Source organism: Streptomyces changanensis, from assembly GCF_024600715.1.
In the GTDB taxonomy this organism is placed as follows: domain Bacteria; phylum Actinomycetota; class Actinomycetes; order Streptomycetales; family Streptomycetaceae; genus Streptomyces; species Streptomyces changanensis.
In genome coordinates this window covers 2,862,852-2,977,283 of the sequence record NZ_CP102332.1, presented here as the reverse complement: position 1 = coordinate 2,977,283, position 114,432 = coordinate 2,862,852, and the positions used below count along the sequence as shown (strand labels likewise).

Annotated in this window: 95 protein-coding genes (2 of these 95 running past the window's edge); 50 read left to right on the top strand and 45 right to left on the bottom strand. The window is 74.9% G+C overall.

The window, feature by feature from the left end:
* On the top strand, positions 1–715 hold the 3' portion of the coding sequence (locus NRO40_RS13125) for a hypothetical protein (RefSeq protein ID WP_058944625.1). It extends 302 nt beyond the left edge of the window; only the last 715 of its 1,017 coding nucleotides appear in the window; its start codon lies off the left edge, out of view; its stop codon occupies positions 713–715.
* Here NRO40_RS13125 and NRO40_RS13120 read toward each other — a convergent pair.
* The 3 genes from NRO40_RS13120 to NRO40_RS13110 form a co-directional block, all read right to left on the bottom strand.
* Positions 697–1,167, bottom strand: a complete 471-nt coding sequence (locus NRO40_RS13120) for a DUF3224 domain-containing protein (RefSeq protein WP_058944626.1) — start codon at positions 1,165–1,167, stop codon at positions 697–699. The two genes, NRO40_RS13125 and NRO40_RS13120, sit on opposite strands and share 19 nt — an antisense overlap.
* 96 nt (positions 1,168–1,263) lie before the next feature.
* On the bottom strand, positions 1,264–2,151 hold the full coding sequence (locus NRO40_RS30570) for a hypothetical protein (RefSeq protein WP_058944627.1): 888 nt from the start codon (positions 2,149–2,151) through the stop codon (positions 1,264–1,266).
* Positions 2,152–2,365: 214 nt separating this feature from the next.
* The gene (locus NRO40_RS13110) at positions 2,366–3,139 is read right to left on the bottom strand and encodes a TetR/AcrR family transcriptional regulator (RefSeq protein WP_058944628.1); all 774 of its coding nucleotides are present in this window, start codon (positions 3,137–3,139) and stop codon (positions 2,366–2,368) included.
* 102 nt (positions 3,140–3,241) lie between these two features.
* Here NRO40_RS13110 and NRO40_RS13105 point away from each other — a divergent pair, with 102 nt between their 5' ends.
* Both NRO40_RS13105 and NRO40_RS13100 read left to right on the top strand, forming a co-directional pair.
* Positions 3,242–4,354: an ATP-binding cassette domain-containing protein gene (locus tag NRO40_RS13105; protein WP_079047430.1), complete on the top strand. Its 1,113-nt coding sequence runs from the start codon at positions 3,242–3,244 to the stop codon at positions 4,352–4,354.
* A complete protein-coding gene (locus NRO40_RS13100) occupies positions 4,351–5,190 on the top strand; it encodes an ABC transporter permease (protein WP_058944629.1) in 840 nt (279 codons plus the stop codon). Before NRO40_RS13105 ends, NRO40_RS13100 begins: the two co-directional genes overlap by 4 nt.
* A gap of 187 nt (positions 5,191–5,377) precedes the next feature.
* Here the strand turns inward: NRO40_RS13100 and NRO40_RS13095 are convergent, their stop codons facing one another.
* The gene (locus NRO40_RS13095; RefSeq protein WP_058944630.1) at positions 5,378–6,070 is read right to left on the bottom strand and encodes a DUF4360 domain-containing protein; all 693 of its coding nucleotides are present in this window, start codon (positions 6,068–6,070) and stop codon (positions 5,378–5,380) included.
* A gap of 341 nt (positions 6,071–6,411) precedes the next feature.
* Positions 6,412–7,530 carry a phosphoserine transaminase gene (gene serC, locus NRO40_RS13090; protein ID WP_058944631.1) on the bottom strand — a complete coding sequence of 373 codons (1,119 nt, stop codon included), beginning with the start codon at positions 7,528–7,530 and terminating at the stop codon, positions 6,412–6,414.
* Between the two features lie 329 nt (positions 7,531–7,859).
* Here serC and NRO40_RS13085 point away from each other — a divergent pair, with 329 nt between their 5' ends.
* Entirely contained in the window at positions 7,860–10,709 is a 2,850-nt protein-coding gene (locus tag NRO40_RS13085; protein ID WP_058944633.1) for an FAD-binding and (Fe-S)-binding domain-containing protein, read from the top strand.
* Between the two features lie 315 nt (positions 10,710–11,024).
* Here the strand turns inward: NRO40_RS13085 and NRO40_RS13080 are convergent, their stop codons facing one another.
* Both NRO40_RS13080 and NRO40_RS13075 read right to left on the bottom strand, forming a co-directional pair.
* On the bottom strand, positions 11,025–11,228 hold the full coding sequence (locus tag NRO40_RS13080) for a hypothetical protein (protein ID WP_058944632.1): 204 nt from the start codon (positions 11,226–11,228) through the stop codon (positions 11,025–11,027).
* Positions 11,229–11,434: 206 nt separating this feature from the next.
* A complete protein-coding gene (locus NRO40_RS13075; RefSeq protein ID WP_257375413.1) occupies positions 11,435–12,040 on the bottom strand; it encodes a hypothetical protein in 606 nt (201 codons plus the stop codon).
* Between the two features lie 508 nt (positions 12,041–12,548).
* Between NRO40_RS13075 and NRO40_RS13070 the strand changes: the two genes are divergently transcribed.
* Positions 12,549–13,523 carry an EamA family transporter gene (locus NRO40_RS13070; protein WP_058943698.1) on the top strand — a complete coding sequence of 325 codons (975 nt, stop codon included), beginning with the start codon at positions 12,549–12,551 and terminating at the stop codon, positions 13,521–13,523.
* Between the two features lie 173 nt (positions 13,524–13,696).
* Here the strand turns inward: NRO40_RS13070 and NRO40_RS13065 are convergent, their stop codons facing one another.
* From NRO40_RS13065 to NRO40_RS13030, 8 genes are all read right to left on the bottom strand, one after another.
* Positions 13,697–14,272 (bottom strand): TetR/AcrR family transcriptional regulator, encoded by a 576-nt coding sequence (locus NRO40_RS13065; protein WP_058943697.1) that lies wholly within the window; start codon positions 14,270–14,272, stop codon positions 13,697–13,699.
* On the bottom strand, positions 14,260–14,994 hold the full coding sequence (locus tag NRO40_RS13060) for an enoyl-CoA hydratase family protein (RefSeq protein WP_058943696.1): 735 nt from the start codon (positions 14,992–14,994) through the stop codon (positions 14,260–14,262). The genes NRO40_RS13065 and NRO40_RS13060 overlap by 13 nt, the downstream gene beginning before the upstream one ends.
* A 38-nt stretch (positions 14,995–15,032) precedes the next feature.
* Entirely contained in the window at positions 15,033–16,184 is a 1,152-nt protein-coding gene (locus NRO40_RS13055; protein WP_058943695.1) for an acyl-CoA dehydrogenase family protein, read from the bottom strand.
* Positions 16,185–16,235: 51 nt separating this feature from the next.
* Positions 16,236–18,245, bottom strand: a complete 2,010-nt coding sequence (locus tag NRO40_RS13050) for an ATP-binding protein (RefSeq protein ID WP_058943694.1) — start codon at positions 18,243–18,245, stop codon at positions 16,236–16,238.
* A gap of 6 nt (positions 18,246–18,251) precedes the next feature.
* A complete protein-coding gene (locus tag NRO40_RS13045) occupies positions 18,252–19,850 on the bottom strand; it encodes an acyl-CoA carboxylase subunit beta (protein WP_058943693.1) in 1,599 nt (532 codons plus the stop codon).
* Positions 19,847–21,562: an acyclic terpene utilization AtuA family protein gene (locus NRO40_RS13040; RefSeq protein WP_058943703.1), complete on the bottom strand. Its 1,716-nt coding sequence runs from the start codon at positions 21,560–21,562 to the stop codon at positions 19,847–19,849. The genes NRO40_RS13045 and NRO40_RS13040 overlap by 4 nt, the downstream gene beginning before the upstream one ends.
* Before the next feature lie 143 nt (positions 21,563–21,705).
* Positions 21,706–22,485: a TIGR03084 family metal-binding protein gene (locus NRO40_RS13035; RefSeq protein ID WP_058943702.1), complete on the bottom strand. Its 780-nt coding sequence runs from the start codon at positions 22,483–22,485 to the stop codon at positions 21,706–21,708.
* A 356-nt stretch (positions 22,486–22,841) separates the two neighbouring features.
* The gene (locus NRO40_RS13030) at positions 22,842–23,942 is read right to left on the bottom strand and encodes a citrate synthase 2 (RefSeq protein WP_058943692.1); all 1,101 of its coding nucleotides are present in this window, start codon (positions 23,940–23,942) and stop codon (positions 22,842–22,844) included.
* Positions 23,943–24,184: 242 nt separating this feature from the next.
* Between NRO40_RS13030 and pdxH the strand changes: the two genes are divergently transcribed.
* Both pdxH and NRO40_RS13020 read left to right on the top strand, forming a co-directional pair.
* Entirely contained in the window at positions 24,185–24,874 is a 690-nt protein-coding gene (gene pdxH / locus NRO40_RS13025) for a pyridoxamine 5'-phosphate oxidase (RefSeq protein WP_058943691.1), read from the top strand.
* Between the two features lie 490 nt (positions 24,875–25,364).
* A complete protein-coding gene (locus tag NRO40_RS13020) occupies positions 25,365–26,759 on the top strand; it encodes a PAS domain-containing protein (RefSeq protein WP_058943690.1) in 1,395 nt (464 codons plus the stop codon).
* Positions 26,760–26,791: 32 nt separating this feature from the next.
* Here NRO40_RS13020 and NRO40_RS13015 read toward each other — a convergent pair whose 3' ends face one another.
* Positions 26,792–27,547, bottom strand: a complete 756-nt coding sequence (locus NRO40_RS13015) for an SIS domain-containing protein (RefSeq protein ID WP_058943701.1) — start codon at positions 27,545–27,547, stop codon at positions 26,792–26,794.
* A gap of 170 nt (positions 27,548–27,717) precedes the next feature.
* Here NRO40_RS13015 and NRO40_RS13010 point away from each other — a divergent pair, with 170 nt between their 5' ends.
* Both NRO40_RS13010 and NRO40_RS13005 read left to right on the top strand, forming a co-directional pair.
* The gene (locus NRO40_RS13010; RefSeq protein ID WP_058943689.1) at positions 27,718–28,410 is read left to right on the top strand and encodes a metal-dependent transcriptional regulator; all 693 of its coding nucleotides are present in this window, start codon (positions 27,718–27,720) and stop codon (positions 28,408–28,410) included.
* A 551-nt stretch (positions 28,411–28,961) separates the two neighbouring features.
* Positions 28,962–29,834, top strand: coding sequence for an alpha/beta fold hydrolase (locus NRO40_RS13005; RefSeq protein ID WP_058943688.1), 873 nt, complete (start codon positions 28,962–28,964; stop codon positions 29,832–29,834).
* Positions 29,835–29,991: 157 nt separating this feature from the next.
* On the opposite strand, the gene NRO40_RS13000 is transcribed toward NRO40_RS13005, so the two are convergent.
* From NRO40_RS13000 to NRO40_RS12990, 3 genes are all read right to left on the bottom strand, one after another.
* Positions 29,992–31,590 carry a hypothetical protein gene (locus tag NRO40_RS13000; protein ID WP_058943687.1) on the bottom strand — a complete coding sequence of 533 codons (1,599 nt, stop codon included), beginning with the start codon at positions 31,588–31,590 and terminating at the stop codon, positions 29,992–29,994.
* Positions 31,591–31,754: 164 nt separating this feature from the next.
* Positions 31,755–32,546 (bottom strand): ABC transporter ATP-binding protein, encoded by a 792-nt coding sequence (locus NRO40_RS12995; protein ID WP_232791177.1) that lies wholly within the window; start codon positions 32,544–32,546, stop codon positions 31,755–31,757.
* A 105-nt stretch (positions 32,547–32,651) separates the two neighbouring features.
* Positions 32,652–33,335, bottom strand: coding sequence for a bifunctional DNA primase/polymerase (locus NRO40_RS12990; RefSeq protein ID WP_058943686.1), 684 nt, complete (start codon positions 33,333–33,335; stop codon positions 32,652–32,654).
* Between the two features lie 290 nt (positions 33,336–33,625).
* Here NRO40_RS12990 and NRO40_RS12985 point away from each other — a divergent pair, with 290 nt between their 5' ends.
* Together NRO40_RS12985 and NRO40_RS12980 are read left to right on the top strand one after the other, a co-directional pair.
* On the top strand, positions 33,626–35,008 hold the full coding sequence (locus NRO40_RS12985) for a hypothetical protein (RefSeq protein ID WP_058943685.1): 1,383 nt from the start codon (positions 33,626–33,628) through the stop codon (positions 35,006–35,008).
* Between the two features lie 81 nt (positions 35,009–35,089).
* A complete protein-coding gene (locus NRO40_RS12980) occupies positions 35,090–36,469 on the top strand; it encodes a hypothetical protein (protein WP_107115164.1) in 1,380 nt (459 codons plus the stop codon).
* Positions 36,470–36,780: 311 nt separating this feature from the next.
* Here NRO40_RS12980 and NRO40_RS12975 read toward each other — a convergent pair whose 3' ends face one another.
* Entirely contained in the window at positions 36,781–38,049 is a 1,269-nt protein-coding gene (locus NRO40_RS12975) for an ABC transporter substrate-binding protein (RefSeq protein WP_257375566.1), read from the bottom strand.
* 200 nt (positions 38,050–38,249) lie between these two features.
* Here NRO40_RS12975 and NRO40_RS12970 point away from each other — a divergent pair, with 200 nt between their 5' ends.
* Both NRO40_RS12970 and purU read left to right on the top strand, forming a co-directional pair.
* Positions 38,250–38,732 carry an SCO4402 family protein gene (locus NRO40_RS12970; RefSeq protein WP_079047297.1) on the top strand — a complete coding sequence of 161 codons (483 nt, stop codon included), beginning with the start codon at positions 38,250–38,252 and terminating at the stop codon, positions 38,730–38,732.
* A gap of 176 nt (positions 38,733–38,908) precedes the next feature.
* Complete coding sequence (purU, locus tag NRO40_RS12965) at positions 38,909–39,760, top strand: formyltetrahydrofolate deformylase (RefSeq protein WP_058943682.1); 852 nt, start codon at positions 38,909–38,911, stop codon at positions 39,758–39,760.
* Positions 39,761–39,861: 101 nt separating this feature from the next.
* Here the strand turns inward: purU and NRO40_RS12960 are convergent, their stop codons facing one another.
* Together NRO40_RS12960 and NRO40_RS12955 are read right to left on the bottom strand one after the other, a co-directional pair.
* Positions 39,862–41,322, bottom strand: coding sequence for a zf-HC2 domain-containing protein (locus NRO40_RS12960; RefSeq protein WP_058943681.1), 1,461 nt, complete (start codon positions 41,320–41,322; stop codon positions 39,862–39,864).
* Positions 41,319–41,912 carry a sigma-70 family RNA polymerase sigma factor gene (locus NRO40_RS12955; protein ID WP_058943680.1) on the bottom strand — a complete coding sequence of 198 codons (594 nt, stop codon included), beginning with the start codon at positions 41,910–41,912 and terminating at the stop codon, positions 41,319–41,321. Before NRO40_RS12955 ends, NRO40_RS12960 begins: the two co-directional genes overlap by 4 nt.
* A gap of 194 nt (positions 41,913–42,106) precedes the next feature.
* Here NRO40_RS12955 and NRO40_RS12950 point away from each other — a divergent pair, with 194 nt between their 5' ends.
* The 3 genes from NRO40_RS12950 (at position 42,107) to NRO40_RS12940 (ending at position 44,197) form a co-directional block, all read left to right on the top strand.
* Complete coding sequence (locus NRO40_RS12950; RefSeq protein WP_058943679.1) at positions 42,107–42,469, top strand: STAS domain-containing protein; 363 nt, start codon at positions 42,107–42,109, stop codon at positions 42,467–42,469.
* 357 nt (positions 42,470–42,826) lie between these two features.
* Positions 42,827–43,339, top strand: coding sequence for an EF-hand domain-containing protein (locus NRO40_RS12945; RefSeq protein WP_058943678.1), 513 nt, complete (start codon positions 42,827–42,829; stop codon positions 43,337–43,339).
* 360 nt (positions 43,340–43,699) lie between these two features.
* The gene (locus NRO40_RS12940) at positions 43,700–44,197 is read left to right on the top strand and encodes an ATP-binding protein (protein WP_079047296.1); all 498 of its coding nucleotides are present in this window, start codon (positions 43,700–43,702) and stop codon (positions 44,195–44,197) included.
* 276 nt (positions 44,198–44,473) lie between these two features.
* On the opposite strand, the gene NRO40_RS12935 is transcribed toward NRO40_RS12940, so the two are convergent.
* The gene (locus NRO40_RS12935) at positions 44,474–46,888 is read right to left on the bottom strand and encodes an acetate--CoA ligase family protein (RefSeq protein ID WP_058943677.1); all 2,415 of its coding nucleotides are present in this window, start codon (positions 46,886–46,888) and stop codon (positions 44,474–44,476) included.
* A 219-nt stretch (positions 46,889–47,107) separates the two neighbouring features.
* Between NRO40_RS12935 and NRO40_RS12930 the strand changes: the two genes are divergently transcribed.
* Complete coding sequence (locus NRO40_RS12930; RefSeq protein ID WP_232791176.1) at positions 47,108–48,460, top strand: COG1361 family protein; 1,353 nt, start codon at positions 47,108–47,110, stop codon at positions 48,458–48,460.
* On the opposite strand, the gene NRO40_RS12925 is transcribed toward NRO40_RS12930, so the two are convergent.
* The 4 genes from NRO40_RS12925 to NRO40_RS12910 all read right to left on the bottom strand — a co-directional run bounded on the left by NRO40_RS12925 (position 48,444) and on the right by NRO40_RS12910 (position 52,834).
* Positions 48,444–49,928: a flavin-containing monooxygenase gene (locus NRO40_RS12925; RefSeq protein WP_058943675.1), complete on the bottom strand. Its 1,485-nt coding sequence runs from the start codon at positions 49,926–49,928 to the stop codon at positions 48,444–48,446. The two genes, NRO40_RS12930 and NRO40_RS12925, sit on opposite strands and share 17 nt — an antisense overlap.
* A gap of 545 nt (positions 49,929–50,473) precedes the next feature.
* Positions 50,474–51,145: a DUF4142 domain-containing protein gene (locus NRO40_RS12920; RefSeq protein ID WP_058943674.1), complete on the bottom strand. Its 672-nt coding sequence runs from the start codon at positions 51,143–51,145 to the stop codon at positions 50,474–50,476.
* A gap of 201 nt (positions 51,146–51,346) precedes the next feature.
* Entirely contained in the window at positions 51,347–52,009 is a 663-nt protein-coding gene (locus NRO40_RS12915) for a pyridoxine/pyridoxamine 5'-phosphate oxidase (protein WP_058943673.1), read from the bottom strand.
* Between the two features lie 177 nt (positions 52,010–52,186).
* Entirely contained in the window at positions 52,187–52,834 is a 648-nt protein-coding gene (locus tag NRO40_RS12910) for a TetR family transcriptional regulator (protein ID WP_058943672.1), read from the bottom strand.
* 490 nt (positions 52,835–53,324) lie between these two features.
* Here NRO40_RS12910 and NRO40_RS12905 point away from each other — a divergent pair, with 490 nt between their 5' ends.
* Together NRO40_RS12905 and NRO40_RS12900 are read left to right on the top strand one after the other, a co-directional pair.
* Positions 53,325–54,140, top strand: coding sequence for a VOC family protein (locus tag NRO40_RS12905; protein WP_058943671.1), 816 nt, complete (start codon positions 53,325–53,327; stop codon positions 54,138–54,140).
* Positions 54,141–54,350: 210 nt separating this feature from the next.
* Entirely contained in the window at positions 54,351–56,822 is a 2,472-nt protein-coding gene (locus NRO40_RS12900) for an outer membrane protein assembly factor BamB family protein (RefSeq protein ID WP_257375412.1), read from the top strand.
* Between the two features lie 143 nt (positions 56,823–56,965).
* On the opposite strand, the gene NRO40_RS12895 is transcribed toward NRO40_RS12900, so the two are convergent.
* A complete protein-coding gene (locus tag NRO40_RS12895) occupies positions 56,966–57,652 on the bottom strand; it encodes a hypothetical protein (protein ID WP_079047244.1) in 687 nt (228 codons plus the stop codon).
* 174 nt (positions 57,653–57,826) lie between these two features.
* Between NRO40_RS12895 and NRO40_RS12890 the strand changes: the two genes are divergently transcribed.
* On the top strand, positions 57,827–58,336 hold the full coding sequence (locus tag NRO40_RS12890) for a hypothetical protein (RefSeq protein ID WP_058943362.1): 510 nt from the start codon (positions 57,827–57,829) through the stop codon (positions 58,334–58,336).
* 126 nt (positions 58,337–58,462) lie between these two features.
* Here NRO40_RS12890 and NRO40_RS12885 read toward each other — a convergent pair whose 3' ends face one another.
* Both NRO40_RS12885 and NRO40_RS12880 read right to left on the bottom strand, forming a co-directional pair.
* On the bottom strand, positions 58,463–58,684 hold the full coding sequence (locus NRO40_RS12885; protein ID WP_232791148.1) for a hypothetical protein: 222 nt from the start codon (positions 58,682–58,684) through the stop codon (positions 58,463–58,465).
* Positions 58,685–58,911: 227 nt separating this feature from the next.
* Positions 58,912–61,947, bottom strand: a complete 3,036-nt coding sequence (locus tag NRO40_RS12880; RefSeq protein WP_058943361.1) for an AfsR/SARP family transcriptional regulator — start codon at positions 61,945–61,947, stop codon at positions 58,912–58,914.
* A gap of 239 nt (positions 61,948–62,186) precedes the next feature.
* Here NRO40_RS12880 and NRO40_RS12875 point away from each other — a divergent pair, with 239 nt between their 5' ends.
* Positions 62,187–62,780: a pentapeptide repeat-containing protein gene (locus NRO40_RS12875; RefSeq protein WP_058943360.1), complete on the top strand. Its 594-nt coding sequence runs from the start codon at positions 62,187–62,189 to the stop codon at positions 62,778–62,780.
* Positions 62,781–62,946: 166 nt separating this feature from the next.
* Here the strand turns inward: NRO40_RS12875 and NRO40_RS12870 are convergent, their stop codons facing one another.
* On the bottom strand, positions 62,947–63,696 hold the full coding sequence (locus tag NRO40_RS12870; protein ID WP_058943359.1) for an SDR family NAD(P)-dependent oxidoreductase: 750 nt from the start codon (positions 63,694–63,696) through the stop codon (positions 62,947–62,949).
* Positions 63,697–63,979: 283 nt separating this feature from the next.
* Here NRO40_RS12870 and NRO40_RS12865 point away from each other — a divergent pair, with 283 nt between their 5' ends.
* The 5 genes from NRO40_RS12865 to NRO40_RS12845 all read left to right on the top strand — a co-directional run bounded on the left by NRO40_RS12865 (position 63,980) and on the right by NRO40_RS12845 (position 68,823).
* Positions 63,980–64,807 (top strand): phytanoyl-CoA dioxygenase family protein, encoded by an 828-nt coding sequence (locus NRO40_RS12865; protein ID WP_232791147.1) that lies wholly within the window; start codon positions 63,980–63,982, stop codon positions 64,805–64,807.
* A 1-nt stretch (position 64,808) separates the two neighbouring features.
* Positions 64,809–65,741: a serine/threonine dehydratase gene (locus NRO40_RS12860; protein WP_058943358.1), complete on the top strand. Its 933-nt coding sequence runs from the start codon at positions 64,809–64,811 to the stop codon at positions 65,739–65,741.
* Positions 65,742–66,023: 282 nt separating this feature from the next.
* A complete protein-coding gene (locus NRO40_RS12855) occupies positions 66,024–67,589 on the top strand; it encodes an APC family permease (protein WP_058943357.1) in 1,566 nt (521 codons plus the stop codon).
* Positions 67,590–67,812: 223 nt separating this feature from the next.
* On the top strand, positions 67,813–68,136 hold the full coding sequence (locus NRO40_RS12850) for a cupin domain-containing protein (protein WP_058943356.1): 324 nt from the start codon (positions 67,813–67,815) through the stop codon (positions 68,134–68,136).
* Between the two features lie 183 nt (positions 68,137–68,319).
* Positions 68,320–68,823, top strand: coding sequence for a DinB family protein (locus NRO40_RS12845; RefSeq protein ID WP_058943355.1), 504 nt, complete (start codon positions 68,320–68,322; stop codon positions 68,821–68,823).
* A gap of 468 nt (positions 68,824–69,291) precedes the next feature.
* On the opposite strand, the gene NRO40_RS12840 is transcribed toward NRO40_RS12845, so the two are convergent.
* On the bottom strand, positions 69,292–71,061 hold the full coding sequence (locus tag NRO40_RS12840) for an NAD(P)/FAD-dependent oxidoreductase (protein ID WP_198549392.1): 1,770 nt from the start codon (positions 71,059–71,061) through the stop codon (positions 69,292–69,294).
* A 500-nt stretch (positions 71,062–71,561) separates the two neighbouring features.
* On the opposite strand from NRO40_RS12840, the gene NRO40_RS12835 reads away from it, so the two are divergent.
* Together NRO40_RS12835 and NRO40_RS12830 are read left to right on the top strand one after the other, a co-directional pair.
* Positions 71,562–72,392: an LLM class F420-dependent oxidoreductase gene (locus NRO40_RS12835; RefSeq protein WP_058943354.1), complete on the top strand. Its 831-nt coding sequence runs from the start codon at positions 71,562–71,564 to the stop codon at positions 72,390–72,392.
* 21 nt (positions 72,393–72,413) lie between these two features.
* Complete coding sequence (locus NRO40_RS12830; protein ID WP_058943353.1) at positions 72,414–74,999, top strand: bifunctional FO biosynthesis protein CofGH; 2,586 nt, start codon at positions 72,414–72,416, stop codon at positions 74,997–74,999.
* A 188-nt stretch (positions 75,000–75,187) separates the two neighbouring features.
* On the opposite strand, the gene NRO40_RS12825 is transcribed toward NRO40_RS12830, so the two are convergent.
* The 4 genes from NRO40_RS12825 to NRO40_RS12810 form a co-directional block, all read right to left on the bottom strand.
* On the bottom strand, positions 75,188–75,784 hold the full coding sequence (locus NRO40_RS12825) for a sigma-70 family RNA polymerase sigma factor (protein ID WP_058943352.1): 597 nt from the start codon (positions 75,782–75,784) through the stop codon (positions 75,188–75,190).
* Between the two features lie 161 nt (positions 75,785–75,945).
* Positions 75,946–76,668, bottom strand: coding sequence for a hypothetical protein (locus NRO40_RS12820; RefSeq protein WP_058943351.1), 723 nt, complete (start codon positions 76,666–76,668; stop codon positions 75,946–75,948).
* A gap of 203 nt (positions 76,669–76,871) precedes the next feature.
* A complete protein-coding gene (locus tag NRO40_RS12815) occupies positions 76,872–77,594 on the bottom strand; it encodes a permease prefix domain 1-containing protein (protein WP_232791146.1) in 723 nt (240 codons plus the stop codon).
* Positions 77,591–77,944, bottom strand: coding sequence for a PadR family transcriptional regulator (locus tag NRO40_RS12810; RefSeq protein ID WP_058943350.1), 354 nt, complete (start codon positions 77,942–77,944; stop codon positions 77,591–77,593). Before NRO40_RS12810 ends, NRO40_RS12815 begins: the two co-directional genes overlap by 4 nt.
* 93 nt (positions 77,945–78,037) lie before the next feature.
* Between NRO40_RS12810 and NRO40_RS12805 the strand changes: the two genes are divergently transcribed.
* From NRO40_RS12805 to NRO40_RS12760, 10 genes are all read left to right on the top strand, one after another.
* Positions 78,038–78,523 (top strand): hypothetical protein, encoded by a 486-nt coding sequence (locus NRO40_RS12805; protein ID WP_058943349.1) that lies wholly within the window; start codon positions 78,038–78,040, stop codon positions 78,521–78,523.
* 5 nt (positions 78,524–78,528) lie between these two features.
* Entirely contained in the window at positions 78,529–78,825 is a 297-nt protein-coding gene (locus NRO40_RS12800; protein ID WP_228974070.1) for a hypothetical protein, read from the top strand.
* A gap of 7 nt (positions 78,826–78,832) precedes the next feature.
* Positions 78,833–79,849: an ATP-binding cassette domain-containing protein gene (locus NRO40_RS12795; protein ID WP_058943348.1), complete on the top strand. Its 1,017-nt coding sequence runs from the start codon at positions 78,833–78,835 to the stop codon at positions 79,847–79,849.
* Positions 79,846–80,706 (top strand): ABC transporter permease, encoded by an 861-nt coding sequence (locus NRO40_RS12790; protein ID WP_058943347.1) that lies wholly within the window; start codon positions 79,846–79,848, stop codon positions 80,704–80,706. The genes NRO40_RS12795 and NRO40_RS12790 overlap by 4 nt, the downstream gene beginning before the upstream one ends.
* A gap of 237 nt (positions 80,707–80,943) precedes the next feature.
* Positions 80,944–81,933, top strand: coding sequence for a ParB/RepB/Spo0J family partition protein (locus tag NRO40_RS12785; protein ID WP_157901897.1), 990 nt, complete (start codon positions 80,944–80,946; stop codon positions 81,931–81,933).
* Positions 81,934–82,377: 444 nt separating this feature from the next.
* Positions 82,378–83,580 (top strand): cytochrome P450, encoded by a 1,203-nt coding sequence (locus NRO40_RS12780; RefSeq protein ID WP_058943365.1) that lies wholly within the window; start codon positions 82,378–82,380, stop codon positions 83,578–83,580.
* Between the two features lie 51 nt (positions 83,581–83,631).
* Positions 83,632–84,849, top strand: a complete 1,218-nt coding sequence (locus NRO40_RS12775) for an FAD-dependent oxidoreductase (protein ID WP_058943345.1) — start codon at positions 83,632–83,634, stop codon at positions 84,847–84,849.
* Between the two features lie 81 nt (positions 84,850–84,930).
* Positions 84,931–86,082, top strand: a complete 1,152-nt coding sequence (locus NRO40_RS12770) for a nucleotide disphospho-sugar-binding domain-containing protein (RefSeq protein ID WP_058943344.1) — start codon at positions 84,931–84,933, stop codon at positions 86,080–86,082.
* A 51-nt stretch (positions 86,083–86,133) separates the two neighbouring features.
* The gene (locus NRO40_RS12765) at positions 86,134–86,787 is read left to right on the top strand and encodes a dTDP-4-dehydrorhamnose 3,5-epimerase family protein (protein WP_058943343.1); all 654 of its coding nucleotides are present in this window, start codon (positions 86,134–86,136) and stop codon (positions 86,785–86,787) included.
* Between the two features lie 19 nt (positions 86,788–86,806).
* Entirely contained in the window at positions 86,807–87,109 is a 303-nt protein-coding gene (locus NRO40_RS12760) for a ferredoxin (RefSeq protein ID WP_079047240.1), read from the top strand.
* 317 nt (positions 87,110–87,426) lie between these two features.
* On the opposite strand, the gene NRO40_RS30565 is transcribed toward NRO40_RS12760, so the two are convergent.
* A complete protein-coding gene (locus NRO40_RS30565) occupies positions 87,427–90,222 on the bottom strand; it encodes an ATP-binding protein (RefSeq protein WP_306674867.1) in 2,796 nt (931 codons plus the stop codon).
* A 782-nt stretch (positions 90,223–91,004) separates the two neighbouring features.
* Between NRO40_RS30565 and NRO40_RS12750 the strand changes: the two genes are divergently transcribed.
* The 10 genes from NRO40_RS12750 to NRO40_RS12705 all read left to right on the top strand — a co-directional run bounded on the left by NRO40_RS12750 (position 91,005) and on the right by NRO40_RS12705 (position 102,035).
* Positions 91,005–92,312 (top strand): cytochrome P450 family protein, encoded by a 1,308-nt coding sequence (locus tag NRO40_RS12750; RefSeq protein ID WP_058943340.1) that lies wholly within the window; start codon positions 91,005–91,007, stop codon positions 92,310–92,312.
* Positions 92,313–92,419: 107 nt separating this feature from the next.
* A complete protein-coding gene (locus NRO40_RS12745) occupies positions 92,420–93,424 on the top strand; it encodes an L-tyrosine/L-tryptophan isonitrile synthase family protein (protein ID WP_058943339.1) in 1,005 nt (334 codons plus the stop codon).
* A 136-nt stretch (positions 93,425–93,560) separates the two neighbouring features.
* The gene (locus NRO40_RS12740; RefSeq protein ID WP_058943338.1) at positions 93,561–94,913 is read left to right on the top strand and encodes a cation:proton antiporter; all 1,353 of its coding nucleotides are present in this window, start codon (positions 93,561–93,563) and stop codon (positions 94,911–94,913) included.
* Between the two features lie 49 nt (positions 94,914–94,962).
* The gene (gene rfbA / locus NRO40_RS12735; protein WP_058943337.1) at positions 94,963–95,871 is read left to right on the top strand and encodes a glucose-1-phosphate thymidylyltransferase RfbA; all 909 of its coding nucleotides are present in this window, start codon (positions 94,963–94,965) and stop codon (positions 95,869–95,871) included.
* Complete coding sequence (rfbB, locus tag NRO40_RS12730) at positions 95,868–96,845, top strand: dTDP-glucose 4,6-dehydratase (protein ID WP_058943336.1); 978 nt, start codon at positions 95,868–95,870, stop codon at positions 96,843–96,845. Before rfbA ends, rfbB begins: the two co-directional genes overlap by 4 nt.
* A gap of 24 nt (positions 96,846–96,869) precedes the next feature.
* Positions 96,870–97,991, top strand: coding sequence for a DegT/DnrJ/EryC1/StrS family aminotransferase (locus NRO40_RS12725; protein WP_058943335.1), 1,122 nt, complete (start codon positions 96,870–96,872; stop codon positions 97,989–97,991).
* A gap of 32 nt (positions 97,992–98,023) precedes the next feature.
* Entirely contained in the window at positions 98,024–98,626 is a 603-nt protein-coding gene (locus tag NRO40_RS12720) for a dTDP-4-dehydrorhamnose 3,5-epimerase family protein (protein ID WP_058943334.1), read from the top strand.
* Entirely contained in the window at positions 98,617–99,639 is a 1,023-nt protein-coding gene (locus NRO40_RS12715; protein ID WP_079047238.1) for an NAD-dependent epimerase/dehydratase family protein, read from the top strand. Before NRO40_RS12720 ends, NRO40_RS12715 begins: the two co-directional genes overlap by 10 nt.
* Entirely contained in the window at positions 99,636–101,024 is a 1,389-nt protein-coding gene (locus NRO40_RS12710) for an NDP-hexose 2,3-dehydratase family protein (protein ID WP_257375411.1), read from the top strand. Before NRO40_RS12715 ends, NRO40_RS12710 begins: the two co-directional genes overlap by 4 nt.
* 57 nt (positions 101,025–101,081) lie before the next feature.
* Entirely contained in the window at positions 101,082–102,035 is a 954-nt protein-coding gene (locus NRO40_RS12705; RefSeq protein WP_058943332.1) for an alpha/beta hydrolase, read from the top strand.
* A gap of 59 nt (positions 102,036–102,094) precedes the next feature.
* Here the strand turns inward: NRO40_RS12705 and NRO40_RS12700 are convergent, their stop codons facing one another.
* Genes NRO40_RS12700 through NRO40_RS30560 form a run of 3 tightly spaced genes read right to left on the bottom strand, consistent with a single transcriptional unit; the run spans position 102,095 to position 105,245 of the window.
* Entirely contained in the window at positions 102,095–102,595 is a 501-nt protein-coding gene (locus NRO40_RS12700; RefSeq protein WP_157901896.1) for a copper chaperone PCu(A)C, read from the bottom strand.
* Positions 102,592–104,937 (bottom strand): heavy metal translocating P-type ATPase, encoded by a 2,346-nt coding sequence (locus NRO40_RS12695; RefSeq protein ID WP_058943330.1) that lies wholly within the window; start codon positions 104,935–104,937, stop codon positions 102,592–102,594. The genes NRO40_RS12700 and NRO40_RS12695 overlap by 4 nt, the downstream gene beginning before the upstream one ends.
* A complete protein-coding gene (locus NRO40_RS30560) occupies positions 104,934–105,245 on the bottom strand; it encodes a hypothetical protein (RefSeq protein ID WP_306674866.1) in 312 nt (103 codons plus the stop codon). Before NRO40_RS30560 ends, NRO40_RS12695 begins: the two co-directional genes overlap by 4 nt.
* Positions 105,246–105,639: 394 nt before the next feature.
* Here NRO40_RS30560 and NRO40_RS12685 point away from each other — a divergent pair, with 394 nt between their 5' ends.
* Complete coding sequence (locus NRO40_RS12685; protein WP_079047237.1) at positions 105,640–107,136, top strand: MFS transporter; 1,497 nt, start codon at positions 105,640–105,642, stop codon at positions 107,134–107,136.
* Positions 107,137–107,322: 186 nt separating this feature from the next.
* On the opposite strand, the gene NRO40_RS12680 is transcribed toward NRO40_RS12685, so the two are convergent.
* The 5 genes from NRO40_RS12680 to NRO40_RS12660 all read right to left on the bottom strand — a co-directional run bounded on the left by NRO40_RS12680 (position 107,323) and on the right by NRO40_RS12660 (position 113,454).
* Entirely contained in the window at positions 107,323–108,825 is a 1,503-nt protein-coding gene (locus NRO40_RS12680; RefSeq protein WP_058941801.1) for an FAD-binding oxidoreductase, read from the bottom strand.
* A 344-nt stretch (positions 108,826–109,169) separates the two neighbouring features.
* The gene (locus NRO40_RS12675) at positions 109,170–110,942 is read right to left on the bottom strand and encodes an NAD(P)/FAD-dependent oxidoreductase (RefSeq protein WP_079046997.1); all 1,773 of its coding nucleotides are present in this window, start codon (positions 110,940–110,942) and stop codon (positions 109,170–109,172) included.
* A 40-nt stretch (positions 110,943–110,982) separates the two neighbouring features.
* Positions 110,983–111,780: a TauD/TfdA dioxygenase family protein gene (locus NRO40_RS12670; protein WP_058941799.1), complete on the bottom strand. Its 798-nt coding sequence runs from the start codon at positions 111,778–111,780 to the stop codon at positions 110,983–110,985.
* Positions 111,777–112,751 (bottom strand): L-tyrosine/L-tryptophan isonitrile synthase family protein, encoded by a 975-nt coding sequence (locus NRO40_RS12665; protein ID WP_058941798.1) that lies wholly within the window; start codon positions 112,749–112,751, stop codon positions 111,777–111,779. Before NRO40_RS12665 ends, NRO40_RS12670 begins: the two co-directional genes overlap by 4 nt.
* Before the next feature lie 31 nt (positions 112,752–112,782).
* Positions 112,783–113,454 (bottom strand): HAD family hydrolase, encoded by a 672-nt coding sequence (locus tag NRO40_RS12660; RefSeq protein WP_058941797.1) that lies wholly within the window; start codon positions 113,452–113,454, stop codon positions 112,783–112,785.
* Between the two features lie 571 nt (positions 113,455–114,025).
* On the opposite strand from NRO40_RS12660, the gene NRO40_RS12655 reads away from it, so the two are divergent.
* Positions 114,026–114,432, top strand: the 5' portion of a protein-coding gene (locus NRO40_RS12655) for a helix-turn-helix domain-containing protein (RefSeq protein ID WP_257375410.1). It continues 349 nt past the right edge of the window; the window shows 407 of its 756 coding nt (coding positions 1–407); the start codon lies at positions 114,026–114,028; its stop codon lies off the right edge, out of view.

The window sequence follows — 114,432 nt, the reverse complement described above, 5'->3', positions numbered from 1 at the left end:
CGGCCCCGACGGGTACGTGTACGTCGGGGACATCGGCGACAACCTGGGCGGCTCGTGGAGCCACGTGTGGATCTACCGCTTCCGCGAGCCGGAGCGGCTCGGCGACGCGACGGTCACGGCGACGCAGTACACGGTGACGTACGAGGACGGGCCGCGCGACGCGGAGGCCCTGATGGTCCATCCGAAGACGGGCCGCGTGTACATCGCGTCGAAGCACGAGGACGGCGGCGGCCTGTACGAGGGGCCGCGGGAGCTGTCGGCGAAGGGCACCAACGTCTTCCGGCGGATCGGCGAGGTGCCGTGGGTGACCGACGGGGCGTTCTCCCCGGACGGGACCCGGCTGGTGCTGCGCAGCTACTTCAGCGCCCGCGGCTACGCGTGGCGCGACGGGCGGCTCGGCCCGGACGAGCGGGTGCGGGCGCCCATCCAGGGCCAGTCGGAGTCGGTGACGTACACGCCGGACGGGACGGCGCTGATGTTCGGCACGGAGGGCGAGGGCAGTCGTGTCGCGCGGGTGCCGGTGGAGGGGACGGGCGCGGCGCCCGCGCAGGGCCCGACGCCGCGGCCCTCCGGGTCCGCCTCCTCGCCGTCGGGCGGCGACGAGGGCGGCGGGTCGGGGCTCGCGCTGGGCGCCGTCGTGCTCGGCGCGGCGCTGCTGCTGAGCCTGCGGCGGATGCGGGGCCGGGGCCCCGGGGGTCAGTCGCCCAGCGCGTAGTCGAACCAGACGCGGTGCGTGCCGTCCTCGTCGACGGCCAGGCCGCCGCCGCCGGTGATCCCGGCGAGCTCGCCGGTGCCGCTGCCGGGGACGACGGTGAAGTACTCGCCGAGCCGGCCCGAACCGGCCGTCGTGGAGGCGGCGTGCACGAAGTTGAAGGTGCCGGCGCGACCGGCGAGCGTGCCCTCGAAGGACTCCATCGCCACGTAGGTGCCGGTGCCCGCGCCCGTGTCGTAGGCGGACGTGAAGAGGGTCGCGGACCGGCCGTTGACCTCGCCCTCGTAGCGCTTCTCCATGGTGGCGACGGTGACGGGGAGGGCCGTCTCGACGGCGGGGTCCGGTTCGAGGGAGGTGGGCTCGAACGCGGCGACCGTGAACGTTCCTGAGGCTCGCGTCGGGCCGGTCTGGCCGGTGGGGCTGGTCGGGTTGCCGGTCGGGCTCGTCGGATTCATCGGGCGAGTGTACGGCCGGGGTGTGACAGCGGGGCCGGTCGCCGGGGAGACGGCGGCCGGCCCCGCCGCGGGCCCGGTGCGGGTGTCGACGGCGCGTCAGCGACAGCCGAGCGTGGGTCCGTTGAGCATGGCGCCCGAGACCTGCTGGCCCTTCGGCGTCCAGTAGCCGAGCTTGGACACCACCGACGAGCAGGAGCCGGACGGCAGCGTGACCCGGACGGTGACGGCGGCCGGGCGGCCCACCGCGAGGTCGGTGAGCGTGCAGTCCACGGCGTGCGGGCTGCGCCGGGTGGGGGTGCCGCTGGTGAGCGGGTTGACGCAGCGGGCGTCCGGCGAGGTGACGGAGACGCCGCTGCCGGGCTCGCCGATGACGCCGAGGCGGGCGCTGCCGTCCCCCTCGGCGGCGACCTGCGTGACCTTGTACGTGAGGGTGGTGGTCGTCCCGGGGCGCAGCGTGGCCGGCGCCACCTCGACGCGGTGCGTCGGGGCGGGCAGGACCGCCGCGAGGGCGAACGTGCCGCCGACGGTGCCGGTGAGCGGGGTGGTGGAGGCGGCGTCGCGGGGGCCGCCGCCGATGCTGACGGTCGCCGTGACGGCGTACGTGCCGGGTCCGGCGTACTCGGCGCGGGCGCCGAGCGTGCCGGAGGCGGTGGCGTCCCGGGCGTCACCGCGCCGGGCCGTCCAGGTGCCGGAGGTGGTGCAGGCGCAGTCGGCCGAGGCCGAGACGGTCATGGACGCGCCGGAGACCGTGACGCACAGGCCGACGGCCGGGCCGGCCGGGCGCTGCGAGCCCTGGAGGCGCAGCGGCGCGGCGGGGACGCAGTGGGTGGCGGCGGGAGCGGGGTCGGCGACCCGCACGGCGGGCGCCGCGGGAGGCGCCGCCTGGGGCGCGGCGGTCGTGGCGGAGGCGGGGGCCGCGGCGCCCGCGAGGAGGGTGAGGGCGGCCACCGTGAGGGCGGTCGACGAGGGGGGTCCGAGACGCACTGCGTTGCCTCCTGCTTTCTGCGGCTGCTTCCCCACCGATGCTGCGCGACCCGCGCGCGCACCGCGCGCCGACTGGGCCATCGGGACCCATCGGGAGCCGTCGGGACCCATCGGGACCTATCGGGAGCGGTCGGGAGCGGTCGGGAGCCCGACCGGGAGGGGCCCGTCGGGTACCGGCCGGGGGCGCCCGGGGCGTCCGGCGGCACGGGACGCGTCAGGACGGGTCGGCCGCCCTGCGGGCGACGACCGCCTCGAAGCCCTCGACGAGGCACCGCAACCCGAACGCGAAGTGGTCGAACTCCGCCGAGAAGGTGTCCTCCGACAACTGCGCCATCAGCGGGAACCGCCCGCTCTCCATGGCGCGCGCCAGGATGGGTTCCTGGCTCTTCCAGAAGTCCTCGTCGCTGACGCCGGTCTCCTTCGCCGCCTCCACGGCCTCGATCTCCATCCGCGCGATGCCGCCGACGAAGCTCTGCACCGCGATGATCACCGACAGCGTCTCCGGGTCGCTCAGCCCCATCCCGCGCAGCCCGCCCAGCGCCGACTCCAGCCCGCGCAGGGTGCCCGGGCCGAGGACGGTACGGCTCTGGTTGACCTTCAGCAGCCAGGGGTGGCGCCGGTACAGGGCGAGGTGGCCGCGGGCCAGGGTCTCGACGGCGGCGCGCCAGTCGGCCTGCCGCGGTACGACCGTGTCCGCCGGGAGGCCCTGGACCCGGTCGAGCATCAGGTCGAGCAGCTCGGCCTTGCCCGGCACGTACCGGTAGAGGGACATGGTGCCGACGCCGAGCTCGGTGGAGAGCCGGCGCATCGACACCGCGTCGAGCCCCTCGGCGTCGGCGAGCTCGACGGCGGCGGTGACGATCCGCTCCAGGGACAGCCCGCGCCGGGGGCCCCGGCTCGGGGGCGTCTCGGTGCCCCAGAGCAGTTCCAGGCTGCGGACGATGTCGCCGCTGCCGCTCGTCGTGGTGTCGCCGCCGCTGCTGGTCATGGCGCCAGCGTACGGCCGGGAAAACACCGCGCACCAAAACTGGGTACGGTGTACGCTCCGCTGGGTACGGTGTACTCAGTTTCTGTGGACGGAGGCGACCGCATGGAGACCACCCACGCGATCCGGGCCGAGGGCCTGCGGAAGAGGTACGGCGACAAGGACGCCCTGGACGGGTTCGACCTGCTGGTGCGGCCCGGTACGGTGCACGGGCTCCTGGGCCCCAACGGCGCCGGCAAGACCACCGCCGTCCGGGTCCTCGCGACCCTGCGGCGGTTCGACGCCGGGCGCGCCGAGGTCGCCGGCGTGGACGTGGCCCGCCACCCCGGCCGGGTGCGCGGCCTCATCGGGCTCACCGGCCAGTACGCGGCCGTCGACGAGGTGCTGACCGGGCGCCAGAACCTGGAGATGTTCGGGCGGCTGTTCCACCTGGGCGGCCGCCGCGCCCGGCTGCGCGCCGACGAGCTGCTGGAGCGGTTCGACCTGGTGGAGGCCGCGGACAAGGGCGTCGAGACGTACAGCGGCGGCATGCGGCGCCGGCTCGACCTGGCGGCCTCGATGGTCCTCGCCCCGCGGGTGCTCTTCCTCGACGAGCCGACGACGGGCCTGGACCCGCGCGGCCGCGGCGAGGTGTGGGACGCCGTACGGGACCTCGTGGCGGGCGGGACGACGGTGCTGCTCACCACCCAGTACCTGGACGAGGCGGACCGGCTCGCCTCGCGCGTCACGGTCATCGACCGCGGCCGCGCCATCGCCGACGACACGCCGCAGGCCCTGAAGGACCGGGTGGGCGGCGACGTGATCGAGGTCGTCGCCGCCGACCCGGCCGACCTGCCGCGCGTCACCGCGGTGGTGGCCCGGGTCGGCGAGGGCGAGGTGCGGGTGGACGAGGCCGAACGGCGCGTCCACGCCCGGGTCCGCGACCGCGTGGAGGCGCTCACGGAGGCGGCGAGGTCCCTGCGGGACGACGGCGTGCGGGTCGAGGACATCGGGCTGCGCAGGCCGACGCTGGACGACGTGTTCCTCCGCCTCACCGGACGCGCCGCCCGCGAGGCGGCGGCCGAGCGCGGGACGGCGGCCGAGCGCGGGAGCGCGGGGGGCGGGTCGCCGCAGGACGGGTCGCCGCGGGACGGGACGGAAGGCCGGGAGAGCGGGCCGGGCGGCGCCCCGGCGGCCGGGGCGGCACGTCCGGCGCGGCGGGAAGGGGCGGCGGCGTGAGCGGCACGACCCTGACTCCCGCCACCGGGCGGGGGCGCGCGTACTGGGCCGTGGCGGACTCCTGGAACATCGTCCGCCGCAGCCTCACCCACTACCGGCGCAAACCGGTCTACATCGCCTGGCAGCTCGGCTTCCCGATCGTCTCCGTCCTCCTGTACGGCTACGTCTTCGGCGGCGCGATGAAGGCGCCCGGCGGGGACGGCGGCACGGCCGGCGACTACCGGAACTACCTGATGCCGGGCATGTTCGTGACGACCATGGCGTTCGGCTTCATGAACACCGCGACGACCGTCGTCACCGACGCGTCCAAGGGCGTCACCGACCGCTTCCGGTCCATGCCCATGGCCTCGTCGGCGGTGGTGACCGGCCGCGGCGTGACCGACCTGCTGATCGCCTGCGCCGAGCTGGCCATCCTGGCCGCCACGGCGCTGGCGATGGGCTGGCGCGCCGACGGCGGGGCGGCGGCGACGGCGGGCGGCTTCGGCCTCCTGCTGCTGCTGCGGTTCGCCCTGATCTGGGTCGGCGTCTGGCTCGGGCTGCTGCTGCCCAACCCCGAGGCGGCCGGATCGCTCTTCGCGGTGGCGTTCCCGCTGACGATGATCTCCAGCATCTTCGTCCCGACGTCGACCATGCCCGGCTGGCTGGGGACCGTCGCCGCCTGGAACCCGCTGTCGTCGACGGCGTCCGCGGCGCGCGGCCTGTTCGGCAACGAGGTCGCGTCCGACGGCAGTTGGATCCAGGAGCACGCGCTGCTGATGGCCGTCGTGTGGCCGCTCGCCATCACGGTGGTCTTCCTGCCGCTGGCGGTACGCCGGTTCCGCGGCCTCAGCCGCTGAGGCACCGGGGCGCCGGGCCGCAGAAGCGGCGGGGGCGCCGGGCCGCCGGGCCGCCGGGTCGGCGGGGTCGGGGGACGGGGAGGGGTGGGTCCGCGGAGGGGGCGCGGACCCACCGGCCACGGGGCGGCGGCCGCCGGTGGCCGGGGTGGCGGCCGCCGCCGTGTGCCGTGGTGCCGCTGTGCCGGCGTCAGCCCCGGCGGTCCGGGCACTCGCGCCAGGCCAGGCGGTAGACGGTCCTGATGTCGCCGTCGGTGGAGTCCATGGCGATGAAGCTGTTGGTCTTCGCGGTGTCCGAGGTGCCGGCGTTGACGCGCAGCTCGGTGTTGATGTTGAAGTTCCGCTTCACCCCGCACGGCGCCCACACCAGCTGGCCCCAGTCGGTCTGGTCGGTGGCCTGCCAGTTGTTGTCGAACGGCCCGTTGAACGGGTGCTGGCGCGCCGCGGTGTCGGGCGAGCCCTGGAAGTAGTACGACGCCTTCTGGATCGCGGAGGCGCCGCGCTCCAGGTGCGCGTAGCCGCGGTAGTCGGCGCTGGCGACGGCGTACGTGAAGCCGTGCGGTACGTGGACGACCAGGTTGAGCTGGCAGTTCTTGCGGAAGTCGGTGGGCTTGGAGCCGACGCCGACCTGGGCGAGGTAGTTGCTGTAGGTGACGGTGAAGGCCGTGTTGTCCGGGGAGACGGCGACGGCGGCCGTCCCCGCGGGGCAGCCCGAGCCGTTGACCGTCGCGATCTCGATGACGATCTTGTCGGGCGGGGCGACGATGCCGCCGCCGGCGGCCGTCGACGTACCGGGGGCCAGCAGCGTGGACCCGGCGAGCGCGACGGTGGCGCCGCCGGTCACCAGCGCTCTGGACGCTCTTCTGGAGGGCTTCGCGGACATGGTTCTCCGATCGGTCGCCGGCCGACGTGGGGGGTTCGACCGAAAGCGCGGTCATGGACATGTCAAACATTCAAACGGTTCGGGCCGCTGTGCCCCGCTCCGTCCGGACGTGCGCTACGGATGGTAGGGACCACCGGCGCCCCTGCACAGGTCGCTAATCGGCCGCACGGACCGACCGCGCACGCCGACCGCACGGACCGGCCGCGCACCCCGGCCGCACGGACCGACCGCGTACGCCGACCGCGCACGCCGACCGCGCACGGCTCGCGTACCGACCGCGCACGCCGAAGGGCCCGGTACCGCGCGGGTGGTCGCGGTACCGGGCCCCTCGGACGGGTGCGTCAGAGCTTGTCGATGACGTGGTCGACGCAGGCCGTCAGGGCCTCGACGTCGGCCGGGTCGACGGCCGGGAACATCGCGATGCGCAGCTGGTTGCGGCCCAGCTTGCGGTACGGCTCGGTGTCCACGATGCCGTTGGCCCGCAGGACCTTCGCGACGGCGGCGGCGTCGACCTCGTCGGAGAAGTCGATGGTGCCGATGACCTGCGACCGCTTGGCCGGGTCCGTGACGAACGGCGTGGCGTACTTGGACTCCTCGGCCCAGCCGTACAGGGCGCGGGCGGAGGCGGCGGTGCGGCGCACGGCCCAGTCGAGACCGCCCTGGCCGTTGATCCACTTCAGCTGCTCGTTCAGCAGGAAGAGGGTGGCGAGGGCAGGGGTGTTGTACGTCTGGTTCTTCAGCGAGTTGTCGATGGCGGTCGGCAGCGAGAAGAACTCCGGCACGTGCCGGCCCGAGGCGTGCACGCGTGCGGCGCGCTCCAGCGCGGCCGGGGAGAACACGGCGATCCACAGGCCGCCGTCGGCGGCGAAGGACTTCTGCGGCGCGAAGTAGTAGACGTCGGTCTGGGCGATGTCGACCGGCAGGCCGCCCGCGCCGGACGTGGCGTCCACCAGGACCAGCGCGCCCTCGTCGGCGCCGTCGACACGCTCGATCGGCGCGGCGACGCCGGTGGAGGTCTCGTTGTGGGTGAGGGCGTACACGTCGACGCCCGCCTCCGCGCGCGGCTCCGGGTGCGTGCCGGGCTCGGAGGAGACGACGGTCGGCTCGGCCAGCCACGGGGCGAGCTTCGCCGCCTTCGCGAACTTGGAGGAGAACTCACCGAACGACAGGTGCTGCGACTTCGACTCGATCAGGCCGTGGGTGGCGACGTCCCAGAACGCGGTCGAGCCGCCGTTGCCGAGCACCACCTCGTACCCCTCGGGCAGCGAGAACAGGTCGCGCACGCCTGCGCGGACCTCGCCCACGAGGTTCTTGACCGGGGCCTGCCGGTGGGAAGTGCCCATGAGGGACGTGCCGGTCGCGGCGAGCGCGTCGAGCGCCTCGGTCCGCACCTTGGAGGGGCCCGCGCCGAAACGGCCGTCGGCGGGCTTGATGTCAGCGGGAATCCGGATCTCAGCCACGGACCGGAGCCTAGTCGCTCCCCCGGCGCCCCGACGCCCCTGTCCGTCGGATGAGACACCCGAACGGGACACGTGGACGAACACCTGGGCGGGGCGGGAGAGGGGGCACCCGTACGGGGCGGGCGGGGGGCACCCGAAGGGGGCGGGTGGGGGACACCCCGACGGGGCGGGTGGACGGGGGCGGAGACCCGGCCGGGCGGCGTGACGGGACGCGGGGGCGAACAGGGGGGCGGGAAGCGTCGGCGGACGGGGCGACGGGAAGCGTCGGCGGACGGTCGACGGGGCGCGTGGCCGGACGGAAGGGCGGGGGCGCGGGCATGCTGGGGTGCATGGGCGATCACGCACACCTGGAGCGGGCGCTGCGCGCCGCCGTCCGCGGGGACGTGGACTTCGGACCGGGTGCCCGCGCCCTGGTCACCATGGACGCCTCCAACTACCGGCGCGTCCCGCTCGGCGTCGTCGCGCCGTACGACGCGGACGACGTGGCCGCCGCCCTGGAGGTGTGCCGGGCGCACGGCACGCCCGTGGTGCCGCGCGGCGCCGGGACCTCCGTCGCCGGGCAGGCCACCGGGACCGGCGTCGTCCTCGACTTCACCCGGCACATGCGCGCCGTCCTCTCCGTCGACCCGGAGGCCCGCACGGCGACCGTCCAGCCCGGGGCCGTCCTCGACCGGCTGCGGGGGGCGGCGCGCCCGTACGGGCTGACCTTCGGGCCCGACCCCTCGACGCACAGCCGCTGCACCCTCGGCGGCATGATCGGCAACAACGCCTGCGGCGCCCACTCCGTCGCCTGGGGCACCACCGCCGACAACGTCGTCGAACTGGCCGTACGCACCTACGGCGGCGCCGCGCTGCGCCTCGGGGCGGACGGCCGGGGCGCCCCCGACGGCGTCGTCGACCTGGTCCGGCACCACCTCGCCCTCGTCCGCACCGGTTTCCCGCCCGGCCTGCCGCGCCGCATCTCCGGCTACGCCCTCGACGCCCTCCTGCCCGAGCGCGGCACCCACGTCGCCCGCGCCTTCTGCGGCGGCGAGGGGACCCTCGGCGTCCTCACCGAGGCGGTCGTCCGGCTGGTCGAGGCGCCGCCCGTCCGGGCCCTCGCCGTCCTCGGGTACGCCGACGAGGCAGCCGCCGCCGAGGCCGCGCCCGGCCTCCTGCCGCACGGCCCGCTCACCGTCGAGGGCATGGCGCACGACCTCGTGCGCGACCCGGCCGCCCGCGCCCGCCTCCCCCGGGGCGCCGCCTGGCTGTTCGCCGAGACCGGCGGGGCGAGCCCCGCCGAGGCCGCCGCCCGCGCGGCCGCCCTGCTGCGCGCCGCCGACGCCCTCGACGGCACCGTCGTCACCGACCCGGCCGGGCAGCGCGCCCTGTGGCGGGTCCGGGAGGCCGCCGCCGGCACCGCGACCCGCACACCGGACGGTGCCGAGGCGTGGCCCGGCTGGGAGGACTGCGCCGTACCGCCCGCCCGCCTCGGCGCGTACCTGCGGGACTTCCGCGCCCTCCTCGCCGAGCACGGGCTGCGCGGGACGCCGTACGGGCACTTCGGCGACGGCTGCGTCCACGTCCGCATCGACTTCCGGCTCGCCGAACCGGAGGGCGTGCGGCGCTACCGCCGGTTCTCCGAGGACCTCGCGGACCTGGTCGTCGCCCACGGCGGCTCGCTCTCCGGCGAGCACGGCGACGGGCAGGCCCGCGCCGAGCTGCTGCCGCGGATGTACGGCGAGGAACTGGTCGCCCTCTTCGGCCGGTTCAAGGACCTGTGGGACCCGGACGGCGGGATGAACCCCGGCACCCTGGTCCGCCCCGCCCGCCTCGACGAGAACCTCCGCTTCGACGTCCTGCCGCGCACGCCCGTGGACGTCGCCTTCGGCTACCCCGACGACGGCGGGGACTTCGGGACGGCCGTGCGCCGCTGCGTGGGCGTCGCCGCCTGCCGTGTCGAGGGGCCCGCCGCGGGGGCGTCCGTGATGTGCCCGTCGTTCCGGGCCACCGGCGAGGAGCGGCACTCCACGCGCGGCCGGGCCCGGCTGCTGCACGAGATGCTGGCGGGGGAGGTCGTCACCGGCGGCTGGCGCTCGACCGAGGTGCGCGACGCCCTCGACCTGTGCCTGTCCTGCAAGGGCTGCCGCAGCGACTGCCCCGTCGGCGTGGACATGGCGACGTACAAGGCGGAGTTCCTGCACCACCACTACGCCGGCCGGCCGCGCCCCGCCGCCCACTACACGATGGGCTCCCTGCCCGCCCTGCTGCGCGCGGCCGCGCCCCTCGCGCCGCTCCTCAACGCCGCCGCCCGGGTGCGCCCCCTCGCGGCGGTCGCGAAACGGCTCGGCGGGATCGCGCCGCAGCGGCCCCTGCCGGAGCTCGCCCGCCGGACGTTCCGCGCCTGGGCGGCCCGCCACACGCCCCCGCCCGGCCTCCCGCCCGGGCCGCCGCGCGCGTACGTGTGGCCCGACACCTTCACCGACCACTTCACACCCTCCGCCGGCCGCGCCGCCGTCACCGTCCTGGAGGCGGCCGGCGTCCGCGTCGCGCTGCCGCCGGGCCGCGTCTGCTGCGGCCTCACGTACGTGTCGACGGGCCGCCTCGACCGGGCCCGCGCGGTGATGCGCCGCACCCTGGACGCCGTGGAACCGCTCCTCGGCACGGCGCCCCTGGTGGTGCTGGAGCCCAGCTGCGCGGCGGCGCTGCGCACGGACCTGCCGGAGCTGCTGCCGGACGACCCGCGGGCGCGGACCCTCGCCTCGTCGGTACGCACCTTCGCCCAGGCCCTGGAGGAGACCGCCCCCGACTGGCGGCCGCCGCGCGTCGACCGGCCCGTCGCCGGGCAGACCCACTGCCACCAGCACGCCGTCCTCGGCGACGCCGCCGAGCGCCGCCTGCGCGAGCGCGCCGGGCTCACCGGCGAACTGAGCGGCGGCTGCTGCGGCCTCGCCGGGAACTTCGGCTTCGAGCGCGGCCACCACGAGGTGTCCGTCGCCTGCGCCGAGGACCGGTTGCTGCCCGCGGTGCGCGCGGCGGGCCCGGACACCGAACTCCTCGCGGACGGCTTCTCCTGCCGCACCCAGCTGCACCAGCTGGCGGGCCGGCGCGCCCGGCACCTCGCCGAGGTGCTGGCGGAGGCGCTCGACCCCCGCCCCGACGGGTCGGAGGGCGACCGTCCCGGCACTGCTCTCGTATAACTGGGGCAGGTGATCTGTAACGCTGAGTACCTACATCGGACTGCAGGCGCGCTGCTGGAGGATGGCGAAGCCGGCGCGAGCCGTCCCGAATGCTCCCGGGTGCGCCCGAGTCCCTCGCGCTCGGCGAACGCCCGATAGATGCTGTCGGCTGGGATATTTCCCTTGTGGCGACCGGTGGCAATGAGCAGGTCGGGCTCGGGTGCCCTCGACTGTCTCGCCGTTCACACGGCGGCAAAGCACGGTGCGCGGCATGTCTCCGGGATGACCGGCGGCTGGCCGCCGTGGTTGCCCCTGTGTGCGGCGGCGTCAGTCCTTCTAGGTAGCCCGGATGTACTCCCGGTCCGTCTCCGCCATCGTCGCAAAGGTCTGGTCGCACTGCTGGGCGAGCAAGTCTGAGTCGACCGTCTTGGCAGAGAACATCAGGTCCAGGTTCGGTCCGGTCTCATCCTCTCCGGCGGCCGGCTGGCGCAGCTTCGCCGAGCCGATGTGCACTCTCGGCATCAGCTGGCAGTCGAGCAAGGCCTTCCTGGCCGCCCGCATGTGGTGAGGCAGCTATAACGCCTGCAATTTGGCCCGCCGTCTCGCGGATGGCTTGCGTCCCCCTGCGTCATCCGGACGGGGGCGAACCCGACGACGGGGACGCCGAAGGGTGACCGGGTCAGAGAAGCCGTCACCGGCTCCTGAATGAAGATGTGAGCGGTGTCGCGCGTATGGATTTCGTATCCCTACGGCGCGTTGACGGGAGGGACGCAGTGGCCAGCACCGAGTGTGGTAAGGCGGCTGTTGACTGTGTTGACCTCGGCGTTGTAGGACTGCGATTGCGCATTGAACCGGTCGATTGTCTCCTGCGGGTTCTGGGTGTTGACATTGCGTAGCGTGTCTGCCGCCGCGTAGATCAACTTGTTCGCAGCTCGGAAGTCTCTGATAACTTCTGTGACTTGTTCTTCTTCTGAGTCAGGTTTCTGGATGTCGCTCAGGTCGCCAGCTCGTTTGACCTGTGCGCCGGCCATTTTGTAATAGAGGTTTCCGGTTGCCACAAAATCGGCTGCCGTTGCTGTTCCGTTCTGGGATGCAGTCAGTGTGTAGGTCCAGGCGTCATTGGCCTCTCGGGCTGTCTCGGCCATCTCTCCGGAGGTGTCGTCGCAGATCGCCTCCGCGCGTTCCGCCCAGTCCTCGATGGTGAAAGGCGGATCCGGCCAGAGCGCGATCACCGTGGCAACGATTCCCGCGATGCCAGCGAGAATCCCGATCAACCATGTCAAGTTCTTGCGCAAACTTCCCCGGCCGGATTCGGCCGAGTCTTCGAATTCATCAGCCATAATCTCGGACATGCCCCTGGAAGGGGCTAGCCCCTCGCAAGCGGCCGGATTTCACTCATCTGGTGACGAGCTATGCGCCGTGCGGCAGGGGCGACAGCCGCTCGTCGGATCGATAACGAGCGGGACACTGCGGTGATCTAACTGTCATGTGGAAGGTCCTCAGAGGGTGGCGATGTCCGGCACCGAGCGAACGTGCACAGCGGCGACGCGGTTGCCGCCGTCGAGACATCCGGCCCGACCTCCTCATCCCACGACCGCCGCAGGGGGAGGCGTACTCGCAAGCCGTCGAGACAGGGACGTTGCCCCCAGGAGCGCGAGCGCAGCTCTGTGTATCAGCGCTACGTGCCACCTGTCGGCAGCCCTTACGAGAAGGACCGTCCCTGCAGGTGAGAAAGGGCACCCTGCCATCGCCGTCCCCCGGTTTCACTGCTTACCGTGGACGGGACGGCCAAGCAGTGGAACGGGTCCCTCCGAAGCCCCGAGCACCACGAACGAGGAAGAAGAGGAAGACGAGATCCCGGTGAACGACGCCCGTGCCGCGCACACCCCGGCGCCCCTCCCCGCGCACACCCCGGCGCCCCTCCCCGCGGACCCCGCGACGGCGGCCCGTACCGCGGACGCCCCGGAGACCGCCGCTCCGGCGCGGGAGCCGGGCCGGGGCGCGCTGGGACCGGTCGCCCTGGTGGTGGCCGGGGCCCTGTCGGTCCAGTTCGGCGCGGCCCTCGCCGTGCTGCTGATGCCCCGCGCGGGGGCGCTCGGCGTGGTCACGCTGCGACTGGCCCTCGCCGCGCTGGTCCTGCTGGTGGTGTGCCGCCCCCGGCTGCGCGGCCACAGCCGCGCGGACTGGGGGACCGTCATCGCGTTCGGCGTCGCGATGGCCGGCATGAACCTCACCTTCTACCAGGCCATCGACCGCATCCCGCTCGGCGCGGCCGTCACCCTGGAGGTGCTGGGCCCGCTCGCCCTGTCCGTCGTGGCGTCCCGCCGCGCGGTCAGCTTCCTGTGGGCGGGCCTCGCCCTGGCGGGCGTCGTGCTGCTCAGCGGCGGCGGCCTCGACCGGCTGGACCCGGTCGGCGCCGGCTTCGCCCTCGCGGCGGGAACCCTGTGGGCCGCGTACATCGTCTTCAGCGCCCGCACCGGCCGGCGCTTCCCGCAGGCCGACGGGCTCGCGCTCGCCATGGTCGTCGGCGCGCTGGTGAGCCTGCCGCTCGGCCTCGCGGACGCGGGCACCGCCCTGGTCGTGCCGTCGACGCTCGCGCTGGGCCTGGCGGTGGCGCTGATGTCGTCCGTCCTGCCGTACACCCTGGAGCTCGTCGCGCTGCGCCGGCTGCCGGCCCCGACCTTCGCGGTGCTGATGAGCCTGGAACCGGCCGTCGCGGCCCTGGCCGGCTTCCTCGTGCTGCACCAGGCCCTGTCCGCCACCGACGCCCTCGCGATCACCCTGGTCGTCGCGGCGAGCATCGGCGCCGTACGCGCCCGCGCCGGGTCCCGCTGACGGTAGGGACGCCCGGGGCGGTCGGTCCGCCAGGCGCGGCCCGGTCGGTCGGCGCCGAACGGCCGGCCCGGGGGCGGTCAGCGCGGCCGGTCAGCCCGGAGCGGTCAGCGCGGGGGCGCAGCCCGGCCGGTAAGCGGGGGCCGGTCGGCGCGGGCCGGTCGGCGTGGGGCCGGTCAGCCCAGGGCGTCGTCCAGCAGGCGGGCCCACTGGGCCACCACCCGAGCCCGGCGGGCCGAATCGTCGGTGAGGAGCGTCGCGAGGCCCAGCCCCCGCGCCATGTCCAGCAGCCCCTGGACGGTCTCCCGGACCCCCGGCCGCGACTCGTCGGCGCCCAGCAGCTCCACCGCCATGCGGTGCGTCTCCCGGCCGACCCGGGCCTCCAGCTCGGTGACCCGGGGCCGCAGCTGGTCCTCGTCCGACGCGGCCACCCACAGGTGCAGGGCCGCCCGGAACAGCGGCCCCGTGTACAGGGCGACCAGTGCCTCGACCACCTCGGCGCGGCTCCTGCCGGTGAGCCCGCGCAGCGCCTGCGACCGCTCCTCAGCGACGTACTCGACCGCCGCCGTGAACAGGTCCTCCCGGGTGGGGAAGTGGTGCTGCGCGGCGCCCCGCGACACCCCCGCCCGCTCCGCGACCACGGAGACCGTGGAGCCCGCCCAGCCGCGTTCGGCCAGGCACGCCACGGCGGCTTCGAGCAGCCGCTGCCGGGTGACGCGGCTGCGGTCCTGCTTCGGCGTCACATCGCCCATGCGGGGTCCCGTCGTTCCAGGAAGGCCGTCATTCCCTCACGCGCCTCCGCCGAGGCGAAGAGCTGCGCCGAGCGCTGCACGAGCTCCTCCGCGTCGCGCTCGAAGGTCTCCAGCACCCTAGCCGTCACCAGCCGCTTCGACTCCGCCAGACCCTGCGGCGAACCCTTGCGCAGCGCGTCGAGCAGCGGGTCGAGGGCCGCGTCGACGTCCCGCGCCACCGCCGTCACCAGGCCCATGCGCGCCGCCTCGGCCGCGTCGAACCGCTCCCCCGTCAGGTAGTAGCGGGCCGCAGACCGCTGGTCGAGGCGGGGGAGCAGGGTGAGGGAGACGAGGGCCGGGGCGACGCCGATCCTGACCTCCGTCAGGGCGAAGTCGGACCCCTCCGACGCCACCACCAGGTCGGCCGCCCCCACCAGCCCCAGGCCGCCGGCCCGCACCCGCCCAGCGACCCGCGCCACCACCGGCTTCGGCAGCTCCACGATCCGGCGCAGCAGCGCCACGAAGGCGTACGGGCTCGGTGGCGCCTTCAGGTCGGCGCCCGCGCTGAAGGTGGTGCCGGTGTGCGTGAGCACCACCGCCCGGACGGCCGGGTCCTGCGCGCAGTCGGCCAACGCGTCCGCCAGTTCGGCGACGAGCCGGGCGGAGAGGGCGTTGCGGGTGTCCGGCGCGTCCAGCGTGAGCGTGGCGACGGCGCGGTCGTGGGCGGTGGTGACCAGGGGCATGGCTCTCGCCTCCGATGGCGTGGTCAGTACGAGCGTGGTCAGTACGACTTCGGGAGTCCCAGGGACTGGTGCGAGACGTAGTTCAGGATCATTTCCCGGCTCACCGGCGCTATGCGGGCCACGCGGGAGGCGGTGACGAGCCGGCCCAGCCCGTACTCGCGGGTGAGGCCGTTGCCCCCGAGGGTGTGCACGGCCCGGTCGACGGCCCGCACGCACGCCTCGGCCGCCGCGTACTTCGCCATGTTCGCCGCCTCGCCGGCGCCCACGTCGTCGCCGGCGTCGCACAGCGCGGCCGCCCGCCGCGTCATCAACCGGGCCAGCTCCAGTTCGATGTGGGACGCGGCCAGTGGGTGCGCGATCGCCTGGTGGGCGCCGATGGGCGCCTTCCACACCTGCCGCTCCTTCGCGTACGCGACGGCCCGCGCGAGCGCGAAGCGGCCCATGCCGAGCGCGAACGCCGCCGTCATCACCCGCTCCGGGTTGAGCCCGGCGAACAGCTGGAGCAGGCCGGCGTCCTCGTCGCCGACCAGGGCGTCGGCGGGCAGCCGCACGTCGTCGAGGGTCAGCTCGAACTGCTTCTCCCGGGCCCGCAACTCCATGTCGATGGCGGTGCGGCGGAAGCCCGGCGCGTCGCGCGGCACGACGAACAGGCACGGCTTCAGCGCGCCCGTCCGGGCGTCCGCCGTCCGTCCGACGATCATCGTCTCCTCCGCCAGGTCGACCCCGGAGACGAAGACCTTGCGGCCCGACAGCACCCACCCGCCCGGGGTGCGGCGGGCCGTGGTGGTGATGCGGTGGGAGTTGGAGCCCGCGTCGGGCTCGGTGATGCCGAACGCCATGATCCGGCTGCCGTCGGCCAGCCCCGGCAGCCACCGCCGCCGCTGCTCGTCGGTGCCGAACCGGGCGATGACCGTGCCGCAGATCGCGGGCGAGACGATCATCAGCAGGAGCGGGCAGCCGGCCGTGCCCAACTCCTCCAGCACGATCGCGAGTTCGGCGACGCCGCCGCCCCCGCCGCCGTACTCCTCGGGCAGGTTCACGCCCAGGTAGCCGAGCCTGCCGGCCTCCGCCCACAGCACCTCCGGGTGTTCCTCGTGGGTGTCGGCGTGGCGGCGGCCGAGGGCGGCGACGGCGGTGCGCAGCGCCTGCTGCTCGGCGGTCTCGAAGGGGGTGCCGGTGACTGCGGTCATGCCTGTTCCTCCTGTGCGGACTGGACGGGCGGGACGTGCTCGGCGCGCCGGTCACTCCCCGGGCGGGTCGGTCGGCTCAGGCCGCGCCGGTTCCCCGGACGGGTCGGCCGCCTCGGGCCGTTGCGCGGGCTGGGCGGTTCCCCCGGGCGGGTCGGGGGTGACGACGGCGAGCAGGGCCCCGACCCCGACCTGGCGGCCCGGCTCGGCGTGCAGGGCGGTGACGACGCCGGCGGCCGGGGCGGTCACCTGGTGCTCCATCTTCATCGCCTCCAGCCACAGCAGCGGCCGGCCCGCCTCGACGCGCGCTCCCTGCGCGACCCCGTCGGCGACGCGCACGACGGTGCCGGGCATGGGCGCGAGCAGCGAGCCGGGCGCGGTGCGCTCGGCCGGGTCGGGGAAGCGAGGCCGGGGCGTGAACCGGTGGGAGCCGGTGGGCGCGTCGACGTGGACGGTCCCCGCGCCGCCCGGGACCGGGTACGCGGTCACGGCGTACGGGCGGACGACACCGTCCACGTCGAGGCGGACCAGGTCGGGCGCGGCCGACACGACCCGCACCCCGGGGCGGTCCGGCAGGGCGTAGCCGTCGCGGGTCCGGTGGTACCGCACCACGTGCGCCGCCGGACCGTCGCTCCCACCGGCGCCCTCCGGTCCCGTGTAGGCGCGGGTGCGGGGCGCCGAGGGGAGGTTGCGCCAGGCGCCGGGGCCCGGCCGGGACGCCGCCTCGGCGAGCGCGGCGGCCACCGCGGCGTGGCCGGCGCCCGGCGCGGGGGCGGTCAGGTCGGCCAGGTACCGGTCGTAGAAGCCGGTGTCGACCCGGCCCGGCTCGGCGAACTCCGGGTGGCGCAGGGTCCGTACCAGCAGCTCCCGGTTGGTGGCCGGGCCGTGCACGCGGGCCCGCTCCAGCGCGCGGGCCAGAGCGCGGACGGCCTCCCGCCGGGTGGGGGCGTGGGCGACGGCCTTGGCGAGCAGCGCGTCGTAGTGGACGCCGATCCCGTCGCCCGCCGCGTACCCGGTGTCGAGGCGCACGCCCGGCACGTCGAGCGCGTGCAGCGTGCCCGTCTGCGGGGCGAAGCCGCGCGCGGGGTCCTCGGCGTACAGCCGCGCCTCGACGGCGTGGCCGCGCGGGGCGGGCGGCTCGGGTGGCAGGGCGGCGCCCTCGGCGACGCGGAGCTGGAGGGCGACCAGGTCGACGCCGTACAGGGCCTCCGTGACCGGGTGCTCGACCTGGAGGCGGGTGTTCATCTCCAGGAAGTGCGCGGTGCCGTCCGCCGCGACCAGGAACTCCACGGTGCCGGCCCCGGTGTAGCCGATGGCGCGGGCGGCGCGCACGGCGGTCGCGCACAACTCGTCGGCGAGCGCGGGCGGCAGGCCGGGGGCCGGCGCCTCCTCGATCACCTTCTGGTGGCGGCGCTGGAGGGAGCAGTCACGGGTGCCGAGCGCCCAGACGGTGCCGTGCGCGTCGGCGAGGACCTGCACCTCGACGTGGCGGCCGCCCGCGACGTACGGCTCGGCGAACACCTCGTCGTCGCCGAAGGCCGACAGGGCCTCGGCGCGGGCGGCGGCCACCTCGCCCGCCAGCGCGGACAGGTCCCGGACGACGCGCATGCCGCGCCCGCCGCCGCCCGCTGCCGCCTTGACCAGGACGGGCAGGTCGGCCTCGGTGAGCGCCGCCGGGTCGAGCGGGGCCACGCCCATGAGGCGCTTCGCGCGGGTCTTGGACGCCATCGCCTCGATCGCCGCGGGCGGCGGCCCCACCCACGTCAGCCCGGCCGCCTCCACGGCCCGCGCGAAGGCGGCGTTCTCGGAGAGGAAGCCGTACCCCGGGTGCACCGCGTCGGCGCCCGCGGCGAGGGCGGCGGCCACGATCAGGTCGCCGCGCAGGTACGTGTCGGCGGGCGCGGCCCCCGGCAGCCGCACCGCGGCGTCCGCCCGCCGCACGTGCAGCGCCCCGGCGTCCGGGTCGGAGTGCACGGCGACGGTGGCGACGCCCAGGTCGCGGCAGGTCCGCAGGACGCGGCAGGCGATCTCGCCGCGGTTGGCGACGAGCAGGGTCTCGATCACGGGGCCTCACATCCTGAAGACGCCGAAGCCGCCGCGCGCGCCCTCGACCGGTGCGGTGTGGATCGCCGACAGGCACAGCCCGAGGACGGTACGGGTGTCGCGCGGGTCGATGACCCCGTCGTCGTACAACCGCCCGGACAGGAACATCGGCAGGGACTCGGACTCGATCTGCTGCTCCACCACGGCCCGCAGAGCGGCGTCGCCCTCCTCGTCGTAGGGGCGGCCCTTGGCCTGCGCGGAGGCGCGGGCGACGATCGACAGGACCCCGGCGAGCTGCTGCGGGCCCATGACGGCGGACTTGGCGCTGGGCCAGGCGAAGAGGAAGCGCGGGTCGTAGGCGCGACCGCACATGCCGTAGTGCCCGGCGCCGTAGGAAGCGCCCAGCAGCACCGACAGGTGCGGGACGCGGCTGTTGGAGACCGCGTTGATCATCATGGCGCCGTGCTTGATGATGCCGCCCTGCTCGTACTCCCGGCCCACCATGTAGCCGGTGGTGTTGTGGAGGAAGAGCAGCGGCACGTCCCGCTGGTTGGCGAGCTGGATGAACTGGGCGGCCTTCTGCGCCTCCTCGCTGAACAGCACGCCCCGGGCGTTGGCGAGGACGCCGACCGGGTAGCCGTGCAGCGCCGCCCAGCCGGTGGTGAGGCTCGTCCCGTACAGCGGCTTGAACTCGTCGAAGTCCGAGCCGTCGACGATCCGCGCGAGCACCTCCCGCGGGTCGAACGGGGTGCGCAGGTCGCCGGGGACGATCCCGAGCAGCTCCTCCGGGTCGTACGCCGGCGGCGCGGCCGGACCCGGACCGGGGTGCGCCTTGCGGTGGTTGAGGCGGGCGACGATCCGACGGGCCTGGCGCAGCGCGTCGTGCTCGTCGAGGGCGTAGTGGTCGGCGAGGCCGGAGGTGCGGGCGTGCATCTCGGCGCCGCCGAGCGACTCGTCGTCGCTCTCCTCGCCGGTCGCCATCCGCACCAGGGGCGGTCCGCCGAGGAAGACCTTCGACCGCTCCCGGATCATGACGGTGTGGTCGGACATGCCGGGGACGTAGGCGCCGCCGGCGGTGGAGTTGCCGAAGACGACGGCGATCGTGGGGATCCCCGCGGCGGAGAGCCGGGTCAGGTCGCGGAAGAGGGCGCCGCCCGGGATGAAGATCTCCTTCTGGGAGGGGAGGTCCGCGCCGCCCGACTCGACCAGGGAGATCACGGGCAGACGGTTGGCGAGGGCGATCTCGTTGGCGCGCAGTGCCTTGCGGAGGGTCCACGGGTTGGACGCGCCGCCGCGCACGGTCGGGTCGTTGGCGGTGATCAGGCACTCGACGCCCGCGACGGTGCCGATGCCGGTGACGAGCGAGGCGCCGACGGCGTGGTCGGAGCCCCACGCGGCGAGCGGGGACAGTTCGAGGAACGGCGTGTCGTCGTCCAGCAGCAGCTCGACGCGCTCGCGGGCGAGGAGCTTGCCGCGGGCGCGGTGCCGGGCGACGTACTTCTCCCCGCCGCCGGCCAGCGCCGCGGCGTGCGCCGCCGCCAGCTCGTCGAGGCGGGCGAGCATGGCGGCGCGGTTCGCGGCGTGGTCGGCGCGGGACGGGTCGAGGGCGGAGGCGAGGACGGTCACAGGAGGACCTCCGGGACGTCGAGGTGGCGGGCGCGCAGCCATTCGCCGAGCGCCTTGGCCTGCGGGTCGAACCGGGCCCGCGCGGCGGCGCCCTCCCCGAGGAGGCCGGTGACGGTGAAGTCGAGGGCGCGCAGGTTCGGCAGGACGTGCCGGGTGACGGGCAGGTCCCGGGTCTCCGGCAGCAGCTCCCGGAGGCGGTCGGCGGTCAGGGTGTGGGCCAGCCAGCGCCAGGCGTCGTCGCTCTCCACCCACACGCCGACGTTGGCGTCGCCGCCCTTGTCGCCGCTGCGGGCCCCGGCGACCAGCCCGAGCGGCGCCCGCCGCGCGGGACCGGCCGGCAGGGGCGGCGGGAGGGGCGGCCGCGGGACGGGCGCGAGGGCGCGGGTGGCCGCCGGGTGGGGGACGGGGACGCGCCGCCCGTCGGGCAGCACCGCCGTGTGCGCGACGGTGGCGGGGTCGACGTACACCGCCTCGAACACCCCGTACGGCGTGCCCTTGCCGGGCGGGGCGGTGACGTGGAAGCCGGGGTAGCTGCCGAGGGCGAGCTCGACGGCGGCCCCCGTCACGGCGCGGCCCACCTTCGCGGGGTCGGGGTCGCGGACGACGAGCCGGAGCAGGGCGCTGGCGGTCTCCTCGGTGGCGGCGTCGGGGCGGTCGGTGCGGACCAGCTCCCAGCGCACGTCGGCGGGGCGCCGCCCGGGGGCGCGGTCCAGGGCGTCGTCCACCTGGTCGCGCACGAGCCGTGCCTTGGCCGGCACGTCGAGGCCGGTGAGGACGAACACGATCTCGTTGCGCCAGCCGCCGAGCCGGGTGATCCCGGCCTTGAGGAGCGGCGGCGGCGCCTCGCCGCGCACCCCGGACACCCGCACCCGGTCGGGTCCCTCCTGGGTGAGGCGCACGGTGTCGAGGCGCGCGGTCGCGTCGGGTCCGGCGTAGCGGGCGCCGGCCGTCTCGTACAGCAGCTGCGCGGTGACGGTGCCGACGGTGACGGTGCCGCCGGTCCCCGGGTGTTTGGTGATCACGGCGGAGCCGTCGGCGCGCAGCTCGGCGAGGGGGAAGCCGGGCCGGCGGGCGTCGTACCGGTCGCGGTGGAAGAAGGCGTGGTTGCCGCCGGTGGCCTGGGCGCCGCACTCCAGGACGTGCCCGGCGACGACCGCGCCCGCCAGGGCGTCGTGGGCGTCCGGGCCCCAGCCGAAGTGCCAGGCGGCCGGGCCGGTGACGAGCGCGGCGTCGGTGACGCGGCCGGTGACGACGACGTCGGCGCCCGCGGCGAGGCAGGCGGCGACGCCCGCGCCGCCGAGGTAGGCGTTGGCGGTCAGGGCGCCGTCGGGGAGCGGCAGCCCGTCGCCCTCGACGTGGCCGACCCGGACGGGCAGGCCCAGCCGGTCGGCGAGGGCGCGCAGGGCGTCGGCGAGGGCGGCCGGGTTGAGGCCGCCCGCGTTGGTGACGACGCGGACGCCCCGCTCGTGGGCGGTGCCCAGGCACTCCTCCATCTGCCGCAGGAACGTCCGCGCGTACCCGAGGGAGGGGTCCTTGAGGAGGTCGCGGCCGAGGATGAGCATGGTCAGCTCGGCGAGGTAGTCGCCGGTGAGGACGTCGAGGGGGCCGCCGGTCAGCATCTCGCGGACCGCGTCGAAGCGGTCGCCGTAGAACCCGGAGGCGTTCCCGATCCGCAGCACCGGCGCGGCGGGCGCGGCGGGTGCGGGGAACACGGCGGACGCGGCGGGCACGGGGGTCGGGTCGGGTGCCTCGGGCGTGGCGGGCGTGGCGGGCGTGGCGGACACGGCGGGCACGGGGGTCGGGTCGGGTGCGCCGGGCGAGCCGGGGAGGGCGGGGGAGTCGGGCGGGATGGTGGTCACCGGGCCTCCCCGGCGGGTTCCCGGCCGGGCCCGGGCGGGCCGGCGAACGCCTGGGCGACGTCCAGCCACCGGTCCGCGTCGGGGCCCTCGGCGCGTACGGCGAGGTCGGCGCGGTGGGCCCGCTGCGTGACCAGGAGGCAGAAGTCCAGTGCCGGCCCGGTCACGCGCTGCGCCGCGTCCTTCGGCCCGTACGCCCAGATCGCCCCCGCGGCGTCCGGCGCCGTCAGCTCCACCCGGAACGGCCCGGCGGGCGGGGTCAGGCCGTGCACGGCGAAGGCGTGGTCGCGGGCGCGCACGCCGATGCGGGCGACGTGGCGCAGCCGGGCGGTGGGCGGGCGTACGGCGCCCAGCGCGTCGGCGACGTCGCGGCCGTGCGCCCAGGTCTCCATGAGGCGGGCGGTGGCCATGGAGGCGACGCTCATGGGCGGCCCGTACCAGGGGACGCGGGTGCCGGGCGGCGCGGCCCGCAGGGCGTCGTGCAGCCGCTCCCGCGCGGTGCGCCAGCGGGCGAGCAGCGCGGCGGGCGGACCGGTGGCCCCCGCCTCGGCGGCCTCGTCGACGAAGGTGCCGGGCGCGGCGGCCGCCCGCGCGACGTGGCCGGCGAAGGCGCCCGGGTCGGTGGTGGCGAGGAACGCGACCTCGTCGGTCCACGCCAGGTGCGCGACCTGGTGGGCGACGCTCCAGCGGGGCGCCGGCGTCGGCGCGGCCCACCCGGCGGCGTCGAGCCCGGCGACGAGCCGGTCGAGGTCGTCGCCCTCGGCGCGCAGGTCGGCCAGGACGGCGGCGGTGGTGGTGTCGTGCGCGGCGCTCCCGCGTGCGGCGGCGGCGGAGGCGTGCGCGGCGGGCGCGGGCGGCGGGCCCTGCTCGGGATCCGGGTGGGGCACGGTGCGCTCCCTCGGGTCGGGACACGGCGGTGTGTCCCGGGAGCATGACAGCGCCCAGAGAAACAAGCAAGCATGATTGCTTTTAAATAGCGGCGACGGCCGGCACCGCCCGTCCCCCTCCCCGGGAACGCCGCGCGGCCCCCGGGAAGCACCGCAAGCCCCCGGGAACGCCGAAGCCCCGCCACCCACGAGGGGCGGCGGGGCCGGCGGGTCGCACCGCGGCGCCGGGTCCGGGCGCCGGGCGCGGACTACTCCGCGATGTCCTCGTAACCGGCGACCTCCCGCGGGTCGCGCGAGCCGGGCCCGACGTACCGGGCCGACGGGCGGACCAGGCGGCCCGTGCGCTTCTGCTCCAGGATGTGCGCCGACCACCCGGCGGTGCGGGCGCAGGTGAACATCGACGTGAACATGTGCGCCGGCACCTCCGCGAAGTCCAGCACGATCGCCGCCCAGAACTCGACGTTCGTCGCCAGCACGCGGTCCGGACGGCGGTTGTGCAGCTCCTCCAGCGCCGCCTTCTCCAGCGCCTCGGCCACCTCGAAGCGGGGCGCCGCCAGCTCGCGGGCCGTGCGCCGCAGCACCCGGGCGCGCGGGTCCTCGGCGCGGTACACGCGGTGGCCGAAGCCCATCAGCCGCTCGCCCTTGTCGAGGGCCCGCTTCACGTACGCGACCGCGTCGCCCGTCCGCTCGATCTCCTCGATCATGCCGAGGACGCGCGAGGGCGCGCCGCCGTGCAGCGGGCCGGACATGGCGCCCACCGCGCCCGACAGCGCCGCGGCGACGTCCGCGCCGGTCGACGCGATGACGCGGGCGGTGAACGTGGAGGCGTTCATGCCGTGCTCGGCGGCCGACGTCCAGTACGCGTCGACGGCCTTGACGTGCTTCGGGTCCGGCTCGCCGCGCCAGCGGATCATGAACCGCTCGACCACCGACCGCGCCTTGTCGATCTCGCTCTGCGGCACCATCGGCAGGCCCTGCCCGCGCGCGCTCTGCGCGACGTACGACAACGCCATGACCGCCGCCCGCGCCAGGTCGTCGCGGGCCTGCTGCTCGTCGATGTCGAGCAGCGGCTTCAGGCCCCACACCGGCGCGAGCATCGCCAGCGCGGACTGCACGTCCACGCGGATGTCGCCCGAGTGCACCGGGATCGGGAACGGCTCGGCCGGCGGCAGGCCGGGGTTGAACGCGCCGTCGACCAGCAGGCCCCACACGTTCCCGAAGGAGACGTGACCCACCAGGTCCTCGATGTCGACGCCGCGGTACCGGAGGGCGCCGCCCTCCTTGTCCGGTTCGGCGATCTCCGTCTCGAACGCGACGACTCCCTCGAGCCCGGGTACGAAGTCGGACATCTGGCGGCTCCTCGTGGTGACGTGTGTGTGGAAGGAACAGTGACCCAGCCGACGAGTCTGTCGGGTTCCCCCGATGCGGGGAAGCGTGACATCAGGCACACTCCGCCGAACCGGGCGCCGGGGTTGGACGCCCGGCGAGCGGGGCAGACTGCGTCGGCAGCCGCGCCCCGGGACCGACCGGACGCCCCGCCCGGCCCTCCGGAGGCCGGGGGCGCTACTCCAGGGACGGGCCCTGCGGCAGGATGGGCGCCGTGACCGACGCCCTCGATCCCGCCCTGGACCCGGCTCCCGACCCGGCCCCGATGCGCGAGCAGTACCACACCTCCGTGCTCGCGGAGCGGGACCTCGCCGCCCACCCCATGGAACAGTTCGCGCGCTGGTTCAAGGACGCGGCCGACAGCGACGGGATCCGCGAGCCGAACGCCATGGTCGTGGCGACCGCCACCCCCGACGGCCGCCCGTCCGCCCGCACGGTGCTGCTCAAGCACTACGACGAGCGCGGCTTCGTCTTCTACACCAACCACGAGTCCCGCAAGGGCGGCGAGCTGGCCGCCAACCCGCACGTCTCCCTGCTGTTTCCCTGGCACCCCGTCGCCCGCCAGGTCATCGTCACGGGCACCGCGACCCGCGTGGACCGGGAGGAGACCGCCGCCTACTTCCGCAGCCGCCCGCACGGCTCCCGGCTCGGCGCCTGGGCCAGCGCGCAGTCGTCCGTCATCGCCTCGCGCGACGAACTCCTCGCCCGTTACGAGGAACTGGCGGCCCGCTACCCGGAGGGCGAGGAGGTGCCGGTACCACCGCACTGGGGCGGCTACCTGGTCGCGCCCGAGGCGGTCGAGTTCTGGCAGGGCCACGAGAACCGCCTCCACGACCGCCTCCGCTACACCCGCACCCCCACCGGCTCCTGGCACGTGGAACGCCTGGCGCCGTAGCGCGCTGTCCCGGCCTCGGCCCCGGTCCCGTGCCGGGACCGGGAGCCGGAGGGGGGCTTCCGGCGTCGGGGACACGAAACGGCCCGGGCACGGCAGCCCCGGACAGGCAAAGGCCCCGGACGGGCAAAGGCCCCGGGCAGGCAGAGGGGCCCCGGGCACGCAGAAGCCCGCGGGCTCTGCTCTCTCCTGCTGGCAAGAGAGGTCGGCCGGATGTGCCGACGAGCCCGCGGGCCGGTGACTGCTGGATGTACGGCAGGAGGCCTGCCGTCATGTGACGACAGGCCTCAGCCCGCAGTCACCTCACGCATCCGAAAAGAAATCACTTCCGGATCACCTCCTCTCTCGTGTGCTCCACACCCTAGGAACGCCCCACGCCCCGCTCAACCGAATTTCGCGAACCCCGTGTGTCGTGGGTCACGTTCGAGGTTGAATGGCCTGGCACGTGCCGCTGCACGTGCGCCAACGTCCACGTCCTGCAGGGGGTGCCGGGATGAGTGCGTCCAGGAGCGGTACGGCGCGGGCGGACGGTGATCTGCTCAGCGCGCTGCTGGACGGGATGGACACCGCGCTGTGCGCGTTCGACGCGGACGGGGTGGTCACCCACTGGAACCGCGAGGCCGAGCGGCTCCTCGGCTGGCCCGCGGAGGAGGCGGTCGGGCGCCGCGGCCTGGGCGGCTGGGCCGCGCGGCCCGCCGACGCCGCCGGCATCGAGGCCCGGCTGGCGGGCGCCATGGCCGGCCCCGGCCGCCGGCTCCACGAGTTCCCGCTGCTCCGCAAGGACGGCGGCCGGGTCCTCGTACGGACCCAGGCGGCGGGCGTGCGCGGCGCCGACGGCAGCCCGGCCGGGGTGTACTGCGCCTTCGGCGAGGTCCACGCGCAGCTCGACTTCGAACGCTCCGTCGCCCTGAGCGACGCCCTGTTCGGCGACGCGCCGTGCGCCGTCGTCGTGGTCGACGCGGACCTGCGCCCCGCCGTCGTCAACGGCCCGGCGGCGCACGCCCTCGGCGCGTCCCGCACGGCGCTGCTGGGCCGCCCGCTCGGGGACGCCGTCCTGCAGGGCGCCGACCAACTGGAGGCGGCGCTGGAACACGTCCTGGCGCAGGGCGGCCCCGAGGCGCCCACCGAGCTGTGGGCGACGGTCCGCACCCCGGACGGGGAGCGGCGCCGCTGCTGGCGCAGCGCGTTCCTGCGGCTCGCCTCGCCCCTGGCGCGCGACCCGGCACCGCTCGGCGTGGCGTGGCTGTTCGAGGACGTGACGGAGGCGCGCCAGGCCGAGCAGGACGCCGACCGGATGCGGTTCCGGGCGAGCCAGCTGCACCGGGCGGGCGCCGCGGCGGCGGAGTGCGAGGACCCCATGGAGGCCGCCACCGTCTACCTGGACTTCGCGCTCGCCGGGTTCGCCGACGACGCGCTCCTGGACGTCGCCCGGGACGACGGCACCCGCCTGGTCCGGACGGCGGCCACCCCCGCCGAGGCGCCCGGCCCGGTCGCGCGCGTCCCGGGCGCGGGCCTGCCCGTGCCGTACGCCGCCGGGCACCCGGCGCTGCGGGCGCTCGACCGGGCGGCCACGGTACGGGCCAGCACGTGGCCGGCGGCACCGCCCGGACCGGGGCCGGGCGGACCGCCCGGGGCGGCGGGGCCGACGGGGCAGGGTGCGACGGGGCGCCGCGGGGGCCCGTCGCGGTCGTGGGCGGCGGAGCGGCACTGGCCGCCCGGTACCGCCCACGCGCTCTGCGCCGTCCTGCGCAGCCGGGGCCGCACGCTGGGCGTGGTGACGTTCCTGCGCTCCGGCAGCAGACCGCCCTTCGAGCGTCCGGACGTCAGCTACGCGGAGAGCGTCGCCGTCCGCGTGGCGGCCTCCCTCGACCTGGCCCACCCCGACTGACGGCGCGTACCTGCGGGGCCCTCCGTCCCGCCCTACCGGCGGTAGAAGATCCGGTCCGCGTACTCGTCCATCACGCGGACGTTCCACTCGTGCCCGCCGTCGACGTTGCCCGAGCGCAGCAGCGGCGGCTCGACGCCCCGGCGGACCAGCTCCTCGGCGGCCGCGGCCATCACGGCCTGCATCAGGGCGCTGGTCACGACGGTGGAGGCGGGCCCGAAGGGCGCGGCGACGCCGTCCAGGGCCAGTTCGGCGTCCCCGACCGCGATCTTCGAGTCGAGGACGACGTCGCAGTGGTCCTTGAGGAAGGTGCCCGAGCGGTGCCGGGACGTCGTCTCCTTCGCGTACGCCACGGAGGTGACGCCGACGACCGTCAGGCCGAGGGCGCGCGCGTGCGAGGCCATCTCGACGGGCAGGGCGTTGCGCCCGGACAGCGAGACGACGAACAGGACGTCGCCCGCCCGCGCCGGGGACGCGTCGAGGACCGCGGCGGCCAGGCCGTCCACGCGCTCCAGCGCCGAGCCGAGGGTGGCGGGCGTGACGTCGACGCCGACCGCGCCCGGTACGGCGAGCAGGTTCATCACCGCGAGGCCCCCCGCGCGATAGACGACGTCCTGCGCGGCGAGCGAGGAGTGCCCGGCCCCGAAGGCGAAGAGGCGGCCCCCCGCGGCGACCGCCCCGGCGACGGCGGCGCCCGCGGCGGCGATGTGACCGGACTCCTCGTCCCTGACCCGCCGCAGCAGCCCGATCGCGGCGTCGAAGAACTGACCGGCCAGTGTGCTGTCGCCCATCGACATGGCCTTCCTCTCGTCGTGTCGCGGATCACGGTGCGGTCTGGACCATTCCCCTGTCAATACGGCCGCGGGCCGCCGCCCCGTCCGGGGCGGCACGGTTGCCGACGGGATGGGCAACAATGGAGACGGGGCCGCGCAGGTTGAATGTCACGCACCGAGGGGCACGTATGTCCGGACTGATCGACACCACGGAGATGTATCTCCGCACCATCCTCGAGCTGGAGGAGGAAGGTGTGGTGCCCATGCGCGCCCGTATCGCCGAGCGGCTCGACCAGAGCGGCCCGACGGTCAGCCAGACGGTGGCCAGGATGGAGCGTGACGGCCTGGTGACGGTGGCCGGCGACCGCCACCTGGAGCTGACGGAGGAGGGCCGCCGGCTGGCGACGCGCGTGATGCGCAAGCACCGGCTCGCCGAGTGCCTCCTCGTCGACGTGATCGGCCTGGAGTGGGAGCAGGTCCACGCCGAGGCGTGCCGCTGGGAGCACGTGATGAGCGAGGCCGTCGAGCGCCGCGTCCTGGAGCTGCTGCGCCACCCCACGGAGTCGCCGTACGGCAACCCCATCCCGGGGCTGGAGGAGCTGGGCGAGAAGGGCGAGAGCGACCCGTACCTCAACGAGGACATGGTCTCCCTCTCCGAGCTGGACGCCGGCACCGAGGGCAAGACCGTGGTGGTGCGCCGGATCGGCGAGCCGATCCAGACGGACGCCCAGCTCATGTACACGCTGCGGCGCGCGGGCGTGCAGCCCGGCTCCGTGGTGAGCGTGACCGAGTCACCCGGCGGGGTGCTCGTCGGCAGCAGCGGCGAGGCCGCCGAGCTGGACGCCGACGTGGCGTCGCACGTCTTCGTCGCCAAGCGCTGAAGCCGCGGTTCCCCGGCACGCGTCGGGCCTCGCCGAGGCGCGCGTGCGGGGCCCTCGCCGCCGGCGGCCCCCGGCGGTCCCGGCTGCCCCGGCGGTCCCCCGGCGCAGGGGCCACCGGCGGTCGGCGGCGCGGGGCACCGGCGGTTCCGGCCAGGCGGAACGGGCCGATCCGGGGAACGGCCGCCGCGCGGGCGCCGCGCGTGCCAGTCTGGCTGCGGCAGGTGATCGGCCCGGGGAGGGAGCAGCGCGGTGCGCCAGCCGTCCGCAGCGGAGCGCGCGTCCACACACGAGGAAGGTCCCGGTGCCTCGCGGCACCGGGACCCGACCTCCCCTGTGTTGACCCGGAGCCCCGAGCTCCCAGGGTCAATCCCGTCGGACCTCTTTCCCCGAGTGGTCCGCCTCCCGCTGAAGATCTCCCCTCGGCAGCGCCCTCCAATCCTTGAGTGGGGTCACTCGAACGAGCGGTGTTGGCGCCGATACCCCGGTTCTCGAATATGAGTTCGATAGTCTGACGGGGGTAGCCGACGTGACAGAAGGGGGTGCCAGGGCAGATGGTGCGACGGATCGACCTGACCGGAGCCGACGGCGTACGCCTCGCCGCCTGGGAGTTCGCCGACCCGCCCAAGGGGCCGGGTGACGACGGCGCCGAGCCCGTCCAGGGCGTGTTACTCCTCCACGGGCTGATGGGCCGCGCGGCGCACTGGGCGGACACGGCGCGCTGGCTGGCGGAGAAGTACCGGCCCGTCGCGCTGGACCAGCGCGGCCACGGCCACAGCGACAAACCGGCCGCCGGCCCGTACACGCGGGAGGCGTACGTCGCCGACGCGGCCGCCGCCATCGAGCAGCTCGACCTCGGCCCGGTGGCTCTCGTCGGCCACTCCATGGGCGCCCTGACGGCCTGGCAGCTCGCCGCGGAGCGGCCGGACCTGGTCCGGGCCCTGGTCATCGGCGACATGCGGGCCTCCGCGCTCGGCGCCGCGTCACAGCGGGAGTGGGAGAGCTGGTTCGGCACCTGGCCCGTGCCGTTCGCGACCCTCGCCGACGTGCGCCGGTGGTTCGGCGAGGACGACCCCCGCGTCGAGCGGCCGAACCCGGCGCGCGGCGCCTTCTTCGCCGAGGTCATGTGCGAGTCGCCGGACGGTTGGCGGCCGGTCTTCTCCCCGCGGCAGATGCTCGCCGCGCGCGAGACCTGGGTCCACGACGCCCACTGGGACACCCTCGCCCAGGTCCGCTGCCCCACGCTGGTCGTGCGCGGCCCCGACGGCGAACTGGGCCGCGCCGAGGCGCAGGAGATGGTCCGCGTCCTGCCCCACGGCCGGTACGCCGAGGTCGCCGACGCGGGCCACTACCTCCACTACGACCAGCCCGAAGCCTGGCGCGCCGCCGTCGAACCGTTCCTCTCCGAGGTCGCCCCGACGCCCTGACGCCCCCGCCGTACACGGCCCCGCCCCGCCGTACACGGCCCCGCCCCCGGCGTACGCGGACCCGGCCCGGCCCGCCCCGCCGTTCGCGGACCCGGCCCGCCCCGCCGTACGCGGACCCGGCCCGCCCGGATCCGTGTACGGCCGCAGCGGGCGGGGCTCACGCCTTGCTGACCGCCGCCAGGATCTCCGGCAGGCGCCGCGCCGTGCGCGACGCGCCCCAGCGCAGGCCCGCCCAGGTGAGCAGCGCGCCCCAGCAGGCGCCCAGCGGGAGGAGCAGCCACCCCGACGGCCCGGTCGACGACGCGTGCGACCAGACGGCGGCCACGATCAGCGGCGCGCACAGCACCGCCGAACCGAACATCCCGCCCATCATCGAGATCCACGCCAGTGAGCCCTGCCCCGGCGCGGCGTTCTTGTAGGCGCTGTCCTGCGGGATGGAGTACGGGAAGAACGCCGAGGCCCACGCGCCCATCCCGAGCATCGCCCCGAGCAGCCCGTACGACAGCCCCAAACCCTCGGGCAGCGCCCGCCAGTCACCGACCACCACCGCCGTCGCCACCGTCACCAGCGTCGCGTACGGCAGCGTCACCAGCAGCAGCGCCCAGGCCCGCGCCCGCAGCTCCACGTACGCGTCCCGGGGCGACGACACGGTCATCGCGACCATCCAGAACGCCGAGGTGTCCTGGCCGAACTGGTTGTACATCAGCGTCCCGAGCATGCCCGCCGCGAAGCACGACCAGTAGATCGACCCGTTGCCCTGCCAGGCGTTGAAGAGCGGGATGATCACGCCCAGCGCGAGCGCCGTCACCCACCCGGACTTCGCCTTCGGGTCGCGCCAGGCGTACGTCAGCGCCCGCCGCATGACCGCGCCGGTACGCCCCTGCGGCCACAGCCGGCCCCCGCCCGCCGCGGAGCGCCGCCGGTCCGCGCCGGTGCCGGCCGCGGCGAGCGTCGACCCGTCGGGCGCCGTCATCAGCGTCGTCAGGCTCCGCTGCCACCAGTACAGCAGCCCCGCCAGCGCCGCCGCCGACAGCAGCAGCTGCACCACGGCGGCCCCGTACGCGCCCCGGCCCGCCGAGTCCACCGCGCCGACCGCCGACGCGGGCGGCACCCAGCGCACGACCTCCGCGGCCGGCCCCAGCCGGGACAACCCGCCCGCCTCGCCCAGCCGTTGCGCGCCGAAGTTCACGAATTGGATGCCGACCGCCACCACGAGGCCGCTCAGCAGCGCCAGGTCCCGGCCCCTGCGCGAGGTCAGCAGCCGGATGTTCGCCGCGGCGACGGCCCGTGCCAGCGCCAGGCAGACCAGCAGCACCAGCGGCACGGCCACGACCGCCACGGCCACGGCGAACGCCCCGTGCGCCACGGAGATGCCGGCACCCACCGCCAGGCACAGCGTGAACAGAGGGCCGATGCCCACCAGCGACGCCACCAGCAGCGCCCGCACCAGCGGACCCGCCCGCAGCGGCAGCATCACCAGTCGTGTCGGGTCGAGCGTCTCGTCACCGCTCGGGAAGAACAGGGGCATCACCGCCCAGCCGAGGGCGAGCACCGCCGTCAGCAGCACCGCGAGCGTGCCGGCCTGTGCGTGGCCCCGCAGCAGCACCATGCCGAGCAGCTGCCCGGCGGCGAACAGGAGCGTGAAGACGATCGACACGACGTAGACGGCCGTCCGACCCGTCGACTGCCGCAGGCCGTTGCGCAGCAGCGCCCACTTGATCCCGACGAAGACGGGAACCAGCCCGGCACCCACCACCCCCGGCCCCCCGCCCGGCCCCCCGCCCGGCCCCCCGCCCGGCACTCCGGACGCCCCCGGCACACCGGACGCCCCCGGCACCCCGGACGCCCCCGGCACCCCGGACGCCCCCGGCACCCCGGGGCCGCCGGTGCCGCCCGGCAGGGCCGTACCGGCCGCCGGGGTCACCGCGCACCCCCGAGCCAGTCGAGCGACTCGCCCGTGTCCCGGCCCTGCGCGCCCACCAGCTCCAGGAACGCCCGCTGGAGCGTGGGCGCGTCCCCCCGCACCTCGGCCAGGGTGCCCTGTGCGCGGATCCGGCCCGCCGCCATGACCGCCACCCAGTCGCACAGCGACTCCACCAGCTCCATCACGTGGCTGGAGAACACCACCGTCGCGCCCGACGCCGTGTACCGCTCCAGGACGCCCCGGATGGTCTGCGCCGACACCGGGTCCACGCCCTCGAACGGTTCGTCCAGGAAGAGCACCTCCGGGTTGTGCAGCAGCGCCGCCGCGAGCCCGATCTTCTTCCGCATGCCGGTCGAGTAGTCGATCACCAGCTTGTGCTGCGAGCCGGCCAGGTCGAGCACGTCCAGCAGTTGCGTGGCCCGCTTGTCGACCTCGGCGCCGGGCAGCCCCCGCAGCCGCCCGGTGTAGCCGAGGAGTTCACGCCCCGAGAGCCGCTCGAAGAGCCGCAGTCCCTCCGGCAGGACACCGATGCGGGCCTTCACCGCGGCCGGGTCCCGCCACACGTCGTGCCCGGCGACCTCGATCCGGCCCCCGTCGGGGCGCAGCAGCCCGGTCACCATGGACAGCGTCGTCGTCTTGCCCGCGCCGTTCGGGCCGACCAGGCCGACGAACTTCCCGGCGGGCAGCGCCAGGTCCACCCCCGCGACCGCCACCTGTTCGCCGAAGCGCTTCCACAGCCCTTCCACACGAACGGCGGGCGGCGCCGCCGAGGGCGCTCCACCCGCCATGTCAACTTCCGGCTCCGGCATGGTCACTGCCGCCTCTCGCTGTCCCCGCCGCACCCTGCGACCGTGGGGACAGCCTACGAACCCCTCACCGGCGGGCCCGCGCCCCTACTGGCGCCCCCGCGCGGCCGCCGCCTCCCGGCCGCACGCGTAGGCGAGGGGGCTGATCAGCTCCTCCACGTCCGGCAGCCAGCGGTTCGCCGCGGTGGGGCGGTTCGCCCACTGCACCGCGCCCTGGCCGCCGATCCGGGTGGGCGGCGCCGCCACGTACTGGCCCTCGCCCTTGGCGACCAGGTCGATCCCGGCCGGGGACCAGCCCAGCTTGCGGATCAGGTCCGCGACCTTCGGGGCCGCGCCCGGCAGGACGAAGAACAGCATGCGACGGTCCGGCGTGCACGTCACCGGGCCGAGCGTGAGGTCCATCCGCTCCATCCGCGCGAGCGCGAGGAAGCCCGCCGACTCCGGCACGTCCAGCGCGTCGAAGGTGCGCCCCGTCGGCAGCAGGATCGACGCCCGGGGGTGCCTGCCCCACAGCCGGCGCGCCCCGACCGCGCTCCCCGTCGCCTGCGACGCCCAGTCGGGCCGCGCCGGGTGCGCGCCGGGCGCGGGGCAGGCCGGGTCCTCGCAGGAGCACAGCTCCCGCCCCTCGACCGCCTCCAACCACGTACCGGGGAACACGTCCCAGTGCCGCTCTTCCGCGTACCGCACGGCGCTGTCCAACAGCTGCTCACCGCGCTGCTGGGGGATCCGTGCGGCTTCCGTGACTCCGATGGTCTCTTCCACGGAGAGCACAACTCCCCGCCACACCGGGGGTTACGGGGCGCAAAGCCGAAGGCCGAGGTGCATCGATCCGGCACGCGGGGCGCATGGGTGCACGTCCGGGGGCGCGCACGGGCTGCGGGAGCCATGGAGGGGTAACCACTGTCGGGGGAGGGGCGTCAATGCGGGAGGCTCCCGGCATGCACCGCGATACGTCGCCATAGTCGTTGTTTTGGTATTACAGCGCCACGTTCTGCATTCTCCGGACACCAGCCGGGCAGTGATCGACGGACTGATCACCACCGGCACCACAGGGGGTAGTCATGGCAGCGAGGCCGCTCGTCGCCCGTCAGCCGAACGAACGGCTGCAGGCTCTCATCCAGGAAGCGGGGTGCTCCAACGCCGGGCTCGCCCGCCGCGTCAACATGGTCGGCTCCGAACGGGGGCTGGACCTGCGGTACGACAAGACGTCCGTGGCGCGCTGGCTGCGCGGACAGCAGCCGCGTGGCCGGGCCCCCGGCATCATCGCGGAGGCACTCGGGCGCAAGCTGGGCCGTACCGTCACGATCGACGAGATCGGGATGGCGAACGGTAAGAACCTGGCCAGCGGGGTGGGCCTGCAGTTCGCGCCGACCGTCCTCGGCGCCATCGAGCAGGTCTGCGAGCTGTGGCGCAGCGACGTGGGACGGCGGGACTTCCTGTCCGGCTCGACCGTCGCCGCCTCCGCCCTCGTCGAACCCAGCCGCGACTGGCTGATCACCGGCCCCGACCCGCAGGTCTCCCGGGCCGCCGGGTCCCGGGTGGGGCTGTCGGACGTCCGCGCCGTACGGGCCATGACCGAGGCGCTGGTCGACCTCGACCACCGGTTCGGCAGCGGGCACGTGCGGCCGGTGGTCGTGCACTACCTCAACAGCGTGGTCTCCGGGATGCTGGCCGGCTCCTACCGGGACGCGGTCGGCCGGCAGCTCTTCGCCGCCGTCGCCCGGCTCACCGAACTCGCCGGGTACATGGCCGTCGACACCGGCCAGCCCGGTCTGGCGCAGCGGTACTACATCCAGGCGCTGCGCCTCGCGCAGGCGGCCGGCGACCGGGCGTACGGCGGGTACGTGCTCGCCGCGTCCATGAGCCACCTCGCGGCGGAGCTGGGCAACCCGCGTGAGATCGCCCAGCTGGCGCGGGCCGCGCAGGAGGGCGCCCGCGGGCACGTCACGCCGCGGGCGGAGGCGATGTTCCTGGCGGCCGAGGCGCGGGGCCACGCGCTCCTCGGCGACGCGCGCACCTGCGAGGACGTGGCGGGGCGGGCCGTCGCGGCGCTGGACCGGGCCGACCCGGGCTCGGGCGACGACCCCGCGTGGATCGCCCACTTCGACCACGCGTACCTCGCCGACGAACTGGCGCACTGCCACCGGGACCTCGGCCAGGCGCGGGCGGCGGCCAGGGCGGCGACCGAGGCGCTGGAGGGCCACCCGGCGTCCCGCGCGCGGCGCCGGGCGATCGGCCTCGTGCTGCTGGCGTCGGCGCAGGTGCAGCAGCGCGAGGTGGAGCAGGCGTGCCACACGGGCGTCCGCGCGGCCGAACTCCTCGGCACGCTGCGGTCGTCGCGCGGCGCGGAGTACCTCGACGACCTCCAGCTGCGGCTGGAGCCGTTCCGGGAGGAGGCCGCGGTACGGGAGTTCACGGCGCGGCTGGACCTCCAGGCGGCCTGACGGCCGCACCCGTGTGCGGGGGCGGGGGTCCACCCGGTAGCGTGAGCCGACGTTTCCGTAGGTTCACACGTAGGAGTCCCGGTGACGCAGAGCGGACACGGCCAGGAGGGCCAGTCGTGGGGACAGCCCGCAGGGCGACCCTGGGGGCCGCCGCCCCCGCAGGCCGCGCCGGGTGAGGACCCCGCCGCGTCCCCGACCCCGGACGCCGTGACGGACCCGGCGACGCAGTACCTGCGGCCGGTGGGCCCGGACGCCGTGACGGACCCGGCCACGCAGTACCTGCGGCCGGTGCCGCCGGCGTCCTCGCCCCTGCCACCGGAGAGCCCGGCGGAGTCGACGCAGTTCCTCGGCACGGGCTTCGGCGCCCAGCCGCCGCAGGGGTACGGGCAGCCCCAGCCGCAGGGGTACGGCCAGTCGCCGCAGGGGTACGGGCAGCCCCAGCCGCCGCAGGGGTACGGGCAGCCGTACCCGTCCCCGCAGTACCAGCCGGAGCCCCAGCCGCCGCAGCACCAGCACCAGCCGCCCCGGCAGCCGGAGCCGGACGCCGAGGCGACCCAGTACATACCGCCCGTACCGGGGCGTACCGGTCCGCCGGCCGAGTTCGACAACCTCTTCCGGGACGGCACCTCGGGCGGGACGCAGCAGATGCCCCGGTACGAGGAGCCAGCCCGACACCACCAGCCGCCGCAGGCCCAGCACCCCCAGCCCCCGCACCAGCAGCAGTACGTCCGTCCGCAACACCAGGCGCCCCCGCCGCAGCAGTCCTGGAGCGCCCCGGCCGGGCGCCCCGACCCGTACGACGGGTACGACGACGAGCCGCGCCGCCGCTCCTCGAAGCTGCCGCTGGTCGCGGCCGTCGTCGTGGGGTGCGCCGTCGTGGGCCTCGGCGCGGGTGCCCTGCTCGGCGGCGGGGACGACCCGGACGGACGGACCGACAAGACGGGCGTGGCCGCGGCCGCCTCGTCGCCGACGCCCGAGCGGACGTCGGCCGCGCCCGCCCCCGACCCGGTGAAGACGCAGGCGGAGGGGCTGGACAAGCTGCTGGCCGACAGCAACGACAGCCGCGCCGCGGTGATCCGGTCGGTCGAGAACATCAAGCGGTGCCAGAAGCTGGACGAGGCCGCCACCGACCTGCGCGAGGCCGCGGGGCAGCGCCGCGAGCTGGTGACCCGGCTGGGGAGCACGCCGATCGACAAGCTTCCCGACCACGCCGACCTCGCCGCCGCCCTCACCACCGCCTGGCAGGCGTCGGCCAAGGCCGACGACCACTACGCGGCCTGGGCCGAGCAGGTCAAGAAGCCGAAGAACTGCAAGGACGGCAAGGCCCGCAACACCGGCAGCACCGCCTCGGCGGCGGGGGCCAGCAGCGAGGCGACCGACGCCAAGCGGAAGGCCGCGGGCCTGTGGAACGGCATCGCCCGGACGCACGGCCTCCCCGAACGCCAGCCCACGGAGCTCTGACGTCCCGCCCGCGGGGGTGCCGCACCGGACACCCCCGCACGCCCGAGCGCCGCACGCCCGAGGGTCGCGTCTCGCACGCACGAGGGCCGTACGCCGCACGCCCGCACCCCCGCACGCCTGAGGGCCGCACGCCGCACGCCGCACGCCCCACACCCGAGCACCGCACGCCCGAGGGCCGTACGCCGCACCCCCGCACGCCGCCCGTCTGAGCGCCGCACCCCCGCACGCCGCCCGTCTGAGCACCGCACCCCCGCACGCCGTCCGTCTGAGCGCCGCACCCCCGCGCGCGCACGTCCGTCGAGGGGTCGCGGCTACGAGGTGCGGGCGTCGAGCATGGCCTCGCCGACGTCGACGAAGCCCGTGGTCTGCGCCACGAGGCGGCCCTGCCGCACGACCTGGAAGGTCACCCCGTGGTTGACGATCCGGGGGAAGCCGGGCGTGCCGAGCATGTCCTCGTACCGCCAGCGCAGGGTGGGCGTGAGCCCCCCGGTGTCCACCCGCAGGCCCCGGTCGAGGGTGAGGGCGATCCTGCCGGGCGTGACCTCCTCGTCGCCGATCGCCTCCAGGACCCGCCGCAGGACCGTGTAGGCGATCCAGGTGGTCTGCACGCCGGCGTCGGCCGGGTCGATCCGGTTGTCGCCGAAGGCGTGCTCCTGGATCGTCTGCTTCATCGGCTCCCAGCGCGGGTCGGCCGCGTCGGGGTACCAGCCGGTGATGTACGCGCCCTCGAAGGGGCCGGAGGCGCCGCCCGTGCGGTCGACCAGCGGCTGGTCGACGCTGCCCAGCACCGACGAGACGCGCACGTCCCGGCCGTCGGAGGGCAGCCGCCGGTAGGAGTCGAAGAAGTGGGCCGTGCGCTCGCCGAGCGCCGCCGTGACGCAGCCGCGCTCGTCGCCGGCCCGCTCGCGGGAGCGGTCGGCGACGGCCGCGTACTCGCCGGCGTCCTCGGCGGCGGGGATGTCGTACGCCTCGCGCTGCCGGCCCAGCGTGAGCCCGGAGTTGAGCAGCGCGTGCAGGTAGTCGCCGGCGATCGTGTCGGGGCGGACGAGGGACACCCGCTCGCAGGAGGCGGCGAGCTGCATGCCGTTCCCGGCCAGCAGCGAGACCTGCCCGCCGTTGACCGGGTAGGACAGATGGCTGGTGAACTCCTCGTCGGACAGGCCGTACCCGCCGATGTACGGGATGTTCGCCGCCTCCAGGGTCGCCATGAAGGCCCGGCCGTGCTGGCTGTACGAGCCGACCACCGCGACCGCGCCCTCGCGGACGGCCTGGCGGGCGCACGCGGCGGCACCGGTCGCGGTGTTGTCCTCGTTACAGGTGAGGACGCGCAGTTCGTGGCCGTCGATGCCGCCCCGGCTGTTGGCCCAGCGGGCGTACGCCTCGGCCATCGCCGGCATGCCGGGCATGTTGGTCGCGCGGGTGCCCGAAGGGGCCCAGGTCATCACCGTGACGGGCTCCCTGGAGCCCCCCGTGGCTCCAGGGAGAGCGCCGCAGCCGGTGAGGAGGGACGCCGCGACGAGCACCGCCGCGGCCCTGGGGAGGAGCGAGGTGGAAGGACGTCGCCTGCCGTTACCGGTCATGGACACGCACACTTCCGCCCCCTGGGTAACGCGGCTGTGAGGGTGGTTCAACGGTCGGTGACGACGAGGTGAATTGCGGGGGCGGACCTGCGCGTACGGTGGGGACGTACGATCGAACGCGGCGCCGCAGACCGGCGGCGCACGCGCCCCGTCCGTCCCGGGCGCGGTCCGAGAGGACCGGGCCCGCAAGGTGAACGCAGATGAACTCTTCCCGTCGCGGCCGTCGCTCCTCCACCATGGGCGGCATGCCCATCGACGACATGCCCTGGTGGCGCTGGCGCGCCAACGTGCGCTCGGCGCTGCACATGCTCTCCGACGTCCGCTTCCACGAGGAGTGCTGGCTGGCGGGCGTCGACGGGTACGGGGACGTCACGGACGCCGTGTACCGGCTGGTCGAGGACACCTGGCTGGACAACTGGTCCGCCGAGAAGTACGTCGGCACCATATTCCGCGACCCGGGTGAGGCCGCGCTGGTCGACGCGGCGGTGCTGGGGGTCCTGCGGATCATGCACCAGGTCGGTCCGGACGCACCCGTCTCCGCCTACCTGGGCCACCAGAGCTGGCCGGACGCCGTCCGCGCGGCCCGCGAGGCCCACGTCCGGCTCGCCGTGAACGACGGTGAGGACCCCGACGCCCCGCCGCAGCCGCTGCACGCGCTGCGGGCCTTCACCGGCGCCACCTGAGGCCCCCCCCGCCGGGCCCGCCGGGCGGCGGGGGGACGCCCGGGGCGGCAGGTCCGCCGGGCGGCGGCGGGCGCACGTGGACCCGGCCCGCCGGGTGGCCGGCGAAGGCCCGCGGGCCCGGTCCGCCAGGCGGACGCGGCGCGAGGCCGGGCCGCCGCGTATGGCATCCTGCGAGGATGACCGACCAGTACGTCCTCACCCTCTCCTGCCCCGACAAGCAGGGCATCGTGCACGCCGTGTCGAGCTACCTCTTCATCACGGGATGCAACATCGAGGACAGCCAGCAGTTCGGGGACCGCGGATCGGGCCTGTTCTTCATGCGGGTGCACTTCTCCGCCGAGGCGCCGGTCACCGTCGAGAAGCTGCGGGCCAGCTTCGCCGCCGTCGGCGACTCGTTCGGGATGGACTGGCAGATCAACCGCGCCGACGAGCGGATGCGGGTGGTGCTGATGGTCTCGAAGTTCGGTCACTGCCTGAACGACCTGCTCTTCCGCCAGCGGATCGGCGCGCTGCCGGTCGAGGTCGTGGCCGTCGTCTCCAACCACACGGACTTCGCGGAGCTCGCCGCCTCCTACGACGTGCCCTTCCACCACATCCCGGTCACGAAGGACACCAAGGCCGAGGCCGAGGCGCGCGTGCTGGAGCTGGTGCGGAGCGAGAACGTCGAGCTGGTCGTGCTCGCCCGGTACATGCAGGTCCTCTCGGACGACCTGTGCAAGGCGCTGAGCGGCCGGATCATCAACATCCACCACTCCTTCCTGCCGAGCTTCAAGGGCGCGAAGCCGTACCACCAGGCGCACGCGCGCGGCGTGAAGCTGATCGGCGCCACGGCCCACTACGTGACGGCCGACCTCGACGAGGGCCCGATCATCGAGCAGGAGGTCGAGCGCGTCGGGCACGAGGTGACCCCGGACCAGCTGGTCGCCGTCGGCCGCGACGTGGAGTGCCAGGCGCTGGCGCGCGCGGTCAAGTGGCACGCCGAGCGCCGCATCCTGCTCAACGGCAGCCGCACGGTCGTCTTCGCCTGACGGCCACGACGGCCACGACGGCCCGACGGCCGCGAGGGGCCGACCGTCCCGGTAGTCGGTAGTCGGTAGTCGGTAGTCGGTCCGTCGGCTGCGGCGGGCGGCTACAGGCGGCTCAGGGACGCCGCCGCGAGGAGGACGTCCCTGACCGCCTCGCGGTCCCCGTCCTGGCCGGCCGCCGCCTCCTCCGGCGGGACCCGCCCCGCCACGAGCCGGCAGAACTCCACGCCGTCCAGCGCCACCTGGGCGACCTCGTGGTCCGGCGACCCGACCGCCGCCGGCGAGTCGAGCGCGATGTACCAGTGGCCGCCGCCCGCCCCCTCCACCTCCAAGTGCAGGGAACGCCCCGGGGCGCCCGCCTCCACCAGTGTGCGGGGCGGGCCGGCGAGCCCCGCGCGGCGCCGGTCGGCCAACGCGGCCGGCAGCAGCCGCGCCGCCAGGTCCACCATCCCGTGCAGGTGCGCCCCGGCCGGCGGCTCGTACGGGTAGTCGACGGCCGCCGCGATGTCGTCCGCGTGCACCCAGCACTCGAACGCCCGCTCCACCAGGGCGTCCCGCAGGGGGAGGGAGAACGCGCCGTACGGGACGGACAGGTCGCCCACCCCGTGCCCCGCGAACGACACCGTCCGCACCAGCGTGTGCGCCTGGTCCCGCCACGGGTCGCGCACCGCCCGCGTCCACGGCTCGGACGCCGACCGCCAGAGCGCCTCCGTGCGCCCGGTCGGCCCACAGCCGTCGGGGAGGTCCGCGGGCGCGCCCCGCACCCCCGGGTGCAGCGGGTCGCCCAGGCCGAGGGCCGCCGCGACCAGCCCGTCCACGGCGTAGAGGTGGGCGATGACCCCCGCGACCGTCGTCCGGCGGTCCACGCCGCGGTCGTCCTCGTACCACCCCAGCCGGACCGGAGCGTGCCACTCCGGTTCGCCGATGTCCCGGAGCAGGGCGTCGAGCCGGGCGGTCTCCGCGTCGTACGGCCCGGCCCAGCCGGGCAGCGGGATCCGGGCGGGGCGCCGGCCCAGGCAGTTCTCCAGGACGCGGGACCGCAGCAGCGGGTCCAGGTCCAGATCGCGTTCGCTGTGCAGCAGCCCCACCGCGTCACGCAGCCGCAGCGCCTCGTCGGCGCAGGGCGCGCACTCGGTGAGGTGCGCCTCGACGGCGGCCGTCTCCTCCGCCGAGCACGCCGTCAACGCCCACGCCCCGAGCAGCGACTTCAGCACCGCGTGCGACAGCGCGGGCGGCGGCGGTCCGTCCGGAGCGTCCGGTACCGGACCCGGCTCCCGCGGGCTCCGCTCCCCCGGCTCCCGGCCAGTCTCCGGCGGACCCGGCTCCGGATCGTGCCGTCCGGCGTCGCGAGGGTCCGGCTCACGGCCCGGCTGCCGAGGGTCCGGCTCCGGCTCGTGCCGTCCGGCGCCCCGGGGGTCCGGTGCGCCGGGCGCCCGGGCCTCCGGGGCGGGGCGTGCCGCGTCGTCCGCCGCGCGGCGCGGGGCCGGTATGCGGGGCGCGCGGCCCACGCCGTCCCGGCCGTCGGGCTCGCCGTCGCGACCGTCCCCGTCCGGCGGGCCGGTCACAGCGGTGACCCGCCGTACCCGCCGTACCCGGGCGGCGACCCCTCGACGGGCCGGGTGTGGGCCGTGGACAGCAGTTGGAGCCCCAACCGCAGCCGGCGCCGCGCCTCGTCCTCGGTCACGCCGAGGTCGGCGGCGGTCTGGCGGTAGTCCCGGCGCTGGAAGTACGCCAGCTCCAGCGCCTTGCGCAGCGGCGCCGGCATGGCGGTGACGATGTAGTCGGCGCGGGCCGCCACCGCCGCCCGCCGTACCTTCTGCTCCCACTCCTCCGCCGAACCCCCGCCGTGCTCGGCGAGCGCCCGTGTACCGCTCTGGCGCAGGCGGTACACGGCCTGGCGGCGGGCCAGCCGCGCGATCCACGCCCGCAACGACCCCTCCTCGCGCGGGTCGTAGGCGTCCGGGTTCTCCCACACGTACCCGAACACCTCCCGGGTGACCAGGTCGGCGGCCCCCTGGTCCTCCAGGACGCGGTGGGCGGTGTTGTGGACGAGGGAGGCGAAGCGGTCGTACAGCTCGCCCAGCGCGGCCGCCTCGCCGCGTGCCAGCCGCTGCTGCATCCTGCGGTCCCAGCGCGGTGGTGTGTCCTTCGCCATGGTTCCAACGTAGTCCGCCCGCGCCGGAGTGCGCCCCCCTTCGGGCAACTGCCGGTGCGGCGTCGGGCCTCGGTGGTAAGGGATCCCGCCGGATTCCGGTGCGGGTGTTTCGACGGGGGCGGACGGGGCAGGGGCGACGGGAAGGACGCCTCCGCAGGGCGACGGCGCCCGGCGATGGGGGGGCGCGGCACGTGATGCTGACGGTGGAGCGGGCCGAACACGGCGCCTGGACCGTGCTCCGCGTGCGGGGCGAACTCGACCTGGTGTCCTCGCCCGTGGTCCGGCGGCGCGTGCACGAAGTGGTCGCGGACGGGCGGCACGACCTCGTACTGGACCTGTCCGGCGTCCTCTTCTGCGACTCCAGCGGCGTCGGGGTGCTCATCGCGGCCCGCCGGCTGCTCCACTCCTGCCGCGGCGGCCTCCGGCTGATCCTGCCGGCCCGGGGCGCCGTGGAGGGCTCGCACGTCAACCGGGTGCTGGCCGCGCTCGGCGTGCAGCGGCTGTTCGACGTGTACCCGGACCTCCCCGCGGCGACGGACGACCGCCCCGCGGCGTAGCGGGCCGGGGCCGTCGGCCGGGTCGAGCCGGACGGGCCGACGGGGCGAGCCGGGCCGTCCGGCCGGGGCGTCCTGCGGATCGAGCCGGGCGATCCGGTGGCGGCCGTCGTACGGGGCGAGCGGGGCGATCCGGTCGGGGCCGTCGTGCGGGGCGAACCGGGGTGGTCCGGTCGGGGCCGTGGTCCCGGCCGTGCCCGTCGCCTCGGTCGGACCCGAGGGCGGCTCCGCGCGAGTCGCCCCGTCCCGCCGCGTGGCCGCCGGGCGCGGGGGCCGTGGGGCACGGGGGACGGTGGGTGTGCGCAGGCGCGCCGGGCCTTGCGCCTCCCCGGGCGCCCCGTCCCGTCGTACGCTCCCCGCATGGAAGCGGAGGAGTTGCACCAGCACCGCGTCGCCGCCCGGTTCGCGGCGCTCGACCAGGACGGCAGCGGATACGTCTCGCGCGAGGACTTCACCACCGCGGCGCGGCGGTTGCTGTCGGAGTTCGGCACGCCGTACCGGTCCGACCGCGGACAGGCCGTGACGCTCGGCGCCGAGGCGTTCTGGCAGGGCCTCGCGGGCATCGCGGACGTCGACGGCGACCAGCGGGTCAGCCGGGAGGAGTTCGCGCACGGAGCGGTGAAGCGGCTGCACGACAACCCCGAGCGGTTCGCCGAGATCACCCGCCCCTTCGTCCGCGCCGTGCTGGCCGTCGCCGACCTCGACGGGGACGGACGGGCGGAGACGGCCGGGGTGGAGCGGGCGCTGCGCGTACTGGGCGTCGAGCCCGGCGCCGCGGCCCGCGCGGTCGGGGCGCTCGGCGCGGACGGCGACGGCCGGATCGACGAGGAGCGGGCCGTCGGCGCACTCGCCCGCTACTTCGTGGTCGCCTGACCCCGGCGGTCCGTACGCAGCGTCACCACGATGGGTGACGGTGCGTGAGGGTAACCGGGCGCCCGGTGGGCAGAGTCGATACCGGGTCGTGTCCCGCGCGGCGGTCGCCACGCGCCGGGTGCGGCGGCCCCCTCGGGTACGCTCCGTGGCGTGCGCGTGGTGGTGAGGCTGGCGTGGCGGATCGCGCCCGGGTGTTCGACTGCCCGGAAAGCGCGTCGCACAGTATGCACCAACCGTACTCCTTCGCGCTGGAATATGCCCGAAGCGCTTGTTGCGGTGACTGTACGTCAACCATGCTGTCCCGCAAGGATCGCTGTGAGGCGCGAGGCGATGTGTCCGCCGGTTCGGATGGTGTGAGCGGTGCAGGTGCTTCAGGTGCAGTTGGAAGTCGGACCCGACCCCGCCGAGGTGGGACGGGCCCGGAGATGGGCCAGGTCACGGCTGGCCGGTTCGGGCATAGCTGCCGACGAGCCACTGGCGGACACGCTGGTGCTGCTCATCTCGGAGCTCGTCACCAACGCCGTGGTGCACACGGGGTGCCCGGCCGTCCTGCGGATGCTCTTCGGGCCCGGCGGCGCCGGGGCCGGCATCGTGCGGGTCGAGGTCGCCGACCGCAGCACCTGCCCCCCGCGGCAGCGCCGCGCGGACGGCGGTGACACCCACGGGCGCGGGCTGGAACTGGTCGACGGCCTCGCCGACCGGTGGGGCTGGCAGCCCGAGGGCGGCGGCAAGCGGATCTGGTGCGAGGTCGACCGGAGCGGGCCCGTGCTCAGCGCGGTCGTACGGGAACCGAGGGCGTGCGGCACGCGCGCCTACTCCCCGGACAGCGCCCCGCGCCCCGTCGCGAATAGTACGTAACGGTCATTTCTGCGAATACCCGTTGACGTGGGGTGTCGTTCTGATCACCCTGGGACCAGCGATTCGTGGCGAGGGGACGCCGAGGGCCTTGACCGTCCTTGGCGAGTACGGGTCGCGGTTCGGTGCCGACCCCCGGTGGAGGAACGCCGGAGGAGCGCCCACGCCGGACCGGGTGGCGGCCGCCGTGCCGTGCTCGGGGCGCGCATGCGCGCGCCGCCACCCCACGTCCACCACCGTCCCCGCCCTCCGTCCCGCCCGCCGGGTGCCGGACGCGCCCTACCCGCCGGGCCGGCACCGCGCGTGCGCGCCCAGGGCGACCGCGCCCTGACCGCGCTCCAGGACGACGAGCGGGTCCACGACCAGTTCCGCGACCTCCCCGCCGAGCTCCAGCCCCATCCGCTGCACCCGCAGGACGACCTCCACCAACGCGTCCACGTCGAGCGGCGGGCCGCCCCGCACCCCGTCCAGCAAGGCCCTCCCGGGCAGTTCGTCCAGCATCCCGCGCGCCTCCGCCGCGCCGAACGGCGCCACGCGCACCGCCGTGTCCGTGAGCACCTCGCCGAGGACCCCGCCCAACCCCACCGTGACGACCGGTCCGAACGCCGGGTCGTGGGCCAGGCCCACCCGCATCTCCACCCCGCCCTCCACCAGCTGGCAGACGAGCACGCCGTCCAGGTCGACGTGCTCGTACCGGGCGATGTCGGCCAACTCCCGGTACGTGTCCCGCACCTGGCTCGCGGACGTCAGGCCGAGCCGGACCAGGCCCAGCCCCGTCCGGTGCGCCAGGTGCGGGGCCGACGCCTTCAGCGCGACCGGGTACCCGACCTGCCCCGCGGCCCGGACGGCGGCCGCCGCGCTCGTCACCAACTGCTCGCGCGGCACGCGGATCCCGTACGCCCGCAGCAGCTGCTTGGCCCCGTGCTCGCTCAGCCGGCGCCCCGGCCGCAGCTGCGCCCGCGCCTTGCGCAGGGCGGGGGACGGGGTGCGGGGCGCCTCGTCGAACGGCGAGCGGTAGGCGGCGGCGAAGCGATGGTGGGCGAAGTAGGCCGCGACCGCCGCGACACAGCCGCCCGCGGTGCGGAACGTCGTCACGCGCGACGACCCGAGCAGCGTCCTTCGGTACGCCGCCTCCGTGCCGGCCGCCGACCCCCAGACGACGCACACCGGCGTGCCGCTCGCCTCCGCGGCCTCGACGAGGTCCCGCGCCAACCGGTCGGTGAGCGGCGGGACCGGCGCGGCGACCGGGCAGACCAGCAACCCGACGGCGGGGTCGGCGAGCAGCGCGTCGAGGGCGCGGCGCCCGCGCCGGTCACCGGCCGGGTGGCCCTCGCCGCCGACGGGCTCGGGGGCGTCGGGGTGGCCCGGCAGCGCCGCGCGGAGCGCCTCGCGCGTCCCCTCGCCGAGCGCGGCGAGGGGCAGCCCCGCGGCGGACAGCAGGCCGGCGAAGTGCGCGGTCTCGGCGCCGGACAGGGCGTACACGGCGACACCGTCCGCGCGGGGCGGACGGGCCCGCGCGAGCAGCGTGGCGGTGTCGCGAAGCTGGTCCGGCGTGTCGACCGGGACGACCCCGAACTGGCGCAGCGCCGCGTCCCTCACCCGGTCGGGCCCCGTGGCCGGGGTGGCGGGGGCCGTGGCCGGGGCGGCGGCCGTCGCCGGGACGGTGGACGTGGTCGGGACGGGCCGCGCCGAGGCGGTGGCGGGGCCGTCGTCGTCGGGGAGGCCGGTACCGCCGCCGGCGTGGGTGGCGCCAGGGGCGCGGGTGGTGCGTACGGCCACGATCGGGACGCCCCGGCGGGCGGCGTGGTCGGCGGCGAGCAGGAGGGCCCGGCCGTCCGTGACCTCGCCCAGCTGGCAGGCGACGGCGCCGACCTCCGGGCGTCCGGCCAGGTACGCCAGGAGGTCCGCGGCCCCCAGGTCCGCGCCGTCGCCGGTGGCCGCCCAGTGACTGATCCGCACGCCCAGCTCGGCCAGGGCGGCCAGGGGCCGGCCCTGGTGCCGGGTGCGGGTGACCAGCGCGACGGCGGGCCCGTCGGCACCCTGCCGGGGGCCGGTGTCCGCCCCCGTGCCGTGCGTCTCCGTGCCGGAGGGCCCCGTGGTGGAGGGCGCCGTGCCGTCCGTCTCCGTGCCGGAGGTCCCCGTGGCGTCCGTCTCCGTGTCGGAGGGCGTCGCGTCGCTCGGGCCGAACACTCCCGCGCCCGGGCCGAGCAGCCGGATGCCCGCCCGCGCCGCTGCCGCCGCCCACCGCTCCGGGTCCGCGACGCCCTGGCCCGCCGGGTCCGCGGCGACCGCGAACCGTACGCCTGTGCCGGCCAGTTCCCCCAGCGCGCGCAGCGGATCGCCGGCCGCCAGCACGGCCACCTCCACGTCGCCGGGCAGCTCCGCGACGGACGCGGCGCACGCCGTACCGAAGACGGTGCCCCGCCCCGAGCGCACCGGGTGCACCCGCGCCCCCACCCGCTCCGCCCAGCACATGACCCACCGCGTGACGGTGGTGGCCGGGCGCCCCTCGATGTCCGAGGCCCCGAGGACGGCCACCGCCGTCGGCCGGAACAGCCGGTCCAGATCGGGGACGGCGACCGCCAGCGGCCGACCGCCGACGTCCACGTCGGCGTCGCCGGGGCGTTCGCGGCCCGCCTGCGCGGCCCGGTCACGCGGATCGTTGGTGAGGGTGCCGTACGTGGATCCGAGCATCGTTCGCCGCCCCCCGCAGGTCGTCGCGCGAGATAGATGACGCCCTGTCAGGTTACCGAACAGTTGGCATGTCGGGAACAGGGACGTCGTCCCGTCGTTCCTCCAACTCCCGCGCGGCCGGGCCGACCTGGGCGTACAACCTCCCGACGGGTTCGGCGGTCTTGTGGGTGCCACACCTCATACATCACTTCCGTCACACAGAGAAAGAGGCTCCATTCCATGAGAATGTCCTCCCCCGCCCGTGCCCTGACGCGCGTCGCGTGCGTCGCCGTGGTCACCGGGATCGTCGGCGCCGGAACGGTGCTCCCGGCCTCCGCCGAGGACGAGCCGCAGAGCGACCAGCTGTGGATCAGCGCCCCGTACGAGACCACCTTGCCCGTCGGCACCGGGGGCGAGGCGGGCACGGAGCGGACGCTGGAGGTCGGGCTGACCCACGACAACGCCCACTTCGCCGTGACGGACGGCCGGCTCACCGTCGACGTCTCCGGGCTCGCCGGCGTGGCCGAGGTGGTCTGGCCGGACAACTGCGCGCCCAGCGGCACCAGCGCCGTGTGCAGCGTCCCCGAGGTGCCCGTCTCGGGCCTGGACGAGCGGGTCCGCCTCCAGATCCGCGCGGCGGCCGGGGCGGCCCTCGGCGCCACCGGCCGGATCGGCTACTCGGCGCGGGCCACGACGACCCAGCAGGGCGGCGAACTCGCCGCGCACGAGCAGGAGACGACCGTCACGCTCGGCTCCGGCCCCGACCTCGTCGTGCGGGGCGACGGGCCGAGCGGCACCGTGCGGCCCGGCGACACGGTGTCCGTGCCGTTCACCGTCGTCAACCGCGGCAGCGAGGCGGCCCGCGGCGTACGCGTCACGATGTACGTCACGCGCGGCCTGGACGTCGGCGCCGTCGACCCGAAGTGCAGCACCACCCCGCTGGACGAGCGGTCCGGGACCGCCGCCCTCAACCGGGTCGACTGCGTCTTCGACGACGTCGTGGCCCCCGGCGCGACCTTCGCGCTGCCCCGGACCCTGACGGCGACCGCCGCCGCGTACGCCTACCACGAGCGGCTCGACATCAGCGTCGACCCGGGCGGCGACGCCCAGGACCTGGAGCCGTCGGACAACGGCCTGTACACGGCCGTGCGGGTGGCCAACACCTCCGACTTCTCCGTGAGCGGCGCCGACCTGACCGCCGCGGCGGGCCAGACCGTCACGGCCGACGTGACCTTCCGCAACGACGGCCCCGGCTGGGTCGCCAACCTGCGCTCCGGTGAGCCCGTCGCCGCGGTCGACTTCGTCGTCCCGCAGGGCGCCACCGTCACCTCCGCCCCGGAGAACTGCCATGGCCGCACCGCCTCGGGCGACTGGTACGAGGGCCCCGGCGGCGCCCCGCGCTACCAGTGCGACCTGCCCATCTGGATCGGTGAGCGGCAGCAGGTCTCCCTGCCGTTCGCGCTGCGCGTCGACACCGTCGTCCCCGGTGCCACCGGCACGGTGACCCTCCGCGACACGTGGGGCGAGGCGCGCCCCAACGACCCGGACACCACCGACAACACCGCGAAGGTCGTCCTCAACGCGGCAGGCTGACCGGCGGCACGAGCCCGGGCGGGAGGACGACGGGACGGTCGTCCTCCCGCCCTCCCGCCCCGGTTCCGGTACCGGTGTCGGTGTCGGCTCCCGTCCTGGTTCCGGCCCCGACCGCGGGTCCGGTGTCGGCGCCGCGCGTCCCGCGCCGCCGCGTCCGGCCGGGCGCCACCGGCCCGTGAGGGCCGTGCACCCCGTACGGGGCGGGTGGCTGGGGCACCGCCGCGACCGCCTTCGCGATCCGCCGGGCCTCCCGCGCGATCTCCCGCAGGAGGCCGCTCAGCGGGTGCGTGTAGCCGGCGAAGTACAGGCCCGGCGCCCCCGGCGCCGTGCGGCCGCCCCGCACCACGGGCCGCCCCTCCTCGTCCAGTACGCCCAGATGGCCGACCAGGCCCTCCAGCGCGCGGTCGTACCCCGTGGCCGCGATCACCGCGTCCGGGCCGGCCACCGAGCCGTCCGCCAGCGTGACCTTCCCCGGCCCGAACGACGCCACGGCCGCGACCGGCTCCACCCGCCCCCGCCGCACGGCGTCGATCAGACCCGTGTCGTACACCGGTACCGCCCCGTCGCGCCGCAGCCGCGCGCACGGGCCGCCGGCCGGGCGCGGCAGCCCGTACGCCGACAGGTCGGGCACCGTCAGCCGCTGCAGCAGCCGCAGCAGCCGGTCCGCGGGCCACACCGGCAGCCGGCGCACCAGTAGCCCGGTGGCCTGCGCGGGCCAGCCCAGCACCGACCGGCGCACCAGGTGCGGCACCGTACGGACGGCCAGCCGCACCCGCGCCGCGCCGCCCTCCACCAGGTCGACGGCTATCTCGGCGCCGCTGTTGCCGGCCCCCACGACCAGTACGTCCCGCCCGGCGTACGGGGCGGGGGAGCGGTACGCGGCGGAGTGCAGCAGCTCGCCCTCCCACGCGTCGACGCCGGGCCAGCGCGGCACCCGGGGCGTGTGGGCGGCGCCCGTGGCGACGACGACGGCGCGGCTGGTCAGCCGCCGGCCGCCGGTCGCGTGCAGCACCCACCGGTCCCCGGCGCCGGCCGCGCCTCGCGTCCCGCCGGGCGTCCGGACCGGCGCCCCGTCCGCGTCCCCGCCGGGCAGCCCGTCGGCGCCGCCGGCGGCCGGCGCGCGCTCGATGCGGAGGACCTCCACGCCGGTCACGACCTCCAGGTCGTGCGCCTCGGCGTACCTCTCCAGGTAGCGGACCACGTCGTCGCGGGCGACCCAGCGGCCGACCGCGCGGGGCAGGCGCAGTCCGGGCAGCGCGGAGCGCCGCCGGGTGGTGTGCAGCCGCAGCCGGTCGTAGTGCCGGCGCCAGCTCGCGGCGACGGTGGGCGCCTTCTCCAGGACGACGGCCCGCACGCCGCGCGCGCGCAGCGCGGCGGCCACGGCGAGGCCGCCGGGGCCGCCGCCGATGACGTAGACGGGCGGGCCGAGGACGGCGTCGGGGGTGGTCGGAACGGTGTCTCGGGCCATGGACGCTGAGCGTAGTGGCCGGATCTTTTGTTGGGTCCCGGTCAAGGGGGAAATCGGTTGCGAAAGGGTTACGAACCGGTCCCCGCCCCCGGCCCCACCCGCCGGGGCGCACCCGCCGGAGCGCACCCGCGGGGCGTGCGTCGAGGCCCCGCCCACGCCCAGGGGCGGGGCGGGCCCCGCCCCGCGGTGCTGGGCCGCCCGCGGTGCTGGGCCGCTCGCCGTCGGGTGCTGGGCCGCCCCCGGTGCTGGGTCCCGCCGCCAAGCGCTGGGCCAGCCCGCCGCCGGGCGCTGGGCCGCCCCGGTGCTGGGCCTCGGTGCCGGGTGCTGGGCCGCCCGCGGTGCTGGGCCGCTCGCCGTCGGGTGCTGGGCCGCCCCCGGTGCTGGGTCCCGCCGCCGGGTGCTGGGCCTGCACCTGTTCGGCGGGGTCCGCGTGCCCGCGTCCGGTGGTGGCCGCGTGCGGGCCGTTCTCCTGTCGGGGGTCGTGTGCCGGCCGTCCGCCCGTCGGGGGTCCTGTGTCCGCGTCCGGCCGGGGGTTCGCGGCGCCGCTACTTGGGGGTGACCGCCGCCTCGACCTCGGCGAACGTCTTGCCCTCCACCAGGCCCGTGTCCTCCAGTACCTCCATGTGGTCCAGGACGGTGTCGTTGGCCTGGCGGGCGTGCCGGCGGATCAGGTCGTTCTGCGTCGCCGCGCGCACCTCGGCGATCGTGGCGAAGATCTTGCCGTGGGACGAGCGGAGGATGTTGGCGAAGATCCGGTCGAACTCCGCCCCCCGCGCGGCCTCCAGCTGCCGGACGAAGCCCTGCTGCTCCTCCGTCGCCTCGTTGGGGATCTCCACACCGAGGATCCTGGCGTCCTCGCGGACGAGCTGGTCGAGCTTGCTGTGCCCGTCGAGCAGGTGGAGGCCGGCGCGCTTCACCGCCTCGCTGGAGCCGTTCGTCTGCGCCAGCCGCCCGGCCGGTATCTCCCACAGCCCCGCCTGCCGCACCTTCACGAGGAACGTCCGGTCGATCTCCGTCACCGGCTGCGGACCGGCCGCGACGCTCCCGTACCCCCCGTCCTGCCGCACGACCGAGGCGGCCTGTCCGGCCTGCGCCTCGTCGTTCCCTCCCCGCACCAGCAGGAACAGCGCGAGCAGCGCGGCGCAGGAGGCGGCCACGGCGGCGATGGCCGGCCGGGGCACGGCGGGGCGCCGGGGGGCGCGTCGGTTCGGATGCATGGTCCCTCCTCGATCAGCTTGCAGAGGGATACGGAGGGGGCCGCCGGAGCGTTCACGGAGAACCGGCCATCCGGGTGGCCGGTACCGGCCACCGGGCCGCCGGGCGGGCATGGGACGGCCGTGCCGCCGGGCGGGCGTGAGGCGGCGGCGCGGTGAGCGGCGGTGACGGCGGCCGGGTGGCGGGGGCGGTGGGGTCGGTGGTCACGGCCAGAGCAGCATGCGGGTCCAGGTGTCGTCGTCCCCGCGGAGGTAGCGCAGGCGGACGTGGCGGCGGCGGGCGTCGCCCTGGAAGAACTCGGCCTCCCGCGCGGCCAGGTGGTAGACCGTCCAGGTGGCGACCCCGACCGTCGGGTCCGACTCCGCGCGGGTCCAGGCGTCGTCGCTCGCCTCGCGCAGGACCCCCACGGAGGGCAGCGGCTCGCTCTGGCGGCCCACCAGCGCGGCGGCCAGCGCGCCCGTCGACCGGGCGTGGAGGTCGTCGTACGCCTCGGCGGCGCTGCCCATCGTGACGTGGCCCCGCAACCGTACCTGGCGGGCCCGCGCCGGCCAGTAGAAGTGGAGCGCCGCGTACGGGACGGCCGCCAGCTGTCGGCCCTTGGTGCTGGTGGAGTGCGTGGCGAACCGCCAGCCCCGCGCGTCGGCGCCGTGCAGCATCACCGTGCGGACGTCCGGGTGACCGGCCGCGTCGACGGTGGCCAGCTGCATGGCGTGCGGCTCCGGCTGGCCCGCGCGGGCGGCGTCCACGAACCAGTCGCGGAAGAGCGGCAGCGGGTCGTCCGGGGCGGTGTCCGGGTCGAAGCCGGGCAGGTCGGTGTCCCAGACCCGGAGGGAGTGCAGGGTGTCCTCGAAGGCGCTGTCCGTCATGGGCCCATCATGGGCCGTCGCGCCGAGGCGCACCGCCGGGGGGGAGCGGACGAGGGTGGGGGCGGCCGGGGGAGTGGCCGGGTGGCGGGAGTGGCCGGGCGCGGGGTGCCGGCGGCGGTCGCCGTGGGCGTACCGCCGCCGGTGTGACAGGACCGTCCGCGCCGGGCGCCCCGCCGCCTACTTGGTCGGCTTCTTCCCCGTGATGCCGAGGTGGACCAGGAGGGCCAGGTTCGGGCGGATCTCGGCCTGCTTCACGCCCCAGGTCTGGAAGCCCTTCTGGTGCGAGGCCACCGACGCGAGCATGGTGACCAGGGCGCCCGCCATCGCGGCGGGGTTCACGTCCTTGTCGACCCGGCCCTTGGACTGGAGCTCCTTCACCGCGTCCGTGAGGGAGCTGGTGACCGAGCTGAGGACCTTCATGCGGATCTTGTAGAACCGTTTGTCCCCTTCGGCGGCCCCGAGATCCACGACGCGCAGGATGGCGTCGTTGCGCCGCCAGAAGTCGAGGAAGCCGTCGACGAGCTCCTCCGCCGACTGCTTGGCGGCCCGGCCGGCCCAGGAGCGACCCGATACCAATTCGGTCAATCCTGCGCCTTCCTTGGCCATTTCCTCGGCGATTTCGAGGACAGCGCCCTCCACGTCCGGGAAATACTGATAGAAGGTCGCAGGTGAAGTGCCCGCCTTCCGGGCCACGTCGATGACTTTGACGTCCCGGTACGGCGAGGAGCCGAGCATCTCGCTGAGGCAGTCGAGCAGCTTCTGCCGCGTCGCCTGTCCGCGCCGACCGGCCACGCGGCCGTCGACGGTGCGTACTTGTCCTGTCATGCCGTCAGCTTACCGAGGGGTGTTCGGCGCGCTATTCGGCCGACTGCAAATGGGGTGCACCCCCGTGCGAACACCCCCTTTTCCGGTCTTTTCGGGGCACCCCCCCGGGCGCCAGTACGCCCTTGTCGCCCTTTCGCGCGCCCGTGCCGGCCGGTGGCGGAAGGGGGGCGGTGGTGGGTGGATCGGGGCCGCGCCGGGTCACCTCCTCGGGGTCGGCGGCCCCGGGTCCCACCAGGGTGAACGGGCCGCCGCCGCCGACCCCTGCGGGGGCGACCCGCCACGGCCCCTCCGCGGGCCGTCGCCCACCCGTCCACGTGCGTCCGCCGCTGTCCCCAGGTCCGTAGGATTATCAACAGCCTGTGGACAACTTTGGTGGACAAGCGCCCGAGCGGCCCCGCTCCCCCTGCGTCCCGCCCGCGCCCGCACTAGCGTGACGCCCACGGGCGCACACGCTCCGTGCGCACCCGTGCACAGGGAAGGAGCCACGCCCATGGCCGCGACCACGGACGGGACCGCGCAGCAGACGCCGGAGGGCACGCCCTGCTGGGCGGACGCGTTGCTCCCGGACCTGGAGGCCGGCAAGCGCTTCTACGGCGAGCTGTTCGGCTGGACGTTCACCGACGGCGGCGAGCCCGGCCGGCCGTACGCCGTCGCCCTCGGCGGCGGAGCACCCGTCGCCGGACTCGCCCCCAAGGGGGACGGCAGGATGCCCACCACCTGGGGCGTGTACCTGTCCACCCCCGACGCCGCCGCCCTCGCCGCGCGCATCCGGCACGCCGGCGGCCAGATCATCACCGCCCCCGTACGCGTCGGCACCGCCGGCGTCACCGCCCTCGCCGTCGACCCGGGAGGCGCCGTCTTCGGCCTCTGGCAGGGTGAGGAGCGCCCCGGCTTCGGCCGCCAGGGGGTCCCCGGCTCGTACTGCTGGACCGAGGTCTACACCCGGGCCGCCGACAAGGACGCCGTCGACGCCTTCTACTCCACCGTCTTCGGCTACCGCACCCGTGACCTGGACGACCCCGCCGCCGACTTCCGCGTCTGGTCCCCGCCCGGCCCCGGCGAACCCACCGACGACACCGCCATCGGCGGGCGCAGCGTCATCGGCGACGCCTTCCCGGCCGAGATGCCGGCCCACTTCCTCGTCTACTTCGCCGTCGAGGACTGCGACACCACCGCCACCACCGCCGTCCGCCTGGGCGGCCGCGTGACCGAACCCCCCTTCGACACGCCGTACGGCCGGATCGCCGTCCTCGCCGACGACCAGGGCGCGGTCTTCGCCGTCCTCGCGGAACCCAAGGCCGCCTGACCCCCCGGGCCCGCCGCCGCCGGACCGGACGCGTGGCCGGATCGCGGGGTGCCACCGTCGGCGCCCCCACCCCGTCGGCCTCACCGGCGTGTCCGGATCCGGGTGAGACACCCCGATCCGCCCCCGGGTTCGCCACGGCCGCCCCGGACAGGAAGAATCAGGGTCCACAGGGTCGTACCCTCATGGCCCTGACGGGGAGGTGGCACGCAAGTGGAGCAGCTGACGCAGCACGACCCGAGACGGATCGGCCCGTTCGAGGTGCTGGGCCGGCTCGGCGCCGGCGGGATGGGCCTGGTCTATCTGGCGCGGTCGGCGTCGGGCCGCCGCGTGGCGATCAAGACCGTACGGACCGAACTCGCCGAGGACCAGCTGTTCCGCGTCCGCTTCACCCGCGAGGTCGAGGCCGCGCGGGCGGTGTCCGGTTTCTACACCGCGGCCGTCGTGGACGCCGATCCGCGCGCCGCCGTGCCGTGGCTGGCGACCGCCTACGTGCCCGCTCCCTCCCTGGAGGAGATCGTCAACGAGTGCGGGCCGATGCCCGCGCCCGCCGTGCGCTGGCTGGCCGCCGGGATCGCCGAGGCGCTCCAGTCCATCCACGGCGCGGGCCTCGTCCACCGCGACCTCAAGCCGTCGAACGTCCTCGTCGTCGAGGACGGACCGCGCGTCATCGACTTCGGCATCGCCTCCGGCGTCTCCAACACCCGGCTGACGATGACCAACGTCGCCGTCGGGACGCCCGCGTACATGTCCCCCGAGCAGGCCCGCGACTCGCGCAGCGTCACCGGCGCCAGCGACGTCTTCTCGCTCGGCTCCACGCTCGTCTTCGCCGCGACCGGGCACGCCCCCTTCCACGGCGCGAACCCCGTCGAGACGGTCTTCATGCTGTTGCGCGAGGGCCCCGACCTCGAGGGGCTCCCCGACGAGCTGCGCCCCCTCATCGAGTCGTGCATGCAGATGGACGCCGCGCTGCGACCCACCCCGGCCGACCTCCAGGCACAGCTGGCCCCGCACCTCTTCGCCGGCGGCGACGACAGCGGCACGGCCTCCGCGTGGCTGCCCGCCCTCGCCACCGCCATGATCGAGCAGCGGCGCGGCGGCCGTCCCACCCCGCCGCCCCCGCCCACGCCGCCGGTCCCGCCCGGCCCGCCCCCCGGCCACGGGGCCGCGGGCCGGGGGCCCCAGGGCCCCCCGCCGCAGGGACCCGCCGGTGGCCGGGCACCCGGCGCGCCCCCGCCCGGGCAGGAGTGGGACGCCGCCCGGCGCGGCGGCACCGACCCGCGCACCGGCCACGCGGTGGCCCCCTCCGGCGCCGCGCCGGTCCGGCTGCCCGGCTCCGGCGTGCCCATCGGACCCGGCCCCCGCCGCGCCGACGCCCGCGCCGCCCACGACCCCGCCGGCCCCGCGACCGGCTGGATCCGCCCGCCCGCCGGGCTCACCGGCGACGGCGCCCCGCCGCCGCCCACCGGCCGCCCCCTGCCGGGCCCCGGCGGCGCGGTGCCCGGCCAGGGCGGCGCCACCGACGGCGGACCGGCCGTCGCCACGCCCGGCCACTGGCGGCCCTGGCGGTTCCGCATGTCGAACGACGTGTGGGGCACGCCCGTCGTCGACGGCGACCTCCTGTACGTGACGTCCTTCGAGGTCCACGCCCTCGACGTGGCCACCGGCCGCCGCCAGTTCAAGACCCGCGACGTCGCCTGGTCCATGGCGGTCGCCGCCGGCCGCATCCACGCCTCGGACGGCCCCACCCTCTACGCGCTCGGCGCCCACGACGCGGGCGAGCTGTGGCGGCTCCAGACCGACGCGTGGGTGTACTCGCTCAAGGTCGACCGCGGCACGGTCGTCACCGGCACGCGCGGCGGCGGCGTCCAGGGCTGGGAGGCGTCCAACGGTGCCCGGCTGTGGGAGCTCTCCGGCGCCCAGACCGACTTCGAGACGCCGGAGGCCGGGCCCGCCGTGCACGGCGACACCGTGTACGTCTGGCACGACGCCCGGCTGCGCGCCCTCGACGCCCGCACGGGCACCGAGCGCTGGTCGTACCCCATCGGCGACGCCGCCTCGTGCGGCGGCGTGCCCGTCCGCGTCACCCCGGCGGAGGACGGCTACGTGTACGTCGCCGCCGGCACGCGCGTCCTGTCCGTCGACGTCATGTCCGGCCGCGTCCGCTGGCACTTCGAGGCGCCCGCGGTGTTCCTCTCCGCGCCCGCCTTCGCCCCCGGGCCCGCGGTGACCGGCGGCGGCGTGTACCTCGCCGACCACCTCGGCACCGTGTACGCCCTCGACGCCGCGACCGGCAAGGACCGGTGGCGCATCGCGACGGAGACGCGCCAGTCGATCGAGCCGGTGCTCGTCGCCGACGGCAACGTCCACGTCGGCAGCGGCAGCGCCCTGTACACGCTCGACGCGGTCACCGGCACCCCGAAGTGGCGGTTCGCGGCCGGCGGCGAGATCGTCGGCGCGCCCGTCGTGGCGGACGGGCGCCTGCACTTCGGCTCCGCCGACCACGTCCTGTACACCCTGGACGCCGCGGGCGGGCAGCTCCGCTGGAAGCTCACCACCGGCGGCGAGATCACCGGGTCGCCCGTGGCGCGGGCCGGGGTCGTGTACGCGTGCAGCAAGGACCGGTGCGTCTACGCGCTGGACGCGGTGAAGGGGACCGCCACGGGGCGGGCCGCGGCCCGGTAGGCCGGTACGCCGGTGGTCCGCCCCTTGGCGGTGCCGTGCCCTGCTTCCGGGGGGGGCGGCCACCCGCATCCGCGGGGTCGACCGCCGGCATGAGCCTCACGGCCGGGGGCGGCGGTGCCCGCGGCGGGTGGTCGGTGGGGTGGTCAGCGGCGGTCGTCCGGGTGGGGGTAATCGCGGGTTTCCTGGGGGTTGCGGTAGCCCCCCTGGTCGCGGTGGTCGGGGTCGCCGTAGCCGCGCTGGTCGTCGTAGTGCTGCTCCCCGTAGCCGCGCTGGTCGTCGTAGTGCTGGTCCCCGTAGCCGCGCTGGTCGTCGTGGTGCCGGTCATCGTGGCCGTGGTGGTCGTGACGGTGGTGCGGGTCGTCCAGCGTCGGGTACGACGCGTCGGAGCGCCGGCCCGCGGGCGCCGCGTGCCGCTTCCGCCGGCCCGCCATCAGCGCGGCGGCCAGCAGCAGCAACACCCCGCCGGCCAGTGCCAGCCCGAGACCCGAGCCGAGGCCCCGCGTCTCGTCACCGGACGCGGTGAGGCTGCCGGCGGCCTGGCCCTGGCGGACCATCCACAGCACGGAGAACCCCAGCACGATCACCCCGGCCAGCGCCACGGCGAGCCGGGAGCGCAGCACGACACCCGCCAGGGCCACCAGCGCCGCGAACGCCATGGCGATCCACAGCGACGTCCACAGCCCCGCGGTCTCGGGTGTGATGCCGCCGACGACGTCGTCGATCCGGTAGTGCCGGCCCAGGCGCCCGTCGTACCAGATCCGGAACGGGCTCCACACGGCGGCGGCCGCGCCCACGACGGCGAGTACGGCGCCGATCACGTTACGGATCATCGTCGGCCTCCTTCGGCTCGTGTTGCCGGACGGAGTCCGGTCGGCGGCCGAGTACCCGACAGCCGCGCGGGGAACCCCGCGACGGCGGCATGGCGTCCTCCACCCCGCTGCTAGGGTGACGTGCGCTCGTCAATATGAGGGCCGCAGTATTCCACTTTCGACGGGGGTTGAAACATGAAGATGCGTCACGTTCGGGCGGTCGCGGTCTGCGGTGTCGTCCTGGTCGCCCTGACCGGTGCCCGCGGCTCCGGCGGCGGCAGCTGCGACGGTTCCGGCTCCGGCTCCAGCAGCTCCAGCGGCGGGTCGAGCAGTGGCGGCAGCCACGACAACGACAACGGCAACGGCACCTCGGGCGGCTCGGTCTCCGGCGGCGGCTCCTCCGGCGACCAGGCCATGCGGGACATCCGGATCGACGAGTGCAAGCTCGACGCGTCCGGCAAGAACCTCGTCGCCCGGCTGACGATCACCAACGACGGCACGGTCGGCCACACCTACGACGCGACCGTCCGGTTCAAGGGCGGCGCCGGGAAGGCCGCCCCCTACGCCGCCGCGCGGGTCGACGATGTCGCGGTCCCGGCGAACGGATCCCGGACCACCGAGGCCACCACGGCCTACACGGGCGGCGGCACCGGGTCCGAGTACACCCAGTGCGTCGTGACGAGCGCCTCCCGCACCGTCGGCTGACCCGCCCCGGCCCGGGAACGGCGACGTCCCCGGGTCCGGTCGGCATCCGACCGGGCCCGGGGACGCGCAGCGGCCGCGACGGCTCCCCCTCCGCGCCGCCGCGGCCGCACCCCCGTGTGTGTGGGCTTACTTGACCGGCGGCGCCGGCACGTGGTTGTCCATGGTCACGAAGGTGTCCCGCGGCGGGGCGGGGACGTGGTTGTCCATCGTGGTCAGGATCTCCTCGACGGCCACGCCGTCCCGCGGCGGGGCGGGCACGTGGTTGTCCATCGTGACCAGGCCCTCGCGGGGCGGGGCGGGGACGTGGTTGTCCATCGCCGCGATGATCTCTTCGTTCTTCTCGCTCATCGTTTCCCCCTTGGTGGTGCGGTGTGATCGGCCACACCCGTTCGGCGACTCCCCCGATGGCCGCCGAACGGGCGCTCAGGACCGCTCACCCTAGACGGTGAGCGCCGATCGGCCCGCCTGCCCCCCGACGCGACGGACCGTTCACCAGTAGAGTGCCGGTTCCGCATAAACGAATGCTGAACGCCCCGGTCCGGGGCCTCCGCCCGCTCGTGGGACCGCCCGGTCCGTCAGGCCGCCGAGGGGGTCAGCAGGGCCCGGACGCCGGCCGCCTCCTGCGCCCCCAGCTCCTCGTACAGGGAGAGCGCCTCCACCAGGCAGGCGCGGGAACGGTCGCTCTGCCCCAGCGCCCGCAGGGCCTTGCCGAGCAGGGTCAGGGTGTGGCCGCGCATCTGGTCGCCGCCGATGCAGCCGAGCGCCAGGGCCTGTTCGGCGTGCTGCGCGGCGTGCGCGGGCCGCCGCGACCGCAACTGCGCCTCGGCGATGCGGAAGTGGGTGGCGCCCTCCCACAGCCGCTGCCGGTTCTTCGCGAAGATCCGCAGCGCCTCGGCGAACTCCTCCAGCGCCTCCGCGTGCCGGTCCGCGTGGGTGAGGGCGACGCCGAGCGCGTACCGGCCGTTGGCCAGGCGCAGCGTCAGGCCCAGCCGGTCGTAGAGCTCGATGCCCTGCCGCGCCAGGTCGATGGCGCTGGTGGGGCGGCCGGTGAGGAGGTGCACCCGGGAGAGGTTGCACAGGGCGGTGGCGACGCTGGAGAGGTTGCCGACCTCCCGCGACCCCTCCGTCGCCCGGACCAGGTGCTCCTCGGCGTCCTGGTGGCGCCCCTGGACGATGGCGATGATCCCGCGGTCGTTGTCCGCCCAGTAGACCGGCGCGGCGTCGCCCGCGGCCACCGCGAGCTCGCGGGCGGCGCGTGCCTCCCGGTCCGCCTGGTCGTACCGGCCCGCCACCAGGTGGACGTTGCTCAGCGTCGTCCGCGCCCGCGCCTCCGTGCGGGCGTCGCCGGCGGCGTGCGCGGCCTCCCGCGCGGCGAGCGCCGCCGACTCGTACTGCTTGGAGTTCGCCCCGGACTCGGTGAGGTCCTTCGCCGCCCACAGCAGGTCCACCGCGCGCCGCAGGCGGCTGGCCGGCGCCCCGCCCGCGGTCGCCTGGCGGACGCAGGCGAGGACGCAGTTCGCCTCGCGGTACAGCCAGTCCTGCGCGGTGTGCCGGTCGGTGAAGGACAGGCCCTCGTACGTGGTGGGTTCGAGGTGGTCGACGAGCCGGTCGCCGGGCCGTTCGATGGCGTACACGCGGGCGGCGGTCGCCAGGTAGAAGTCGAGCAGCCGCGACATGGCCGCCTCGCGCTCCGCCGGGGGCTGCTCGTCGCGCTCGGCGCAGGCGCGGGCGTAGAGGCGGACGAGGTCGTGGTACCGGTAGCGGCCCGGGGCCGCCGACTCGACGAGCGAGGTGTCCACGAGCGTCTCGATGAGGTCCTCGGTCTCCTGCAGCGGCAGGTCGAGGGCGGCGGCGGCCGCGGCGAGCGAGATGTCCGGCCCGTCGGCGAGGCCGAGCAGCCGGAAGGCGCGGGCCTGCGCGGGCTCCAGGTGCGTGTAGCCCAGTTCGAAGGTGGCCTTCACGGCCAGGTCGCCCGCCTGGAGCTCGTCCAGCCGGCGCCGCTCGTCGGCGAGCTTCGCCGCCAGCACCGAGACCGTCCACGTGCGGCGGGCGGCCAGCCGGGACGCCGCGATGCGGATGGCCAGCGGCAGGAAGCCGCACGCCGCGACCACGTCCAGGGCGGCCTCCCGCTCCGCCCGCACCCGCTCGGCGCCCACGATCCGGGTGAACAGCTGCAGCGCCTCGTCCGGCGACATCACGTCCAGGTCGACCAGGTGCGCCCCCGCCAGGTCGACCATCCGGATCCGGCTGGTCACCAGCGCCGCGCACCCCTCGCTGCCGGGCAGCAGCGGCCGCACCTGGGCGGCGTCACGGGCGTTGTCGAGCAGGACCAGGACGCGCCGGCCCGCCAGCGTCGACCGGTAGAGCGCCGCCCGCTCCTGAAGCGTCTCGGGGACCTGCGCGTCCGGGGTGCCGAGCGCGCGCAGGAACGAGCCGAGCACCGTCTCCGGCTCCGCCGCGCGGGACCCGGCGCCCATCAGGTCGACGTACAGCTGCCCGTCCGGGAAGTGCGGCCGCGCCTGGTGCGCCACGTGGACGGCGAGGGTCGTCTTGCCGACGCCGCCGATCCCGGCGAGCGCCGACACGGCCATCACCGAGCCCTCGGAGGTGACCAGCAGGTCGCCCAGTTCCCGTACGAAGGGGACCCGGCCGGTGAAGTCGGGGACCGTCGCCGGGAGCTGCGCGGGACGGGCCACGGCCGCCGTGCCCGGCGCGGCCTCCTCGACCGGCCGGTCCAGCTCGCTGTCGGCCTGGAGGATCCGCTGCTGGAGACGGGACAGCTCCGGGCGGGGGTCGACGCCGAGCTCGTCGGCGAGGAGACGGCGGGTGTCCGCGTACACGGCGAGCGCCTCGGCCTGCCGGCCGCTGCGGTACAGGGCCAGCATGAGCAGCTCCCGCAGCCGCTCGCGCAGCGGGTGCGCGGCCGTCAGCGCGGTCAGCTCGGAGACGGCCTCGGCGTGGTGGCCGCACTCCAGGTCCAGGTCGAGGCGGGTCTCCACGAGCTGGAGCCGCCACTCCTCCAGCCGGGCGCGCTGCGTCTCCGCGTACGGGCCGGGCACGGACGCCAGGGGTTCGCCGTCCCACAGCCCGAGCGCCTTGTCGATCAGCGCGACGGCCTGGGCGCGGTCGCCGGCGACACGGGCCTTCTCCGCCTCCGCGGCCAGCTCCTGGGCCACGTTCAGGTCGAGCGCGTCGCCCGCGCCGCGGATCGCGTACCCGCCGGACTCGCTGACGAGGACGTCCGGGGGGAGGACCTTGCGCAGCCGGGAGGCGTAGGTGCGGACGGCGGCGAGCGCCTGTGAGGGCGGTTCGTCGCCCCAGATCGCGTCGATCAGCTCGGCGGCGGTCGCCGTCCGCCCGTCGCGCAGCAGCAGGGCCGCGAGCAGGGCGCGCTGCTGCGGCGAACCGGACGGCAGCGGCTCGCCTTCGCGCCAGGCGCGCACCGGTCCGAGCACCCCGAAGCGCAGGGCGGCGCGACCCGCCGGCCCGCCTCCCGGGACCGTTCCGTGGCCGCCGGGGGGTCGGTCGCCGACCGGTGCCCGACCGCCCGGTACCTGCGCCTGCCGTGGAACACGCTGCTCCGGCACTCGCGGCCCGTAGTCACGGTCCATAGCTCCCCCTGCCCGTACCGCTGGTATCGCCGCTGACAGTCTGCCTTGTTCATGGCGGATGCGTCAGCATCGGGTGACGCTGCGCACAAGGTCGTGACACGACCCGACGGGGCGCACACAAGTGACGCCACGTCAGATCCGTTGCAAGTGGCGGGAAGTGGTGCCCTACCGGGGGTGTGTCGCCGTGCGGGGGCGTGCCGGGTGGCGGGGGTGGCGGCGGGACGGGGTTGGATCGGGCCATGGCGATCACACGTGACCTCGTCGTGCGGGGCGAGGACTGGTACGGGCGGGAACTGGACACGGGCGACGCGTTCGAAGGGTGCACCTTCCTCGACGTCGACGGGACGGAAGGGGCGAGCGAGGGGGCCTCCTTCGACGGGTGCGTCTTCGCCGGGGTGCGGTTCAACGCCTCCCGCCACTCCGGGTCGGCGTTCACCAACTGCGCCTTCCGCCGGTGCGTGTTCCTCGACACGCGCTTCGAGCGGTGCAAGCTGGTGGGCAGCCGGTTCCCCGGGTCGACGTTCGCCCTCCTCACCGTCGACGGCGGCGACTGGTCGTTCGCGGAGCTGGCCGGTGCCGACCTGCGCAAGGCCGAACTGGACGGCGTGCGCCTGCGCGAGGCCGACCTCACGGACGTCCGCCTGGAGGAGGCCGTGGTCACCCGCTGCGACCTGTCCGGCGCCCGCTGGCGCGACGTCCGCCTCGACCGGGCCGACCTGCGCGGCAGTGACCTGTCGTCGCTCGACCCCAGGACGGCGCGGGCCGCGGGTGCCCGCGTCGACCTGGAGCAGGCCGCGGTGCTCGCCATGGCGCTCGGCTTCCGGGTGGGGTGAGCCGGGGGCCGGGGGCCGGGGGTCGGCGGCCGAGGGCGGGTCGGGGGCCGGGCCACGTGTCCGTGCCCCGCGTGTCGTGGCCCGTGCCCCGCGTGTCGCGCCCGCGTGCCGGCGCCCGGCACCCGTGGCGTCGGTCCGGGCCCCGCGGGGTGGCGGGCCCGTGGGGTCAGCCCAGGCCGCCCGTGGCCCGGATGTTCTGCCCCGTGACCCACCCCCCGTCCGGGCCCGCGAGGAAGGCGACCACCGCCGCGATGTCGGCCGGTTCGCCCAGGCGGCCCAGCGGGGTCAGGCCGACGGCCATGTCCAGCGCCTCCGGCGGGTTCGTGCCGCGCAGGAGGTCGGTGTCCGTGGCGCCCGGCGACACGGTGTTGACGGTGATCCCGCGTGGGCCCAGCTCCTGGGCGGCCGCCGCCGTGAGCTGCTCCAGCGCGCCCTTGCTCATCATGTACGGGGCGATGCCCCGTCCCGGGCGGCTGGTGTTGAGGGTGGAGACGTTGACGATCCGCCCGCCCTCCGGCATGTACCGCGCCGCGTACCGGACCGTCAGGAACGCCGCGCGGGCGTTCACCGCCAGCACCCGGTCGAACAGCTCGTCGCCGGTCTCGTCCAGCGGGGTCGGCGTGAAGTTCACCGCCGCGTTGTTCACGAGGATCCGCACCGGGCCGGCCGCCGACTCCTTTGACGCCGTCCGCATCAACTCCTCGGCCGCGCCCGCCTCCGCCAGGTCCAGCCGCACCGCCCGGGCGCTGCCGCCCGCCGCCCGCACGGTCCGCACCACGTCCTCGGCGGCCCGCGTGTCCCGCGCGTAGTTGAAGACCACCTCCGCGCCGTCGCGGGCGAGCCGCTCCACCACGCCCCGGCCGATCCCCCGCGAACCTCCGGTGACGACGGCGGTCCTGCCCTCCAACACGCCCATGCTGTCCTCCCGTGCCCCCGCCGACGTTCCGGCGGCGTCCTGTCGGTGTGCTCCGGAGGACCGAATGTAGGGGGCGGCTTCAGCCCGTACGGGTGATTTCGGCTACGGGCCGTCACCCGCCGCGACGCCCCGACATGCAGGTCGCGACGGTGCGTCGTACGGTCGGAGGGTGCCGCATGCCCTCAAGCGCATGCCCGAGCCGCATGCCCCGAGCCGCGTGCCGCAAGCCGCGTGCCGCAAGCCGCGTGCCCCGAGTCGTACCCCCTCCGGCCGAGGAGGCGAGATGGTCACCGCACCGACGGCGCCCACCGAGGCGCCCGCCCCGCCCGACCCGCTGTTCACCGTCGCGGAGGCCCCCGCGTTCACCGGCGGACACCTGGCCCGTCTCGCGGCGGGGACCCTCGCCGCCGTACGGGTCCCGGGGTTCCTCGACCCCGCCACCTGCCGGTCCGTGACCGCGGCCCTGGACCGGCTGCACACCACGCCCTACGACCCGGGCCGCGTACCGACGCCGGTGCTGCGCTTCGGACCCGCGCTCAACGACCACCGCCTGCCCGGCGGCACGCTCGACGCCGACCGCTACTGGGCGGAGGCCGACGCGGCGCGCGCCGAGTGGCACCGGGCCGGGATCCGCCCGGACCCCGTGGCGATCTCCCTCGCCCGCCTCGGCGCCGCCTGGGGCGCCGCCGTGGTGCCCGCGACCGTCGGCGGCCGGGCGACCTTCGGCGGGACCCTGCGGGAGATCAACGCCGGACTGCTGACGCACTACGACGACATCAACCGCGAGTTCCCCGGCGGGCTCTTCGACCAGCACGTCGTCGCGCAGCTCGCGTTCAACCTGTACGTGAGTGTCGCCGACGGCGGGGCCACCACCGTGTGGCGGCACCGCTGGGACCCGGACGACGAACGCCACCGTGACGCGTACGGCTACGGCCCGGGCGCCGTCGAGGGCCGCCAGCGCGTGGAACTGCCGCCGCACGTGGGTGACGGACTGCTGTTCCACCCCGGCCACTTCCACGCCGTGGCGCCCAACCGCGGGCCCGGGCGGCGCGTCGCCTTCGCCTTCTTCCTGGGCCTGACCACCAGCGGCCACCTCGTCGTATGGTCCTGACATGGAGCTCCTCAGCCACGCCGACGTGACCGCGGCGGCCGAGCGCGTCGCGGGACGGGTCCGTCCGCTGGCGGTCGCCCCCGGCGCGGACGACCGGAACTGGTACGCGCTGGAGTTCCTCCAGCACACCGGGACGTTCAAGGCGCGCGGCGCCGTCAACTTCATCCGCGCCCACCAGGAGGCCGGCACCCTGCCCGAGGCGGGCGTCACCATCGCCTCGGGCGGCAACGCCGGGCTGGCCTGCGCCTGGGCCGCCCGGCGGCAGGGCGTGCGGGCCACGGTCTTCCTGCCCGCCGGGGCCCCCGCCGTGAAGGTGGCCCGGCTGCGCGCGTACGACGCGGACGTGCGGCTCGTCGGCCGCGAGTACGCGGAGGCGCTGGAGGCGTGCCGGGAGCACGCCGCCGGCAGCGGGGCGCTCGCCTCGCACGCGTACGACCACCCGCTCATCGCCGCGGGCGCCGGCACGCTCATGGAGGAGCTGCACGGGCGGCTGCCCGACCTGGACACGGTGGTGGTCTCCGTCGGCGGCGGCGGCCTCTTCGCCGGCGTGGCCACCTCGGCGCAGCGGTACGGGGTGCGCGTGGTCGCCGTCGAGCCGGAGCGCTGCCGGGCCCTGAACGCCGCCCTCGCGGCGGGCGAGGTCGTCGACGTGCCCGTCGAGTCCGTCGCCGCCGACGCCCTCGGCGCCCGCCGCGTCACCCCGCTGGCCCTGCACGCGGCACAGCGGTACGACGTCTGCTCGGTGCTCGTCCCGGACACCGAGATCGTGCGCGCCCGCCGGGACCTGTGGGAGGAGCACCGTGTCGCGGTCGAGCACGCCGCCGCGACCGCCCTGGCGGGACTGCGCGCCTACGGGCCGGCGGAGGGCGAGCGGACGGCGGTCGTCCTGTGTGGCGCGAACACCGACCCCTCGGACCTGACCCGCCCCGCGTGACGGCGGTGGCGCGCGGGACCGGACGACCGGTGCTGCGCCGCGGTCCCCGGTCCCGGAGGTCTGGAAAAACCGGCACGGGAAATTTTTGAAAGGGGCAAAACGGACGCACCTACGGTTCCCGCATACCGAACACTTCGCATGGTGGCGGGATGATGCATGGTCTCAGGTGCAACAGGCCATGAATTCCCTGCCACGGGACCGTTTCGTCCCGTACAACCGAAGGGAAAGATCGCGGAGTTCGATCCTCCGGATGTGGAAACCGCACCCCCTACCGTCCTGCACATGACTCAGGTGGAAGCCCGGCCCCCGGCCGGAGACACGGTAAGGAACGTCGACGCGACGGGCGAGAACAGCGGTGTGCGCACCAAGGGGCTCGGCGGGAACTCCGTCGGGCTGACGGGCGGTGCCGTCATCGGCATCTCGACCGTCGCCCCCGTCTACTGCCTGACCTCGACCCTCGGCCCGACCGTCGGCGAAGTCGGCCTCCAGATGCCCGCGATCTTCCTCGCCGGCTTCCTCCCCATGCTGCTCGTGGCCTTCGCGTACCGGGAGCTCAACCGGGCCGTGCCCGACTGCGGCACCTCCTTCACCTGGTCGGTGAAGGCGTTCGGCCCGAAGGTCGGCTGGATGTGCGGCTGGGGCCTGCTCGTGGCCACCGTCGTCGTGCTGTCCAACCTGGCCGGCGTCGCCACGTCGTTCTTCTGGCTGACCGCCGGCGAGATCACCGGCAGCCCCTCGATCGCCGCCCTCGACGACAACAAGGCCGTCCACATCCTCACGACGCTCGCCTTCGTCGCCGCCGCGACCGTGGTCAGCTACCGGGGCATCACCGCCACCAAGTGGCTCCAGTACGCCCTGGTGGGCCTCCAGCTCGTCGTGATCGTCCTGTTCGCCGGGATGGCCGTGACCCAGGCCGGCGAGGTCGCGGGCTCCCTGTCCTTCTCCTGGTCCTGGATGGACCCCTTCGCGGTCGACTCCTTCGCGGCCTTCACCGCCGGCCTCTCCCTGTCGATCTTCATCTACTGGGGCTGGGACACCTGCCTGTCCGTGAACGAGGAGAGCGTCGGCAGCGCCCGCACGCCCGGCCGCGCCGCCCTCCTCGCGATCGTCGTGATCGTCTCCTCGTACCTGATGGTCGCCGTCGCGGTGCAGATGTACGCGGGCGTCGGCGCGGAGGGCCTCGGCCTCGGCAACCCCGAGACCTCCGACAACGTCTTCGCGGCGCTGGCCGCCCCGATCATGGGCTCCGGCCTCGGCATCCTGCTCTTCGTCGCGGTCCTGGCCTCCGCCGCGGCCAGCCTCCAGACCACCTTCATCCCGGTGGCCCGCACGGCACTGGCGATGTCCACCTACGAGGCGTTCCCGCCGGCCTTCTCGAAGGTGCACCCGGTCCACAAGACCCCCGGCCGCGCCACCGTCGTCGCCGGCGTCGCGACCGGCGTCTTCTACTCCGTGATGACCCTGGTCAGCGAGAACGTCCTGGTCGACACCATCTACGCGCTCGGCCTGATGATCTGCTTCTACTACTCGATCACGGCCTTCGCCTGCGTCTGGTTCTTCCGCCGCGACCTGACCCGCTCGGTCCGCCACCTCTTCGTCCGGGGGATCCTGCCGGGCCTGGGCGGCCTGATGCTCACGGCCGTCTTCGTCCAGACCCTCACCGACATGTGGGACCCCGCCTACGGCAGCGGCTCCTCCGTCCTCGGCGTCGGCTCCGTCTTCGTCATCGGCATCGGCCTGCTGCTGGCCGGTGTGGTGCTCATGGCCGTGATGCACCGCCGCAGCCCGGCGTTCTTCCGGGGCGAGGTCCTGACGAAGGAGACCCCCGCCCTGCTCGCCGAGGACTGAGCCCCGGCCCCCGCTCCCACCCGAGTCGCCGCGCGGCCGGACCCTCCCGGGTCCGGCCGCGCGGCGTTCCGCGCCGTGTCCGCGCGCCGTCTCGGCGCGCCGTGTCCGCCGCCCTCGCGAGACGCCCTCGCGAACCTTCTCCGCGCGCCGGGTGGCCGCCGGTCGTCACCGGCCCGCACGCGCCGGCAGTGCGGCGCGGGCCCGACGGGTGCAGGGTGGTCCCATGCCTCAGCACGACCTGAACGCCATCGCCGAGGAACACCTCGCCGCCGCCCACCGCTCCGAGCACGGCCGCAGCGCCAACCTGCTGCTGCGCGAGCGGCCCCTGCGGCAGACCGTCATCGCGCTCACGGCCGGCACCCGGCTCGACGAGCACAACGCCCCGCCCGCGGCCTCCCTCCAGGTCCTGCGCGGGGTCGTGACCGTGAACACCGCGACGCAGGAGACCGAACTCTCGACGGGCGCCCTCCATCTCGTCCCGCCCGAGCGGCACAGCATCACGGCGGTCACCGACGCGGCGTTCCTGCTCACCGCGGTCAACGACTGAGCGGCGGCCGTTCGCGCCCCGCCCGCGGCCGGGGTGGGTGGGGTGGGTCGGGCCGGGGTGGGCCGGCGGCGGTCGGGCCGGGCGCCGGGTGGGTTGGCGGCGGTCGGGGTGGCTGTCGGGTGGGTTGGCGGCGGTCGGGTATTCGTTCGACACGGGTGCGTACGGGGCGCGAGCATGCGACCCATGACACGCAGCGACACGCCCCCGTCCGAGGACGAGCGCGCCTACCTGACCACGTTCCTGGACTACTGCCGCGCCACCGCGGTCTCGAAGTGCGAGGGCCTCTCCGACGAGGGCGCGCGCACGGCCCCCCTGCCCGCGTCGCCGCTGATGACGGTCGCCGGGCTGATCAGTCATCTGCGCTGGGTCGAGCACTACTGGTTCGAGGCGATCTTCCTCGGCGAGGAGGACCGGGCGCCCTGGTCGCAGGAGGACCCCGACCGCGAGATGCGCGTCGCGCTCGACATGCCGCTGGAGGAGCTGCTGGCGGAGTACCGGGCGAACAGCGAGCGCTACGGCCGGCTGGTCACGGAGCACGACCTCGACGAGCGGGCGAAGCGGCCGGTCAGGGACGGCCGGCACGTCACGCTGCGCTGGATCCTCATGCACCTCGTCGAGGAGACCGCCCGGCACAACGGCCACCTCGACGCGATCCGCGAGATCGTCGACGGCACCACCGGCGTCTGACCCCCGCGCCCGCGTCCCGGGCCCGGGACGCGGGCGGCTCTCGGGTGGTTCCGTCTTCCGGGCTGCGTCCGGGGGAGGTGTGTGGGTTCCGCGGTCCGGCCTCGGGGGTCGGGGCCGCGGCGGGTCACCTCCTCGGGGTCGGCGGCCTCGGGTACCGCGACACGTCACCCCGCTGCCGCCGCCGACCCCTGCGGGGGCAACCCGCCACGGCCCCTCCCGACGTCGGGTGTCCCACGGCCCCGATCCCCGGCGAGCGGACGATCCGGGCCCCCCTTCGGCCCCTCCTTCCGGACATCCCCCGGCTTCCGGTGTCCGGCCCCCCTGTGGCCGGGGGTCCCCCCCGATTCCCGGGGTCCGGTGCCCCGCGTTCCCAAGGTCATCCCGGTGTCCCGAGGACACCGGTGATCCGGTGCCCCGGCCCGGGGCGGCTCCTCGGGGCCGGGGGCCGGGGGCGGCGCGGTGTGGGGGTCAGGACGCCGGCTGGACCGTGAGGAAGCCGCTCACGCACATCCGCTTCACCAGCCGCGTCTGCGGCGGCGTCAGGCGCGGGGCGAGCTCGCCGAACTTCACGGGGCCCTCGCCCAGGAGCTTCCACAGCTCGTCCACCCCGTCCCGCTGCGGGTCGGCGTCGATGGTCGGGCCGTGCGGGTCCTCCGTGGAGAAGATCCGCCGGCACGGGATGGTGTCCCGCAGCGGCGACGGCGACGCGCCCGCGTTGGTGATCGGGTTGCGCCAGTACTCCGTCATCCCGTCGATGATCGCCGGCGGCAGCTGGACGTTGGCCGGCGGGTTGGTCGCCTTGAAGCCCGGCACCACGAACGTGACGCTGTCGCGGATCCCCGCCGTCGGCGCGAGCGACACCAGCGCGTCGTCCGTCAGCTCCGCCGGCTCCGCGAGCGCCGTCGCGGTGAGGTACGGGCCCGCCGCGTCCAGGTCCTCGACCTTGCGGCTGCCGTGCGTCATGACCTCCAGCAGCGCCGGCTGGAACGCCGTGTTGAGCAGGGCGTCGAAGGTCTGCTCGCGGATGCCGAGGTCGGCGCCCGTGCCGCGGGTGTTCCAGTACACGCTGCCCGGGTTGTTCTTCGCGATGGCGTGGTACCACTGGTCGATCATCAGCGCGAACGTCTCGGCCGTGCCGTGCCACTTGGCGTTGTAGTCCTGCCACAGGTGGCGCTGGTCGGTCTCGTCGAGGCTGCCGTCCACCGTCTTGCGGATCAGCAGCGCCGCGGCCGCCGCCTGCGTCAGCGCCACCGCGACGCCCGACGAGAACAGCGGGTCGACGAAGAACGCCGCGTCGCCCACGAGCAGGTGCCGCTCGTCGTAGTCGGCGAACTCGTCGCTGACGCGGGAGTAGTTCGTCGCGGTCAGCATCGTGTCGGCGACCGGCACGGCCTCCTGGATCAGGTCCTTCAGGTACGGCACCTGCCGCACCGCCTCCAGGAAGGTCTTCTGGTCGGTGTAGTCGCGGCCCGGCTCCTTCAGCACCGCCGGGTTGGTGACGATGCCGACCGAGTGCGTCAGCACCCGCCTGCCGTCGATGACCTTCGGCACCGGGATGTACCAGCACCAGCCGTCGCGGAAGGCGAAGCAGCCGATCGGCGACAGGTTGTCCTCGGTGAAGATGTTCCAGTCCTCGGCGAGGTTCTGGGTCTGGCCGCCCTTGGTGAAGTGCTGCCAGATCGCGATGTTCTTGAAGTTCGACAGCCAGCCGCGCTTGTTGCGGGCCGCCGAGACGCTGCTCTGGCGCCCCGACGCGTCGACGAAGTAGCCGGCGCGGACCGCGCCGCCGTCGCCCAGCCGTACCAGTCCGCCGTTGCGGTCCGGCTCGTACGCCGTGACCGCCACGCCCTGGAAGACCTCCACGCCCACGTCGGCGGCGTGGTCCAGCAGGATGTGGTCGAACTCGGCGCGGTCGACGTGCATCGTCCACCGCCGCACGCCGTCCTTCTCGAACGGCGCCTGGTCGAAGAGGGCGACGGCCGGCTTGCCCGGGTCCCAGGCGTACACGCCGCCGAACTTCTTCACCCAGCACGGGCTGGCGAGGACCTTGGCCAGTGCCCCGCTCTCCTGGAGCGCGGGGACGACCGGGTGGGCGAAGGACTCGCCGATGTGCTCCCGCGGGAAGACCTCCTTGTCGAAGATGGCTATCCGCAGGTCGGTGCGCTGGGCCAGCAGGGCGCCGAGGGTGGACCCGGCCGGGCCACCACCCATGATCACGACGTCGTAGTACTCCCGCACGTGTCAGACCTTTCGTTCGCTGGTACACGGATGCGCCGCGCGTCGCGGCTGCCGGAAGGCGAAGGGGTCGGGGATGCCGCCCGGCCTGGGCCGGGCGCGGAAGGGCAGGGGTGAGCGGCAGCCGGACGGCTGCGGGCACCGGTGTGGTCGGCCCAATTCCGGAAGTCGGGTCCTGACGAGCCGTCAGGTGCCGACAGCCCCTATCGGGTCGGCCGGACGCGGACGCCCGACGCGTCCCGTGCGGCCCGGCTCCCCGCGGAAGCGGCCGGATCCGTCCCCCGACGTGTATCCCGATGCGGATGCTGATGCGCCATCATGCGAAACCCCCGTCCCGCACCCCCTCCCGGGGGGCGACGTGACGACCGTACGTGGCGTGAACCGCGCCGTCTACGCGCCGTCGCCAACCTGAACGGGAACACCGGACGGCGCCCCGGGGTTACCCGCGGACACCCGCGTACGATCCCCGCGGACGCCCTCCGCCGCACCGGAAGGACCGGCCCATGCGCCTCGCGACCACCATCTTCCTCACCGACGAGACCATCACCCCCGTCCGCCTCGCGCGCGAGCTGGAACAGCGGGGCTACGCCGGCCTGTACCTGCCGGAGCACACGCACATCCCGGTGGCGCGGACCAGCCCCTACCCGGCCGGCGGCGACCTGCCCCGCGAGTACGGCCGCACGCTCGACCCGTTCGTCGCCCTCGCGCAGGCCGCCGCCGTCACCGAGCGGCTCGCGCTCGGCACCGGCATCACGCTCGTCGCCCAGCACGACCCGATCGTGCTGGCCAAGCAGGTCGCCACCCTCGACCACCTCTCGGGCGGCCGCCTCACCCTCGGCGTCGGCTTCGGCTGGAACCGCGAGGAGGCCGCCGACCACGGCGTCGAGTGGCCGAACCGGCGCGCCCGCGTCCGCGACCACATGGCCGTCATGCGGGCGCTGTGGGCGGGGGAGCCGACCGCGTACGAGGGCCGCTTCGCCTCGGTCGCGGCGTCGTTCGCCCACCCCAAGCCCGTGCGGGGCGGCGCGCCGCGGATCCTCCTCGGCGGGGCGGCGGGACCGGTCCTCTTCTCCGACGTCGCCGGGTACGCCGACGGCTGGATGCCCGTCGGCGGCGGCGGCCTCACCCGTAGCCTCCCCGCCCTGCGCGAGGCGTGGGAGCGGGCGGGGCGCGACCCGGGCGCCCTCCAGGTCGTCCCGTACGCGGTGCGGCCCGACCCGGGGAAGCTGGCCCACTACGCGGACCTCGGCGTCGAGGAGGTCGTCCTGCAACTCCCCGCGGCGGGCGAGGCGGAGGTGCTGCGGGTTCTGGACGACGGTGCGCGGTACCTCTGACTCCGCTCGTATCCTCGGGGGATGACCTCCACGGGAACCGGAAGCCGACCGACCGACAACGCGATGCGCCGCGCCCTGAAACGGGCCGGTGACGGGGTCGCGCTCGACGTCGCCGAGGCCGCCGTCCTGCTCCAGGCGCGCGGCGCCGACCTCGAACGGCTCGCCGCCTCGGCCGCCCGGGTGCGTGACGCCGGCCTGGAGGCGGCCGGGCGGCCCGGGGTCATCACGTACTCCAAGAGCGTCTTCGTCCCGCTGACCCGGCTGTGCCGCGACACGTGCCACTACTGCACGTTCGTCACCGTGCCCGGCAAGCTGCGCCGCGCCGGTCACGGGATGTTCATGTCACCCGACGAGGTCCTCGACACCGCCCGCAAGGGCGCCGCCCTCGGCTGCAAGGAAGCCCTCATCACCCTCGGCGACAAGCCGGAGGAGCGCTGGCCCGAGGCGCGCGAGTGGCTCGACGCGCACGGCTACGACGACACCCTCGCCTACGTGCGGGCGATCTCGATCCGCATCCTGGAGGAGACGGGCCTGCTCCCGCACCTCAATCCGGGCGTGCTGTCCTGGACGGACTTCCAGCGGCTCAAGCCCGTCGCCCCGTCGATGGGCATGATGCTGGAGACGACCGCGACCCGCCTGTGGTCGGAACCGGGCGGCCCCCACCACGGCTCCCCGGACAAGGAGCCCGCCGTCCGGCTGCGGGTCCTGGAGGACGCGGGCCGCTCCTCCGTCCCCTTCACCTCGGGCCTCCTCATCGGCATCGGCGAGACGTACGAGGAGCGCGCCGAGTCCCTCTTCGCCCTGCGCCGGGTCGCCCGCGCCTACCACGGGATCCAGGAGGTGATCGTCCAGAACTTCCGCGCCAAGCCGGACACCGCGATGCGCGCCATGCCCGACGCGGAACTGGACGACCTGGTCGCCGCGGTGGCCGTCGCCCGGCACGTCCTCGGCCCGTCCGCCTGCCTCCAGGCCCCGCCCAACCTCGTGGACGCGGAGTACGAGCGGCTCATCGGCGCCGGCATCGACGACTGGGGCGGCGTCTCCCCGCTCACCATCGACCACGTCAACCCCGAGCGGCCCTGGCCGCGGATCGAGGAGCTCGCCGCCCGGTCCCGCGCCGCCGGCTTCGAGCTGCGGGAACGGCTCTGCGTGTACCCGGAGTTCGTCCGGCGCGGCGAGCCCTGGCTCGACCCGCGCCTGCGCCCGCACGTGGCCGCGCTCGCCGACCCGGTGACCGGCCTGGCCCGCGAGGACGCCGTGGTGGAGGGCCGCCCGTGGCAGGAGCCCGACGAGGCGTTCACCGCCTCCGGCCGCACTGACCTGCACCGCGCCATCGACACCGACGGCCGCACCGGCGACCGCCGCGAGGACTTCGACGCGGTGTACGGCGACTGGGACGCCCTGCGCGAGGCCGCCGCCCCCGGCATGGTGCCCGAACGCATCGACACCGACGTGCGCCACGCGCTGGCGACGGCCGCCGACGATCCGACGCGGCTGACGGACGGCGAGGCGCTCGCCCTGCTCCACGCGGACGGCCCCGCCCTGGACGCGCTGTGCCGGATCGCCGACGACGTACGGCGCGCGGCCGTCGGGGACGACGTGACGTACATCGTCACCCGCAACATCAACTTCACCAACGTCTGCTACACCGGCTGCCGCTTCTGCGCCTTCGCGCAGCGCCGCACGGACGCCGACGCCTACACCCTCTCCCTCGACCAGGTCGCCGACCGCGCCCAGCAGGCTTGGGACGTGGGCGCGGTGGAGGTGTGCATGCAGGGCGGCATCCACCCGGACCTGCCCGGCACGGCGTACTTCGACATCGCGCGGGCCGTGAAGGAGCGGGTCCCCGGGATGCACGTCCACGCCTTCTCGCCGATGGAGGTCGTCAACGGCGCGTCACGCACCGGGATGTCGATCCGCGAGTGGCTGGCGGCGGCGCGCGAGGCCGGCCTCGACTCCGTCCCGGGCACGGCGGCGGAGATCCTCGACGACGAGGTCCGCTGGGTCCTGACCAAGGGCAAGCTGCCCGCGGCCACCTGGATCGAGGTGATCAGGACCGCCCACGAGCTGGGCATCCGCTCCTCGTCGACGATGATGTACGGACACGTGGACCAGCCCCGGCACTGGCTCGGCCACCTGCGGACCCTGGCCCGCCTCCAGCAGGAGACCGGGGGGTTCACCGAGTTCGTGACGCTGCCGTTCGTCCACACCAACGCGCCCGTCTACCTCGCCGGCGTCGCCCGGCCGGGGCCGACCGTCCGTGACAACCGGGCGGTCACCGCGATGGCCCGGCTCCTGCTCCACCCGCACATCCGCAACATCCAGACCAGCTGGGTGAAGCTCGGGGCGGAGGGTGCCGCGCAGATGCTGCGGTCCGGGGCGAACGACCTGGGCGGCACCCTCATGGAGGAGACGATTTCCCGGATGGCCGGGTCGGGTTACGGCTCGTACCGGTCGGTGCGCGACCTCGTCGCCATCGCGGAGGCGGCGGGCCGCCCGGCGCGGCCCCGGACCACCCTGTACGGCGAGGTCTCCGAGGAGCGGCGGGCGGCGGCCGCGGCGTCCGACGGGCACCTGCCGGAGCTGCTGCCGGTGCTGACGGACTGACGGACCGGGGCCGGTTGATGGCGGCCTGGCGTCCGGTGGGCTGACCGGCTGACGGCCGCGCCGCGTGCGGTGGGCGGGCGCCTGGCGGCCGGTCGGGGTGTCGCGGGGCGGCGGGCCGGCCGGCGGGGCCGCCGGACGCGCCGCGGGGAGGGGGCGGCCGGGATGTCAGGTGCCCGACCGCCCCCGGCTCAGGCGGCGTCCTCCTCGGCCGACTTCAGCAGGTGCGTGAGGTTCTGCCGCGCCCGGTTGACGCGGGAGCGGACCGTGCCGATCGGGCAGCCCGCGATGGAGGCGGCCTCCTCGTAGGAGAGCCCCTTGACCTGCGTGAGGATGAAGGACTCCCGGCGCGGCCGGTCGAGCGACTCCAGCAGGTCGAGCAGGGCCACGCCCTCGTCGAAACCGGGCAGCCCGGTCTGCTGGGCGCGCTCGGCGGCCGCCTGCCAGTCGGCGGTGTCGGCCAGGCGGGGGCGCGCGGCGTTCGACCGGTAGCGGTCGACGACCACCCGGCGGGCGATCGACAGCAGCCAGGTGCGGGCGTGGCAGCGGGCCGCGAACCGCGGGAGGCTGCGCAGCGCGCGCAGGTAGGTCTCCTGGGTGAGGTCGTCCGCGCTGTGCGCGTCACCGCACGCCCGGGTGATGAACCGCCAGACGTGCAGGTGCGTGGCCGCGATGAAGTCCTCCGTCGCGGTGGCGTCGCCCCGCGCGGCGGCCAGGGCCAGGTCGGTGATCCGGTCGTCGTCGGGGGCGGCGGCACGGTTGCGTACGGCACTGATGGGGGTGGGCATGGAAACGTCCTTCGTTGCTGCGCGCCGCGGCCGGGACGCGTCGGTCCGGCCACGCGTGGCGGCCGCGCGGCGGGGAGCCGGGCGCGGCGGCGCACGTGCGAGGGGTGAGGGGTGGGAGGTGGTACGCACCGGTCCCTCGCCGTCCCGCCGTCGCGACGGGGTCAGCAGGGGACCGGGCACCCCCGCGGTGGGCCCCGTCGGGACACGGCGTGCCGCAGCAGCGCGTCGAGGAGCCGGCGCGGCCGGACGAAGGCCGCCGCGGCGCGCGGCAGGCGGACCGGCATGGCCGGGGTGAACCCCGCCAGGGCCAGCCGCAGCGGGACGAACAGGGCGCAGTGTACGGACCGGGCGATGGCGGAGAAGCCGGCCTCGCCGCGCCACATCCACAGGCCGCACAGGAGGGCGGCCAGGACGTGCGCGAAGAACATCAGCCACGAGCCGTGGGTGAGCAGCCGCACCGCGTACTCCACGGGCGACTCGGGCCCGGGGGCCGCCACGGGCGCGGCGGTGTGGGCCTGCCACACGGCCTGGGCGACCGGGTCGGTGGCGCCGCCCATGCACACGCTCGGCGGCAGGGCGACGCCGGTGGTCTGCTGGTGGTGTCCGCCCCCGTGGGACGAGGGCGCGAAAGAGAAGGCGGTGTGCAGGGCCAGTTGGGCGCCGACGGTCGTCCCGGTGATCCGCAGGGCGCCGCGGCGCTCGGCGCCGGCCGGCCACCAGGCCAGCGCGGTGGTGACGGCCATCGCCCCGGCGAGGACGTCCAGGGGTAACGGCTCACCGGCGGCGAGTGAGTGCCCCAGCGCGGCGGTCACCACGCACACGGCGGCGAAGACGGTGGCGCGCGCCAGCCGCAGGGCGGGCCCCGGGCCCGCGAGTCTCACCACCGCACGTCACCCCGCCTCGGAGTACTGGGGTCCGGTCATCCGCGTCGCTCCGAGAGTAGGGGGCGAGACCGCGCACTGTCCCCGGTTGTCGGCCATTGGGCGGTGATCCGTCCGGTCGGCCGCGCGGACGCGGACGGCGGCCCGGGCGCGGCCGCGCCGCTTCCCCCGGGCCGGACGTGGTCCCGTGTGCTCGTCCCGCACGCCTAGGTGACCGGCAGGCGGGCGCACTGCCGGCAGGTACGGGCCGACGAGGCCACCACGGCGTGCGACGCCGCGGCGAAGGCCCCGGCGGCCACGGCGAGCGGCCAGTTGGTGACGACGACGGAGAGCGTGACGAGGACCAGCGCGGCGATGGCCATGGCGATGCTGGCGGCCGTACCCGTCCAGGCCACGGCGAGGGGGAGCCGGTGCGGCGTGGGCAGCCAGCGGGCGAGGCGGCCGGTCGCGGTCAGGGTGGCCGCGGCCAGGACCGAGGCGATGGCGGCGACGCCCACCAGGTGGACCGTCAGCAGCGAGGTGGTGCGGGGCAGTTGCCAGGCGCTGTCGTGGCTCGCCGTCCACACCAGCAGCCAGCAGACCACGGCGAAGGGCACGGTGAGGGCGGCGGCGCGGGCCGTGTGGCGCGCCTGCGCGATCGTCAGCTCGTGCTGGAACGTGGGCGCGAGGTGGTCGGGCGAGCCGAAGTCCCGTACGGCCAGCTCGGCGGCCCGCTCGTAGGGGAGGCCGGCGCGGATGTGCGCGGCGACCGTGTCGTCGAGCCCGTCGCGTATCTCGGCGACCAGCCGGGCCTTGGCGCGGGTGGGGCCGCGCAGCACGTCGGAGAGGGCGGCGACGTACGCGTCGAGGGGGTCGGAAGGGGTGGCAGGGCGCTTCTGGCCGCCCGCCGCGGCGCCGATGCTCGTCTCCATGCCCGCCCCGGTGCTCATGTGGCCAGTCCCGTCGAGGGTGTCGAGGATGTCGAGGGGTAGAGAACCGAACCGATCGCCGTCGTGAACTCCTGCCAGGCGTTCCGCTCATGGGCCAGACTACGACGACCGGCCTCGGTCAGTTCGTAGCAGCGGCGCCGGCGCTCGCCGACCGAGTCCCAGCTGCTCTTGAGCAGTCCGAGCCGCTCCAGCCGCTGGAGCGCCGGATAGATGGTGCCCGTGCGCAGTTCGAGCGCGCCCCCGCTGCGCTGCTGGACGGCCGCGATGATCGCGTAGCCGTGCAGGGGGCCCGGTTCGAGCACGGCCAGGAGGAGTCCGTCCAAGTGGCCGCGCACCGCGTCTGTCCTCATGACCAGCGATTCTACCCAATCCTGTTGTAGGCGTGCTATCTATTGGTAGCCAATCTATCGAGGGTCTGCTCCGTCCCGCTTGGAGGCACTACCGTGACCAAGCTCCTGCTGTCCGTGCACGTCCTCGCCGCCATCCTGGCGGTCGGGTCGATCGCCGTGGCGGCCTCGCTCTTCCCGCGCTACGCGAAGCAGGCGGTGTCCGAAGGGGGGGAGGGTGAGGAGAAGGGCCGCTCGGCCGCCATCGCGGCGTTCCTGCACCGGGTCTGCCGGATCTACGCCGTCGCCGGGCTCGTCGTCCCGGTGTTCGGCCTCGCCACGGGCGCGCAGCTGGGCGTCCTCGGTGACGCCTGGCTGATCACCTCGATGATCCTCACCGCCATCGCGGCCTTCATGCTCGCCATGGCGATCCTGCCCAACCAGGAGCGCATGCTCGCGATGGCCCAGGGCGGCGGTACGGCCGCCGAGGGTCTGAACGCCGCCGCCGCCCGGCTGGGCATGCTCACCGGCATCTTCAACCTGCTGTGGTCGGTGGTCGTGGTCCTCATGATCGTCCGCCCCGGCTCCACCACGGGGGTCTGACCACCATGAACATCAAGGTGCTGCGGATCGCGGCGGCGGTCGAGGCCGCGTCGATCGTGATCCTCTTCGTCAATCTGTTCACCATCCACGCCAAGCCGATCACCTCCCTCGGCGGGCCGACGCATGGCACGGCGTACCTGCTGACCATCGTGGCGACGTTCTCGCTCACGGTCGCCGGCGCGTCCGCGGGCGCCCGTCTCCTGTCGTTCGTCCCCGGCATCGGCGGGATGCTCGTCCTGCAGCGGCTCAAGCGTCACCCCGAGGCGCTGAAGGCGCCCGCCGGGGACGCGGTGCGGGGGTGATCCGGCGATGACCGACCGCGCCCCGACGTCCGGCCCGGCCATCGAGGCCGTCGGCCTGGTGAAGACCTTCGGCGCCAACCGCGCCGTCGACGGCGTCGACCTGACCGTCGAGGCGGGCACCGTCTACGGCGTACTGGGGCCCAACGGCGCCGGCAAGACCACGAGCGTCAAGATGCTCGCCACCCTGCTGCGCCCCGACGGCGGCGAGGCCCGGGTCTTCGGCCACGACGTGGTGCGCGAGGCCGACACCGTCCGCGGCCTGGTCAGCCTCACCGGCCAGTACGCCTCGCTCGACGAGGACCTGACCGGGCAGGAGAACCTCGTCCTGCTCGGCCGCCTCGTCGGGCTCACCAAGCGGGCGGCGCGCGCCCGCGCCGGGCAGATGCTGGAGGCGTTCTCCCTGGTCGAGGCCGCCGGCCGGCAGGTGAAGAACTACTCCGGCGGCATGCGCCGCAGGCTCGACATCGCCGCGTCCATCCTCAACACCCCCGCCCTGCTCTTCCTGGACGAGCCGACCACGGGTCTCGACCCGCGCAGCCGCAACCAGGTCTGGGAGATCGTCCGGGCGATCGTCGCCCAGGGCACGACCGTCCTGCTCACCACGCAGTACCTCGACGAGGCCGACCAACTGGCCGCCCGGATCGCCGTCATCGACAAGGGCCGGGTCATCGCCGAGGGCACCAAGGGCGAGCTGAAGGCGTCCGTCGGCGCCGGCTCCGTGCACCTGCGGCTGCGCGACCCCGAGCAGCGGGCGGAGGCCGAGCAGGTGCTCGCCCTGCACCTGGCCGCCGAGGTCCAGCTCGACCCCGACCCGTTCGCGCTGACGGCCCGCGTCGACAACGGCGACGGCGACCGGGGCGCCGCCGAGCGGGCCTCGCAGGCCCTCGCCGAGCTGGCCCGCCGCGGCATCACCGTCGACACCTTCTCGCTCGGGCAGCCCAGCCTGGACGAGGTGTTCCTCGCGCTCACCGACCGGAAGGCGGACCCCGCGTCCGCAGGCGTCAAGGAGGAGGCGGCGGCATGAGCACCACGACGTCGGGCGGGGCCCCCGCGCGCGAGGACGACCTCGCGCCCGTCCCGGCCCGGACCCTCGCCGAACTGCTCGTCGCCGAGGAGCGGCCCACCCGGGCCGGTCCGCTGGCGGCCTCGCTCGCCTTCGGCTGGCGGGCCATGCTCAAGATCAAGCACGTGCCGGAGCAGCTCTTCGACGTGACGGTGTTGCCCGTGATGATGGTGCTGATGTTCACGCACCTCTTCGGCGGTGCGCTGGCCGGCTCGCCGCGCGAGTACATCCAGTACCTGCTGCCCGGCGTCATGGTGATGTCGGTCGTGATGACCACCATGTACACGGGCATCGCGATCAACAACGACATCGACAAGGGCGTCTTCGACCGGTTCCGCACGCTGCCGATCTGGCGCCCCGCCACGATCATCGGCTACCTGCTGGGCGACGTGCTGCGCTACTCGATCGCCTCGCTGGTGATGCTGACCGCCGGCATGATCATCGGCTTCCGGCCGGACGGGGGCGTCCCCGGCGTCGTCGCCGGCATCCTCCTGCTGATCGTCTTCGCCTTCGCCTTCTCGTGGATCGGGACCATGTTCGGCCTGCTCGTGCGGGACGAGAAGACCGTGATGGGCGCCTCGATGACGGCGATCTTCCCGCTGAACTTCCTCAGCGACATCTTCGTCGACCCCGCCACCATGCCCGGCTGGCTGCAGACCCTGGTCCACAACAACCCCATCACCCACGTCGCCTCCGCCGTGCGCGGCCTCATGGACGGGCGGTGGCCGGGGGTCGACATCGCCTGGACGCTCGGCTGGTCCGTCGCGCTGGTGGCGGTCTTCGGCTCCCTCACCGTCCGCCTGTACAACCGCAAGTAACACCCCTCGCGAACCGGCCGGTGGCCGGTTCGCGCCCCGGCCTTGATCGTCAAAACCCCTGCGCACCAAGGCTTTTGGGGCCGTACGACCGACCGTGATCACGCTCCGTGAACTCCTTGCTTTGGCCTGTAGCAGGTTGCTAACGTGCAGGCGTAGCACCATCGATCATGGCGGGGGAACGCGGGGGATTCGATGAGTAGCGGTGACGGCGACGGCATACTGACCTTAGCTCCGACCTTGAGCGCGGCAACCCGCGCGGACGTGCCGGTCGAGACGCTCCTTCCGGCGGACTCGCCGCGTACGAAGGGCCTCGACCAGGAGTACGTGGACACCCTGATCGCGCTGGACGAGGACCTGCCGCCGATCGTCGTGCACCGCCCCTCCGGGCGGGTCGTCGACGGCATGCACCGGCTCGCCGCCGCCCGGGCGCGCGGCGACCGCACGATCAGCGCCTATCTGCTGGACGCCCCGGAGGGCAGCCTCTTCGCGGTCGCGGTCAGCCTCAACATCTCGCACGGCAAGCCGCTGTCGCACGGCGACCGGCTCGCCGCGGCCGCCCGCATCCTGCGGGAGAACCCGGCGCTCTCCGACCGGTACGTGGCCTCCGTCACCGCCCTGTCGCCGCGCACGGTCTCGCGGGTGCGGCGTTCGAGTGACGAGGTTCCCCACTTGAACACCCGCATCGGGCTGGACGGCAAGCGCCGCCCGGCGGGGGTGGCCGGTGTCGCCAGCGGCCGGCAGCGCGCCGGCGAACTGATGCTGGAGCGCCCCGGGGCGAGCCTCCGCGAGATCGCCCGCGCGGCCGGCATCTCCCTCGGCACCGCCCACGACGTGAAGAAGCGCCTGCTGCTGGGGCGCGACCCGGTGCCCGAGGGCCGCGGTGCCGCACGCCCCGAGCGGCCGCAGCCGCGCATCCCGGCCCAGCGGACGCCGCCGCACCGGGCGGACGGGCAGGTCCAGGTCCCGCGGGACTCCGGCGAACTCCTGGAGCGGCTCCGCAAGGACCCGGCGCTGCGCCTGTCGCAGTCGGGCCGGTTCCTGCTGCGCTGCTTCTCCGTGCACGACGTCGACGAGTCCGTGTGGACGCGGCTCGCCACCACCATCCCGCCGCACTGCGCCGAGGGCGTCAGCAAACTCGCCCGCGAATGCGCCGACATGTGGCTCCGTTTCGCCGACCGCGTGGAGCGGGAGGCGAGGACCGGTCAGCGCTCGCACACCAGCGCCTGAGACGGAATTAACCCTTCCTATTCCTCCGGAGAGATCGTCCGGAAAAGCCCCGCCCCGTTTCGGCCACCGAGACGGCCGGCGGGGCTCGCGCTTTCTCCCCCTCTTTCTCCCACCCACCCGCCGACCGGCGGGTTCTCGCGTTCCCGCCCCTTCCGCGGGGACGTGATCAGGACATCGAACACCGGCTTTCCGCAGGGTCCTTGTGAGAGGATTCCGGTACGAGAGGCCGGTTCGGTGTGCGTCGACGCACCGCCGCCGACGCACCCGAAGTCGGACCCGACCAGTCCCGCCCGAAAAGCATTCGTACCTCTTCTCCTCACCGTCGAATCGCCGGGATTCCTCGGAAAGCCGAGCATCGGCTTCACGTGTGTGCCACCACCACGGCGTGAGCGCCCTGGTTCTCCCGGTTCCGGCGCGATGGACGACACGCAGAAGGTGGCCATCATGACCGTCACAGAAACCGTCGGGGCGCCGAAGTACCCCTTCGGGCCCGTTGTCCGGCTCGACCTGCACCCGCGGTACCTGGAACTGTGCCGCCACGAACCGGTGTCCCGGGTGACGATGCCGTACGGCGGCGAGGCCTGGCTCCTCACCGGCTACCACGAGATCAAGCAGTTCCTCGCCGACCCGCGGTTCAGCTCGCACGCCGCGACCGAGCCCGACACCGCGCGCGTCACGCCGCTGCCGCTGCGCCCCGGCAACCTGCTCAGCATGGACCCGCCGGACCACGGCCGGATCCGCAAGGTCGTCGCCCACGCCTTCCGGCCGCGCATCGTCTCGCAGCTCGCCGAGCGCATGCGCGACCTCGTCGAGTCCGAGCTCGACGCCATGGAGGAGGCCGGCCCGCCCGGGGACCTGGTGCAGCGCCTCGCCATTCCGCTTCCGGTCCGGATGATCGTGGAGCTGTTCGGCGTCCCGTACGAGGAGCGCGCCGAGTTCCGCCGGTACTCCGACGTCTTCGTCGCCACCTCCGCGCACACCAAGGAGGAGATCAACGAGGCCCGCGACGGACTGGAGGACTTCCTCCGCAGACTCATCGCCAAGCGCCGCTCCAGCCCCTCCGACGACCTGATATCCGTGCTCATCGAGGCCCTCGACGCCGGTCAGCTCTCCGAGGTCGAGGCCGTGCGCACCGGCATCGGCGTCCTCATGGCCGGCCACGAGACCTCGCTCAGCATGATCTCGAACGTCTCCTTCCTGCTGCTGGCCCAGCGCGAGCTGTACACGCAGCTGTGCGAGGACCGGAACCTGCTGGACCCCGCCATCGAGGAGATGCTGCGGATCATTCCGCTCCGCTCGGTCGGCAGCTTCCCGCGGCGCGCCTCGGAGGACGTCGAGATCGGCGGGAAGCTCATCCGCGAGGGCGACACCGTGATCTTCCAGCGGGCCGCCGGCGACCGCGACGAGCGCGTCTTCGAGGACCCCGACACCATCCGTTTCGACCGCGAGCGCAACCCGCACCTGGGATTCGGCCACGGAATGCACTTCTGTCTCGGCGCGAGTCTCGCCCGCGCCGAACTCAAGGTCGCACTGGAGGGGTTGATGGCCAGATTCCCCACCTTGCGTCTCACCGGCACCGCAGATGATGTTCCGTGGAAGCCGGGCCTCATCGCGCGGGCCCCGGAATCCCTTCTCGTCGAATGGTGATGTCCCCCCACGCGCGGTGACGCGAGCCGCGGAAACGGATCGAGGGAGAACATGGCATTAGGTCACACCACGTGCGCCATAGCCGGCGCCGGCCCCGCGGGGCTGATGCTCGGCATGCTGCTGGCCCGGGCAGGGGTCGACACCGTGGTCCTGGAGAAGCACGGCGACTTCCTGCGCGACTTCCGGGGCGACACCGTGCACGCCTCCACCCACCAGCTCATGGTCGAACTCGGCCTGGGTGACACGTTCCGGAAGCTGGCGCACCAGCGCATCCACTGCCTGCAGGTCGTCACCGACGACGGCCCCCACACCCTGGCGGACTTCCGCAGACTGCCCGGGAAGTTCAAGTACATCACCTTCCTCCCGCAGTGGGACTTCCTCAACTTCCTCCTGGAGGAGGCCAACCGCTTCCCGAACTTCCGGCTCGTGCAGAACGCCGAGGTCACCGGGGTGACCACGGCTGGCGGCCGGGTCAACGGCCTGCGCTACACGGACGCCGACGGCGAGCACGAGCTGCGCGCCGAGCTCACCGTCGCCGCCGACGGCCGGCGCTCGGCCCTCCGGCAGAGCGCCGGCATGCGACCGCAGGTCTTCGGCTCCGGCATGGACATCCTGTGGTTCAAGCTCACCAAGGAGGACAGCGACCCGGGCGGCATGGTCGGCCGGCTCTCCGACGGCCAGCTCTTCGTCCGCATCGAGCGGCTCGGCCACTGGCAGGCCGCCATCGCCATCCGCAAGGGCGGGTACGAGGAGCTGCGCGCCAAGGGACTGGAGGCGTTCCGCGCGACGCTCGCCGAACTCACCCCGTTCCTCGCCGGCCGGCTGGAGGACGACCTGCGCAGCTGGGACGACGTCAAGACGCTCGACGTGCAGATCGACCGGCTGCGCCGCTGGTGGCGGCCCGGCATGCTCTGCCTCGGCGACGCCGCGCACACCATGTCGCCGATCATGGGCGTCGGAATCAACCTCGCGCTCCAGGACGCCGTCGCCGCCGCCAACGTCCTCGCCGAACCGCTGCGCGACGGCGCGCTGAACGACGAGCACCTGGCGCAGGTGCAGAAGCGCCGCGAGACGGCCACCGCCGTCACGCAGCGGATCCAGCGCTTCCTGCAGTCCCGCTTCCTCGAACCGTGGATCCGCGGCGAGGGGAAGTCCACCACCCCCGTCGTGCTGCGCCTGATGAAGCGGCTGCCGCCGCTCCAGGCCGGCCCCGCCCGGGCGATGGCCATCGGCCTGCGCCCCGAGCGCCCCATCGACCTGCTGCGCTGACGGCGGCGGCGCCGAGCCGCCCGCCGCCCGTGCCGCCGAGCACCGACGCCGCCCGCCTTTCCGAACGGAGAACTCCCACACATGCGTGTACTGATGACCATCACCCCGGGCACGGGACACACCTACCCCATGGTCCCGCTCGCCTGGGCCCTGCAGCTGGCGGGCCACGAGGTCATGGTCGCCTCCTGCGGCCCCGGCCTCGCCCTCGGCGAGGCGGGCGCGCGCACCGTGGACGTGGCACCCGGCCTGTCCCTGGACCAGATGGTGGGCAAGCTGGCCCAGAACCATCCCGAGGTCGCCGCCAAGCTCCTCCAGGAGGCGTCCGGCGTGCCGTACCTGGAGGTCGTCGGCGGGGCCGTCGCGGCCGCGCTGCGCCTCCAGCCGGAGATGGTCGACGCGGTGATCCGCACGGCCGAGGAGTGGCGGCCCGACATCGTCGTGCACTCGCCGCTGCTCACGCCCGGCATCGTCGCCGCGGCCAAGCTCGGCGTGCCCGCCGTCCAGCACGGCTTCGGGTTCGTCAACCCCTCCGCCGAGATGATGAGCCAGCTGCACGCCGACCTCTTCGAGGAGCACGGCGTCACCCTGCCCGAGGCGCGGGCGACCATCGACATCACCCCGCCGAGCGTCGTCCCGACCGAGCCCGGCATGTGGTCCATGGGCTTCGTGCCGTACAACGGCAGCGGCCCGCTGCCGAAGCCGCTGTACGACCTGCTCAACCGCCGCCCGGAGAGCCCCCGCATCGCCGTCACCCTCGGCAGCGGTCCGGTGCCGGGCGAGGCGGCCGTCATCCTGGAGCGGATCCTCGCGTCGGCGCCCAAGACGGACGCCGAGTTCGTGGTCGTCCTGCCGCGGGTCGACCTGGAGCCCTTCGGCCCCCTGCCGGAGAACGTCCACGCCTTCGACTGGGTGCCCTACAGCGCCCTGCTGGCGGGCTGCTCGGCGGTCATCCACCACGCCGGGCCGGGTACGGCGCTGGGCGCGATGGTGCACGGGCTGCCGCAGGTCATGCCCGCCTTCAAGGGCCTGGGCCGGCCGGTCGTCGCGCAGGCCATCGCCGACCGCGGCCTCGGCCGGATCGCCCAGCCGGACGACATCGGCCCGGAGCTGCTGGAGTCGGTCATCGCGGACGCGTCGATCCGCGAGGCCGCCGCGGAGGTCCGCGCGGAGATCAAGGCCATGCCGACCCCGCTCGACATCGTCACCCGCCTGGAGGAGCTGGCGGGCGCCTGACGCCGGCGCCCGCACGGCGGTCCGCCTGGCGACCGGGGAGGGACGGACGTCGTGGACGTGCGCGAGCTGAGGACCGCCGGGGCGTACCTGTTCGTCCCGCGGCCCTCGTCCGACGCGCGGGGGCAGGTGGCCGCCCCGTACGACGAGGCGGCCTTCGAGGCGGCCACCGGCAGTCCGCTGTTCCCCGTGCGACAGGCCACCCACAGCCGGTCGCGCCGGGGGGCGGTGCGGGGTCTGCACTACACCCGCACGCCACCGGGCACGGCCACGTACGCGCACTGCTCCCGGGGGCGCGCGCTGTACATCGCCGTGGACGTGCGGGTGGGCTCCCCGACGTACGGCGCGTGGGAGTCCCTCGTGCTGGACGCCGACCACCCGAGCGGCGTGTACCTGCCGGCCGGTGTGGCGCACGCCGTCGTGGCCCTGGAGGAGACCGTCATCACCGACCTGCGGTCCGCGCGGTACGCGGCGGAGGACGAGGAGACGGTCTCCGTCCTCGATCCGGAGCTGGGGCTGCCCGTCCCCGGCGGTACGGATCTGATCATTTCGGAGCGCGACCGGAGGGCGGTGACGATGGCCGAGGCGGAGCGGAGGGGGATCCTGCCCGGCCATGACGCCGCGTCGGCCGTGGAGCGGTCGCTGCGCGCGGCCGCTCTCGGTGCCGCGTCCCGCTCCACCCGGGTACGGCCCCCTGTCGTCCCGTGACGTGAAAGGAAAGCAGGAGATGTCCCAGGACCAGGACCAGCCCCAGGGACCGCGCCCGGAAGAGGCGCGGGAGAAGGAGCAGGCGCAGGCGCAGGAGCAGGGGAAGTGGCGGATCGAGGTCGACCGGCTCGTGTGCGCCGGCACCGGGCTGTGCCTCGGCACCGCGCACGGCCGGATGCGGCTGGACGGCGGCCGGGCCCGGCCGGTGGACGAGGTCGTCGGCCCGGACGACGCGGTGCTGGACGCGGCGGAGACCTGCCCCATGGAGGCGATCACCGTGCGGGACGCCGCCACGGGGGAGGTGCTCGCCCCGCTGCGGTGACGGCCGCACGGCACGCGTGACGCGTACGGACGCCCCGTCCGGCCCAGGTGGGCCGGGCGGGGCGTCCGTGCGTCCTGTGCGCCCCGCGGGGTGGTGCGGGGTCCGCCGGTGCGGCGCGTGCGGCGGGTATGCGGTCTGTGGTCTGCCGTCTGCGGTCTGCCGTCTGCCGTCTGCCGTCTGTGGGCGGTGCGCGGCGGGCGGCGCGAGGCAGAGGCCGGGGGAGCCGGGGTCCGTCCGTGCGTCCGGTCGTCCGCGCGTCGGGGTCCGCGCGCCGGGGCCGGGTGTGCGCGGGGTCAGTGGGGCGGGGGGACGCGGGGTCAGTGGTGCGGGTGCTGGGCGGCGCCCGCGTGGGCCCGGGGGCGGGTGCTGGGCGCGGCGGGTGCGGAGCGGGGCTCGTGCTCCTTCGCCTCGTGCGGGCCCTCGCCGTGGGCCCGGGCGTGGGCGATGCCGTCGAGCGCCAGGGCCAGTTCGCGGCGCAGCCCCGCCCGCAGGGCGAGCCGGCGGGCCGTCTGGTGGTGGCCCTCGCCGCGCTGGTACTCGCCGCGGTCGCGGTGGACGGCGCCGATGACGTTGTGCACAGCGGCGGTCAGGGCGGGGCGGCGGACCCTGCGCAGCAGGTGCAGGGCGGCGTGCCCGGCGTGCAGCGCCTCGCGGTGGCGGCCCTGGCGGCGGTAGACGTCGGCGTACCGGGCGAGGACCGGCGCCAGCCCGTCGGGCGCGGCGGTGCGCCGGGCCAGGGCGGCCGCCTCGGCGAGCCGGTCCAGGGCCATGTCGAGCTGGCCGGCCGCGGCGTACGCGGTCGCCTCGCCGGTCAGGCCGGTGACCTCGCCGTGCGGGTCGCCGGCCTCCCGGCTGTGCAGGATGACCAGGCGGCTGGTCTGGAGCGCCTCGGCGTGCCGCCCGAGGGCGGCCTGCGCCTCGGCGAGGGAGGCGAGGACGGCGTTCTCCTCGGCGGTGCGCGCGTCGGTGCGGCTCAGCAGCACCAGTGCGCGGTGCAGGGCGGAGATGGCGCTCTCGTACTGGCCGAGGGCGTTGTGGAAGGCGCCGATCCGGCTGAGGCAGTGCGCGGCGCCGGCCCGGTCGCCGGTGCGCTCGGACAGGGACAGCGCCTCGCGGGCGCACTCCAGGCCCTCCGCGACCCGTCCGAGCCGTCCGTAGGGCGCGGCCAGGCCGGTGAGGGCGGCGCGCTCCAGGGCCGGGTCGCCCAGCCGCCGGGCGGCGGTCGCGGCCTTGCGGAGCACCGCCAGCTCGTCCTCGACGTGGCCGCCGGCGTGCAGGCACGGCGCGAGCGCGAGGGACAGGCGGGCGACGTGGCGGTCGGCCCCGGACTCCTCGGCGTGACCGAGCACCGCCAGGAGGTTGGCCCGTTCCGCGTCGAACCAGGCCAGTGCGGCGGTCGCGTCGCGCGGGGGCGGCGGGGGCGGCGGTACGGCCGCCGGGGACCGGTGCTCCGCCGCCGGGCGCGAGGGCTCGCGGCCCGGTTCGACCAGCGCGGCGGCGTCCTCGGCGGCCGTCAGGTAGTGGTCGAGCAGCCGGCGGCGCGCCTCGCCGGCGGCCTGGGGCCGGTGCGCGGCGGCGTCCCGGGCGAGGGCGCGGACCAGGGGGTGGAAGGTGTAGCGGCCGGGGGTGCGCTGGTCGAGGAGCCGCGCGTCGAGCAGGTCCTCCAGCCGGGCCTCGGCCGTCTGCGGGGCGAGCCCGGCGAGCGCGGCGGCGGCGGGCCCGTCGACGTCCGTGCCGGGGTGGGCGCCCAGGAGGCCGAACAGCTCCTGGTGGCCGGCGGGCATGGCCGCGTACGACAGTTCGAGCGCGGTGCGGACGCTGCGGTGCTCGACGGTCAGCTCGTCCAGGCGGGTGGCGTCGTCGCGCAGCCGTCCGGCCAGGTAGGCGAGGCTCCACTGGGGGCGGTTGGTCAGCCGGGAGGCGACGACGCGCAGGGCCAGTGGCAGCCGGCCGCACAGGGAGACGAGTTCGGCGGCGGCCTCCTGCTCGGCGGCGACGCGGCGGTGGCCGAGGACGCGGCCGAGGAGCGCCAGCCCGTCGGCCGCCGGGGGCGGCGCGAGCGGCAGGGCGGTGGCGCCGTCCAGCTGGGCGAGGCTCGGCCGGCTGGTGACGAGGACCAGGCAGTCCGGTCCCGCGGGGATCAGCGGGCGCACCTGGTCGGAGGCGGCGGCGTTGTCGAAGAGGAGCAGCATGCGGCGGTCCGCGGTCATGCCGCGCCACAGGCCCTCGCGGTCCGACAGGTCGTCGGGGAGGCGGTCGCCGGGGACGCCGAGGGCCCGCAGCAGCGTGCCGAGCGCCTCGTGTGGGGCGAGCGGCGGGCCGTGCGGGCTGAAGCCGCGCAGGTCGAGGAAGACCTGGCCGTCGGGGTAGCGGTCGGCGAGCCGGTGCGCCGCGTGGACGGCGAGGGTGGTCTTGCCGCTGCCGGCCATCCCGTCGACGGTGACGATCCGCACGGCCGGGTGGGCGGCGCCGCCGTCCGGGGCGGACGCCTGGGCGAGGAGCCGCGCGAGCTCCGCCTCCCGGCCGGTGAAGTCGGGCAGGTCGTGCGGGAGGGAGCGGGGCGGCGGCGTCGGGGGCTGGGCGGCCGCGGGGCCGTGGGCGGCGGCGGGGGAGCGGTCGAGGCCGGGCTCGTTGCGCAGGATCTGCTGGTAGCGGTAGTTGACGGCGCTGCTCGGGTCGATGCCGAGCTGCTCGGCGAGGAGGTTGCGCAGGTCGTGGTAGACGCGCAGCGCGTCGGCCTGCCGGCCCACCCGGTACAGGGCGACCATCAGCAGCGCGCTGAGGGACTCGCGCAGCGGGTGCTCGGCGACCAGCGGCAGCAGTTCGGTCACGGCGTCGTGGGCGCGGCCCTGCTCCAGGCGGAGTTCGAGGAGGCGTTCGCGGGCGCCCAGGTAGCGGTCCTCCAGGGCGGCGGCCGCGGAGGTGAGGACGGGGCTGCGGCTGTCGGGCAGGACCCGTCCGCGGTACAGGCCGAGGGCGGTCTCCAGGGCGGCGACCTCACCGTCGACGGTGGCGCACCGGCGGGCCTCGTCGAGGGCCCGGTCGAAGCGGAGGAGATCGAGTTGGTCCTCGCCGACGATGATCCGGTATCCCGGTCCGTCGGTGACGAGCATTTCCGGCGCGTCGGGAATGCGTGAACGGAGATCGGCGACGATCTTACGAATCTGGTGTTCCGCCGTCGCGGGCGGAACGCGTTCCCACACCGCTTCGACGAGATGGGAAATCGGAACGAGCCGATTCGCCTCCAGCAGCAGGGCGCCGAGAACCGCGCGGGCGCGCGGACCGCCCAGGTGGAGATCTTGTTCTCCGACCGAAACCACCAACGTGCCCAGAATGCCAAACCGGACAGCGCTCCCCCGTGAGGCCATCATGGAAACTCACTCTATGGGATGAACCAGGCGCATGAGGCAGTCATTTAAGCCAGTTGTTTGATCAATTCTGGTCACCCGTGAACGAGTTGACGGATGAACAGATCCAACTTGACATGTCGACCTGTGGCCAAGAATACTCGCTCACTGTTGGTGACTTGTACGCGTAGACGGTTCGCATGTGACGCCGCGCACAAGCCGGTGGTGAAACGCCGGGAACACCACTGACGGACCGTCGGAACGGTTCCGTCCCCCTCGCGCAGTACCGATACGACCCCCCGCCGCGTTCCGCGCCCCACCGTGCCGCCCCCGCGTCACGGCGTCCCACCGCGTCCCCTCACGCGCCACCAGGCACCACCCCACGCACGACGGCACCTCACGCCCCACCGCGTACCACCACCCCCACCGCTCCACGCCCCGCGCCGCTTCGGCGCGCCCGCGCTCGGTCGACCGCGCGCGCAGCGTTCCGCGAACCCCACCGCTCCCACCCGGGACCGGACCGCCCCTCAGGAAGGAAGCACCACGCCATGCCGCGTTCCGAACCGCTGCCGCTCTACGGCAAGGAGTACAAGGCCGACCCGTACCCGCTGTACCGGAAGCTCCGCGAGGAGGGCCCGGTCCACCGGGTCAACTTCCCCAGCGGCGTCAACGCGTGGCTGGTCACCGGGTACGAGGCGGCGCACGGCGCCCTCAACGACGACCGCCTCGGCAAGAACCACGACCTCGGCAACAAGGCGTGGCGCGACCGGGCGGCGATCATGCCGGAGCCGCAGCACTCCCAGCTCCAGGTGCACCTGCTGCACCAGGACCCGCCGAAGCACACGGTCATGCGCAAGCTCGTCACCGAGGCGTTCACGCCCCGCAACGTCGAGCGGAAGCGGGCGCGCTTCGAGGAGATCGCCACGGAGCTGCTCGACGCCGCGCTCGGCGCGTCCGAAGCCGAGGACGGCAGCGGCGTCGTCGACGTCGTCGGCGCCTTCGCCGCCCACTACCCCTTCCGCGTCCTCGCCGAGGTCATCGGCCTGCCCGAGGCCATCGCCGCCGGCTTCGACCGCGACTGGGGCAAGGTCGTCCAGCCCGTCGGCCCCAGCGACCCGCTGCGTCCCGTGTACGAGGGGCGCCTGCGCGGCCTGCAGAACTACATCGCCGAGGTCGTCGAGCACAAGCGCGCCCACCCCGGTGACGACCTGCTCACCAAGCTCGTCCGGGCCTGCGAGGCCGGCGAGATCACCAAGGAGGAGCAGGACTCCATCGTCTTCCAGCTCCTCGTCGCCGGACAGGAGCCGGTGACCAACCAGATCACCACCGCCCTCGTCGCCCTCCTGCGCCACCCCGCCCAGCTGCGCCGCCTCCAGGAGGCCGTCGGCGGCGAGATGAGCGACGCGGACAAGGCGTTCCTCGTCCGCGCCGTCGAGGAACTCCTGCGCTACGACAGCGCCTTCGAGCTCACCACGTGGCGGTTCTTCGCCGAGGACTCCGACCTCTACGGCACCACCGTCCCCGCCGGCGACTCCGTCATCGTGTCGCTCTGCGCCGCCAACCGCGACCCCGAGCGCTTCCCCGACGCGGACACCCTCGACCTCGACCGCTCGCCCAACCCGCACATGGCCTTCGGGCACGGCATCCACTTCTGCCCCGGCGCGGCCCTCGCCCGCGTCGAGCTCCAGATAGCCGTCCGCGAACTGCTCAACCGACTGCCGCAGATCCGCCTCGCCGTGCCGGACGAGGAGCTCGTCTGGGTCGGCGCCGTCCTCGCCCGCGGCCTCAACGAACTGCCCGTCGCCTACGGCCCCGCGGACGCCACCCCGCGCGGCGGCTGCCCCGTACGGCACTGAACAGGCCCGGTCGCGTGCCCACCGCACCGCACCCGGCCGGGCACGCCGGGACCGCCCCCGGACCACACCTCCCCGCACCACGACTCACGGAAGCGAGCCGATCAGCCATGTCCGAGTCCGCCACCACGACGAGCCACGCCCTGACGCCCGAGGTCGAGCGCATCAGCCACGAGATCGTGCGGCTGCTCATCCCGCACCGGCGCACCGTCGAGCCCGACACCCATCTGGACAAGACGGACGACTTCCCGGAGCAGCTGGCCCAGATACGGGACTTCGTCGCCAACAACGAGCAGGTGATCTTCAGTCTGCCCGGCTTCCCGTGCAAGTCGCCCAACCTGGACAAGGTCTTCAGCCACCTCCCCGACCACGGCGAGCGGCTCGCGCTGCGCTTCCTCGACTCCCTGTGCGCCGAGATCGAGAAGGTCTACGCGCCCGGAGCCAAGGTCCTCATCTGCTCCGACGGCCACATCTTCGGTGACGTCATCCACGTACCGGACGCGCACATCGACGCGTACAACGACGCCATCGCCGACATGATCCGCGCCGAGGGCCTCGCCGACCACCTCGACACCTTCGACCTGCGCGACGTGTACGGCCCCGACCTCACGTACGACGAGAAGCGCCAGCGCGCCGCCGTGACCCTGGGCCCCTCGCTGGAGGAGCTGCGGGCCGAGGTGCGCGAGGACGAGTCGTCCCTGCGCATGTACCGCGGCATCACCCGCTTCCTGGTGGAGGACACCGCGAACTGGGAGGGCACCCGGTCGGCGCTCCAGCGCGACTGCCGCCGCCGCGCCTACGAGGTCATCCTCCGCAGCCGCGCCTGGAGCGAGCTGATCGCCGAGAGCTATCCGCGCAACGTCCGCCTCTCCATCCACCCGCAGAACCGCGGCTCCATCAAGTTCGGCATCCGTCTGCTGGGCGCCGCCGACGCGTGGACCACCCCGTGGCACTCCACCCTGCTGCACCGCACGGACGGCACCTGGGAGCTGATGCACCGCCGCGACGCCCAGAAGATCGGCCGGGAGGTCTACGTCGACGGCCGCCCCAGCCACTTCGAGGCGATCGGCACCGGCACCGGCTCCGACGCCGAGGACCGGCCCGCGGCGGCGTGACGTCCGCCCCGCCCGGCCGGCGCGACCCCCGCGGTCCCGCCGGCCGGGCGCGCCCGGACCGCGGGGTCCCCGCCACGGCGGACCGGACCCTGCGGCCCACCCGGCCCGAGACGTCGTACGGAAAGGAGTGCCCCTCATGACCGTGGCCGCCTCGGTGGTCGAGCCCCTCCCCAGCCACGCACTGCTGATCCTGCTGCTCCAGGTGGGCGTGCTGCTGCTGGCCGCACTGGTCCTCGGCCGCCTCGCCGAGCGGCTGGGCATGCCGGCGGTCGTCGGGGAGCTGACGGCCGGGGTGCTCCTCGGGCCGTCGCTGCTGTTCCACGTCGCGCCCGGCGTGGGGAACTGGCTGTTCCCGCAGACCGCCGAGCACATGCACCTGCTCGACGCGGTCGGACAACTGGGCGTCATCCTGCTCGTCGGCTTCACCGGCATCCACCTCGACCTGAAGCTCGTCCGCAGGCAGGGGGCCCGCGCGGTGGGCGTCGGCGCCGCCGGACTGCTGGTGCCGCTCGCCCTCGGCGCCTGGCTCGGCTTCGTCCTGCCCGCGCAGCTGCGCGCCCCGGGCGCCGACCAGACCGTGTTCGCGCTCTTCGTCGGCGTGGTGATGTGCGTCAGCGCCATCCCCGTCATCGCGCGGACCCTCATCGACATGAAGCTCATCCACCGGGACATCGGCCAGATGATCCTGGTCGCGGGCACCATCGACGACGCCGTCGGCTGGGTGCTCCTGTCCCTGATCGCCGCCATGGCCACCACGGGCCTGTACGCCGGCGAGGTGGTCACCACCCTCGGCGAGGTCGGTCTGCTCCTCGCCGCCACCATGACCGTCGGCCGGCTCGTCGTCGGCGCCGCCATGCGCGCCGCCGCGCGGTCCTCCGTACCGGGCCTGTCCGTGGTCACCGCCGTCGTCCTGATGACCCTGTCGGCCGCCGGGACCCACGCGCTCGGCCTGGAGGCCGCCCTGGGGGCGTTCCTCTGCGGCATCCTCGTCGGCGGCACCAAGGACTTCGACGCGTCGGCGCTGTCCCCGCTCAACACCACCGTGATGGTGGTCCTCGCGCCGCTGTTCTTCGCCACCGCCGGACTGCGCATGGACCTCACCTCCCTCGCCGACCCGGTGGTCGCGCTGTGGGGGCTCGCCGTCTTCGCCGTCGCCGTGGCCGGGAAGTTCCTCGGCGCGTTCATCGGCGGGGCGGCCACCCGGATGAACCGCTGGGAGTGCCTCGCCCTGGGCGCCGGGATCAACGCCCGCGGCGTCATCGAGGTCATCATCGCCCTCATCGGCGTCCGCCTCGGACTGCTCACCGTGGAGATGTACTCCATCGTCGTCCTCGTCGCCGTCCTCACCTCGCTCATGGCCCCGCCGCTGCTCCGGATGGCCATGAACCGCGTCGAGCAGACCGCCGAGGAGGAACTGCGCGGTGACCGCTTCCTGGCGCCGCCACCGCCACCCAAGGCGCCCGCGACGAGCACCACCGCCGACTCGTGACCGGGACGGCCGCGCCGACGCACCCACCACTTCCGGAAGGGACCGCGGGATGAAGGGAATCATCCTGGCCGGCGGCCACGGCACCCGGCTGCACCCCATCACGCTGGGCGTCTCCAAGCAGCTGCTGCCGGTCTACGACAAGCCGATGATCTACTACCCGCTCTCCGTCCTGATGCTCGCCGGCGTCACCGACATCCACATCATCGCGGCCCCCGGCGACGTCCCGGGCTTCCAGCGGCTCCTCGGCGACGGCTCGACCCTGGGCCTCACGCTCACCTACGCCGAGCAGGACAAGCCGCGCGGCCTCGCCGACGCGTTCGTCCTCGGCGCCGAGCACATCGGCGACGACTCCGTCGCCCTCATCCTCGGCGACAACCTCTTCCACGGGCCCGGCTTCGGCGAGATCCTCCGCACCAGCGCCCGGGACGTCGACGGCTGCGTGCTGTTCGGCTACCCCGTCGGCGACCCCGAGCGGTACGGCGTCGGCGAGGTCGACGCCGACGGCCGGCTGGTCGGCCTGGAGGAGAAGCCGGCCCGGCCCCGCTCCAACCTGGCCATCACGGGCCTGTACTTCTACGACAACGACGTCGTCGACATCGCCCGCTCGCTGCGCCCCTCGGACCGCGGCGAGCTGGAGATCACCGACGTCAACCGCATCTACCTGGAGCGCGGCAAGGCCACCTTCGTCCAGCTCGGCCGCGGCTTCGTCTGGCTCGACACGGGCACGCACGACGCCCTCACCGAGGCCGGCCAGTACGTGCAGATCCTCTCCCACCGGCAGGGGGTCCGCATCGGCTGCGTCGAGGAGATCGCCTGGCGCATGGGGTACATCGACCGCGACGCCTGCCACCGCCTGGGCCTCGCCCTCGCCAAGTCGCCCTACGGGCAGTACCTGATGGAGATCACGACCGACGACCGGCACGCCCAGCCGGCCAGGAGAGACGAGGAGCCCGCATGAGGATCCTGGTGACCGGCGGTGCCGGCTTCATCGGCTCGCACTACACCCGCGCCCTCCTCGACGACACCTACGAACCGGGCGCCGCGCACACCGTGACCGTCCTCGACGCGCTCACCTACGCCGGCGACCGCGACAACCTCCCCGCCGCCCACGACCGCCTCGCCTTCGTCCACGGCGACGTCTGCGACGCGGCGCTCCTCGCCGACCTGCTCCCCGGACACGACGCCGTCGTCCACTTCGCCGCCGAGTCGCACGTCGACCGCTCCATCGACGGCGGCGCCGACTTCGTCCGCACCAACGTCCTCGGCACGCAGACCCTCCTCCAGGCCGCCGTCGACGCCGGCGTGGGCCGCGTCGTCCACGTCTCGACCGACGAGGTGTACGGGTCGATCGAGACCGGGTCGTGGACCGAGGACTCGCCCCTGCTGCCCAACTCCCCCTACGCCGCCTCCAAGGCCGGCTCCGACCTGATCGCCCGCGCGTACTGGCGCACCCACGGCCTGCCCGTCAGCGTGACCCGCTGCTCCAACAACTACGGCCCCCGCCAGCACCCCGAGAAGGTCATCCCGCGCTTCGTCACGAACCTCCTGCAGGGCGAGCCCGTCCCGCTGTACGGCGACGGCCGCAACCGCCGCGAGTGGCTCCACGTCGACGACCACTGCCGCGCCCTGCACCTCGTCCTCACCCGCGGCCGGCCCGGCGAGGTCTACAACGTCGGCGGCGGCGACGACCTGTCCAACCGCGAACTCACCGAGCGGATCCTCGACCTGTGCGGCGCGGACGCGTCGATGATCCGCCACGTGCCCGACCGCAAGGGCCACGACCTGCGCTACGCGCTCAGCGACCGCAAGATCCGTGAGGAGCTCGGCTACGCGCCCCGCCACACCCTGGCCGAGGGCCTCGCCGCCACCGTCGCCTGGTACCGCGACCACCCCGACCGGTGGAAGGCCGCGCGCACCCCGCACCACCCCTGACCCGCCACGCACCCGAGGAGAGCCATGACCACGTACGTCTGGGACTACCTGCCCGAGTACGAGAAGGAGAAGGACGACATCCTCGACGCGGTCGCCACGGTCTTCGCGTCCGGCCGCCTCGTGCTCGGCGACAGCGTCTCCGGCTTCGAGGAGGAGTTCGCCGCCTACCACGGCGGCGGCCGGTGCACCGGCGTCGACAACGGCACCAACGCGCTGAAGCTCGCCCTGGAGGCGCTCGGCGTCGGCCCCGGCGACGAAGTGATCACCGTCTCGAACACGGCCGCGCCGACCGTCGTCGCGATCGTCTCGACCGGCGCCACGCCCGTCTTCGTCGACGTCCGCGAGGAGGACTTCCTCATCGACCCCGAGAAGGTCGAGGCGGCCGTCACCGACCGCACCAAGGTCCTCCTCCCCGTCCACCTCTACGGCCAGTGCGCCGACATGGAGCCGCTGCGCCGCATCGCCGACCGGCACGGACTGAAGATCCTGGAGGACTGCGCCCAGGCCCACGGCGCCCGCCACCACGGCCGCCTCGCCGGGACCATGGGCGACGCCGCGGCGTTCTCCTTCTACCCGACGAAGGTCCTCGGCGCGTACGGCGACGGCGGCGCCGTCCTCACCGCCGACGAGGAGACCGACCGGGCCATGCGCCAGCTGCGCTACTACGGCATGGACAAGGTCTACTACGTCGTCCGCACCCCCGGGCACAACGCCCGCCTCGACGAGGTCCAGGCCGAGATCCTGCGCCGCAAGCTCACCCGCCTCGACGCCTACGTCGAGGGCCGGAACGCCGTCGCCCGCCGCTACGAGCGGGGCCTCGGCGACCTCACCGGCCCCGGCGGGCTCCGGCTCCCCGCCACCAACCCCGGCAACAGCCATGTCTACTACGTGTACGTCGTCCGCCACCCGCGCCGCGACGAGATCATCGAGGCCCTCAAGGCCCACGACATCTCCCTCAACATCAGCTACCCGTGGCCCGTGCACACCATGTCCGGCTTCGCCCACCTCGGCGTGGAGCCCGGGTCGCTGCCCGTCACCGAACGGCTCGCCGGCGAGATCTTCTCGCTGCCCATGTACCCCTCGCTGCCCGAGGACGTCCAGGAGCGTGTCATCACCGCCCTGCGCTCCGTCCTCGCCGCGCTGTGACCGCCGTCCCCACCGACCAGGGAGCCACAACCGTGCAGGTACAGAAGCTGGGCATCGAGGGCGCGTTCGCCTTCACGCCGCCCGTCCACCGGGACGACCGCGGCCTGTTCACCTCCCCCTACCAGGAGGCCCCCTTCAGCGGGGTCCGCGGCCGGGCCCTCTTCCCCGTCCGCGACATCAGCCACAACCTCTCCGCCCGCGGCGTACTGCGCGGCATCCACTACACGACCACCCCGCCCGGCCGTGCCAAGTACGTCTACTGCCCCTACGGCCGGGTCCGGGACTACCTCGTCGACCTGCGCGTCGGCTCCCCGACCTTCGGCCGTCACGAGACCGCCGAACTCGGCGGTGACACCTGCCAGGCCCTGTACATCCCGGTCGGCGTCGGCCACGCCTTCCTCTCCCTGGAGGACGACTCCATGGTCGTCTACGTGATGTCCGAGGGGTACACCGCCGCGAACGAGCTGGCCGTCTCCCCCCTCGACCCCGCACTGGCGCTGCCGATCCCCGACGGGTACGACCTGGCCCAGTCCGAGCGGGACACCGCCGCGCCCACCCTCGCCGAGGCGCGGGAACGCGGCCTGCTGCCCGAGTACGACACCTGCCTGAAGGTGGAGGCGGCGCTGTGGCAGTGACCCCCGCCCCGCGCGTCGCCCTGCTCGGCGCGACCGGTTTCGTCGGTTCCGCCGTCCTGCGCGAGCTGGCCGCCCGACCCGTCCGGATCCGCGCCGTCTCCCGCCGACCCGCCCGGATCCCGGACGGCGCCCGCGCCGACGTCGAGGTGCGCGCCGCCGACCTCACCGAGCCCGGCGAGATGGCCGCCGCCGTCGCCGACGCGGACGTCGTCGTCCTCGCCACCCTGTACAGCGCGGCCACCTCCACCTGGCGCATCGAGGACGGCGACTCCTCCGCCGAACGCGTCAACGTCGGCCTCGCCCGCGACCTCGTCGACGCCCTCGCCGCCCGCGGCGCCGGGCCCCTGCCGAAGGTCGTCTTCACGGGCGCCGCCTCCCAGGTCGGCCCCACCGACAAGGAGGTCCTCGACGGCACCGAGGAGGACCGCCCGGCCGGCGAGTACGACCGGCAGAAGCTCGCCGCCGAGCGGCTCCTGCTCGACGCGAGCGCCCGCGGCGTGCTCCGCGGCACCTCCCTGCGGCTGCCCACCGTCTTCGGGTACGGCCCCGGCTCTACCGCCCGCGACCGCGGCATCGTCTCGGCGATGACCCGCCGCGCGCTGGCCGGCGACCCCATCACCATGTGGCACGACGGCAGCGTCCGCCGCGACCTGCTCTACGTGGAGGACCTGGCCCGGGCCGTCGTCGCCGGCGTCGACCACACCGACGCCCTCGCGGGCCGGCACTGGCTGCTCGGCACCGGCGAGGGCAGGCCGCTCGGCCCCGTCTTCCAGCAGGTCGCCGTCCTCGTCTCGGACCGCACCGGCAAACCGCCCGTCCCCGTCGTCTCCGTGGAGCCGCCCGCGCACGCGGAGGCCGGTGACTTCGCGAGCGTCACCATCGACGCCTCCGCGTTCCGCGCCGCCACCGGCTGGGCGCCCACCACCCCGTTCCCCGAGGCGCTGCGCCGCACCGTCGCGCACCTCGCCGACGAGGCGGAACGCGAGCGGCGCGCCCCGGGGGGCCGGCCGTGACCGCCGCCGCGCTCCTGCGGCCCCGGGCCGCCCAGGACCTGGCCGCGCGGCTCGCGCGCTCCGCCGCCGCCGTCGGCCACGGCGACCACGTGCGCACCGAGGACGTCCCGGGCTGGCTCGCCGCCCGCTCCCGCGCCCACCGGTTCGCCGTGCGCCGGGTGCCGCTGGACCGGCTCGACGGCTGGTCGTTCACTCCGGACGAGGGCGACCTCGTACACCGCAGCGGCCGGTTCTTCGCCGTGCGCGGCCTGGCCGCCACCGTCGACGAGGGGCCGTTCGGCAGCTGGCAGCAGCCGATCATCCACCAGCCCGAGGTCGGCATCCTCGGCATCCTCGCCAAGGAGTTCGACGGGGTCCTGCACTTCCTGCTCCAGGCCAAGATGGAACCGGGCAACCCCGGCCTCCTCCAGCTCTCCCCGACCGTGCAGGCCACCCGCAGCAACTACCAGCGGGTCCACGAGGGCGCCGGGGTGAAGTACCTCGAACACTTCACGGACGCCGCCCGCGGCCGGGTGCTCGCCGACTCCCTCCAGTCCGAACACGGCTCGTGGTTCTTCCGCAAGTCGAACCGGAACATGCTCGTGGAGACGGACGCCGAGGTCCCCGAGGACCCGGACTTCCGCTGGCTGACCCTCGGCCAGATCGGCGAGCTGCTCCGCCACGACCATCTCGTCAACATGGACGCCCGCACGGTCCTCGCCTGCTTCCCGATGGCGGTCCCGGAGCCGGGCGCCCTCCACTCCGACACCGAGCTGCTGTCGTGGTTCACCGCCGAGCGGGCCCGCCACGACGTCGACGTGCGGCTCGTCCCCCTCGCCGGTGTCGCCGACTGGGCGCGGGACGCCGAGGGCATAGGCCGCCCCGACGGGCGCTTCTTCCGCATCACCGGCGTCACCGTCGAGGCCGGGAACCGCGAGGTCACCGGCTGGTCCCAGCCGCTGCTCGAACCGTGCGGCACCGGGATCGCCGCGTTCGTCTTCCGTCGCCTGGGCGGGGTCCCGCACGTGCTCGTCCACGCCAAGGTGGAGGCCGGGTACCTCGACACGATCGAACTCGCCCCCACCGTGCAGTGCACCCCCGGCAACTGGGACCCGGTGCGCACCGAGGACCGGCCGCCCTTCCTGGACCTGGTCCGCGCCGCCGACGAGCGGGGCACCGCCCACTACGCCGCCGAGCACTCCGAGGAGGGCGGCCGGTTCCTGGAGGCCCGCATCCGGTACCTCTTCGTCAGCGCCGACGAGGACACCGCGCCCGTCGACCCGCCGCCGGGCTACCGCTGGGTGACGGTCGGCCAGCTCAACTCGCTGACCGCGCACGGCCACTACGTCAACGTGCAGGCCCGCACCCTGCTGGCCTGCCTCAACTCCGGTGCCGTCCGGCTCTGAGGAGCGCGCCCTCAGGCGCCGCCGACCACCGTTTCGTCCACGAGGAATGGAGGAGCCATGCCCGGCACACCCCCGTCCGGCGCGGCCGTCCGCGTCGCGCTGGACGCCGGCGGGCTGACGCTCTCCGGTCTGCTCGCCGAGCCGGCCGGGGAGCCGAGGGGAACCGTGCTCGCCCTGCACGGCGGGGGCATGACCGCCGGGTACTTCGACGGCCGGGCGCACCCGAGCGTGTCCCTGCTGGCCCTCGGGGCCCGCCTGGGCTACACCGTCCTGGCCGTCGACCGCCCCGGGTACGGCGCCTCCGCGCCCCACCTGCCGGACGGGCTCGGCGTCGCCGACCAGGCCGAACTGCTCCGGGCGGCGATCGCCGACTTCGCCGCCCGGTACCGGCTCGGTGGGGGCCTGCTCGTCCTCGGCCACTCCTTCGGCGGCCAGGTGGCGCTGACCGCCGCGGCCCAGGGGCTCCACGAGGGCCTGGTCGGGCTGGACATCTCCGGGTGCGGCCACCGCCGCGCCCTGCCCGGCGCGGGCCCCGGCGCGCTCCCGGGCCCCGGGGGGATCCCCGGCCCGGCCGCCGGCCCGGACGGGCGCCGCCGGACCGGCTCGGCGCGGTGGAACTGGGGCCCGCCGAGCCTCTACCCGCCCGGCACCTTCACGGCCGGCGCCGAGCTGGTGTGCGAGCCGCCCGCCCGTGAGGTGGCGCAGGCGGCGCGCTGGCCGCGGGACTTCCCGCGGGTGGCGGCGCGCACGACGGTACCGGTGCGCCTGACGTTCGCCGAGCACGAGGCGTGGTGGCGGCACGACGCCGAGGCGCTGGCCGAGTTGACCGCGTACTTCACGGCGGCGGAGCGGGTGCAGGTGGCCCGCCAGACCGCCGCCGGGCACAACATCAGCCTCGGCTGGGCCGCCGGCGCCTACCACCGCCGGGTCTTCGCCTTCTTCGAGGAGCTGCTGTGCTGCGGCGGCCCGGCCCACCGGCTGGACGGCGTCCGCTCGGCCAGCCCGGCGTGAGAGCGCAAAGGGCCGCCCACCTCCTCCCGGGGGTGGGCGGCCCTTCTCGGTGCGACCGGTCAGCGGTAGGACCACTCCGAGTGGCGCACCACGAGCGCCTCGGTGCGGACGTCGCCGCTCTGCTCGAAGTGGAGCGTGAAGGGGATCCGCTGGCCGAGCCGGACCGGCTCGCGCAGCTTGACCATCACGTCCGTGCCGTACGGGGTCATCTCCAGCGTCCCGGCGGCGGGGACCTCCACGGAGGCGATCATCTGCATCCTGGCGGCCGCCTCGCCCGCGTCCGCGTCCCGCGCGAGCATCGCCTCGGTCACGGCCGGGGAGCTGACGCCCGTCAGCCGGTCGGTGGCGTTGCCGCCGTTGGTGACGGTGAACACCACGGCGGTCGACTCCCGTCCGGGGAACGGCTGGAGCAGCCGCGCGTGCGTCACCTCCAACTCCGCGGGCGTCCCGGCGGCGCCGGCCGCCGTCCAGGCGGTGAGCCCGCCCATCGCGATCGCGCTCGCCACGGCCGCGGCCACCGCGGGCAGGACCTTGTCGATCCGGCGTACCACGGCCCTCATACGGGTGCCTCCGTCGTCCTGCGCGCGGCCGCGGCCGGGCGGCGGGGCTGCCACCCGCGCAGCCGCAGGCTGTTGGTCACGACGATCACCGAGCTGACCGACATGGCGGCGGACGCCACCATCGGGTTGAGCCAGCCGGTCGCCGCGAGGGGGATGAGGACGGCGTTGTAGCCGAACGCCCACACCAGGTTGGTCCGGATCGTGCCGAGCGTGCGGCGGGCCAGCAGGACGGAGTCGGCGACGGCCTCGATGTCCTCCCGGACCAGCGTCACGTCGGCGGCGCCGATCGCCGCGTCCGTACCGCCGCCCATGGCGATGCCCAGGTCGGCGCCGGCCAGGGCGACGGTGTCGTTGACGCCGTCACCGATCACGGCGACCCGGCGGCCCTCGCCCTTCATCCCCGCCACCAGCGCGGCCTTGTCCTCCGGCGTGCACCGGGCGTGCACGTCCGCCGTGGGGATGCCGAGCTCCTTGGCGACGGCGTGGGCCGTGGCCTCGCGGTCACCGGTGGCGAGCACCGGACGCAGCCCGAGCCGCCGCAGTCGCTCCACGGCGCGGTACGCGCCCGGCCGCAGCGTGTCGCCCAGCGCGATCAGCGCCCGGGCGGAGCCGTCCACCTTGACCAGGACCGGGGTGTGCGCACTGCTCTCGGCCTTGGCGAGCGCGGCGGCGAGCGGCTCGGGCAGCACCTCGTCTCCCGGGGCGCACACCTCCACCCGTACGCCGTCGACCCGGCCGGCGACGCCCACACCGGTGGTGGAGGCGAAGTCGGCGACCGGGGGCAGCGCGTCCTCGCCGAGGGTGCGCCGCGCGTACCCGGCGATGGCGCGGCCCAGCGGGTGGTCCGAGCCCTGCTCGACCGCGCCGGCCAGCCGCAGCACCGCGTGGACGCGCGAGGGGCCGGCGCCCTCGCCGCCGTCCGTGCCGTCGACCGGGGTGACCGCGGTGACGTGCAGCTTGCCGGTGGTGAGCGTGCCGGTCTTGTCCAGGACCACCGTGTCGACGGCCCGCAGCGACTCCAGCGCGCGCGGACCCTTGACGAGGATGCCCAGCTGGGCGCCGCGCCCGGTCGCCGCGAGCAGCGCCGTCGGAGTGGCGAGGCCCAGGGCGCACGGGCAGGCGACGACCAGCACGGACACGGCGACCGTCACGGCCGCCTGGGCGTCCGCGCCGGCGCCGAGCCAGAACCCCAGCACGGTCACGGCCAGCGCCAGCACCACCGGGACGAACACCCCGGCCACCTGGTCGGCGACGCGCTGCGCCCGGGCCTTGCCCGCCAGCGCGTTGGTGACGAGCTTGGTGATGCGGGCCAGCTGCGTGTCCTCGCCGACCGCGGTCGCCCGGACCAGCAGCAGACCGCCGGCGTTGACGGCGGCGCCCACGGCCGGAGAGCCGGGGCCGACCTCGACGGGGTCGCTCTCCCCGGTCACCAGCGACAGGTCGAGGGCCGAACTGCCCTCCACGACCACGCCGTCGGTGGCGACCTTCTCACCGGGCCGTACGACGAAGACCTGACCCACGCGCAGCTGGTCGACCGGGACGCGCCGCTCGCGCCCCGACTTCTGGCAGCGTACGGAGACCTCCTTGGCGGCCAGCTCGGCCAGCGACCGCAGCGCGGCGCCGGTGCCGCGCTTGGCGCGGGCCTCCAGGTACCGCCCGGTCAGCACGAACAGCGGGACGGCGACCGCCGCCTCCAGGTAGATGTGGGCGACGCCCGCGGACGCCGACGGCAGCAGCGTGAACGGCATCGTCATGCCCGGCTGCCCGGCGCCGCCGAAGAACAGGGCGTACGTCGACCAGGAGAAGGCCGCCACGGTGCCGAGGGAGACGAGCGTGTCCATCGTGGACGCCCCGTGCTGCAGCCCCCGGACCGCCTTCACGTGGCAGGGCCAGGTGCTCCAGAACGCGACCGGCGCGGCCAGTGCGAAGCACAGCCACTGCCAGTTGCTGAACTGCAGGGCGGGGATCATGGAGAGGGCGAGGACGGGCACCGCGAGGAACGCCGTCACGATCAGCCGCCCGCGCTGCGCGGCGTCCTCGGCGGCGGCCTCCTGGTCGCGCCGCTCCTGCCGGCCGGCCTCGGTCTCGTCGCCGGACTTCGGCGGCGCGGGCGGTTCGGCGGTGAAGCCGGACCGCTCGACGGCGGCGACGAGGTCGGGGACGGTGTAGGTGGGCGGGTGCGTGACCCGGGCGGTGTGCGTGGCGAGGTTGACCGACGCGACGACGCCCTCCAGCTTCGCGAGCCCCTTCTCGACGCGGGCGACGCACGCACCGCACGTCATGCCGCCGATGACGAGGTCGGTGGTGGTCGTGGCGTCGGCCACGGGTCCGGGCGCGGTCATCGGCTCTCCTCCATGTCCATGCCGCCCATGTCCATCCCGCCGCCGTCCTCGCCGCCGGGCATGTCGGCGGGCCGGCTGTCGCCGGGGTGGAGGCCGGGGGCGACGGGCCCGGCGAACGACCCGACGGTGTACGACACCGCCAGCAGGGCGACCAGCAGCGCCAGGAACCCGCTCAGGCCCAGCAGCGGACCGCGCGGCCGCGAGGCCCCGGGGCGGTCGGCCGCGGCGTCGGCGGGGCGGTCGGCCGCGGGGTGATCGGCGTCGGCGGGGCGGTCGGCGGCGGCCTGTTCGGGCTGGACATCCTTCATGGTGTTCCGCTCCTGCACGAAAGCGCCCGCCAGCCGCGAATCCCGGTACGGGGGATGGCCCGGACACGTGGCTGACGGGCCGACAAGGGACGGGCCGCGCCTGGGAGAGTGGCGATTTCCCGCGGCCCGGGAATCCATGCTGGCACGAATGCGCGCCGAATCCACCCGGCTCGGCGGCAATGCCACACGTGAGCATTCTCCCGTTCCGCCCCGGGAACCCGCGCGGGCCGCGGGCCGACTACCTGGAGAAAGCCTCCGCCGTTTTTCGGCCGCACCGCGAAGGCGGGCCGTCCGCTTCCGGTGCGCCCGCACCCGCCGCCCGGGAACCCACCCCCAACCACCTGCGACCATAAGGGTGTAGCCCGGCGCACGGCGGGCGTGAAAGGACCCAGCAATGCCGCACCACGGGCAGGAACCCGCCCCGGACCAGCAGCCGCCCGACAAGCCGGGGAACCCGTTAACGGGTGACCGCAGTCCGTGGATCCTCGTCGCCATCGCGGGCGCCCTGTCCTTCACGGCAATGCTCGATATGAACGTCGTGAACATCGCCCTCGCCACCATATCCACCGACCTGGACGTCTCCCCGTCGATGGCCCAGTGGGCGGTCCTCGGCTACCAGCTCGCCGTCGTGTCGATGCTGCTGCCGGCGGGCCGCTGGCTGGACGGCGGCGCCCGCGGCGGCGAGGCCGCGGGGAAGGGCGGCGGGGTCGGGCTCCGGTCCGCGCTGCTCCTGGCGATCTCCGGGTTCACCCTCTGCGGGATGCTCGCGGCGCTCGCGCCCTGGATGGCGTGGCTGGCCGTCGCCCGGATCGCCCAGGGCACCTTCGGCGCCCTGCTGTTCGTCCTCATGCCCGTCCTGGTGATGCGCGCGGTGCCGCCGTCGGTGCGCGGCCGCGCGATGAGCGTGCCCGCCACGCTCGGCCCGCTGGGCGCCGTGACCGGACCCGCCGTCGGCGGTGTCCTGCTGGACGCGTTCGGCTGGCGGGCGGTCCTGCTCGTCAAGATCCCCGTGTGCGTGGTGGCCCTGCTCGTCGTGGTCCGCGTCCTGCCGAAGCGCGGCGGACTGACCGCCCCCGGCCGTCAGCCCCTCGTCGACGCCGCGCTCGTCGGCAGCGCCGTCGCCGCGCTCCTCCTCGGCCTCACCCTCGCCCCGGCGGTCCCCGCCTGGCTGCTGCTGGGCCTCGCCGCGCTGCCGCCGATCGTGTGGTGGACGCGCCGGCCCGCCGCCCGCCCCGTCCTCGACGTGGTGCGCGCCTCCGGCGTCGGCGGGGTGTACGGGGCCGTGTTCTCCCTGGCCGCCGGCTTCGCGGCCATGCACTACGTCGTGGCGCTGCGGCTCCAGGACGACAGCGGCCTGTCCGCCACCGCCACCGGACTCACCGTCCTCGCCTTCCCCCTCGCCATGGGGCTCATGGGCCCCGTCGGCGGGCGCCTCGCCGACCGCTTCGGGCCCCGGCCCACGGCCCTCGCCGGCGCCTCGGTCACGGCGGTCGGCCTGACGTTGCTCGCGCTCAGCGGCGACCACTGGACCCAGGTGGACGTCGCCTGGCGGCTGGCGCTCGCCGGCGCGGGCATGGGCCTGTACGGCGGGCCGACGCAGACGCTGGTGATGACGGCCGCGCCGCCGAGGGCGGTAGGCATCGCCGGTTCCCTCGTGCAGCTCTCCCGCAGCCTCGGCTTCGCCATGGGCCCGGCGCTCGCGGGCGCCGTGTGGGGCCTCGCGGGTTCCGCGCACGGCGCCCGGTACGCGCTGGCCGTCTCGGCGGGCGCGGCCTGGGTGTGCGTGCTGCTCCTCGCCACCCGCCGCCGGGCCGCCGGGCCGTCCGGCGACGGACCCGGCGGGCGGGCCGCCGCGGCCCCGGGGCCGGACCGCGTGCCGGCCGGACGCTGAGCGGGCGCCGGGCGCCGGGCAGGCGCCGGGCGGGCGGTGGGCGGTGGGCGCCCGTGGGGGCGGCGCCACCCCGCCGTACGACCCGCCCCGCCGTACGACCCGCCCCGCCGTACGACCCGCCCGGCCGCGCGGGCCCGCGCGGCCTTGCCGGTCCGCGCCGCCGGGGGCGGCGCGGACCGGTGGGCGTCACGGGCGCAGGGGCGCGTAGCGGCCGGGGGAGAGGATGCCGTCGGGGTCGAGCGCGTCCTTCAGCAGGGCCACGGCGTCCCAGGGCGCGGTGTCCCACGCGGTGAGGCTCGCCATCGTCTCCACGCCGACGCGGTAGAAGCGGAAGCCGTCGGCGTACAGCCGCTCGTGCAGCTCGGTGTTGCAGGCCCGGGCCGCCTCCTCCTGCGCCGGATCGGTGCGGTCGAAGTACAGGTTGACGACCGACTCCAGGTAGTCCGGGCCCGTCGGGTTGACGGCGATGGCGGGCACGAGGCCGTGGTCCGCGCAGGTCTTCTCGACCAGGGCGACGAGGTCGGCGACCGTCCGTCCGTCGACCGCGGCCACCGGCATGCAGGCCAGGTAGCCGACCGTCGTGTCGTCGAGGACGTCCAGGTCGGTCGGGACCGCCGCGCCGGGCACCGACTGGTAGAGCCCCTGGAGGAAGGCCGTCGTCGGCCGTCCGGAGTGCACGTCGTACATGGCGGCGACCATCGGGTCGGCGTCCGGGGCCGCGGCGTCCCGCGCGCCCACCACCCGTACGGCCGCGCCCTCGGCGGCGAGGGTGGTCGTGATGTCCTCGACGGCCGACTCCACCTGCGCGGCGGTGCCGTCGACGGCCACGGCGCCGGTCCAGGTCGGCACGCGGTCGCTGCGCGTCATGGCGAGGATCCGCTTGTCGTTGAAGACGTGCACGATGGACCGGACGGTGCCGCGCAGGAACAGCCCGCGCACCGCGTCGACCACGCCCGGGAGCGCCGTCTCGGAGCAGGTGAACATCAGCAGCCGCAACTGCTCCTGACGGGGCAGCAGGTCGACGACCGCGGCGGTCACGACGCCCAGGTTGGACTGGACGAACAGCCCGTCGAGCGAGGGCCCGATCCCGTACGGGTAGTGGTGCAGCTGCCGCGTGCTCTCGCCCGCCCACAGGCCGGTGCGGATGCGGTCGCCGGTGCCGAGGACGACCTCCAGGCCGCGCACCTCCTCCGCGCGGTGCCGGCGGAAGCCCGTGCCGCGCTCCAGGAGGTTGCCGAGCACGGAGGAGTCGGGCGACGAGCCCGTCACGTTGGCCACGAGGTCCGGGGCGTGCTCGGCGAGGTGGTCGGCGAGCTGGAGCTGGGTGACGCCGGGCTCCACGACCGCGTACCGCCCGGCGCTGTCCACCGCGCGGATGCGGTTCATGGCGGACAGGTCGAGCAGCGCGCAGCCGTCCCGCACCGGCAGCCGGGAGCCCAGGCCCCAGTTGCGGCCGGTGCTGTACGGGTGGAGCGGCACCTTCTCCTCGCGGGCGATCCGCACGACGCGCTCGACCTGGTCGGGGTCGGAGGGCCGGAGCACGGCCACCACGCGGCGCGGCGCGAACGCCGACGTGTTGCGGGAGGCCGCCGCGAGGGCGTCCTCGTCGTACGCGATGGCATCGGGCCCGAGGATGTCGCGCCACCGCGCGACCGCTCTGTCCTCGCCCGCCGTGCTGTTCTGGCCCATGCGACCCTCACCTCTGCTGGAACGTCTGGATGGCCGCGCGCCGCCGCCCGCCCCGGCCGCGGCGGGCGGAAGCCCCCGAGGGCGGGACGGGCGGCGGTGGCGCGGATGGTGCCGTGTCTTCCTCACCGCGGCCGGGGCCGCGGGCGGTGCAGGTGGTGCTGCGGTTGGTGCAGGCAGTTCTGGTGGTGCAGGCAGTTCTGGTGGTGCGGGCGGTTCTGGTGGTGCGGGTGGTACGCGGCGCGGGTGGAGCGCCGGTGCCCGCGGGAGCGACCCGCGCCCGTACCCGTGCCGGCGCCTGTGCGGTGCGCCGGCACGGGCCGGGTCGCGGGCCGGGAAGGACCGGGTCAGGCGTGGTTGCCCAGCTCCAGCATCCCGGCGTGCAGCAGCCGCTTGAGGAGCCGCTCCTGGCCCTCGTGCAGGTCCTGGACCAGCTCGCTCCAGAGCACGGGCCCCCCGCGGAGCCGCGCCCAGAGGTCCGCCGCCCCGTCCCGCTCGTCCAGGCCGCGCACCTGCGGGGCCTCCGGGTCACCGGGGATGTGGAACCGGTGGCAGTCCAGCGGCCGGTCGAGCGGCGACTCGACGAGGTGGCCGTTGCGGACCGGGTCCTCCCAGTACGCCCTGATGGCCTGCTGCTCCTCCGCCGGCACGAGGTCCGGGTTCGGCGGGATGGCGGCCTTGAAGCCGGGGATGTCGAGCGCCGGGCCCTGCAGGACGGCCACGCCCTCCTTCAGGGACACCTTCGTGTCGGCTGTCAGTTCCAGCTTGTTGGCCTTGGCGAAGGCGGTCATGAACGGACCGTCCACGTCGAGCCCGGCCAGACCCTCGCCCTGCGCCAGGACCTGGAGGAGGTCCGGCGTGAACGCCGTGTTCAGCAGCGCCTGGAACGTCTTCTCGTGGCTCGGTCCCGCCGGGCCCTCGGTGCCGCGGCTGTTCCAGTAGACGCTCTCCGGGTTGTCCTTGCCGATGGCGTGGTACCACTGGTCGATGGAGAGCGCGAACGACGACGCCATGCCGTGCCACTCGGTGTCGTAGTCCTCCCACAGCCCGCGCAGCTCCTCCTCGCTCATCTGCGAACCGCTGGAGTGGCGGATGAGGGCGGCGGCGGCGCGCGCCTGGTTGGTGGCGAAGGCGACGCCGGAGGAGAAGAGCGGGTCGACGAAGTACGAGGCGTCGCCGAGCAGGATCCAGCGCCCGTCGAAGTCCGCGAACCGGTCGTTGATCATCGAGTAGTTGGTCGCCGTCAGCATCTTGTCGCCGACCGGGCGGATGTCCCCGATCAGCTCCTTGAGCTTCGGCACCTCCTTGATCGTGCGGAGGAACACCTCCGCGTCGGTGAAGTCGGTGCCCGGCTGCTTGAGGATCCCCGGGTCCGTGACGATGCCGATCGAGTGGGTGACCACCCGCTCCCCGTCGATGATCTTCGGCACGGGGATGTACCAGCACCAGCCGTCGCGGAAGGCGAAGCAGCCGATCGGGGACATGTCGTGCTCGCGGAAGATGTTCCAGTCGCCCTCCAGCGACTGGGTCGGCTTCCCGCCCAGGTAGTGCTGCCAGATGGCGATGTTGCGGTAGCCGGAGAGCCACTCGCGCTTCTTCTTCGTGACGACGCTGTTGCGCCGGCCCGAGGCGTCGACGAAGTAGCCGGCGCGCACCGTGCGGCCGTCCTTCAGCGTCACCTCCTGGCCCGTGCCGTCGGCCGGCGGCGAGCAGTCGGAGACCGAGACGCCCTCGAAGACCTCGGCGCCGCAGTCCCGCGCGTGGTCCAGCAGGATCGCGTCGAACTCCGAGCGGTTGGCGTGCACCGCCCAGCGGTGCGCCCCGTCCCGGACGGTGTTGTCGTGGTCGAAGAACGCCACGTGCGGGTCCTCGCCCCGCCACTGGAAGATCCCGCCGAACTTCTTCACCCAACAGTCGCTGGCCAGGACCTTCTCCAGGGCCCCGCTCTCCTCCAGCACCGGTATCAGGGGGTGCGCGAAGGACTCCCCGATGTGCTCGCGGGGGAACTCCTCCTTCTCGAACACGGCGACGCTGAGCCCGCCCTGTCGCATGAGCAGCGCGGCGAGCGTCGCACCGCCCGGTCCGCCACCCATGATCACAACGTCGTAGTACGGTCGCATCAAGACTCGCCTCTCGTCAGCCTGGTGGTGCGTGTCGCGCTCACAGGACGTGCACGCGCCGGAGGTGGCGCGGCGAGCCCTGGGTGAACGGGGTACGGCCGTGCAGCAGCGCGTGGTTGTCCGTGACGACGAAGTCGCCGTCCTCCCACGCGTGCTGGTACATGACGTCCGGGGAGTACAGGCGCTCCCGGATGTCCGCGAAGAAGTCCTCCGCGTCGGTCCCCTCCGGCAGTCCCTCGACGTCGAGGAAGAGCGGGCTGAGGAACTTCTCGGGGTCCAGCGGTTCCGCGTACCGCACGACCGGCTCGCCGGTGTGGGGGTGGCGCTGGACCAGCGGGGCCGTGATGTGGCCCCCGTAGTGCGCCGTCTTCTCCTTGCGGTACGTGATCTCCAGCGCCTCCCAGCGGGCCCGCAGCTCGTCGGGGAGCGCGTCGAGGACCATGGTGGTGTCGCAGAAGGTGGTGCGGCCGCCGGTGCCCTTGGCGGGGGCGCGGACGCACTGGAAGATCTGGTGCGTGGGCGTCTTCTCGGCGAAGGCGCCGTCCCAGTGGTAGGGCACCTCGCCGGGGGTGAAGACGTAGTCCTTCGGGTCGGCGTGCACCTCCAGGTCCAGCACCTCGCCGAAGTTCCACGACAGCAGGTCGCCCCAGCGCCGGGCGTAGGCGACCAGGTCGTCCTTGTGCGTCCAGGTGCGGAAGCGGCGCAGCACGACGACGCGGTGCTCGCCGACCAGGGCCCGTACGGCCGCCGGGTCGACGTCGCCCAGGTCGGTGCCCGGCTCCTGGGCCTCCACGACGGCGCCGAAGGGCTTGAGGGCGGTGACGGTGTACGCGGTCATGACGCGACCTCCTCGATGAGCGGCTTGAGGGACGACGAGACGTCCGGGGCGATGTAGTGGCTGTCCCGGCCGCCGCGGCGGACGAGCGTCGCGCCGAGCTGCTCGGCCTCGCTGCGCTTGACCAGGCGCACGCCCTCGCCGTCGTCGAGCGCCACGCCGTGCCAGGGGGTCAGCCAGTTGTCCCGGGTCCGCATCATGTGGATGCCGATCTTCTGGGAGTGGCTGACCTGCGGGTGGATGGAGAGGCGGAGCGCCTCGGGGAAGAAGTCCTCGACGAGGTTGCTCCACGCGTCGCTGCGCTGGATGACGTGGTAGGCGAGGGACTTGGTCTCCTCGCGGACGCTGTTGCGGCTGCGGCCGGTGGTCGTGGCCATGCGGTCCTCGAAGAGGAAGCGGTGGATGCCGCCGAAGATGTTCCGCGCGGCCGGCTCCTTCAGGGCGCGGGCGCGGACGTCCTCGACGGGGACCGCGTACTGGCTGGTGAGCATGGCGCGCTGTTCGTCGAAGGGGAAGCCGGGGAAGGCGTCCTGCAGCCCGTAGGTGTTGATCGCGTCGGCGCCGATCGCCTGCAGCAGCGTCTCCAGCTCGACGCCGTACGTCGCCACGTCCGCGTCGCCGACGCCGACGAGGTCGCTGAAGACGTGGCCGTCGGAGCAGATGGTGATGCGGGCGCCCGGCTCGTAGTAGTGGCGGGTGTAGTCGCACAGCTCCTGGAGGAACTCCAGCGAGACGCGCTCGGCCATGTCCGGCAGGGTGCCGAGGACCTTCTCCGGGTTCGGCGACTTGGCCGGGAACGCCGGGATCACGAAGTGGACGGGAACGCCCTGTTCGATGAAGTGCTCGACCTTGGGCCGGTGCAGCGCGAAGCACTGCTCGCAGCCTCCGGCGGCGCAGTCGGCCGCGGCACCGTGGGCGAGACGGCGGAAAGAGAAGACCAGACGGAGTATCTCATCCGCGGGTGAACCGGACATCGTTCCCTCCTTGAGGGATGGGTGGGTGCGGTCATCGGGTGGCGCGCAGTCGGATGCCGGCGGCGCCTGCCGCGGCCTCCAGCGCGTCGAGGCTGGGCAGTTCGAAGTCGGGCGCCTGCCCGGGGTCGGGTCGGCCGTACCCGAAACCGACCCACGCCGCGGGCATGCCGGCGGACGCCGCGGCGGCGAGGTCGTGCCTGCTGTCGCCGACCATCAGGCCGGCCGAGCCGCCGGCCAGTTTCAGCGCGTGGTGCAACGGCTCCGGCGACGGCTTGCGGCCGACCGGGTCGTCCCCCGTCACCACGGCGTCGAACGCGCCGTCGAGGCCGAGCGCCCGGAGCAGGGCGTGCGTCACGCCGCCGGCCTTGTTGGTGCACAGCGCGGTGCGGATCCCCACGGTCCGCAGCCGGTTCAGCAGCTCCTCCGCCCCCGGGTACGGCCGGGACTCCTCGGCGGGGGAGGCGGCGTACCCCGTCAGGTACGCCTCCTGCGCCCGCGCCACGACCGCGGGCCCCACGTCGCGCCCCGACGCGCGGACGGAGGCGTCGACGAGCGCCGTGCCGCCCTCGCCCACGCGACTGCGGACCTCCGGGTGGGTCAGGACGGGCAGGCCGTGGGCGCGCAGCGCGGTGTTGACCGCGCGGACGATGTCGTCGAGCGTGTCGACCAGGGTGCCGTCGAGATCGAAAAGGACCGTGTCCACGGATCGCAGGCCGGTTTCCGTGGTTTCCGTGCGCGTAGTGATGTCGGCCTCAATTCCTCGGTGGGGGTGCGGGGTGGCAGCGGAATTACCAATACCGCTCGTACGGCTGTTTCCGGCCACGGAGATCGAACCGCCCCGCGGTGCACGTCAAAGGGGCGCGCCGATGACGTGGTGCCGCCGGGTGGGACCGCGGGGGGCGTCGTGCCGGGGAAGGGCGAAAGGTGCCGAGGGCGCCCCTGAGCATGCCGAACAGCCCAGCTGAGCTGGGCAGATGAGCGCATTGCATTTCAGAGGAGCGCGGTTCATCATCGCTTTACGCGGTGTTTACGCGGAAAACGCGAAGCCCCCCGGAGGTGCTGCCCGAAGCGGGCATGAAACACCAACCTGGAGCCCATCTTCTTGGCGTGCGGGGGTTTTTGTCAAGGGCCGACCGGCGTCGCCGGCGGGTGGGAACGGAATGGTATCGACCTGGTAGTGGGGACCCTCAGGCTCATTGATGCCGTCGTCATACGCTTGCAGAGGATGCCCCATGCCATGTGCCGCTATTCCCGCCTATAGCCCGAGCACCCGGGTGACCCCCCGGCGGATCACCAGGAACCTGGTCGCGCTCGGGGAGCTGTACAACGAGCTGACGCACTCCCTCACCTCGTCGAGGTCCTCGCGGGGGGTGGTCGAGCGGGTGAGGGAACGCGGCGCGCCCGGCATCCCGCTCAACACCCACGCCGTGGACCTCAGAGACCGAATACGCGGCGTGCTCGCGAGTTGGGCGGCGGTGGTCCGGGAGGAACGGGGGGTGCAGGCCCCGACCCGCAACACCGTGGCGCTCCTCGCCTTCCTCAGCCACCACGCGGGCTGGCTGGCCGGGCACCAGGCGGCGGGGGACCTCGTGACCGAGACCGACGAACTGGTCAAGTCCGCCTGGTCGGAGCTGTCCGGCCGCAGCGACCGGCACATGGTGATCGGCCCGTGCGTACGGCC

Excerpts from the sequence above, each read along its gene's own strand:
- NRO40_RS12850 (WP_058943356.1), top strand. The coding sequence starts at position 67,813 with ATGCCTCAGCACGACCTGAACGCCATCGCCGAGGAACACCTCGCCGCC.
- NRO40_RS13030 (WP_058943692.1), bottom strand. The coding sequence starts at position 23,942 with ATGTCCGACTTCGTACCCGGGCTCGAGGGAGTCGTCGCGTTCGAGACG.
- NRO40_RS12680 (WP_058941801.1), bottom strand. The coding sequence starts at position 108,825 with ATGGGCCAGAACAGCACGGCGGGCGAGGACAGAGCGGTCGCGCGGTGG.
- NRO40_RS12825 (WP_058943352.1), bottom strand. The coding sequence starts at position 75,784 with ATGCCCACCCCCATCAGTGCCGTACGCAACCGTGCCGCCGCCCCCGAC.
- pdxH (WP_058943691.1), top strand. The coding sequence starts at position 24,185 with ATGGGCGCCGTGACCGACGCCCTCGATCCCGCCCTGGACCCGGCTCCC.
- NRO40_RS12865 (WP_232791147.1), top strand. The coding sequence starts at position 63,980 with ATGGTCACCGCACCGACGGCGCCCACCGAGGCGCCCGCCCCGCCCGAC.
- NRO40_RS12790 (WP_058943347.1), top strand. The coding sequence starts at position 79,846 with ATGAGCACCACGACGTCGGGCGGGGCCCCCGCGCGCGAGGACGACCTC.
- NRO40_RS12920 (WP_058943674.1), bottom strand. The coding sequence starts at position 51,145 with ATGCATCCGAACCGACGCGCCCCCCGGCGCCCCGCCGTGCCCCGGCCG.
- NRO40_RS30560 (WP_306674866.1), bottom strand. The coding sequence starts at position 105,245 with ATGAAGGATGTCCAGCCCGAACAGGCCGCCGCCGACCGCCCCGCCGAC.
- NRO40_RS12795 (WP_058943348.1), top strand. The coding sequence starts at position 78,833 with ATGACCGACCGCGCCCCGACGTCCGGCCCGGCCATCGAGGCCGTCGGC.
- NRO40_RS13075 (WP_257375413.1), bottom strand. The coding sequence starts at position 12,040 with ATGTCCGAGATTATGGCTGATGAATTCGAAGACTCGGCCGAATCCGGC.
- NRO40_RS12835 (WP_058943354.1), top strand. The coding sequence starts at position 71,562 with ATGCGCCTCGCGACCACCATCTTCCTCACCGACGAGACCATCACCCCC.
- NRO40_RS12745 (WP_058943339.1), top strand. The coding sequence starts at position 92,420 with ATGTCCGAGTCCGCCACCACGACGAGCCACGCCCTGACGCCCGAGGTC.
- NRO40_RS12935 (WP_058943677.1), bottom strand. The coding sequence starts at position 46,888 with ATGCTCGGATCCACGTACGGCACCCTCACCAACGATCCGCGTGACCGG.
- NRO40_RS13010 (WP_058943689.1), top strand. The coding sequence starts at position 27,718 with ATGTCCGGACTGATCGACACCACGGAGATGTATCTCCGCACCATCCTC.
- NRO40_RS12890 (WP_058943362.1), top strand. The coding sequence starts at position 57,827 with ATGAAGATGCGTCACGTTCGGGCGGTCGCGGTCTGCGGTGTCGTCCTG.
- NRO40_RS12915 (WP_058943673.1), bottom strand. The coding sequence starts at position 52,009 with ATGACGGACAGCGCCTTCGAGGACACCCTGCACTCCCTCCGGGTCTGG.
- NRO40_RS12705 (WP_058943332.1), top strand. The coding sequence starts at position 101,082 with ATGCCCGGCACACCCCCGTCCGGCGCGGCCGTCCGCGTCGCGCTGGAC.
- NRO40_RS12700 (WP_157901896.1), bottom strand. The coding sequence starts at position 102,595 with ATGAGGGCCGTGGTACGCCGGATCGACAAGGTCCTGCCCGCGGTGGCC.
- NRO40_RS12860 (WP_058943358.1), top strand. The coding sequence starts at position 64,809 with ATGGAGCTCCTCAGCCACGCCGACGTGACCGCGGCGGCCGAGCGCGTC.
- NRO40_RS13120 (WP_058944626.1), bottom strand. The coding sequence starts at position 1,167 with ATGAATCCGACGAGCCCGACCGGCAACCCGACCAGCCCCACCGGCCAG.
- rfbB (WP_058943336.1), top strand. The coding sequence starts at position 95,868 with ATGAGGATCCTGGTGACCGGCGGTGCCGGCTTCATCGGCTCGCACTAC.
- NRO40_RS12995 (WP_232791177.1), bottom strand. The coding sequence starts at position 32,546 with ATGGCGGGTGGAGCGCCCTCGGCGGCGCCGCCCGCCGTTCGTGTGGAA.
- NRO40_RS30565 (WP_306674867.1), bottom strand. The coding sequence starts at position 90,222 with ATGCTCGTCACCGACGGACCGGGATACCGGATCATCGTCGGCGAGGAC.
- NRO40_RS12955 (WP_058943680.1), bottom strand. The coding sequence starts at position 41,912 with ATGGCGAAGGACACACCACCGCGCTGGGACCGCAGGATGCAGCAGCGG.
- NRO40_RS12780 (WP_058943365.1), top strand. The coding sequence starts at position 82,378 with ATGACCGTCACAGAAACCGTCGGGGCGCCGAAGTACCCCTTCGGGCCC.
- NRO40_RS12950 (WP_058943679.1), top strand. The coding sequence starts at position 42,107 with ATGCTGACGGTGGAGCGGGCCGAACACGGCGCCTGGACCGTGCTCCGC.
- NRO40_RS13065 (WP_058943697.1), bottom strand. The coding sequence starts at position 14,272 with ATGGGCGATGTGACGCCGAAGCAGGACCGCAGCCGCGTCACCCGGCAG.
- NRO40_RS12985 (WP_058943685.1), top strand. The coding sequence starts at position 33,626 with ATGGCAGCGAGGCCGCTCGTCGCCCGTCAGCCGAACGAACGGCTGCAG.
- NRO40_RS12880 (WP_058943361.1), bottom strand. The coding sequence starts at position 61,947 with ATGGACCGTGACTACGGGCCGCGAGTGCCGGAGCAGCGTGTTCCACGG.
- NRO40_RS12775 (WP_058943345.1), top strand. The coding sequence starts at position 83,632 with ATGGCATTAGGTCACACCACGTGCGCCATAGCCGGCGCCGGCCCCGCG.
- NRO40_RS12665 (WP_058941798.1), bottom strand. The coding sequence starts at position 112,751 with ATGTCCGGTTCACCCGCGGATGAGATACTCCGTCTGGTCTTCTCTTTC.
- purU (WP_058943682.1), top strand. The coding sequence starts at position 38,909 with ATGACCGACCAGTACGTCCTCACCCTCTCCTGCCCCGACAAGCAGGGC.
- NRO40_RS13110 (WP_058944628.1), bottom strand. The coding sequence starts at position 3,139 with ATGACCAGCAGCGGCGGCGACACCACGACGAGCGGCAGCGGCGACATC.
- NRO40_RS12770 (WP_058943344.1), top strand. The coding sequence starts at position 84,931 with ATGCGTGTACTGATGACCATCACCCCGGGCACGGGACACACCTACCCC.
- NRO40_RS12685 (WP_079047237.1), top strand. The coding sequence starts at position 105,640 with ATGCCGCACCACGGGCAGGAACCCGCCCCGGACCAGCAGCCGCCCGAC.
- NRO40_RS12810 (WP_058943350.1), bottom strand. The coding sequence starts at position 77,944 with ATGAGGACAGACGCGGTGCGCGGCCACTTGGACGGACTCCTCCTGGCC.
- NRO40_RS12675 (WP_079046997.1), bottom strand. The coding sequence starts at position 110,942 with ATGCGACCGTACTACGACGTTGTGATCATGGGTGGCGGACCGGGCGGT.
- NRO40_RS12695 (WP_058943330.1), bottom strand. The coding sequence starts at position 104,937 with ATGACCGCGCCCGGACCCGTGGCCGACGCCACGACCACCACCGACCTC.
- NRO40_RS13105 (WP_079047430.1), top strand. The coding sequence starts at position 3,242 with ATGGAGACCACCCACGCGATCCGGGCCGAGGGCCTGCGGAAGAGGTAC.
- NRO40_RS13055 (WP_058943695.1), bottom strand. The coding sequence starts at position 16,184 with ATGACCGCAGTCACCGGCACCCCCTTCGAGACCGCCGAGCAGCAGGCG.
- NRO40_RS12945 (WP_058943678.1), top strand. The coding sequence starts at position 42,827 with ATGGAAGCGGAGGAGTTGCACCAGCACCGCGTCGCCGCCCGGTTCGCG.
- NRO40_RS12970 (WP_079047297.1), top strand. The coding sequence starts at position 38,250 with ATGAACTCTTCCCGTCGCGGCCGTCGCTCCTCCACCATGGGCGGCATG.
- NRO40_RS12815 (WP_232791146.1), bottom strand. The coding sequence starts at position 77,594 with ATGAGCACCGGGGCGGGCATGGAGACGAGCATCGGCGCCGCGGCGGGC.
- NRO40_RS12760 (WP_079047240.1), top strand. The coding sequence starts at position 86,807 with ATGTCCCAGGACCAGGACCAGCCCCAGGGACCGCGCCCGGAAGAGGCG.
- NRO40_RS13095 (WP_058944630.1), bottom strand. The coding sequence starts at position 6,070 with ATGTCCGCGAAGCCCTCCAGAAGAGCGTCCAGAGCGCTGGTGACCGGC.
- NRO40_RS13060 (WP_058943696.1), bottom strand. The coding sequence starts at position 14,994 with ATGCCCCTGGTCACCACCGCCCACGACCGCGCCGTCGCCACGCTCACG.
- NRO40_RS12800 (WP_228974070.1), top strand. The coding sequence starts at position 78,529 with ATGAACATCAAGGTGCTGCGGATCGCGGCGGCGGTCGAGGCCGCGTCG.
- NRO40_RS12925 (WP_058943675.1), bottom strand. The coding sequence starts at position 49,928 with ATGGCCCGAGACACCGTTCCGACCACCCCCGACGCCGTCCTCGGCCCG.
- NRO40_RS12895 (WP_079047244.1), bottom strand. The coding sequence starts at position 57,652 with ATGATCCGTAACGTGATCGGCGCCGTACTCGCCGTCGTGGGCGCGGCC.
- NRO40_RS12670 (WP_058941799.1), bottom strand. The coding sequence starts at position 111,780 with ATGACCGCGTACACCGTCACCGCCCTCAAGCCCTTCGGCGCCGTCGTG.
- NRO40_RS13015 (WP_058943701.1), bottom strand. The coding sequence starts at position 27,547 with ATGGGCGACAGCACACTGGCCGGTCAGTTCTTCGACGCCGCGATCGGG.
- NRO40_RS12975 (WP_257375566.1), bottom strand. The coding sequence starts at position 38,049 with ATGACCGGTAACGGCAGGCGACGTCCTTCCACCTCGCTCCTCCCCAGG.
- NRO40_RS12930 (WP_232791176.1), top strand. The coding sequence starts at position 47,108 with ATGAGAATGTCCTCCCCCGCCCGTGCCCTGACGCGCGTCGCGTGCGTC.
- NRO40_RS12830 (WP_058943353.1), top strand. The coding sequence starts at position 72,414 with ATGACCTCCACGGGAACCGGAAGCCGACCGACCGACAACGCGATGCGC.
- NRO40_RS13085 (WP_058944633.1), top strand. The coding sequence starts at position 7,860 with ATGGGCGATCACGCACACCTGGAGCGGGCGCTGCGCGCCGCCGTCCGC.
- NRO40_RS12855 (WP_058943357.1), top strand. The coding sequence starts at position 66,024 with ATGACTCAGGTGGAAGCCCGGCCCCCGGCCGGAGACACGGTAAGGAAC.
- NRO40_RS12725 (WP_058943335.1), top strand. The coding sequence starts at position 96,870 with ATGACCACGTACGTCTGGGACTACCTGCCCGAGTACGAGAAGGAGAAG.
- NRO40_RS12885 (WP_232791148.1), bottom strand. The coding sequence starts at position 58,684 with ATGAGCGAGAAGAACGAAGAGATCATCGCGGCGATGGACAACCACGTC.
- NRO40_RS12910 (WP_058943672.1), bottom strand. The coding sequence starts at position 52,834 with ATGACAGGACAAGTACGCACCGTCGACGGCCGCGTGGCCGGTCGGCGC.
- NRO40_RS12750 (WP_058943340.1), top strand. The coding sequence starts at position 91,005 with ATGCCGCGTTCCGAACCGCTGCCGCTCTACGGCAAGGAGTACAAGGCC.
- NRO40_RS12740 (WP_058943338.1), top strand. The coding sequence starts at position 93,561 with ATGACCGTGGCCGCCTCGGTGGTCGAGCCCCTCCCCAGCCACGCACTG.
- NRO40_RS12905 (WP_058943671.1), top strand. The coding sequence starts at position 53,325 with ATGGCCGCGACCACGGACGGGACCGCGCAGCAGACGCCGGAGGGCACG.
- NRO40_RS12845 (WP_058943355.1), top strand. The coding sequence starts at position 68,320 with ATGACACGCAGCGACACGCCCCCGTCCGAGGACGAGCGCGCCTACCTG.
- NRO40_RS13020 (WP_058943690.1), top strand. The coding sequence starts at position 25,365 with ATGAGTGCGTCCAGGAGCGGTACGGCGCGGGCGGACGGTGATCTGCTC.
- rfbA (WP_058943337.1), top strand. The coding sequence starts at position 94,963 with ATGAAGGGAATCATCCTGGCCGGCGGCCACGGCACCCGGCTGCACCCC.
- NRO40_RS12875 (WP_058943360.1), top strand. The coding sequence starts at position 62,187 with ATGGCGATCACACGTGACCTCGTCGTGCGGGGCGAGGACTGGTACGGG.
- NRO40_RS13005 (WP_058943688.1), top strand. The coding sequence starts at position 28,962 with ATGGTGCGACGGATCGACCTGACCGGAGCCGACGGCGTACGCCTCGCC.
- NRO40_RS12870 (WP_058943359.1), bottom strand. The coding sequence starts at position 63,696 with ATGGGCGTGTTGGAGGGCAGGACCGCCGTCGTCACCGGAGGTTCGCGG.